Annotated in this window: 105 protein-coding genes and 6 pseudogenes (2 of these 111 running past the window's edge); 63 read left to right on the top strand and 48 right to left on the bottom strand. The window is 71.5% G+C overall.

The features are described 5' to 3' along the window. The 5 genes in view from HHL19_RS20145 to HHL19_RS20125 are tightly spaced (at most 26 nt apart) and all read right to left on the bottom strand, a layout consistent with a single transcriptional unit that may run on beyond the window. A protein-coding gene (locus HHL19_RS20145; RefSeq protein WP_169091558.1) for an NAD-dependent succinate-semialdehyde dehydrogenase crosses the window boundary here: on the bottom strand, nt 1–442 show its beginning. It extends 917 nt beyond the left edge of the window; the window shows 442 of its 1359 coding nt (coding positions 1–442); its start codon is at nt 440–442; the stop codon falls past the left edge of the window. Nucleotides 443–468: 26 nt separating this feature from the next. Next, nucleotides 469–1173: a transporter gene (locus tag HHL19_RS20140; protein WP_169091556.1), complete on the bottom strand. Its 705-nt coding sequence runs from the start codon at nt 1171–1173 to the stop codon at nt 469–471. Next, nucleotides 1170–2564 carry a flavin monoamine oxidase family protein gene (locus tag HHL19_RS20135; RefSeq protein ID WP_169091554.1) on the bottom strand — a complete coding sequence of 465 codons (1395 nt, stop codon included), beginning with the start codon at nt 2562–2564 and terminating at the stop codon, nt 1170–1172. Before HHL19_RS20135 ends, HHL19_RS20140 begins: the two co-directional genes overlap by 4 nt. Then, complete coding sequence (locus tag HHL19_RS20130) at nt 2548–3483, bottom strand: alpha/beta fold hydrolase (protein WP_346768312.1); 936 nt, start codon at nt 3481–3483, stop codon at nt 2548–2550. The genes HHL19_RS20135 and HHL19_RS20130 overlap by 17 nt, the downstream gene beginning before the upstream one ends. After that, complete coding sequence (locus HHL19_RS20125) at nt 3476–5011, bottom strand: NAD(P)/FAD-dependent oxidoreductase (protein ID WP_169091552.1); 1536 nt, start codon at nt 5009–5011, stop codon at nt 3476–3478. The genes HHL19_RS20130 and HHL19_RS20125 overlap by 8 nt, the downstream gene beginning before the upstream one ends. A 734-nt stretch (nt 5012–5745) precedes the next feature. On the opposite strand from HHL19_RS20125, the gene HHL19_RS20120 reads away from it, so the two are divergent. From HHL19_RS20120 to HHL19_RS20110, 3 genes are read left to right on the top strand one after another with little or no spacing between them, the layout of a single operon-like run. Continuing rightward, nucleotides 5746–6612, top strand: coding sequence for a dihydrodipicolinate reductase (locus tag HHL19_RS20120; RefSeq protein WP_240981739.1), 867 nt, complete (start codon nt 5746–5748; stop codon nt 6610–6612). A gap of 22 nt (nt 6613–6634) precedes the next feature. Beyond that, nucleotides 6635–7027: a hypothetical protein gene (locus HHL19_RS20115; RefSeq protein WP_169091550.1), complete on the top strand. Its 393-nt coding sequence runs from the start codon at nt 6635–6637 to the stop codon at nt 7025–7027. Nucleotides 7028–7079: 52 nt separating this feature from the next. Beyond that, nucleotides 7080–8315: a helix-turn-helix domain-containing protein gene (locus HHL19_RS20110; protein WP_169091548.1), complete on the top strand. Its 1236-nt coding sequence runs from the start codon at nt 7080–7082 to the stop codon at nt 8313–8315. Between the two features lie 964 nt (nt 8316–9279). On the opposite strand, the gene HHL19_RS20105 is transcribed toward HHL19_RS20110, so the two are convergent. Continuing rightward, entirely contained in the window at nt 9280–9678 is a 399-nt protein-coding gene (locus HHL19_RS20105; RefSeq protein ID WP_169091546.1) for a DUF302 domain-containing protein, read from the bottom strand. Between the two features lie 511 nt (nt 9679–10189). On the opposite strand from HHL19_RS20105, the gene HHL19_RS20100 reads away from it, so the two are divergent. The 6 genes from HHL19_RS20100 (at nt 10190) to HHL19_RS20075 (ending at nt 15660) form a co-directional block, all read left to right on the top strand. Further along, nucleotides 10190–10516: a rhodanese-like domain-containing protein gene (locus tag HHL19_RS20100; protein ID WP_169091544.1), complete on the top strand. Its 327-nt coding sequence runs from the start codon at nt 10190–10192 to the stop codon at nt 10514–10516. 100 nt (nt 10517–10616) lie between these two features. Beyond that, nucleotides 10617–12005: an MBL fold metallo-hydrolase gene (locus tag HHL19_RS20095; RefSeq protein ID WP_169091542.1), complete on the top strand. Its 1389-nt coding sequence runs from the start codon at nt 10617–10619 to the stop codon at nt 12003–12005. Nucleotides 12006–12149: 144 nt separating this feature from the next. Further along, nucleotides 12150–12734: a rhodanese-like domain-containing protein gene (locus tag HHL19_RS20090; RefSeq protein WP_169091540.1), complete on the top strand. Its 585-nt coding sequence runs from the start codon at nt 12150–12152 to the stop codon at nt 12732–12734. Continuing rightward, nucleotides 12731–13627, top strand: a complete 897-nt coding sequence (locus HHL19_RS20085; protein WP_346768311.1) for a sulfite exporter TauE/SafE family protein — start codon at nt 12731–12733, stop codon at nt 13625–13627. Before HHL19_RS20090 ends, HHL19_RS20085 begins: the two co-directional genes overlap by 4 nt. Nucleotides 13628–13682: 55 nt before the next feature. Then, the gene (locus tag HHL19_RS20080) at nt 13683–13949 is read left to right on the top strand and encodes a metal-sensitive transcriptional regulator (RefSeq protein ID WP_031004254.1); all 267 of its coding nucleotides are present in this window, start codon (nt 13683–13685) and stop codon (nt 13947–13949) included. Nucleotides 13950–14877: 928 nt separating this feature from the next. Next, nucleotides 14878–15660 carry a class I SAM-dependent methyltransferase gene (locus HHL19_RS20075; protein WP_169091537.1) on the top strand — a complete coding sequence of 261 codons (783 nt, stop codon included), beginning with the start codon at nt 14878–14880 and terminating at the stop codon, nt 15658–15660. A gap of 378 nt (nt 15661–16038) precedes the next feature. Here HHL19_RS20075 and HHL19_RS20070 read toward each other — a convergent pair whose 3' ends face one another. The 5 genes and pseudogenes from HHL19_RS20070 to HHL19_RS20055 all read right to left on the bottom strand — a co-directional run bounded on the left by HHL19_RS20070 (nt 16039) and on the right by HHL19_RS20055 (nt 21328). Then, nucleotides 16039–16674, bottom strand: a complete 636-nt coding sequence (locus HHL19_RS20070) for a hypothetical protein (RefSeq protein WP_169091219.1) — start codon at nt 16672–16674, stop codon at nt 16039–16041. A gap of 85 nt (nt 16675–16759) precedes the next feature. Next, a pseudogene (locus HHL19_RS37475) lies at nt 16760–16861 on the bottom strand (IS5/IS1182 family transposase); the annotation flags it as partial. Further along, the gene (locus HHL19_RS20065) at nt 16849–17106 is read right to left on the bottom strand and encodes a transposase family protein (protein WP_346768310.1); all 258 of its coding nucleotides are present in this window, start codon (nt 17104–17106) and stop codon (nt 16849–16851) included. The gene HHL19_RS20065 and the pseudogene HHL19_RS37475, both read right to left, overlap by 13 nt. Nucleotides 17107–17375: 269 nt before the next feature. Continuing rightward, nucleotides 17376–17771: a hypothetical protein gene (locus HHL19_RS20060; RefSeq protein WP_206324900.1), complete on the bottom strand. Its 396-nt coding sequence runs from the start codon at nt 17769–17771 to the stop codon at nt 17376–17378. Beyond that, nucleotides 17771–21328 (bottom strand): ALF repeat-containing protein, encoded by a 3558-nt coding sequence (locus tag HHL19_RS20055; RefSeq protein ID WP_240981737.1) that lies wholly within the window; start codon nt 21326–21328, stop codon nt 17771–17773. Before HHL19_RS20055 ends, HHL19_RS20060 begins: the two co-directional genes overlap by 1 nt. A gap of 722 nt (nt 21329–22050) precedes the next feature. Here HHL19_RS20055 and HHL19_RS20050 point away from each other — a divergent pair. The 6 genes from HHL19_RS20050 to HHL19_RS20025 all read left to right on the top strand — a co-directional run bounded on the left by HHL19_RS20050 (nt 22051) and on the right by HHL19_RS20025 (nt 27180). Then, a complete protein-coding gene (locus HHL19_RS20050; protein ID WP_240981736.1) occupies nt 22051–22545 on the top strand; it encodes a hypothetical protein in 495 nt (164 codons plus the stop codon). A gap of 96 nt (nt 22546–22641) precedes the next feature. Beyond that, a complete protein-coding gene (locus HHL19_RS38180; RefSeq protein WP_169091535.1) occupies nt 22642–24171 on the top strand; it encodes an FG-GAP-like repeat-containing protein in 1530 nt (509 codons plus the stop codon). Nucleotides 24172–24613: 442 nt separating this feature from the next. Further along, complete coding sequence (gene panD / locus HHL19_RS20040) at nt 24614–25039, top strand: aspartate 1-decarboxylase (RefSeq protein ID WP_169091533.1); 426 nt, start codon at nt 24614–24616, stop codon at nt 25037–25039. A gap of 18 nt (nt 25040–25057) precedes the next feature. Then, nucleotides 25058–25417, top strand: a complete 360-nt coding sequence (locus HHL19_RS20035) for a GNAT family N-acetyltransferase (protein ID WP_169091531.1) — start codon at nt 25058–25060, stop codon at nt 25415–25417. Between the two features lie 71 nt (nt 25418–25488). Next, a complete protein-coding gene (locus HHL19_RS20030; RefSeq protein ID WP_169091529.1) occupies nt 25489–25698 on the top strand; it encodes a hypothetical protein in 210 nt (69 codons plus the stop codon). Nucleotides 25699–25797: 99 nt separating this feature from the next. Beyond that, a complete protein-coding gene (locus tag HHL19_RS20025; protein ID WP_169091527.1) occupies nt 25798–27180 on the top strand; it encodes a transglycosylase family protein in 1383 nt (460 codons plus the stop codon). On the opposite strand, the gene HHL19_RS20020 is transcribed toward HHL19_RS20025, so the two are convergent. Next, a complete protein-coding gene (locus HHL19_RS20020) occupies nt 27061–28029 on the bottom strand; it encodes a DMT family transporter (RefSeq protein ID WP_206324899.1) in 969 nt (322 codons plus the stop codon). The two genes, HHL19_RS20025 and HHL19_RS20020, sit on opposite strands and share 120 nt — an antisense overlap. Before the next feature lie 315 nt (nt 28030–28344). Between HHL19_RS20020 and HHL19_RS20015 the strand changes: the two genes are divergently transcribed. The 3 genes from HHL19_RS20015 to HHL19_RS20005 all read left to right on the top strand — a co-directional run bounded on the left by HHL19_RS20015 (nt 28345) and on the right by HHL19_RS20005 (nt 31058). Continuing rightward, entirely contained in the window at nt 28345–29070 is a 726-nt protein-coding gene (locus HHL19_RS20015) for an IucA/IucC family C-terminal-domain containing protein (protein WP_169091523.1), read from the top strand. Between the two features lie 62 nt (nt 29071–29132). Then, a complete protein-coding gene (locus HHL19_RS20010) occupies nt 29133–30608 on the top strand; it encodes an SDR family NAD(P)-dependent oxidoreductase (RefSeq protein ID WP_169091521.1) in 1476 nt (491 codons plus the stop codon). A gap of 279 nt (nt 30609–30887) precedes the next feature. Continuing rightward, nucleotides 30888–31058 (top strand): hypothetical protein, encoded by a 171-nt coding sequence (locus HHL19_RS20005; protein WP_169091519.1) that lies wholly within the window; start codon nt 30888–30890, stop codon nt 31056–31058. Nucleotides 31059–31143: 85 nt separating this feature from the next. On the opposite strand, the gene HHL19_RS20000 is transcribed toward HHL19_RS20005, so the two are convergent. The 4 genes from HHL19_RS20000 to HHL19_RS19985 form a co-directional block, all read right to left on the bottom strand. Continuing rightward, on the bottom strand, nt 31144–32598 hold the full coding sequence (locus tag HHL19_RS20000; protein WP_169091517.1) for a hypothetical protein: 1455 nt from the start codon (nt 32596–32598) through the stop codon (nt 31144–31146). A 152-nt stretch (nt 32599–32750) separates the two neighbouring features. After that, nucleotides 32751–34268, bottom strand: a complete 1518-nt coding sequence (locus tag HHL19_RS19995; RefSeq protein WP_169091515.1) for a lipase maturation factor family protein — start codon at nt 34266–34268, stop codon at nt 32751–32753. A 22-nt stretch (nt 34269–34290) separates the two neighbouring features. Beyond that, the gene (locus HHL19_RS19990) at nt 34291–34833 is read right to left on the bottom strand and encodes a DUF1990 domain-containing protein (protein ID WP_169091513.1); all 543 of its coding nucleotides are present in this window, start codon (nt 34831–34833) and stop codon (nt 34291–34293) included. Beyond that, the gene (locus tag HHL19_RS19985; protein ID WP_169091511.1) at nt 34830–35756 is read right to left on the bottom strand and encodes a YndJ family protein; all 927 of its coding nucleotides are present in this window, start codon (nt 35754–35756) and stop codon (nt 34830–34832) included. Before HHL19_RS19985 ends, HHL19_RS19990 begins: the two co-directional genes overlap by 4 nt. Nucleotides 35757–35943: 187 nt before the next feature. Here HHL19_RS19985 and HHL19_RS19980 point away from each other — a divergent pair, with 187 nt between their 5' ends. The 7 genes from HHL19_RS19980 (at nt 35944) to HHL19_RS19950 (ending at nt 44503) form a co-directional block, all read left to right on the top strand. Beyond that, nucleotides 35944–37227 (top strand): DUF6777 domain-containing protein, encoded by a 1284-nt coding sequence (locus HHL19_RS19980; protein WP_206324897.1) that lies wholly within the window; start codon nt 35944–35946, stop codon nt 37225–37227. 141 nt (nt 37228–37368) lie between these two features. Further along, a complete protein-coding gene (locus HHL19_RS19975; RefSeq protein WP_240981765.1) occupies nt 37369–39348 on the top strand; it encodes a SpoIIE family protein phosphatase in 1980 nt (659 codons plus the stop codon). A gap of 59 nt (nt 39349–39407) precedes the next feature. Next, nucleotides 39408–40280: an Fpg/Nei family DNA glycosylase gene (locus HHL19_RS19970; RefSeq protein WP_169091507.1), complete on the top strand. Its 873-nt coding sequence runs from the start codon at nt 39408–39410 to the stop codon at nt 40278–40280. A gap of 10 nt (nt 40281–40290) precedes the next feature. After that, nucleotides 40291–41043, top strand: a complete 753-nt coding sequence (locus HHL19_RS19965) for a LytTR family DNA-binding domain-containing protein (RefSeq protein WP_169091505.1) — start codon at nt 40291–40293, stop codon at nt 41041–41043. A 76-nt stretch (nt 41044–41119) separates the two neighbouring features. After that, nucleotides 41120–41503, top strand: a complete 384-nt coding sequence (locus tag HHL19_RS19960; protein ID WP_206324896.1) for a hypothetical protein — start codon at nt 41120–41122, stop codon at nt 41501–41503. A 19-nt stretch (nt 41504–41522) separates the two neighbouring features. Beyond that, nucleotides 41523–43295, top strand: coding sequence for a cation acetate symporter (locus HHL19_RS19955; protein ID WP_240981735.1), 1773 nt, complete (start codon nt 41523–41525; stop codon nt 43293–43295). Further along, a complete protein-coding gene (locus HHL19_RS19950; protein ID WP_169091503.1) occupies nt 43292–44503 on the top strand; it encodes a histidine kinase in 1212 nt (403 codons plus the stop codon). Before HHL19_RS19955 ends, HHL19_RS19950 begins: the two co-directional genes overlap by 4 nt. Nucleotides 44504–44508: 5 nt before the next feature. Here the strand turns inward: HHL19_RS19950 and HHL19_RS19945 are convergent, their stop codons facing one another. The 4 genes from HHL19_RS19945 to HHL19_RS19930 all read right to left on the bottom strand — a co-directional run bounded on the left by HHL19_RS19945 (nt 44509) and on the right by HHL19_RS19930 (nt 46748). Next, a complete protein-coding gene (locus HHL19_RS19945; RefSeq protein ID WP_240981764.1) occupies nt 44509–44922 on the bottom strand; it encodes a hypothetical protein in 414 nt (137 codons plus the stop codon). 154 nt (nt 44923–45076) lie between these two features. Further along, entirely contained in the window at nt 45077–45607 is a 531-nt protein-coding gene (locus HHL19_RS19940) for a hypothetical protein (RefSeq protein WP_169091217.1), read from the bottom strand. 117 nt (nt 45608–45724) lie between these two features. Beyond that, nucleotides 45725–46138: a PaaI family thioesterase gene (locus HHL19_RS19935; protein WP_169091960.1), complete on the bottom strand. Its 414-nt coding sequence runs from the start codon at nt 46136–46138 to the stop codon at nt 45725–45727. A 22-nt stretch (nt 46139–46160) separates the two neighbouring features. Beyond that, nucleotides 46161–46748, bottom strand: a complete 588-nt coding sequence (locus tag HHL19_RS19930) for a sigma-70 family RNA polymerase sigma factor (protein ID WP_240981734.1) — start codon at nt 46746–46748, stop codon at nt 46161–46163. Nucleotides 46749–47038: 290 nt separating this feature from the next. On the opposite strand from HHL19_RS19930, the gene HHL19_RS19925 reads away from it, so the two are divergent. Next, nucleotides 47039–48253: a CapA family protein gene (locus HHL19_RS19925; RefSeq protein WP_169091499.1), complete on the top strand. Its 1215-nt coding sequence runs from the start codon at nt 47039–47041 to the stop codon at nt 48251–48253. On the opposite strand, the pseudogene HHL19_RS37455 reads toward HHL19_RS19925, so the two are convergent. The 3 genes and pseudogenes from HHL19_RS37455 to HHL19_RS19910 all read right to left on the bottom strand — a co-directional run. Beyond that, a pseudogene (locus HHL19_RS37455) lies at nt 48245–48592 on the bottom strand (universal stress protein); the annotation flags it as partial. The gene HHL19_RS19925 and the pseudogene HHL19_RS37455 overlap by 9 nt on opposite strands. Before the next feature lie 114 nt (nt 48593–48706). After that, a complete protein-coding gene (locus HHL19_RS19915; RefSeq protein WP_169091497.1) occupies nt 48707–49990 on the bottom strand; it encodes a site-specific integrase in 1284 nt (427 codons plus the stop codon). Nucleotides 49991–50012: 22 nt separating this feature from the next. Beyond that, nucleotides 50013–50201 (bottom strand): helix-turn-helix domain-containing protein, encoded by a 189-nt coding sequence (locus HHL19_RS19910; RefSeq protein WP_169091495.1) that lies wholly within the window; start codon nt 50199–50201, stop codon nt 50013–50015. A 746-nt stretch (nt 50202–50947) separates the two neighbouring features. On the opposite strand from HHL19_RS19910, the gene HHL19_RS38175 reads away from it, so the two are divergent. Next, on the top strand, nt 50948–51079 hold the full coding sequence (locus HHL19_RS38175) for a hypothetical protein (protein ID WP_277349165.1): 132 nt from the start codon (nt 50948–50950) through the stop codon (nt 51077–51079). Nucleotides 51080–51105: 26 nt separating this feature from the next. After that, a complete protein-coding gene (locus HHL19_RS19905) occupies nt 51106–51498 on the top strand; it encodes a DUF3761 domain-containing protein (protein ID WP_206324894.1) in 393 nt (130 codons plus the stop codon). Nucleotides 51499–51680: 182 nt separating this feature from the next. Here the strand turns inward: HHL19_RS19905 and HHL19_RS19900 are convergent, their stop codons facing one another. Then, nucleotides 51681–51875, bottom strand: a complete 195-nt coding sequence (locus HHL19_RS19900; RefSeq protein ID WP_169091491.1) for a hypothetical protein — start codon at nt 51873–51875, stop codon at nt 51681–51683. 145 nt (nt 51876–52020) lie between these two features. Here HHL19_RS19900 and HHL19_RS19895 point away from each other — a divergent pair, with 145 nt between their 5' ends. From HHL19_RS19895 to HHL19_RS19870, 6 genes are all read left to right on the top strand, one after another. Beyond that, on the top strand, nt 52021–53142 hold the full coding sequence (locus tag HHL19_RS19895) for a helix-turn-helix transcriptional regulator (RefSeq protein WP_169091489.1): 1122 nt from the start codon (nt 52021–52023) through the stop codon (nt 53140–53142). A gap of 104 nt (nt 53143–53246) precedes the next feature. Then, nucleotides 53247–53891 carry a uracil-DNA glycosylase gene (locus HHL19_RS19890; RefSeq protein ID WP_169091487.1) on the top strand — a complete coding sequence of 215 codons (645 nt, stop codon included), beginning with the start codon at nt 53247–53249 and terminating at the stop codon, nt 53889–53891. Nucleotides 53892–55251: 1360 nt separating this feature from the next. After that, nucleotides 55252–57021, top strand: a complete 1770-nt coding sequence (locus HHL19_RS19885; protein WP_169091485.1) for a phage/plasmid primase, P4 family — start codon at nt 55252–55254, stop codon at nt 57019–57021. A gap of 14 nt (nt 57022–57035) precedes the next feature. After that, nucleotides 57036–57680 carry a hypothetical protein gene (locus HHL19_RS19880; RefSeq protein WP_169091483.1) on the top strand — a complete coding sequence of 215 codons (645 nt, stop codon included), beginning with the start codon at nt 57036–57038 and terminating at the stop codon, nt 57678–57680. Nucleotides 57681–57691: 11 nt separating this feature from the next. Next, on the top strand, nt 57692–57931 hold the full coding sequence (locus HHL19_RS19875) for a hypothetical protein (protein ID WP_169091481.1): 240 nt from the start codon (nt 57692–57694) through the stop codon (nt 57929–57931). 899 nt (nt 57932–58830) lie between these two features. Beyond that, the gene (locus HHL19_RS19870) at nt 58831–59694 is read left to right on the top strand and encodes a polysaccharide deacetylase family protein (RefSeq protein ID WP_169091479.1); all 864 of its coding nucleotides are present in this window, start codon (nt 58831–58833) and stop codon (nt 59692–59694) included. A 73-nt stretch (nt 59695–59767) separates the two neighbouring features. Here the strand turns inward: HHL19_RS19870 and HHL19_RS19865 are convergent, their stop codons facing one another. After that, nucleotides 59768–60430 carry a class F sortase gene (locus HHL19_RS19865; protein ID WP_169091477.1) on the bottom strand — a complete coding sequence of 221 codons (663 nt, stop codon included), beginning with the start codon at nt 60428–60430 and terminating at the stop codon, nt 59768–59770. A gap of 415 nt (nt 60431–60845) precedes the next feature. On the opposite strand from HHL19_RS19865, the gene HHL19_RS19860 reads away from it, so the two are divergent. Further along, complete coding sequence (locus HHL19_RS19860; protein ID WP_169091475.1) at nt 60846–61331, top strand: hypothetical protein; 486 nt, start codon at nt 60846–60848, stop codon at nt 61329–61331. A 124-nt stretch (nt 61332–61455) separates the two neighbouring features. Here the strand turns inward: HHL19_RS19860 and HHL19_RS19855 are convergent, their stop codons facing one another. From HHL19_RS19855 to HHL19_RS19845, 3 genes are all read right to left on the bottom strand, one after another. Next, the gene (locus HHL19_RS19855) at nt 61456–62016 is read right to left on the bottom strand and encodes a hypothetical protein (RefSeq protein ID WP_169091473.1); all 561 of its coding nucleotides are present in this window, start codon (nt 62014–62016) and stop codon (nt 61456–61458) included. 164 nt (nt 62017–62180) lie between these two features. After that, nucleotides 62181–62945, bottom strand: coding sequence for a DUF4239 domain-containing protein (locus HHL19_RS19850; protein WP_169091471.1), 765 nt, complete (start codon nt 62943–62945; stop codon nt 62181–62183). Between the two features lie 82 nt (nt 62946–63027). After that, nucleotides 63028–63675 carry a hypothetical protein gene (locus HHL19_RS19845; protein WP_206324978.1) on the bottom strand — a complete coding sequence of 216 codons (648 nt, stop codon included), beginning with the start codon at nt 63673–63675 and terminating at the stop codon, nt 63028–63030. A gap of 566 nt (nt 63676–64241) precedes the next feature. On the opposite strand from HHL19_RS19845, the gene HHL19_RS19840 reads away from it, so the two are divergent. Further along, entirely contained in the window at nt 64242–65054 is an 813-nt protein-coding gene (locus HHL19_RS19840) for an SAM-dependent methyltransferase (RefSeq protein WP_169091469.1), read from the top strand. After that, entirely contained in the window at nt 65051–67228 is a 2178-nt protein-coding gene (locus HHL19_RS19835) for an EAL domain-containing protein (protein ID WP_169091467.1), read from the top strand. Before HHL19_RS19840 ends, HHL19_RS19835 begins: the two co-directional genes overlap by 4 nt. A gap of 146 nt (nt 67229–67374) precedes the next feature. On the opposite strand, the pseudogene HHL19_RS37450 reads toward HHL19_RS19835, so the two are convergent. After that, nucleotides 67375–67743 (bottom strand): annotated as a pseudogene (locus tag HHL19_RS37450) (potassium transporter TrkA); the annotation flags it as partial. Nucleotides 67744–67848: 105 nt separating this feature from the next. On the opposite strand from HHL19_RS37450, the pseudogene HHL19_RS19825 reads away from it, so the two are divergent. After that, a pseudogene (locus HHL19_RS19825) lies at nt 67849–68392 on the top strand (response regulator transcription factor). 4 nt (nt 68393–68396) lie between these two features. Here the strand turns inward: HHL19_RS19825 and HHL19_RS19820 are convergent. After that, nucleotides 68397–69305: a LysR substrate-binding domain-containing protein gene (locus HHL19_RS19820; RefSeq protein WP_169091463.1), complete on the bottom strand. Its 909-nt coding sequence runs from the start codon at nt 69303–69305 to the stop codon at nt 68397–68399. 97 nt (nt 69306–69402) lie between these two features. Here HHL19_RS19820 and HHL19_RS19815 point away from each other — a divergent pair, with 97 nt between their 5' ends. The 4 genes from HHL19_RS19815 to HHL19_RS19800 all read left to right on the top strand — a co-directional run bounded on the left by HHL19_RS19815 (nt 69403) and on the right by HHL19_RS19800 (nt 73820). Continuing rightward, nucleotides 69403–70182, top strand: a complete 780-nt coding sequence (locus HHL19_RS19815) for a succinate dehydrogenase (RefSeq protein WP_169091461.1) — start codon at nt 69403–69405, stop codon at nt 70180–70182. Nucleotides 70183–70184: 2 nt separating this feature from the next. After that, nucleotides 70185–72125, top strand: a complete 1941-nt coding sequence (locus tag HHL19_RS19810; RefSeq protein WP_169091459.1) for a fumarate reductase/succinate dehydrogenase flavoprotein subunit — start codon at nt 70185–70187, stop codon at nt 72123–72125. Beyond that, on the top strand, nt 72122–72865 hold the full coding sequence (locus HHL19_RS19805) for a succinate dehydrogenase/fumarate reductase iron-sulfur subunit (RefSeq protein ID WP_169091457.1): 744 nt from the start codon (nt 72122–72124) through the stop codon (nt 72863–72865). The genes HHL19_RS19810 and HHL19_RS19805 overlap by 4 nt, the downstream gene beginning before the upstream one ends. Nucleotides 72866–73139: 274 nt before the next feature. Then, nucleotides 73140–73820 carry a DUF5701 family protein gene (locus HHL19_RS19800; protein WP_240981733.1) on the top strand — a complete coding sequence of 227 codons (681 nt, stop codon included), beginning with the start codon at nt 73140–73142 and terminating at the stop codon, nt 73818–73820. Here HHL19_RS19800 and HHL19_RS19795 read toward each other — a convergent pair. Both HHL19_RS19795 and HHL19_RS19790 read right to left on the bottom strand, forming a co-directional pair. Further along, the gene (locus HHL19_RS19795; protein WP_169091455.1) at nt 73817–76189 is read right to left on the bottom strand and encodes an excinuclease ABC subunit UvrA; all 2373 of its coding nucleotides are present in this window, start codon (nt 76187–76189) and stop codon (nt 73817–73819) included. The two genes, HHL19_RS19800 and HHL19_RS19795, sit on opposite strands and share 4 nt — an antisense overlap. A 9-nt stretch (nt 76190–76198) precedes the next feature. After that, nucleotides 76199–77254 carry an LLM class flavin-dependent oxidoreductase gene (locus HHL19_RS19790; RefSeq protein WP_169091453.1) on the bottom strand — a complete coding sequence of 352 codons (1056 nt, stop codon included), beginning with the start codon at nt 77252–77254 and terminating at the stop codon, nt 76199–76201. 310 nt (nt 77255–77564) lie between these two features. Between HHL19_RS19790 and HHL19_RS19785 the strand changes: the two genes are divergently transcribed. Continuing rightward, nucleotides 77565–78053: a hypothetical protein gene (locus HHL19_RS19785; protein ID WP_169091452.1), complete on the top strand. Its 489-nt coding sequence runs from the start codon at nt 77565–77567 to the stop codon at nt 78051–78053. Between the two features lie 28 nt (nt 78054–78081). Here HHL19_RS19785 and HHL19_RS19780 read toward each other — a convergent pair whose 3' ends face one another. Then, nucleotides 78082–78297: a dodecin gene (locus HHL19_RS19780; RefSeq protein WP_169091450.1), complete on the bottom strand. Its 216-nt coding sequence runs from the start codon at nt 78295–78297 to the stop codon at nt 78082–78084. A gap of 290 nt (nt 78298–78587) precedes the next feature. Between HHL19_RS19780 and HHL19_RS19775 the strand changes: the two genes are divergently transcribed. The 3 genes from HHL19_RS19775 (at nt 78588) to HHL19_RS19765 (ending at nt 81852) form a co-directional block, all read left to right on the top strand. After that, on the top strand, nt 78588–79838 hold the full coding sequence (locus HHL19_RS19775; RefSeq protein ID WP_169091448.1) for an extracellular solute-binding protein: 1251 nt from the start codon (nt 78588–78590) through the stop codon (nt 79836–79838). 206 nt (nt 79839–80044) lie between these two features. Further along, the gene (locus HHL19_RS19770; protein WP_240981732.1) at nt 80045–80911 is read left to right on the top strand and encodes a GNAT family N-acyltransferase; all 867 of its coding nucleotides are present in this window, start codon (nt 80045–80047) and stop codon (nt 80909–80911) included. Then, nucleotides 80908–81852, top strand: coding sequence for a lysophospholipid acyltransferase family protein (locus HHL19_RS19765; RefSeq protein ID WP_169091446.1), 945 nt, complete (start codon nt 80908–80910; stop codon nt 81850–81852). Before HHL19_RS19770 ends, HHL19_RS19765 begins: the two co-directional genes overlap by 4 nt. Here the strand turns inward: HHL19_RS19765 and egtD are convergent. From egtD to egtA, 4 genes are read right to left on the bottom strand one after another with little or no spacing between them, the layout of a single operon-like run. Further along, entirely contained in the window at nt 81747–82712 is a 966-nt protein-coding gene (egtD, locus tag HHL19_RS19760) for an L-histidine N(alpha)-methyltransferase (RefSeq protein ID WP_169091444.1), read from the bottom strand. The genes HHL19_RS19765 and egtD overlap by 106 nt on opposite strands. Then, nucleotides 82709–83461, bottom strand: a complete 753-nt coding sequence (gene egtC, locus HHL19_RS19755; RefSeq protein ID WP_169091442.1) for an ergothioneine biosynthesis protein EgtC — start codon at nt 83459–83461, stop codon at nt 82709–82711. The genes egtD and egtC overlap by 4 nt, the downstream gene beginning before the upstream one ends. Beyond that, nucleotides 83461–84843, bottom strand: a complete 1383-nt coding sequence (gene egtB, locus HHL19_RS19750; RefSeq protein ID WP_169091440.1) for an ergothioneine biosynthesis protein EgtB — start codon at nt 84841–84843, stop codon at nt 83461–83463. Before egtB ends, egtC begins: the two co-directional genes overlap by 1 nt. Then, nucleotides 84840–86102, bottom strand: coding sequence for an ergothioneine biosynthesis glutamate--cysteine ligase EgtA (egtA, locus tag HHL19_RS19745; RefSeq protein WP_169091438.1), 1263 nt, complete (start codon nt 86100–86102; stop codon nt 84840–84842). The genes egtB and egtA overlap by 4 nt, the downstream gene beginning before the upstream one ends. Before the next feature lie 457 nt (nt 86103–86559). Here egtA and HHL19_RS19740 point away from each other — a divergent pair, with 457 nt between their 5' ends. Then, the gene (locus tag HHL19_RS19740; protein WP_169091436.1) at nt 86560–87402 is read left to right on the top strand and encodes a TIGR02452 family protein; all 843 of its coding nucleotides are present in this window, start codon (nt 86560–86562) and stop codon (nt 87400–87402) included. 103 nt (nt 87403–87505) lie between these two features. Beyond that, on the top strand, nt 87506–87676 hold the full coding sequence (locus HHL19_RS19735) for a hypothetical protein (RefSeq protein ID WP_169091434.1): 171 nt from the start codon (nt 87506–87508) through the stop codon (nt 87674–87676). Between the two features lie 345 nt (nt 87677–88021). On the opposite strand, the gene HHL19_RS19730 is transcribed toward HHL19_RS19735, so the two are convergent. The 3 genes from HHL19_RS19730 to HHL19_RS19720 form a co-directional block, all read right to left on the bottom strand. Further along, on the bottom strand, nt 88022–89452 hold the full coding sequence (locus HHL19_RS19730) for a flotillin family protein (protein ID WP_169091433.1): 1431 nt from the start codon (nt 89450–89452) through the stop codon (nt 88022–88024). 94 nt (nt 89453–89546) lie between these two features. Continuing rightward, a complete protein-coding gene (locus HHL19_RS19725; protein WP_169091955.1) occupies nt 89547–89750 on the bottom strand; it encodes a hypothetical protein in 204 nt (67 codons plus the stop codon). 81 nt (nt 89751–89831) lie between these two features. Then, nucleotides 89832–91151, bottom strand: a complete 1320-nt coding sequence (locus tag HHL19_RS19720; protein ID WP_346768309.1) for an MFS transporter — start codon at nt 91149–91151, stop codon at nt 89832–89834. A 157-nt stretch (nt 91152–91308) separates the two neighbouring features. Here HHL19_RS19720 and HHL19_RS19715 point away from each other — a divergent pair, with 157 nt between their 5' ends. Together HHL19_RS19715 and HHL19_RS19710 are read left to right on the top strand one after the other, a co-directional pair. After that, nucleotides 91309–92355, top strand: a complete 1047-nt coding sequence (locus tag HHL19_RS19715; RefSeq protein WP_169091431.1) for a LacI family DNA-binding transcriptional regulator — start codon at nt 91309–91311, stop codon at nt 92353–92355. Nucleotides 92356–92372: 17 nt separating this feature from the next. After that, complete coding sequence (locus HHL19_RS19710) at nt 92373–92657, top strand: hypothetical protein (protein ID WP_169091429.1); 285 nt, start codon at nt 92373–92375, stop codon at nt 92655–92657. 58 nt (nt 92658–92715) lie between these two features. Here HHL19_RS19710 and HHL19_RS36825 read toward each other — a convergent pair whose 3' ends face one another. Beyond that, complete coding sequence (locus HHL19_RS36825) at nt 92716–93429, bottom strand: hypothetical protein (RefSeq protein WP_206324893.1); 714 nt, start codon at nt 93427–93429, stop codon at nt 92716–92718. Nucleotides 93430–93551: 122 nt separating this feature from the next. Between HHL19_RS36825 and HHL19_RS19700 the strand changes: the two genes are divergently transcribed. Continuing rightward, nucleotides 93552–94739 carry a thiolase family protein gene (locus tag HHL19_RS19700; RefSeq protein ID WP_169091426.1) on the top strand — a complete coding sequence of 396 codons (1188 nt, stop codon included), beginning with the start codon at nt 93552–93554 and terminating at the stop codon, nt 94737–94739. Nucleotides 94740–94838: 99 nt separating this feature from the next. Here HHL19_RS19700 and trxA read toward each other — a convergent pair whose 3' ends face one another. Beyond that, nucleotides 94839–95213, bottom strand: a complete 375-nt coding sequence (gene trxA, locus HHL19_RS19695; RefSeq protein WP_169091424.1) for a thioredoxin — start codon at nt 95211–95213, stop codon at nt 94839–94841. A 111-nt stretch (nt 95214–95324) separates the two neighbouring features. Between trxA and HHL19_RS19690 the strand changes: the two genes are divergently transcribed. Both HHL19_RS19690 and HHL19_RS19685 read left to right on the top strand, forming a co-directional pair. Further along, the gene (locus tag HHL19_RS19690; protein ID WP_169091422.1) at nt 95325–96836 is read left to right on the top strand and encodes an NAD(P)/FAD-dependent oxidoreductase; all 1512 of its coding nucleotides are present in this window, start codon (nt 95325–95327) and stop codon (nt 96834–96836) included. Continuing rightward, the gene (locus HHL19_RS19685; protein WP_169091420.1) at nt 96833–97684 is read left to right on the top strand and encodes a DNA polymerase III subunit epsilon; all 852 of its coding nucleotides are present in this window, start codon (nt 96833–96835) and stop codon (nt 97682–97684) included. The genes HHL19_RS19690 and HHL19_RS19685 overlap by 4 nt, the downstream gene beginning before the upstream one ends. A gap of 51 nt (nt 97685–97735) precedes the next feature. On the opposite strand, the gene HHL19_RS19680 is transcribed toward HHL19_RS19685, so the two are convergent. Further along, the gene (locus tag HHL19_RS19680; RefSeq protein ID WP_169091418.1) at nt 97736–98341 is read right to left on the bottom strand and encodes a TetR/AcrR family transcriptional regulator; all 606 of its coding nucleotides are present in this window, start codon (nt 98339–98341) and stop codon (nt 97736–97738) included. 170 nt (nt 98342–98511) lie between these two features. Here HHL19_RS19680 and HHL19_RS19675 point away from each other — a divergent pair, with 170 nt between their 5' ends. Both HHL19_RS19675 and HHL19_RS19670 read left to right on the top strand, forming a co-directional pair. Continuing rightward, on the top strand, nt 98512–99939 hold the full coding sequence (locus HHL19_RS19675; protein WP_169091416.1) for a cytosine permease: 1428 nt from the start codon (nt 98512–98514) through the stop codon (nt 99937–99939). Between the two features lie 61 nt (nt 99940–100000). Continuing rightward, nucleotides 100001–101653 (top strand): annotated as a pseudogene (locus HHL19_RS19670) (amidohydrolase); the annotation flags it as partial. 45 nt (nt 101654–101698) lie between these two features. On the opposite strand, the gene HHL19_RS37445 reads toward HHL19_RS19670, so the two are convergent. The 4 genes from HHL19_RS37445 to HHL19_RS19650 form a co-directional block, all read right to left on the bottom strand. Continuing rightward, nucleotides 101699–102580, bottom strand: a complete 882-nt coding sequence (locus HHL19_RS37445; protein ID WP_346768330.1) for a F510_1955 family glycosylhydrolase — start codon at nt 102578–102580, stop codon at nt 101699–101701. 417 nt (nt 102581–102997) lie between these two features. Next, a complete protein-coding gene (locus HHL19_RS19660) occupies nt 102998–103630 on the bottom strand; it encodes a DUF305 domain-containing protein (RefSeq protein ID WP_169091414.1) in 633 nt (210 codons plus the stop codon). Between the two features lie 92 nt (nt 103631–103722). Further along, nucleotides 103723–104148, bottom strand: a complete 426-nt coding sequence (locus HHL19_RS19655; RefSeq protein ID WP_169091413.1) for a DUF6153 family protein — start codon at nt 104146–104148, stop codon at nt 103723–103725. 90 nt (nt 104149–104238) lie between these two features. Next, entirely contained in the window at nt 104239–104583 is a 345-nt protein-coding gene (locus HHL19_RS19650) for a tetratricopeptide repeat protein (protein ID WP_169091412.1), read from the bottom strand. Between the two features lie 136 nt (nt 104584–104719). On the opposite strand from HHL19_RS19650, the gene HHL19_RS19645 reads away from it, so the two are divergent. From HHL19_RS19645 to HHL19_RS19625, 5 genes and pseudogenes are all read left to right on the top strand, one after another. Further along, entirely contained in the window at nt 104720–105685 is a 966-nt protein-coding gene (locus HHL19_RS19645) for a pirin family protein (protein ID WP_169091411.1), read from the top strand. Nucleotides 105686–107167: 1482 nt separating this feature from the next. Then, nucleotides 107168–107551: a hypothetical protein gene (locus tag HHL19_RS19640; protein WP_169091410.1), complete on the top strand. Its 384-nt coding sequence runs from the start codon at nt 107168–107170 to the stop codon at nt 107549–107551. A 184-nt stretch (nt 107552–107735) separates the two neighbouring features. Continuing rightward, nucleotides 107736–108125 (top strand): annotated as a pseudogene (locus HHL19_RS19635) (hypothetical protein); the annotation flags it as partial. 148 nt (nt 108126–108273) lie between these two features. Further along, complete coding sequence (locus HHL19_RS19630; protein ID WP_169091408.1) at nt 108274–108492, top strand: hypothetical protein; 219 nt, start codon at nt 108274–108276, stop codon at nt 108490–108492. A gap of 99 nt (nt 108493–108591) precedes the next feature. Beyond that, nucleotides 108592–108816: a hypothetical protein gene (locus HHL19_RS19625; RefSeq protein ID WP_169091407.1), complete on the top strand. Its 225-nt coding sequence runs from the start codon at nt 108592–108594 to the stop codon at nt 108814–108816. Here the strand turns inward: HHL19_RS19625 and HHL19_RS19620 are convergent. Then, entirely contained in the window at nt 108795–109205 is a 411-nt protein-coding gene (locus tag HHL19_RS19620) for a metalloregulator ArsR/SmtB family transcription factor (RefSeq protein WP_346768308.1), read from the bottom strand. The two genes, HHL19_RS19625 and HHL19_RS19620, sit on opposite strands and share 22 nt — an antisense overlap. Before the next feature lie 181 nt (nt 109206–109386). On the opposite strand from HHL19_RS19620, the gene HHL19_RS19615 reads away from it, so the two are divergent. From HHL19_RS19615 to HHL19_RS19605, 3 genes are all read left to right on the top strand, one after another. Beyond that, complete coding sequence (locus tag HHL19_RS19615) at nt 109387–110418, top strand: sporulation protein (RefSeq protein WP_169091406.1); 1032 nt, start codon at nt 109387–109389, stop codon at nt 110416–110418. A gap of 222 nt (nt 110419–110640) precedes the next feature. Next, nucleotides 110641–111159: a redoxin domain-containing protein gene (locus HHL19_RS19610; protein ID WP_240981731.1), complete on the top strand. Its 519-nt coding sequence runs from the start codon at nt 110641–110643 to the stop codon at nt 111157–111159. Between the two features lie 110 nt (nt 111160–111269). Next, a protein-coding gene (locus HHL19_RS19605; protein ID WP_169091405.1) for a TerB family tellurite resistance protein crosses the window boundary here: on the top strand, nt 111270–111697 show its 5' portion. Its footprint extends 28 nt past the window's final position; 428 of the gene's 456 nt are visible here — the first part of the coding sequence; the start codon lies at nt 111270–111272; its stop codon lies off the right edge, out of view.

The raw sequence follows: 111697 nt of genomic DNA, 5'->3' as shown, positions 1-111697 counted from the left end.
CGAACCGGGCCACCTGGTAGTACGGGTAGTTCCAGGGCATGATCCCCAGCAGCACGCCGACCGGCTGGCGCCGGACGAAGGCGCTGCCCTCTCCCCCCAGGAGCTCGATCGGCTCGTCGGTGAGGAACTTCTCCGCGTTCTCGGCGTAGTACCGGTAGATGGAGGCGCTGAACTCGACCTCCCCGACGGCCTCCTCCACCGTCTTGCCCATCTCCCGGTGGATGATCTCGGCAAGCTGCCCGCTGCGCTCGTCGTGCAGGGTGGCGACGGCGTGCAGCAACCGGGCACGCTCTGCCACGGAGGTCTGCCTCGACCACCGGGCGTAGGCGTCCGCGGCCGCGTCGAGCGCCGCCTCGACGACCTCGTCCGTCGCGGTGGGGTACTCCTTGACCAGCTTGCCGGTGGCGGGGTCCACCACCGCGTACACGTGCTTCTTCGCCATACTGACTCCTTTTCGGTGTTCCGGGTTCATGCGAGGGCGCTGGTGGCGCGGGCCGGGTTCGCGTCCGAGGCCGCGTTGTGGTCGTGCAGCGCGCGGTAGGCGCGGAAGTAGACGAATCCCTGGGTGCCCCAGGTCGCCAGCGCGGCGGTGTAGAAGAGCGTGCGGTTCGCGTCGTCGAACGGCAGGGGGAAGAAGTCGTAGGTGATCGCGATGGTGGTCCCGGCAGCGGTGACCAGGCCCGTCCAGATCGCGAGCCGCTTCGCGCCCGCGTTCCAGAGCCGCTTGACGAAGTACCCGAGGAAGACCGCCGTGAGGAGGTTGACGACGACATAGAACACGGCGACCCAGAACGCGATGCCGCCGGTGTGGAGATCCGCGCCGTGGAACTGCCGGAGGAGCAGACCGGCCACGATCGCGACTCCGAACACGGCGACGTCGACGCTGCGGCTCGGCTTGTAGCGGTGGGTGACCTTCATCAGGCCCATGATCAGGATGAGCGTGATGCCGACCGACCGGGAGAACGCGTCGAAGAAGTACGCCACGTCGTACAGGACGCTGTCGCTCTTGGCGCCGAGCAGCGACCAGAGCAGGAAGTTGCTGCCCGACGTGGCGACGACCATCAACTCGAGACCGAGGAGGTAGTTGCCGTACCGGCGGATGAGTCTCCAGCCGTAGAAGTAGCCGACGAAGATCATCCACAGGTCGGCCAGCAGGAACAACACCTCCCTCATCGAGACGCCCCCTCTCGGACGGCGCGGGACAGGAGGGTGAGGACGCGCTCGGCGGTGCGCTGGCCGGTCAGGACCGCGCCGTTCATGGTGCCGGCCCATTCGCCGGCGGTTTCGGTGCCGGCCCAGTGGACGCGCCCGTGGGGCTCGGTCAGCGCCTTGCCGTAGCTCGTGGTCGCGTGGGGGCCGGCGGCAGGGTGGGGGCCGCCCGGGGCGAACGGTTCCGATCCCCAGCAGTGGTCCAGGTAGTCGATCGGGGTGCGGGCCTGCGGACCATAGAGGTCGACGAGCTGCCGGACGACCAGGTCGCGTCGGGTCTCGGGGTCGAAGCCGTCGAAGACGCGGGGGTCGCAGAAGGTCATCAGGACGCCCGGTCCGCTGTGGGCGGGGGACACGTCGAAGGTGATGAACACGGTTCCGGTGTCGGTCACCGCCTCGCCGGAAAGTCCGTCGACCCGCCAGAACGGCTTCTCGTAGGCCACGAAGGCCTTGCTCAGCACGCCCATGCGCCAGGTTCGCGCGAGCCCGTCGGCCTGCTCGGGCAGAGCGGGCTCGAAGGCGATGGCCGCGCGGTGCGCCGGCGCGGCCGTGACGATCGCGTACCCGGCGCGGATCTCGCCGGAGTCGGTGCCGACGGTGACGCCGTCGTCGTCCTGCGTGACGCGGCGCACCGGCGTGTCCAGGCGTACACGGTCGCCGAGCCGCTCCGCCACCCGCTTGGCGATCTCCTGGGTGGTCTCGACGAACCGGTCCTCGTTCGCTCCGCCCTCGACGTCCAGCATGTGGTTGAGCCCGCCCGCCGCACGGATGTAACGCAGTACATGCAGCAGGGAGACGTCTCCCGGGGTGCAGCCCCACTGCACCTTGCTCACGATGGTCATCAGCGCACGGGTGCCGGGCAGCGCGTTCTTCCGGTCGAGCCATTCGCCGAACGAGATGGCGTCGAGCCTGCCGGCCCCGGGCGTCTCCCATGGGGCGTTCACATCGATGGTCGCGACCAGCTTGTTCACCGCCGTCTGCATGCGGGCCATGTCCACCAGGGTCGCGGGGGAGACCTTGGGGATGGTGCCGCTGTAGGTGCGGCGTCGGCCTGCCATCCACAGCACGTTGCGACCCTGGTCGAACTGGCCGGTCGTGGTACACCCCATCCGGTTCGCGAGGTCCCGGACGGCGGTGTGGCGCCGTGCCACCCAGGTCGCTCCGAGGTCGACCTTCACGCCCGCCACCTCGCCGGAGAGCGATCGGCCTCCGACCCGGTCGCGGCCTTCCACGACCAGGACGGACCGCCCCATGCTCACCAGCCGCTCGGCGGCGCTCAGACCGGCGAAGCCGGCACCGACGATCACGACGTCGACCGTGGTCTCGCCGGAGTCGGACTTACGAGATCCGGACATGGTTTCCTCCTTCGCCCACGCGGTTCGCGTGCTGCGCGATGTAGGTCGTGACGGGGTCGACGAGGGACTCGGGGAGGTGATGGCCCATGCCGGGGACGACCACGTGCTGGGCCGAGCGGATCGCCCGTACGGTCGCGGCGCCGCCGCTCGGGTGCACCAGGGGGTCCCGGTCGCCGTTGATGACCAGGGTCGGGGCGGTGATCCTGCTCAGCTGGGCCGTCCGGTCCCCGGAGCGCTGGATGGCCTGGATCTGGCGCGCCGTGCCGGCCGCCGGGTCACCGGCGCTGCGGTCCCAGCCGCGAGCCGCGATGGCAGCCTCGGCCGCGTCGTCGATGGGATGCCCCGTTCCCGCGATGTGACGGGTGAGCCTCAGGTGGGCACGGACCGCCGCGGTTCTGTTCCTCGCCGGCGGGGCGGCGAGGAGCCGGATCGTGGACAGGGCCGGCTGACCGACCTTGCGGGCCCCGGTGGTGGAGTAGACGGAGGTCAGGGACAGGACCCGCTCGGGTGCCGTGGCCGCGACCGTCTGCGCGATCATTCCGCCCATCGACCGCCCCACCAGGTGCGCCCGCGCGATCCCGAGATGGTCGAGCACGCCGACGGCGTCCCGGGCCATGTCGGCCAGCGCGTACGCGTCGCCGCGCGGACGCGCCGCGATCTGACGCCAGAGCCCGGGAGGGGGAGCGGCGACGAACGTCGACTGGCCGGCGTCGCGGTTGTCGATCGCGACGACCCGGAAGCCGCGGGTGACGAGTGAGCCGACGAACGAGTCGGACCAGAAGGTGAGATCCTCGCCCAGTCCCGCGATGAGCAGCATCGCGGGGTCGCCCTCGTCGCCGTGGTCCCGGAAGCAGATCGTCATCCCGGACGGCAGGGTGGCGTACCGGTCGGTGCTCTCGGCGCCGCTCGTCTCAGGCACGGGCCGCCCGCTTCCCCTCGGGCCGCCGCGCGGTCGTCCGGGCGGTGCCGAACTTCAGGTGCTCGTCCGCCACCGGGCCGCGCAGGGCCTTGGCGTCCTCGGGGTAGGACATCGCCATCCGCCAGGGCTTCTCCGGTCCCTGCTTGGGCAGGAACTTCTCGCTGCGCTTGGCGTATCCGGCCTGGATGTCCATGACGGGCCTGCGGTTCGTTCCCGCCGGTGCGACCGGAACCACCGTGTCGTATCCGCGGGCGTCCATGTGCCTGACCAGGTCGATGAAGTAGCGGCACATCAGGCTCACCTTGAGCGTCCAGGACGAGGTGGTGTAGCCGATCGCCATCGCCCAGTTCGGGATGCCGCTCAGCAGCATGCCGCGGTAGCAGAGCGCGTCCGCGAGGTCGACCTGGCGTCCGTCGACCACGAGGGGCATGCCACCGAAGAGCTGCAGGTTCAGTCCCGTCGCGGTGACGACGATGTCGGCCTCCAGCTCCTCGCCCGACGCCAGGACGATTCCGCGCTTGCTGAACCGCGCCACGGCGTCGGTGACGACGGAGGCCCTTCCTTCCTTGATCGCGTCGAAGAAGTCCCCGTCCGGTGCCACGCACAGCCGCTGGTCCCACGGGTCGTACGGCGGGTTGAAGTGCTTGTCGACGTCGAATCCCTTGGGAAGACGCTTGATGTTCTCGCGCCGGATGAAGGCCCGACCGGCCTTGGGGAACGTCCGCAGGCCCTTCACGACGGCGTGTTCCGTCCAGATGTTCTTGAACCGGGTCACGGCGTACCCGCGCTCGTCCCCGAGCAGCTTCGTGAGCGCCAGGGCGACCCTGTCGACACGGGGGAGCGCCATGACGTAGGTGGGGGTGCGCTGCAGCATCGTCACGTGCCGGGCGGCGCCCGCCCCGGTGGTCATGGCCGGCACCAGCGTGATCGCGGTCGCGCCGCTGCCGATGACGACGACCTTCTTGCCGCTGTGGTCGAGGTCCTCGGGCCAGTGCTGCGGATGGACGATCCGGCCCTCGAAGTCGTCCCGCCCCGGGAACTCCGGGGAGAACCCCTCGTCGTACCGGTAGTAGCCGGTGGCGGCGAAGACCCATCCCGCGTGGATCGTCCTGGTCCGGGTCGCTCCCGTGGCGGGGTCCGACGTCCGGACGGTGAGGGTCCACCGTGAGTCGGCCGTGGACCACTCCGAGCGGACGACCCGGTGGCCGAGCCTGAGGACGCGCTCCAGGCCGTTCTCCTCGACGGTCTCGTGGAGGTACTCCTTGATGAGGGGGGCGTCGGCGATCGCGGCTTCGTGGCGCCAGGGCTTGAAGGCGTATCCGAACGTGTGGAGGTCGGAGTCCGAGCGGATGCCGGGATAGCGGAACAGGTCCCAGGTGCCTCCGATGTCGTCGCGGGCTTCCAGCACGGCGAGCGACTTCTCGGGGAGCTCCCGGCTGAAATAGGTGGCCGCGCCGATCCCGGAGATCCCGGCTCCGATGATCACCACGTCGAACTCCTCGACGGCGTCCAACACCTCAGCTGTCATGGCGTTTCCTCGCTGTTCCTGTGGCGGTTACCTCACTGTCGCGAGCCACGACCGCCGACGAGAACGACAGCGGGCACCTCCTTCGCCCGGCTCCGGTGCACGATGCACAGGCGGGCCGGGCCGCCGCGCCCATACGGTGTCCGAGGCCGCCGCTCGGCCACCGAAGGGAGGCGGAAGCGGCCGAGACGACCGACCTCCCCAAGACAGGGCACATCGACGTACCCGGCGGCGAAGCGGGATCGGGCACCCCGCTCGACCGCGGGCTCGGCGGGTCGCAGACGTTGTTCACGGCCGTCGCCGCGGCGGCGCCGCCAGGGCCTGTCCGGCGGGGTGCTGATGGCCGGACGAGTACGCGACGCGGGCGCCTTCCACGCCTACGTCGGCTCCCCGTGGTGGTCGTGGGCGCTCGTCCCGCTCGGCGTCATCGCGGTACGGGCGAGGGTCCGGGCTCCGTACCCGCTTCCGCAGATGGGCGAGGGGCGGAACGTTCGACCCGATGCCTCGGCCGCTCAGGCGGGAGCCGATGCCGCGCACGACGGCGATCGGCCCGTCGCGGTCGGCCCGACCGGCCTGTGCACCGTGCACCATCCCCAGGGGGAAGCAGGTGCCCGGTGTCGTTCTCACCGCGGTCGTGGCTGGCGACAGTGAGGCACGAGGTAACCGCCGCAGGCGAAGTCCGGCTTCGCCGAACACCGTGTCGAGGGCGTGCCGACCGGAGCGCCTAGGGGAGTGCGTTGAGTAGTCAGACCGTCATTGTGGGTCTCGGTGCCACCGGCCGGGCCATCGCATCCTCCTTGCTGCGACGCGCGGACGTGGAGATCGTCGGAGCGGTGGACCAGGACCCCCGCGTGGTCGGCCAAGACCTCGGAGCGCTCCTCGGTGGCGCCGCGAACGGTGTCGTCATCGCGAGCGACCCGGCCGAGCTGCCCGCCGCCGACCTCGCGATCGTGGCGACCACGTCGGATCTGCACGAGGTGGCCGACGTCCTGCTGCCGCTGCTGGAGCGTTCGTACAACGTCCTGAGCATCTGCGAAGAGCTCGCCTTTCCATGGCGGAGCCATCCCGACCTGGCCCGGCGGCTCGACGACACGGCGAAGGCGCACGGCGTGACCGTCCTGGGCAGCGGGGCGAACCCGGGCATCCTGATGGACACCCTTCCTCTCCTGCTGACTGCGCTGACTCAGCGTGTGGAGAGCGTGCGGATCCGCCGGCGGACGAACATGTCGCGCTACGGCGCGATCCTGTCGAAGTTCGGCCTCGGTCTGACCACGCGCGAGTTCGCGACGGCTCGCAGCCGGGGCGAGGTCGTCGGACACCACGGCTTCGAGCAGGCCGTCGGGGCGCTCGCGGCAGGACTCGGATGGGATCTCGACTCGGTGGACGTGGGCGAGGTCGAACCCGCCGTCGTGACGACTTCGCCGCGCGTCGGGGACCACATGCGTATCGAACCGGGGCGGATCGCGGCTGTCACTCATGCCGCCCGGGGCGTGCTCAAGGGCCAAGTGGTGATCGATCTGGAGATCACGTTCGGGTTCTTCGAGCCGGCCGATGCTCGACCTGGGCAGGCCCTCGCCGCCCGGAGACCCTCGGTCCCATCGTGAGGATCGTGGCGGTGTCGAGCCGATGGGGGCCTCCGGTGCTCCCGCCTGGCTCGATCACGGAACGGAAGACCTGGAACGCCGTGGTGCCGGCGGGCGGGAGCAGGTATGCGGCCACGCCCTCACCGCCCGTGTCGATCCGGCCTCCACCGTCCACGACGTGCTCGTCGGGGTACGTGAACAGCTCCCCGATCCTGATCCTCCGCGGCCGCGCGCCCGTGGACTCTTCGAGGGCGGCGGCGCCTCCTTCCGCTCCGCCCGCTGTCCCGCCGTCGCCGATGGACACGGTGTGCTCACCGCCCCTCCCGAGGCCGAGGGCGTGGTAGATCTGCCGCCGTCTAGTGTGGGTGAACAGCGACGGGCGGCCCGCGCCTTCGCCGTCGGCCAGGCCGCCGACGAGCCCTTCATCTGTCTGTGACACGGCATGTCGGGAGCGTCGGCTCCCCCGAGAGCAGAGGGACACTGAGAACATGGAAGAGCTGTGGCCCCCGCCCTCGCGTGAGGTCGCCGACGCGATCAGGTCACTGTGCCAGCGCCTGCTGACGGAGACGGACGCCCTGATCGACGCCTTCGCGAGGCCCTCCCTCGTCGCCCAGAACGATCCCGCGCTTCTCGCGGACGCGTCGCTGGTCGAGGAGGATCGCGCGCTCAACCGCTCCGAGGTGGTCCAATGGCTGACCGCGAACGTCCAGCAGCCGGGGCGGAGGGTGGAGCCCTACGTCAGTCCGAGGACCACGGCGTACATCAACGACCTCGTCTCCCGGGGCATCGCGCCCGACTTCGCCGTCGCCTGGCGTGTGGCCCTGGGGATCGGCTGGCGGCGCTGGCTGGAGGAATGCGTGGCGGACTGCGCGGACCCCGAGCTTCTCGTGGGGGTCCTGGACGTGACGGCGCAGTCGCTGGTGCAGTACGCCCTCGACTCCGTCGCGGCCCTGCGGCAAGCCGGCCTCGCCGCGGCGATGGGGAACACGGATGCCGAGGGGATCGCACTGATCCAGCTGATCGCCAGTGGGGCACCGATGGCGGAGGACCTCGCCGAAGGGCGCCTGCGCTACCGGATGGCGCGGTGGCACGTGGGTCTTGTCCTCTGGGTCGACGATCCCCGGCAGGTCGGTGCCCTGGACGAGGCGATCGCCGCCGTGCGCTCCTCCGCCGGAGGCCGGAGCGCCCTGGTGGCGCGTGCCAGCGCCACGTCGCGGTGGATCTGGCTCTCGGGGGAAGCCGTCCCGGACCTTCACCACGTGGAGAAGGACCTCGCGGCGGCCGACGAGGTCCGCGCGGCGGTGGGAAGGCCGGGACGCGGACTCGAGGGATTCCGCTCCAGCCACCAGGACGCCCTCGCGGCGCAGGCGCTGGTGATCCGGCTGGGGTCCGGCAGGCGGTTCACCGCCTACGCCGACGTCGAGCTGATCGACGCGCTCACGAAGGACCGGGCCGGCGCGCGTCGGTTCGTCGTCAACACCCTCGGGCCGTTGGCCGAAGCCGACACAGCCCTGCGGCAGGCACTGCTCACCTACGTGCAGTGCGGCTTCAGCACCACCCGGGCGGCTGCCGACCTCTACGCGCACCGCAACACCGTCGAACGGCGCGTCTCACGCGCCAACGACCTCTCGGCCGTGAAGGTGGAGGACAACCCGGCCCACGTGGCGGCGGCGCTCCTGGTGCTGGACATCGCGCCTGACATCGTGACGGTCGCTCCGAGCTGAGCTCACGAAGCACGGGGCCGAGCTTCCTCGCCCCGGGCGCCGCTCCGGAGGCGAGGCCGTCGACCAGGCACGCGAAGACCAGAGGGCCGAGGTCGGCATCTGCTGGGCGGAGCGATGTTCCTCACCGACATGGTCCGGCGCGTGCTCCGGTCGTGGCGACCCAGCCACCTTCACGATCCGGTCCGCGGGCTGGGGCGGTCACGGCCCGCACGGCCGAACCATCGACGACCTCAGTTTCAACGGCACCTCACCGCTCAACCCCATGGCGAGCTCTCTCGTGTCCGCACCGGGAGGACCCGACCATCCCATGCGCGGCAGTCTGCTCATCGGTGGCGACCGAGTCGAGCCCGGCTTCAGGACCTCCGCCCCCCGCGGTCTCACCGAGGCACGAGAGCACCTCGTCCACGACGTTCACAGAGCCGTGCAAGCGTACGAACGGGCGGAGTCGGTCGAAGGTCCGCCGGGCAGGGCGCGAACCGGTCCTCCGCTACCCGCTACCCGCAGCCCGGCTGCCGTCGGCACGTCAAGCCCCCGCCGCGGTCTGCCGCGACCTTCCCACGTGACGGGCTCTCGCCGGATGGCATCGCTGGCGTCCATGTGGACGCCCAGCCGCGAGCCAGGCATCCGGGTCGGTGCCTCGACTCCAGACTCGGGCAACCAGGCGGATCGCGAGTGAACTCGGCCACGCGCGAGCCCGGCTGATGCGTGGGCGTGATGGGCGACGCAGCCGTCGCGTGCCGCAGCTCACGGCCGGGTGCCCGTCGGTCTGTCTCTCCATCGTTGCGCTGCATCCCGACGGGAGCCAGTTCGTCGAGGCCCCACCAGGAAGGGCGCGGCACGCCGGCTGCCTCTGCTGCTGAACGCGGCAGTCGGCGGCGGTCCGATCGGGGACAGGCCGCCAGGGCGCACCGTGCGTAGGCCTCGGGTGCGGGTGGTGGTCGGCTCTGCGCGGCATCCCGATGGCTCACGTACTGCTTTCTGCAACGGTGGCGAGTGCGGCGTCGAGGAGGCGCGCCGCCTCGACCGCGACAGGGGCCATGGCGTCGACGCCGGTGAGCGTGACCATGGTGGAGGGATCGATCGCCTGCACGATCACCTGGTCGCCGTCGGTGCGGACCACGACGTTGCAGGGCAGCAGGAGCCCGATCGAGCGGTCGGCGTCGAGTGCCTGACGGGCGAGCGGAGGGTTGCACGCTCCGAGGATCAGGTACGGCTCCATGTCGTGGCCCAGTTTCGCCTTGAGCGTGGCCTGGACGTCGATCTCGGTCAGGATGCCGAAGCCCTGGTCGGCGAGGGCGCGCCGGACGGTCTCCACCGTCTCGTCGAAGGTTCCGGCGACCTTGATCCCGCGGTCGTAGTGCATGTCTTCCCCTCATTCTTCCGATGGCGACCGCCTAGCCGTGCGGCCGACCCGGTCGTCGTGCGGTCGGCGGTCGGCGGTCGGCCCAGTGTTGGGCCCGCGAACAGCATGATGTCCTGACGCACCCGTCCAGACGTGGACGACAGGCGCTGAGAGACCGTTCGGTCCTGCGGCCCGACCTCGTGGTGACGCTCCGGGCGTCAGTCTCGCTCGGCCGTGCGAGTTCCGGCTGTGCCTCGGTGTCGACCTCGCCGAAGACGATGTCCGGATCTCCGAGCCCGTGACGGTGCTCTCGCTTCCTTGGTCAGCTCGACGGTGGGCATGGGTTCCACCCTCCTCCCATATGCCCGGTGGGGTATATGGGAGCTTCAGCGGGCGTAAGGGCGGGTTTGTTCCACACCCCCGCGACCTATCGGCTGTCAAATACCCGGGGGGGTATTTGACAGCCTCGACATGAGGCGCTTACCGTCGAAGACGTAATACCCAGGGGGGTATCTGGAGGTGAATCTCGCTCATGGCTCGTGAAGTGGACCTGGAGGCCTTCGCCGCGGCCTGGAGTGCCGGAGCTGTCGTTCTGGACGTGCGGGAGCCCGAGGAGTACCTGGTTGGGCACGTGCCGGGTGCGCGCCTCGCCCCGCTCTCGACGCTGGCCGCCGCGCCGCCCCGTGTGCCCGAGGGGCGGACGGTGTATGTGATCTGTGCGAGCGGCAACCGCAGTCAGTGGGCCGCGGACCGCCTTGCCGCCGCCGGGATGGATGCCGTTTCCGTCGCCGGCGGGACCCGGGGCTGGGTCGGCATGGGCCGCCCGGTCGTGACGGGGTCCGCCCCCGGGGTGGTCTGACCTTCCCTCGTTCGTGCGCCCGCCCCTCTGGGGAGCGGGCCGCCTTTTGACCTCTCGAATACCCCCCAGGGTATCCGAGTCATCGTTTACGGAGGTTTCCGTGTTCTTCGCCCAGTACTACCTCGACTGCCTCTCGCAGGCGTCGTACATGATCGCCGACGAGACCACCGGCAAGGCGGTGGTCGTCGACCCCCGCCGGGATGTCGCGGAGTACCTGGCGGACGCCGAGGCTCGCGGCTTCACCGTGGTCGGCGTCATCAACACGCACTTCCACGCGGACTTCGTCGCCGGACACCTGGAGATGGCGGCCGAGACCGGCGCCTGGATCGGCTACGGCCGGCGTGCCGAGACGGAGTACCCGATCCGCGAGCTCGCCGACGGCGAGACGATCAGCCTCGGCGACGTCACCCTGGAGATCATGGAGACCCCCGGGCACACCCCGGAGTCGATCAGCGTGCTGGTCCACGAGCACGGCGAGGACGCCGTCCCGTACGGCGTGCTCACCGGCGACGCGCTGTTCATCGGCGACGTGGGCCGCCCCGACCTGCTCGCCTCCATCGGTGTCTCCGCCGACGAACTCGGCGCCATGCTCTACGACAGCGTGCAGAACAAACTGATGGGCCTGCCGGACGAGGTGCGGGTCTTCCCCGCGCACGGCGCCGGATCCGCGTGCGGCAAGAACCTTTCGACGGAGAAGCAGTCCACCATCGGCGAGCAGCGGCGCACCAACTACGCCTGCGCGCCCATGTCGCAGGAGGACTTCGTCGCGATCGTGACCGCCGGTCAGTCCGCGGCTCCCGGCTACTTCGTCCACGACGCGATCCTGAATCGGAGTGGGCGCCCGCTGTTCGATCCGGCCGCCGCACCGAGGCCGCTGAGCTTCGAGGACTTCACCGGCCTCCGCGCTTCCGGAGCCGTGGTGGTCGATGCCCGTGACCCGCAGGAGTTCGCCGCCGGCCACCTGCGCGGATCGGTGAACGTACCGGCCGACGGCCGCTTCGCCGAGCAGGCCGGCACCGTCCTGCCCGTCGACGCCGACCTGCTGGTCGTCGCCCCGCAGAACCGCGAGGAGGAGATCGTCACGCGACTGGCCCGGATCGGCTTCGACCGCGTGGCCGGATACCTGCGCTCCCCGGACGACGCCCTGACCGCCCTGGCCGACGAGGTCACCCCGGCCGGCCGCCTCACCGCCGCCCAGGTCCGTGCCGCCCTGGCGGGCGACAACCCGCCGGTCGTCATCGACGTCCGCAACTGCGGTGAGCGCGGAGACAACGGCTTCATCGACGGCGCCCTGCACATCGCGCTCGGCGAGCTGCCCCACCGCCTGGACGAGATTCCCCGCGACCGGCCCCTGGTCCTGCACTGCGCGGGCGGCCACCGCTCGTCGATCGCCGCGAGCCTGCTGCGCCACCACGGCTTCACCGACGTCTCGGATGTCCTCGGCGGCTACGCCGCCTGGGCCCTGACGGAAGCCCCCGCCACCGTCTGATTCGGCGGACCGCAGCCGTCGGCGCCCCCGCGACGGAACCCTCGACACCGTGACGGGCGCCGCCGGGGGGCCTGCCCTCCCTACCCCCACCTGTACCCCGCCCCGTATTCCTGTCCGGGGTCGATTCACCACGACGGAGTTTTGATGACCACCGACGCCTCCCGCGCCACCGGCCTCACCCCCACCGCCCTGCAGCACCTGGTCGACAGCGGACGCGCTCCCCGCGTTCTGGACGTGCGCACCCCGGGCGAGTTCCGGACGGTCCACATCCCCGGTTCCTACAACGTCCCGCTGGACACCCTGCGCGAGCACCGCGCCGAACTCCTGGCCCACCTCGACGAGGACGTGGTCCTCGTCTGCCGCTCCGGGGCACGCGCCGCCCAGGCCGAGCAGGCCCTCGCCGAGGCCGGCCTGCCCAACCTGCGCGTCCTGGACGGCGGCATGATGGCCTGGGAGACCGCCGGGGCCCCGGTCAACCGGGGCGAGGCCCGGTGGGACATGGAGCGGCAGGTCCGCCTGGTCGCCGGATCGATCGTCCTGGCCACCGGCCTCGTCGGTGTCCTGGTGCCCGGTGTCCATCTGATCGGTACGGCGATCGGCGCCGGCCTGACGTACGCGGCGCTCAGCAACTCCTGCATGATGGGCGTCCTGCTCTCCAAGCTGCCCTACAACCGTGGTCCGCGCACCGACATCCGTACCGTGATCGCCTCCCTGCGGGATCGCTCGTGATCACGCTCGTCCTCGTGGCGTCCGTCCTGATCGGCGTCAGTCTCGGCATCCTGGGCGGCGGCGGTTCCATCCTGACTGTGCCGATCCTGGTCTATCTGGCAGGTCAGGACACCAAGGAGGCCATCGCGACCTCGCTGTTCGTCGTCGGCGTGACCAGCCTGGTCGGGCTCGTCCCGCATGCCCGGGCCGGCCGGGTGCGCTGGCGCACCGGCCTGATCTTCGGCGCGGTCAGCATGGTCGGCGCCTACGGCGGCGGACGCCTCGCCGAGTACGTCCCGGGCACCGCCCTGCTCATCGCCTTCGCGCTCATGATGCTCGCCACCGCCTTCGCCATGCTCCGCAAGTCACGCAAGGCGAAGGCGGCCAAGCCCGCCCCCACCGAGCTGCCCGTCAAGCACGTGATCGTCGAGGGCCTCGTCGTCGGCGCGGTCACCGGCCTGGTCGGTTCCGGCGGCGGATTCCTCGTCGTCCCCGCCCTCGCCCTGCTCGGCGGGCTGCCTATGAGCGTCGCCGTCGGCACCTCGCTCCTGGTCATCGCCATGAAGTCCTTCTCCGGACTCGCCGGCCACCTCGACGGGGTCCAGATCGACTGGAACCTCGCCCTGCTGGTCACCGGCGCGGCCGTCGCCGGCAGCCTCATCGGCAGCCGGTTCGCCGGACGCATCCCCCAGGACACCCTGCGCAAGGCCTTCGGCTGGTTCGTCGTCGTCATGGGCGTCTTCGTCCTCAGCCGGCAACTGCCCACCGCGATCTGGGTCAGCCCGCTCGCCTGGACCGGTATCGGCCTCGGGGTGGCGACCGCGGTGACCTGGGGCGCGATGCGGGCACGCCGCCCACGACCCGCCACGGACGCGTCCCAGGTAGGCTCCCGGGAATCGGCCGCGCACCCCTAGCGTTATACCCCAAGGGGTATTCTTGAGTCGATGGTCGGTGAGAAGGAGGAACCCGGTGAAGGTGGAAGAAGAGGCGGCGACCGCGGTCCTCAACCGGCTGCGGCGCGCTCAAGGGCAGCTCGCGGGCGTCATCGCCATGATCGAGGCCGGCCGCGACTGCAAGGACGTCGTCACGCAGCTCGCCGCCGTCTCCCGCGCCCTCGACCGGGCGGGCTTCAAGATCGTAGCGAGCGGGATGCGCCAGTGCCTGGCCGAGAGCGAGGAAGGCGCACCCCCCATGAGCGAGCAGGAACTGGAGAAGCTCTTCCTCACGCTCGCGTGACACACGACGGCGGCCGGCGGACATCCGCAGGCCGCCGTCGCGTGTCACGCGCTCGCCGACCAGCAGAGCGGTGCTGCTGCTGCCCGGCGCCCGCGCTCACGCAGCTCGGCAGCACCCGCGTCGCGCCGGCCTGGGGCTGATGCCCGACCTGCCACCCGCACACATCGGCCCGCGACCGGAACGGGGTACCGGTCGTGGCCCCGCACCGCGCTGCCAGCCTTCCGCCTGGCGAGGTCGCCAGCCGGGGATCGCCTCCTACGTCTTCCCCGTCACACTCTCCCGCGTCACTGCCGACACGGGTGGTCGGCGGGCGCGGCGACGGGCGCGCTCTCCCCGACCCCTTTCGTTTCGGCGGTGAGCAGGCGTGCCCATCGGTCGTACCCTGGCCCCGATGCGGTCCGCGCCTCGCCAGCGCAACGCGGCCTCTCGTCGGGCGGCGACAGCCAGCGCGTCGAGGCGGGTGGTCCTCATCGCCTGCGTCGCCCGCTCCCCGCACACCCCTCTCAGCCGCGCGCTGGCCGCACCGCCCCTCTCCGCGGCCTCGGCCAGCTCTCCTACGGCCTCTACCTCTGGCACTGGCCGGTCTACCTGCTCCTTCACGGCCGGGCCGGCGTCGTCGCCCTCGTCGCCCTCGTCGCCACCACGGCCGCCTTGGCCGCTCTACGGGCACTCATACCCCGCCCCCACATCGGCACTGGGGCGGTCGACCTCACCCAACTGGCGGCACGCGACGATCGAGTGTCCGCCCTCGCAGCTGAGACGGCGCGACCAGTGTCGATCTTCGTCCCCCACGTGCTCCAAGGTGATCGAAGTGGGGAGGATGGGGAGCATGAGCGCGTGATCGAGCCCGCCGGGATGCTCCGGAGTCGCCGGCCTGGCTCCTTGCCTCGGAACTTCGCGGCGGGGAGTGGTGTGGTACGGGTAGGGGATGGGCCGAGAGCGAGCGCGGATCAGCGCGGAGTTCGACCGGCGGGCAGCGACGTACGAGGCCAGTGCCATGCACCGGTGGCTGGCGCAAGAAGCCGTCCGGCTCGCAGCACCACGTCCGCATACATGGGTCCTCGACGTGGCCACCGGGACAGGGCTGGCCGCGCGGGAGGCCGCCGCGTCGACGGGCGGACACGGCCGTGTGATCGGCGTGGACCTCTCACCCGGCATGCTCCACGTCGCCGTCGAGCGTTCACCAGGCAGCTGCTCTTACGCGCTCGCCGATGCCCACCGGCTCCCGTTCGGGGCGGACCGCTTCGATCTGGTCATGTGCGTCTCCTCCCTGCCCTATCTGGACGCTCGGGCCGCCGTGCGGGAATGGGGCCGGGTCGCACGCCCCGGGGCGGCGATCGTGTTCACCGTGCCGACAGCCGAGGGCGTCAGCGTCAACCGCATGGTGTGCCAGGCCGCACGAGCCGAAGGGATCCCGCTGCCGGACCCGCACGCCGAGCTGGGCACCACGCACCGGCTGTGCGAACTGGCCGGCTACCTCGGCCTGGAGGTCGAGGACATCCAGCGAGTGGTGTGGGAGGGGGACGAGCCCCTGCGCGACCCCGGCGAAGCTTGGCGGCGCACCCTGGACTACGGCTTCGGCGAACCGCTGCGCACCGCTGACCCAGCCGCTCGCGAACGGGCACGGCGCCGCTTCATCGAGCAGGCCGAGGGACACCACCCCCGCCAGGACCAGTTCCTGGCCCGCTTGACCCTCCCCACCCCGGCGTAGCGACGTCGGCCGAACCCTACGATCCCCGTTCAGACAGGCCCGGATCGTCTTGCGAACTCCTCCCCGGCACCGGGCGATCACGGAAATCGTCCCACCCTTGCCGACGGAGAGGGCGAGGTCGGCCCCGTCCGCTCCGGAACTCCACACCGAGTGACGACCAGGCGATTGGTTCAGAACCTGGACAGGCGCGCACCGAGGTTGCCGAGACGGTCGAGCTTCGCCCGATCCGCTGGTCGGGCGGCTATGCCGGGTCGCTCCTTCCTCCTTGCCCGGCAGCGTTCCATCGGATGGGAAGCCGAGCACGTCAGGCGCCTCGACAACGCGGAGTCCTCGTACGCACGAGCCGGTGCGGGGTTCCGCCGCGTAGGTCACTGGTGCCTACGGTCCGGCCGTGGCGACGACCGTCCCGAGCGTCAGCGCGGCGAGACCCAGCGCCGCCCAGAACGTACGGGTCCGTGAGCGCCGCCCCAGGCCGAACACCCACCAGCCGTACCCGAGCATCGCGACCCCGACACAGCTCACCACGATAGCGACGACCGTCGTCTCCCCGGAGTCGCCGATGGGGGCGGCCTCGGTCGCCTGCCGCCTGGTCCCCGCGGACAGCTCCACGACCCGGCCGCGCCAGACGGTGGCCCGGACCCGGTCCCCGGGCTGCAGGACGGAGAACACCGGGTGGGAGCCCCTGAAGAACACCCGCTCGGTCCCGGGCCCCGGCCCGAGCAGGTCGACCTCACGCGTCGTGTTCTTGCCGACCGTCTCCTCACGCACCTTCTGGACGGTCGCCTCCTCGACCCGCAGACAGTCGTCCTCCGGCCGCTCTCCCGCCGACGACGGTCCGCCGCACGGCACGGCCGCCTGGAAGGCGCGCTCCGCGGACGCCTGGCTGCTCCCCAGTCCGAAGGAGAGGAGGAGGGCGAACGCGACAAGTGCCACGCCTGCGATGAGTCCGAGCACTCCCTTGGTACGGCCGAAGGGAACCTCCTCGGCTCCCTCGTCCCGCTTCTCCCCCGCCATGGCAACGCCCCCTCGTGTATGGAGGCGTCATCGTACAAGCGGGCTGATCGGTCTCGGGGCCGTCATGGGCCGGCCGTGCCGATGGGCGGGCGGCGGCCAGGTCATGGGTGCGGCCGGGCAGCGAGGGTGAGATCCACAGCAGCTTGCCGGTGGGATCGGCGACGACCTGCACGTTCACACCCCGTCGAGCAGGACGTGATGGGGATCGGCCTCGCGCAGGACCCGCAGCAGGCCGGGCACCCTTCGGGACAGATGCTCGACGACTGCCGTGACGTAGGCGTGGGCGGTGCCGACGGATATGCCCAAGCCGGCGGCGATCTGTGCGAGCGCGTCGTGCCGGCGAAGGTAGACCAGGCCGACGAGGGCACGCCGGAGGGGCGGCAGCTTGCATCGGCGGTCACCCTCACGGTGACGATGCGCAGGGATACCCACTCGACCAGAGCGTGAGGCAGGCCGAGTGCGGCAGGATAAGGAACCAACGAAGCTCCTGCGCTGCTGAGTTGAGACGTCGAACACCTCACTCAACGGCGCAGGAGCCTCGCGCGTTGCGGAACCTCAGCCCGTCACCCGATCAGTCGCCACTCTGAAAGAGCTCACCGAGCTACCGACAGGCCCTGCCTTCATGCGCGCACCACCGGAAGATCACCCGGCCAGGATCCCTGTTCGACCCAGACGTTCCATGACCGGTTGAGACACGGCTTCTAAGTCTCGGTGCTTTTGGCGAGCACCAGGGACCACGACCCATCCGGAGTGCTGAACGCTATCTTCCCTCCGCCGCGCGCGTCGAGGTGGACACCGGAGACCTCGCCGATGCCACGCCCGTCGATGTCCAGGTAGACGAAGTCGTAGGAGAGGGTGCCGTTGTCGACGAAGTCCCATGTGCCGTGGAAATCGGCGGGGTCGTCGTGCTCGCCCATCGACAGATCGGTGGCCGTGAATGTGCCGTCGGAATCAAGACGGATCTCGCCGCCGGTCCGCTCGTTGCGGTACAGGCCGGGCAGGTCTTCGGTGTCGACCTGAGGCATGCAGCCTGCGGTGAGTACCGCGGAAGCGGCCAGGGCAGCTGCGAACCAACGGCCACTCGTCAGCTTGCCCACTACGGCCCCAGCGTCACGTTGAACTCGACAAGCACGGTCATGGTCGACCCTGGTCCTGAGTCGCCGCTGACCATTTCGATCAGATCATTGATGCGCTTGCCGTAGGTCTCTTTGTACCAGTCGTCGTACCCGATGATAGGCGGGCGGGTTGCGGACTCCGCGCTCTGCTCGCTGTACGCCGTGTACCGCCACACCACGCTGCCGTCCGCGTTCTTCCGGATGGGGGTCATCCGGATCTGCTGTGAGCCCATGAACGCGTACGCGGAGTTTCCGGTGTACCCGGTCAGGAATCCGTCTGCTGGTTGCGTGACCCCGGCGTCTCTGAGCCACTTCAGGCCCTGGACGCCAGAGAGTTCGTAGTTGTACATGTACGTGTGGCCCAGCTCGTAGTCCCCGTCCCGCACCCGACCAGCAAAGTAGTTGAGGGTCTTGTCGGTCCAGGGATGCTCGCGGTAGATGCTGGTGAACTCGTCGTTCGGGCCGAAACACTGGGACCGATCGCCGCCCCCCGTGAGCCAGCTCCACCCCAGCTCGAACGGTGTATTGCCGTTTCCGGACGGGATGGGCTTGCCGAACGGCGTCAGGCAGCTCTCGGCCCCGGGTGGAAGTTCGCCGTTGCCGTCGCCGATGCGAACGCTCGCATTGTCGATGGCGCTCTGGATCGCCTGGCGCATCGCGGCGTCGATAGCGATTTCGTAGGCCTGGGTTGCGGCCTGCGCGGCGCCGACGGCGTCCTTGCCGGCTTCGAATGCCTGCTTGCGAGCGATCGTTGCCGCGATCGCGGCGTCCGTGGCGTAGCTCGCGGCGTTCTCAGCGGACCGCACGGCTCGCGTCGCGGCCTGGCGTGCCACGCGGCTCGCCTTGAGTGCCGCGGCGGCCGCGTTGCTCGCGGTGAGGGCGGACTTCGCCGCTTCGGCCGCGGACCGCTCGGCGGCATCGGCGTTGTCACGGGCTTCCTGTGCGGACGCCGCTGCGGCGTTGGCATAACCCTGGGCGAGGTTGGCCCACTCCTTCGCCTTGTCAGCGGCCTGGCGTGCGATGGCGGCAGCCTCGGAGGCGCGGGCCGCGTCCTCCTGCGCATTCGCCGCGATCTTGGCCGCGCGTGCGATCGACGCACGGACCGCGCTGATGTGCGTGGCGCGATCGTGGTCGATCCGCGCGAAGTCGTACTGAGTGGTTGCGATGAACTGGCGGAGCATGAAGGTGTCGCCCTCAAGGGCGATCTGCGCCGCCGCCTTGGTGTAGGGGCCTCCGGTGGCGAGGAGTGTGCCCGCGGCCACCCGGTCATCCTCGCGTACGGCCGCCTCGCGGCCGACCCACAGGAAGGTGTGGAGGGCCTCGGCGGTCCCCGCGTCCAGTGCGGCCGCTGCCTCGTTCCGCACCCTCGTGCCGCTGCTGGGGTCGGCCAGGATCCTGCCCACCTCGACGCGGTTGTCATCAGCGGCTGCCTCGACCGCTCCGGTCTCCAGGAATGCCTTGATCGTGGCGGGGTCTTCGGTCTTCAGAGCCGCCACGGCCGCCGTGGCCACGGCCTGCGTCGACATCGCGGCGAGCGCCGCGACGTTCTCGACGTTGTCCTGCTGCAGCGCGAGGACGCGGTCGGTCGAGATCCAGTTGACGATGTCCTGGTCCGAACCGGCCAGCGCGTACTCCGCCGCCTGACGGGTCCAGGTCCCCGGGCCCTCCAAGAGGCGGACCGCGGCCTTGCGCCCGGCCGCCGCGGCCTGCTCGACGGTTCCGTTCTGCAGTGTTGATTCCGCAGCGCTGATGAGTGTCCGGAGCTCTTCGGAGAGGCGTGCTTCCTGGGTCCGCTCCCGGTTGAGCCGTTCGAGCTCGTTCAACTCCGCACTCGCCGCGAGCCGTGCCTGCTCGATCGCCTCGCTGGTCTCCTCGGCCAGACTCTCGGCCTCGGCCTGGCGGGCCGCCTGTTCGACATCCCGCGCCTTGACGACCGCGGCGGCGGCGGCATTCGCCGCCTCGACAGCCGCGTTGGCAGACAGCGTGGACCGGTTGGCGTAGTCGACCGCCTCACCGGCGTGGGCGGCCGCTTCCTTTGCCGCGGCCGCGGCCTTCTCGGCGTGACCGGCGGCGCTGTTGGCCGCGTCACGCGCCGCGCGGGCGGCGGCGGCCGCCTGCCCGGCCAGGTTCCGCGCCCTGCCCGCCGCCTGGGTCGCCCTGGCCGCGGCGGCTTCCGCCTCGGCGGCGGCCCGCGTCGCGGCAGCGGCCTCGGACTGGGCTGCTCCGGAGGCCACGGCCGCCTCGGCCGCCGCGCGAGCGGCGTCGGCCGCGTTGATCGCCGAGCTGCGGGCGGCATCGCCCGCCCGCACCGCCGCGTCGCAAGCCAAGGCCGCGAGGTCTGCCTTGGCGGCCACCGTGCGCACGTAGCTCACCAGCTTCAGCGCGACGTCCGCCGCCGCGCTGGCCGCGCCCGCCATCGCCGTGTCCTTGGAAGCGGCGATCGCCGCACGATACGCGTTCGCCGCGGCGCGTCCCGCCGATGCCGCAGCCGCGGCAGCGGCGTTGGCGGCAGCCACCGAACGCTGTGCGGCGGCCTGTGCCGTCCGTGAGGCCGACACCGCAGTCGACGCGGCCGCGGCCGCGCCCATGGCCGCCTGCGCGGCCTTTCCCGCCGCCTTGGCCGAGCGTGTGACATCCTGCTCGGCGGCCAATGCCTCGGCCTTGGCCTCCAACGCCGCGGCTTTCGCCTTCTCGGAAGCAGTGACTGCCTGGTTGGACAGCTCGACAGCCTCTTCGGTCTTCAGACTGGCGCGGCGTCCTTCCTTCTCCACGACGGCGACCAACTGCTGGATCGTGGCCGATTCCTCGTCGCGTGCCCGGGCGATGTACTGACCCGTCTCCAGGAACCACCGGATGGCCCTGGTCGACCCGTCGTCCAGGGCCCGACTCGCGTACTCACGCACCTGTGGTGACCCTGAGAAGAGGATGGTCGCCACCTGCACACGATCGTCCTCCTCCTGCGCGGTGAACCGCCCGTCACTGAGGAAGGCGCGCAATGCGAAGGGGGAATCGGCCGATAGCGCGGCGTTTGCCTCACGCTTCACAGCCTTGGCACCGTGGGCCAGGACCGTACCCACGGCCACCCTGAGATCCTCGTCCACGGCAGTCTGGAAACCGCCCTGGAGAAGGGTCTCGACCGCTGCGTCCCCGCTGGACAACGCCGCGCCGATGGCGTTGCGCGTCGCCAGGCCCGCTGTGGCCAGGGACTCCGCGAGCGCGAACCTGTTGTCCTCGGCCCAGGCCAGAGGCGCCTTCTGATCGAGGAACTCCGTTATGTCCGCGGCGGAGCCCACCAGCGCCGCGGACGCCGCAGTGCGGACGGCCCGGCGGCCCGATCGGTACGCCCAGACCACCTTGCCGCGATCGGTATCCGGAAGTCCAGATCCCTCGGGCACCGCCGGCGTGCCACCCGAACCGCTCGCCGCGTACGCCGGGCGCGTCCCGAACATATCGGTGGACAGCACGCTGCCGGCCGCTACCCCGGTGAAAATGGCCAGCATCTGACGCCTACTCAACACCCGCCGTGATTGCTGTGACATCACGACTCCTTTCCACTCTCACTGTGTCTGTCCGACCCGTACTCGCCCCGATGGCGCGGCACGGTGCCGCCCGCCCGCCGCGTCGCCCAGACAGGTGCGGCGCAAATAGCGGGCAGGTGCTGTCCGGGCGTCGAGGCAGCATGATCCCAACATTCATTCAGTTAAACGTCAATTGGATAGCAATGCGAGGCGCGGCTCCAGGGCTTGTTCCGTGGCAATTGTTCCGTTTTCTCGGGGAGTCGACTCCATCATTCATGACGGATCGCGAAGTGCGACCCATCCGGCAAATTGGAAATTTCGAGTCCAAACATCTCTCGATGGAATTTCCATTTACGCGTCAAATCCCACACATTCGTGAAGATCACGCCTCGGATTCTTCACGAGTCCTTCACGATCATCCCTGCAACCTTCGTAGAACTGGCTGTTTCGGCGGGCGAATTCATCAAATCTGTCCAGTTGTTTCCGATTTACCCTGTTGGACATGTGGAGGGATTGCGATCTTGAATGAGGCGCCGCAGAAAGCCACTTCAGCTCACCTGGATAATTCGCACGCCTCGTCAGGTGGGATGAAAAGGCCTGCGTGGAAATATCGGCAGCTGCCATCCCGGCTGCACCACGGCTTGCTCGCATTTCCCTGAAACGGTGTAGAGGCGCCCGGTCGGGACGCGCCGCTATGCATGAAAAAGGGGATGGGATGCCTGATCTATAAGAGGGAACTGCATATGAGACTCGTCACTCGCATCATTGCGACGGCATGTACCGCCGGCCTGGCGGCCGTGCTGTGGACGACTTCGTCGGCGGGCCAGCCGACGGGGAACACGGAATCCGTGGCCGACGAGGCACCCGGCTATGCCGTGGAGGGCTACAACTACCCGAACGCGGACAAGATCCTCGCCGAGAAGGACATCGTCCTGAAGCGGGGCGACGGGCACATCGTGCTGGCCGACTGTGCCAGCGAGACCGGACTGCTCGAGGTCTGGGCCCGTGACAAGGCCAAGATCTGCTTCAAGGTCACCGGCAGTTCCGGCTGGCTGACCATGGAGATCCCTTCGGTGCACCTCATCAAGGGCAACGACTACACCACGCGGGTCGACATGACCGTCGGCGCCGAAGAGAAGTCGTTCGACATCACCAAGAACACCTGGACTCCAGTCGGGGAGAGCGCGGACCCCGAAGGCCGCGATTTCATGCTCGTCGAGATCCGCACCTCCAAGTAGGAACGTCAGAAGGCCTGTTCACCCTTTGGGTCCCGCAGCGAGGAAACAACTCATGCGGCAGCCGAAGCTCTCCTCCTTCACCATCAAGGAACACTCATGACAGCAAAGCGTTCGCGCTTCGTGTGGGCTGCTGGCGCCGCCACCGTGCTCGCCACCGCCGCCACCGTCCTCCCCGCCACCGCCCTTGAAGGTGGCGACGCCTCAGCGCAGTTGAACTTCACCGCAAAGATCGTTATCGGGGAGAAGGCGGCCTGCACCGGCGCGCTCGTCGACCCGCAGTGGGTTCTCACCGCGAAGAGCTGCTTCACCACCGCCGGCGTCTCGGCCAGCGGCAGACCCGCGGTCGCCACCACCGTCACCGTCGGCCGCACCGACCTGACACAGACCGGAGGCAGCGTCCAGCAGGCCCTCGCCCTCGTGCCCCACGCCGACCGCGATCTGGTTCTGGTCAGACTCAGCACCAGGGTTCCCGGCTCCGTCGCCGTCCCGGTCCGGGTCGCCGCCACCGCCGCCACCGCCGGGGAGCAGCTGACGAAGGCCGGATTCGGCCGGACGAAGACCGAGTGGGTGCCCGACAAGCTCCACAGCGGCACCTTCACCGTCGCTTCCACCACCGGCACGGACGTGAACCTCGACGGTTCCGACACCGCGACCGTCTGTCAGGGGGACGCCGGCGGCCCGGCGCTGCGCACGGTCAACGGAACCCCCGAACTCGTCGCTGTGGGCTCCCGGTCGTGGCAGGGCGGCTGCCTGGGCATCGACCCGGCCGAGACCCGTACCGGCGCCGTCGACACCCGTGTCGACGGGCTGGCCGGCTGGGTGAAGGAAATCGCCAGCCGTGAGAAGGTCACGCCCGCCGACATCGACGGCGACGGCAAGGACGACCTCGTGCTGCAGCGCACGGACGGCGCGGTGGTCGTCCACCGCAACCTCGGCAGCAGCTTCGGGGCGGGCACCGTCATGTCGAACGGCTGGGGACGCTTCCTCACCGGCAACGACATGGGCCGTCTGTACTTCGCGGACATCACCGGCGACGGCAAGGACGACCTCATCGTCCACACCAACGACGGCAACATAGCCGTCCGCAAGAACATGGGCACCTACTTCGACGGCGGCACCCACTGGTCCGCCGGCTGGGGCCGCTTCGTCACCGGTACCGACATGGGTCGTCTGTACTTCGCGGACATCACCGGCGACGGCAAGGACGACCTCATCGTCCACACCAACGACGGCAACATAGCCGTCCGCAAGAACATGGGCACCTACTTCGACGGCGGCACCCACTGGTCCGCCGGCTGGGGCCGCTTCGTCACCGGTACCGACATGGGTCGTCTGTACTTCGCGGACATCACCGGCGACGGCAAGGACGACCTCATCGTCCACACCAACGACGGCAAGATCGCGGTCCGCAAGAACATGGGCACCTACTTCGACGGCGGCACCCACTGGTCCGCCGGCTGGGGCCGCTTCATCAACGGCGACGACATGGGACGCCTCCGCTTCGGTGACACCACCGGCGATGGCAAGGCCGACATGTACGTCCACGTGATCCACAACGGCGAGGTCTCGGTCCGCAAGAACATGGGCACCTACTTCGACGCCGGCACGCTGATGGTCACCCTCTGACCAATGCCTCCTCGCCCCCTTGGCCCAACTGACACAGTTGCCGTCAAGGGGGCGAGGACTTCCCCGGCCAAACACGCCAGCCCTCGCACAAAGAGCCGGTGTGTGGTCGGGGTGGAGGCATGAGTGCCCGATCGGGGTCGTGGTCAGGCGTTGGCGGTGCGGTCGGAGACGAGGCCGTCGCCGACCCGTCGGGGTGACGGTGATCACGGAGGCTCGTGGGCGATAGCTGCGTAGGCTTGTGGAGTCGTCGTGGTGGGTCCAGAGGGGCGGGTGAAGCTCCCCGGTGCTACCTGATGATGCGTCAGGAAAGTCGGCAAGTGGTCAGCGCGAGTCCTGGAGAACCTGGGGACAGCTGCCTGGGCCGGCGACTCGTTGTAGGGTGTGGAAACAGCCCTTGACCTGCAAAAACGCAGGCAGGGAGCCTATGTCCGGGAGTACCTCGATGATACGAACAATATTCAAGTCCAAGATCCACCGCGCCACCGTCACCCAGGCCGACCTGCACTACGTGGGTTCCGTCACCGTGGACGCCGATCTGCTCGACGCCGCCGACCTGCTGCCCGGTGAGCTCGTGCACATCGTGGACATCACCAACGGTGCCCGGCTCGAGACCTATGTCATCGAGGGCGAGCGCGGGTCCGGTGTCATCGGGATCAACGGCGCGGCCGCCCATCTGGTCCACCCCGGCGACCTGGTGATCCTCATCAGTTACGCCCAGATGGACGACGCGGAGGCGCGGGCGTTCGTGCCGCGCGTCGTGCACGTCGACGGTGCGAACCGCATCGTGGAGCTGGGTGCCGACGCCTCGGCGCCCGTGCCCGGCAGCGACACGGTGCGTCCGCCGCACGCGGTGCCGGCGTCCGTCTGACCCGAGGGAGCGCGGCGCATGGCCGAGCGGCAGCAGGTGGAACCGGAGATCCGTGACGTCCGGGAGCGGGGCCGCCTGGAGGCGTACGCCGACGGCGTCTTCGCCGGCGTGATCGTCTACTTCGCCCTCGACCAGGAGCCGCACGCCCTCGTCGTCGTCCACACGGTCGTCGACGCCGGCCACGAGGGGCGGGGGATCGCCGGCGCGCTCGTGCGCGAGTTCTACGCCATGGCCGCTCGCGACGGCGTCCCCGTCGTGCCGCTCTGCCCGTACGCCGCCAAGTGGGCCCGGCGGCACCCCGAGGAGGCGCCGCCGGTCTCCGCCGACGTGACCCGCGCCGCCGAGCGGCAGCTGGCCGCCACGCCCGGTCTGTGGTGAAGCGGCTCCGCGCGGTGTCACCCTGGTAGAGAGGGGGAGACCGCGGGGGGCCGTCGACCGGGAGGTCCGTCATGACCCATCCGTATCCCGACCCGCTGCCGCCCTCGCCGATCCCGCCGCCGCAGCCCGGCCCCCCGCCGGTGCCGCCGCCGAACCCCGTGCCCGTGCCGCCCGACCCGGCCCCGCCCGAGCCGCCCCAGCCCGGCGGGCCCGTGCCGCCGCCCGAGCCGCAGCCCCAGCCGGGCCCCGCCGGACACGGCGGTCCGCCAACGGCCCGGTGACACAAGGGAGTCGACCCCGGCGGACTTCCGCGTCCGGCTTGTCACACAGCGTGCCACCCCCGTAACTTGGACCGCTGTCGCTGTGTTCTAGGGGGGCCCATGGCCGTACGCGGACGTCACCGCCGCCACCAGCCGAGCCGGATCAACCGCGCCTCGCTCACCGTCACCGCCGGAGGGGCCGGCATCGCCCTGCCCCTCGTCGGCGCGGGCGCCGCGCAGGCCGCCTCGCTCGACATCTGGGAGAAGGTCGCCCGGTGCGAATCCTCCTCCAACTGGCGGATCAACACCGGGAACGGCTACTTCGGCGGCCTCCAGTTCAGCCAGTCCACCTGGGTCGCCCACGGCGGCCGCGAGTTCGCCCCCCGCGCCGACCTCGCCTCCAAGGACCAGCAGATCGCCGTCGCCGAGCGGGTCCTCAAGGGCCAGGGCCCCGGCGCCTGGCCCGCCTGCGGCCCCGACGCCGGACTCGCCCGCGGCGGCCCCGCGCCGGACGCCTCCGGCGGCGGCAACGACGTACGGACCACCTCGCTGCCCGCGCAGCGCGCGTTACCGCAGGAAGCCGCCGCGAAGCCCGGTCCGACGACCGTCCCCACCGTCCGCGAGATGTACACCGTCACGCCCGGCGACTCGCTCTCCGCGATCGCCCGCGACGAACGGGTACGCGGCGGCTGGCAGCGCCTGTACGAGATCAACCGCAAGGTCGTCGGCGAAGACCCCGACCTGATCCTGCCCGGCCAGCGCCTCACCCTGCGGATCGCCGCCCCGGCCCGCCCCGCGCCCGCCCCCGCCCTGCCCAGCGCCCGGCCGAGCTCCCCGCAGGCACCGCCCACCCTCAAGCCGCCCGCGCCTCCGAAGCTCCCCGCCGCCCAGGCGCCCGCGACGAAGCCCCCGGCCGTCGCCCCCGCCGGCCACCGGCCCACCCCGCCCACGCAGGCGCAGCCGAAGCCGCAGCAGAAGCCCCAGGCCAAGCCGCAGCCGAAGCCTCAGCAGCAGGCCAAGCCCCAGGCGAAGCCGACGCCCAAGCCGAAGCCCAAGCCGACGCAGCAGAGCAAGCCCAAGCCCGCCGCTCCCCGCGAGGACCGCTACTCCGCCCCCGTCTCCGCCGACATCGGCACCCGCTACGGCAAGCCCGGCTCGTCCTGGTCCAGCGGCTACCACACCGGCGTCGACTTCCCGGTGCCCACGGGCACCACCGTCAAGGCCGTCTCCGACGGGAGGATCGTCTCCGCCGGGTGGGCCGGCGCGTACGGCTACCAGATCGTCGTCCGCCACGACGACGGCCGCTACAGCCAGTACGCCCACCTCTCCGCCGTCTCCGTCCGCGAGGGGCAGCGGGTCACCGGCGGCCAGCGCATCGGGCGCTCAGGATCGACCGGCAACAGTTCGGGGCCGCACCTCCACTTCGAGGTGCGGACGGGTCCCGGGTACGGCTCCGACATCGACCCCCTCGCCTATCTCAGGGCGCGCGGCGTCTCCCTCTGACGCCGAGGGCCCGTCCCCGCCGGGGCGGGCCAGCCGGTCGAGGGTCAGCTCGACGAGTCCGCCCGCCGCGACCGCGCCGCAGACGAGCGCCGCGACCGTGCCGGCCGTCCCGTACCGGAAGCCTTCCCCGAAAAGGGTGAGGCCGACGGTGGCGGCCACCACGGGGTTGACGACGGTCAGCGTGGCGAGCGGGGCGGCGAGCCCGGCGGCCCGGTACGAGGCCTGGGACAGCAGCAGGCCGGTGACCGCGAGCGCCGACAGCGCCAGCGCGGAGCCCCACTCGGCGAGCGGCGCGTCCGGCGACCACTCCTCGGCGACCGCCTTGGTGAAGACCGAGGCCACCCCGAAGGCCACACCGGCCGCGGTCGCCAGCGCGACCCCGCGCAGCGCCGAGCGGCCGACGAGCCGTGCCAGGACGAAGAGCGCCGCGACCGCCGCGAAGGTGGCCCCGGCCAGCAGCCAGCGCTCGCCGCCGTCGGGGGTGCGGCCCTCGCCGCCGTCCGTCACGCTGAGCAGCCCCGCCAGGCCCGCCGTCGCCATCAGCGCCCCGTGCCAGGCCCGCCGTCCCGCCGGACGGCGGACGAACAGGGCGGCCATCGGCAGCGCGAAGACGATGGTGAGGGCGCCCAGCGGCTGCACCACGCTCAGCGGCCCGTAGGCGAGGGCGACCACGTGCAGGGCCGCGCCCAGGCCGTTGAGGAGGACGGCGCCCCACCAGACCGGATTGCGCAGCGGCGCGTAGGTCGGCCCGGAGGCGGCCGCGGCGACCCGCTCCTGCACGATCGCCGCGCCCGCGTACGCCACCGCGGAGACCAGTGACAGGACGACGGACAGCACGAGGGGACTCATACCCTCCACGATCTCTCCCCGGGCCGTTCCCGTCGTCAGACCAGGGAACGCCTTCACCGGTACCGCCGACGCAGTACGCGACCGTCCCGTACAACCGGAGTCGTACACCACCGCAGGTCACAGCGGGTTCAACCGGGACGAAACGGGTGCGCGAAGCGGTACCGGCGCAGCTCGCACGCGCGTGCGGGAGCCACATCCTGAGCCAGTCGCCGCGTCGGCCGGTCCACTTTGGCCCGTAAGATCCCCGGCCGTCAGGGGAGTACGGTGGCCCCGCACCGCCGGGCCCCTGCCGGCGGCGGAATCCGAGGGGGAGCGGTGGAACCGGAGACGAGCGGCACGGTACTCGGTGGCTTCTTCGCCCTGCGGACCGTCCCGCCGCCCGCCGGCGGCGACCACCGTCCGCTCGCCCGCCTCTACGACGGCGACGCACGCGGCGACGGCCCCCTCCACGCGCGCGTGGACCAGGTCGCCGCCCGGCTCGGGGCGCCCGAGCGGCGGGTCGCCGCGTCCGTCGCCCACCTCGGGCTCGCCGCCCGCCTCTGGTCGACCGCGCTCGGCCCCGCCGCCCTGTGCGGCCGCTTCCCGGCCCTCGACCCCGCCGAACTGCGCTGGGACCCGGCGCTCGGCGCACCGGACGACCTCTGGTGGGCCGGCGCCGGCACCCGCCCCGCCACCGTCGACGCGCTGCGCGAGGCCGTCCACGAGGCGCACCTCGTCCCGCTGCACGCCGCCCTCGCCCGCGACGGGCGGATCTCGCCCCGGCTGCTGTGGGGCAACGCGGGCTCCGCGCTCGCCGGCGCCCTGCGCGAGCTGATCCGCTGGTCCCGCGCCCACGACCGGCCCGAGGCCGCCGCCCGGGCCGCCGCCCTCGTCCAGGGGCTCCTCGACCACCCGGACCTCGCCGGCACCCTGCGCGGCCCCGCCCTGCGCCGTACCACCTGCTGCCTCTACTACCGCGCCACCCCCGGAGGCCTCTGCGGCGACTGTGTGTTCGACCACGCCCCGCGAACGGGTTTGGAGCGGCGGCCCCCGGCTCCGTAAAGTTGTCCCTTCGGAACCCCGGCGGCACCCCGCCCGCGAGCGATCGAGGAACGACGAAGGCCATGACGGTGACTGAAGAAACCCAGGAGTACGGGCCGGGCATCGACCCCGAGCGCCTGGCCGTCTGCCTGAGCGTGCTCGACGAGCTGGAGAAGATCGAGGTCGACCACCCCGACGCGATCGCCGTCCGCCGCGCCACCGCCGGCATCTACCGCATGGTCAAGCAGCGCCGCCGCCAGGAGCGCCGGGCCGCCAAGACCGCCCACGACCGGGCCGTCACCGAGGCGACCGCGACCGGCTCCGCCCAGCGCATCGACGACGAGACCGAGGGCATCCTGCCCTCCTCGGTCACCGAGGCGGGCCGGATCGCGGGCATACTCCAGCGCCCCCGGTCCTGCTACACCTGCAAGACCCGGTACGTCGAGGTCGACTACTTCTACCACCAGCTCTGCCAGGACTGCGCGGCCCTCAACCGCTCGAAGCGGGACATCCGCGCCGACCTCACCGGCAAGCGCGCCCTGCTCACCGGCGGCCGCGCCAAGATCGGCATGTACATCGCGCTGCGGCTGCTCCGCGACGGCGCGCACACCACGATCACCACCCGCTTCCCCAAGGACGCCATCCGCCGCTTCAAGGCGATGGAGGACTCGGCGGAGTGGATCCACCGCCTGGAGGTCGTCGGCATCGACCTGCGCGACCCGGGCCAGGCCGTGGCCCTCGCCGAGCAGGTCTCCGCCGCCGGTCCGCTGGACATCCTGATCAACAACGCCACGCAGACCGTGCGCCGGCTGCCCTCCGCGTACGCGGCCCTGGCCGACGGCGAGACCGCGCCGCTGCCGGCCGGTGAACTGCCCGCCCACCACGTCATCGGCGCCTTCAACTCCGGCGCGGTCGACGGCCTCGCCGCGCTCCCCGTCGGCACCAGCGGCCTCGACGCCCAGAAGGTCGCCGACCTCGCGCTCGTCGCGGGCAACGCGAGCCTGGAGCAGTACCAGGCGGGCACCGCGATCGACGCCGGCGGCCTGCTGCCGGACGTGGTGGAGTCCAACACCTGGGTGCAGACCATCGACCAGATCTCCCCGGTGGAGCTCCTGGAGACCCAGCTCTGCAACTACACCTCGCCGTTCATCCTGATCAGCGCGCTGCGCCCGTCGATGGCGAAGGCCGCGGCGCAGGCGGCGAGCGGCCGGGCGTACGTCGTGAACGTCTCCGCCATGGAGGGAGTCTTCTCCCGCGGCTACAAGGGCGCCGGGCACCCGAACACCAACGCCGCGAAGGCCGCCATGAACATGGTGACCCGGACCAGCGCCCAGGAGATGTTCGAGTCCGACAAGATCCTCATGACCTCGGTCGACACCGGCTGGATCACCGACGAGCGCCCGCACTTCGAGAAGCTGCGGCTCGCCGAGGCGGGCTTCCACGCCCCGCTCGACCTGGTCGACGGCGCGGCCCGCGTCTACGACCCGGTGGTCCGCGGCGAGGCCGGCGAGGACCTGTACGGCGTGTTCATGAAGGACTACGCCCCCGGCAAGTGGTGAGCACCCCTGCCGACCCCGCTTCAAGAGCGCCCTTCCCGCCGGGAAGGGCGCTCTTTCGGTCTCTGTCACCCGAATGCGTCACATTTTTGAGCCCGGTAGAGCGCACGCCTGCTCATTTGGTTAATCTGATGCCCACGGACGGCCACCGGAGCGACACACCGCTCCACGGCCGCCCAGGGGACTGGCCACCCACCTCGGCCGCGGCCCCGCCCCAGACCGGCGCCACCGCGACCGAACGGTCCCACGTCCTCGACCTGACGCGACACAAAGGAGTGCGCGGTGACACCCGAACTGACGAAGCAGGAACCCCGACCGTCGGAGCCTTCCGAACGGCAGCGGCGCAACGGCGAGCTGGGCAGCCTCGAAGTGTGGGCCCGCTCGGCCCCGATCCGCCTCGCGGGCTACGAGGACGACCTCGCCGAGCCCCACATCCTGCCGGGCATCGACTGACCCGTGCGGCTCCGGTGCCCCCGGCCCTCCCGGCCGGGGGCACCGCCGTGTCCGGCTCACGCCCGCGGGCGGACCGGGCCTTCGCTCAGAAGCGGAACCGGCCCGTGATCGGGTAGTGGTCCGAACGGCCCGCGTCGGCCGTCACCGCGCACGACACGACGGTGCCCGACGGAGGACCGAACAGGTAGTCGATCTTGATGCTGCGGGTCGCCAGCGGCTTCGTCGCCCGTCCGTCACGCGGACGCGTGCTCGACAGGCCCTCGTCGCACTCCGTGTCCGCGGCGTAGGCGGACGCCATGATGTCCTTGGGAGTGTCCGGCGAGGCGGAGTCCGGCGGGACGGAGTTGAAGTCGCCGCCGTAGACGGTCCGGTAGCCGGGCATGGTGTACGAGCGGACCATCCTCTGCATCTCCGCGGCCTGCTCCGCGCGCTTCGTCCCGTCCGCGTCGTCCGTCGGCAGGCCGGCGCTGAAGTGGCCGGTGCAGAACTGCAGGGCCTGCGCCGGGAGGACGGCGCACATGCCGGCCCGCTGCTCCATGCGCACCCAGGTGCCGTCGATGGTCCTGTTCTGCGGGGACGGCAGGTCGTACGAGTGGTACCACACGTTGGCGTCCGGCAGGGCGAGTCCGATGCCGTAGGCGCCGCGGTCCTTCCAGGCGCCCGACGAACCGGCGTTGTCACAGGTCCTCGCGGCCTTCAGGGAAGATCCGTCGACGGCGAACTTGATGGGGGCGAAGCGCACGTCCCATCCGGTGCCCGTCTTCGCCTCCAGGGCGGTCTCGATGGACCTGGCGTGCGACTCGCACATCTCCTGGAGGAAGACGGCGCGGTACGTCCGTGCCTCCGCGTCGGTGCCCATCCGGCTGGTGATCTGCAGGCCCACGGACGGGCCTTCCACGCGGTGGTTGCCGCAGGCGGAGTTGTGGTTCGCGCAGACGTTCCACGACATCACGCGGAAGTCGGCGGCCGGGGCGGGGGAGGCGGGGGCGGGACGGCCCCCCAGGTCGCTCGCGTTCTCCTCGCCGAGGTAGACGAGGTGGAACTTCTGCCAGGAACCGACGGAGGTGCCGCGGGCGCGCAGCAGCCCCGCGTCCGAGCCGGGGTCCTGGACCTCGGCGGTCACGTACCGGTAGCCGTCGTTCGTGGCGGCCTTCAGGGCGTAGGTGCCGTCCGACTGCTTCTCCAGCGTGAGCTTCTCCCAGGAGCCGGAGGTGGTGCCCCGGGCGCGCAGCAGGTTCTGGTAGCTGCCCGTGTAGCCGCGCTCGGTCGTGACGTAGTTCCCGTTCGCCTCCGAACGCAGGGTGACGGTCACTCCCTTGTCGTCGGTGTGCAGCGTGAACTTCTCCCAGGACCCCAGGTCGGCCGGCGAGGCGGCGGAGGTGCGTGCCCGCAGCATCGCCTCCCCGCTGCCGGTCTTGGAGATCTCCGCCGATACGTAGAGGTTTCCGGCGCCCACGGATCTGAGCGCGTACTTGTCGCTCGCCGTGACGGGCACGGGGCGGCTCTCCACCGCCTGGGCCTGCGCGGGTGTCATGGCCATCACTGCGAACAGTGCGGAACACAGCACCGCCAGGCGGCGCGCTGCCTGTCTCATTCTCGAACCCTGTCTGTGGCGGAAAATGCCTGAAAAAGGCGAAGCGGATCATGCTAGGGACGCGCCGCCACGCGGACCAGGATCCTCGGAGCAGTCCGTCAGGTCCGGTCGAGCGGAGCGCGGAGCGCCACCGGCGGGACCATGTCCCGGAGGTACGTCCGGTGCCAGCAGTCGTGACTTTCCCGGAGCTCCCGCCAGGTCGTGAAGCGGTACCGGTACAGACGGCAGCGCACGTACGCGGGAGGGCCGTCCGGGAACGGGTTGTGCCGGACCAGCCTCAGCAGGTTCTCGTCGTTCAGCAGCAGGCGCAGCACGAAGCCGTCGAACCACGGCGCGCCGTACGACGGCGAGAGGGCCACGAACCAGAGCAGCCAGTCGAGCCGCAGGTGCCACGGCGCGTACTGCCGAGGCCACCTGTGCGGATCGCCCGGTTTGCCCTTGAAGCCGTACTCCCGCCACACCGCGTCCGGGGAGACCTCCCGGTCGGCGCGCCGCAGGACCGGCTCGCCGGCCGTGCAGCGCTCCTTGTACGCGTCCGCCTGGCGCGCGTCCGGCCGCACGCGGCCCGGCGCCTCCCCGCTCGTGCCCTCCACCACGATCTCGTCGCGGACGCGGCCCACCGTGCCGAAGGCGCCGTAGGTGTTGACCAGGTGGAAGGGGTCGTACGAGCGGTTCATCGCCTGGTCGCGGGAGAGCAGGTTGCGGACCGGGCGGTAGCTGCGGACCAGGACCATCGCCGTGAGGGCGAGGACCAGGGCGACGTACCAGAGCGGCGGGTCGGGGCGCGGGTGGTCGCCGGTGAACGCGGAGAGGTCCAGGGCGGAGGCGGCGAGGACGATCGTCAGCCAGTTCAGCCAGGCGAAGTTGCCCGAGAGGACCAGCCACAGCTGGGTGGCGATCATCAGACCGGCCGCGACCGAGGCCACCGGCTGCGGGGTGAAGAGCAGGAACGGCACACCGAGCTGGACGACGTGGTTGGCGGCGGCTTCGACGCGGTGCAGGGGGCGGGGGAGCCGGTGGAAGAACCAGCTCAGCGGGCCGGGCATCGGCTGGGTCTCGTGGTGGTGGTAGAGGCAGGTGAGCCTCCGCCAGCAGGCGTCGCCGCGGATCTTGATGAGCCCGGCGCCGAACTCGACGCGGAAGAGCAGCCAGCGCAGCAGCAGGAGGACGAGGAGGGGCGGGGCGACGTCGTCGTTGCCGAGGAAGACCGCGAGGAAACCGGTCTCCAGGAGCAGCGACTCCCAGCCGAAGGAGTACCAGGTCTGGCCGACGTTCACGATCGACAGGTAGAGGCCCCAGAGCACCAGCCACAGCGGCATCGCGACGGCGAGCGGCACCGCGTCCCCCGCCCCGGCGGCCATCGCCGCCGCGAGCCCGGCCCCCGACCAGGCGACCGTGGCGAAGAGCCGGTCCGAGTAGCGCCAGTGGAAGAGCGAGGGGGAGCGGAGCGGGGTGGTGCGGCGCAGGAACGCCGGTACGGGAAGCATGCCGCGCTCGCCGATGAGCGCCCGGAACTGGAGCGCGGCCGACAGGAAGGCCACGCAGTACAGCACCGCCAGGCCGCGTTGGAAGACGGTCCGGCCCATCCACAGCTCGGGCGCGGTGAACCACTCCATCGCCTCCAGTATCGGCCCGGGGTCAGCCCTCGGCGACGAGCCGGGCGAGGACGCGGCCGAGCCCGCGGGCGTAGGCGCGCTGGAGGAGGGGGACGAGCGGCCCGGCGAGCCGGGTGTACCAGGCGGCGGGCCGGCTGAAGGCGGTCACCGTGAAGCGGACCGTGCCGTCGGGTTCGAGCTCCACGAGGAAGGCCTCCTCGCCGCACTCCGGATGGCCGGTGAGGGTGCCGTACGCGAAGCCGGCCCGGTGCTCCTGCTCGGGGAGCCAGATCACCTCGCAGGGGACGGCGTAGGCGAGCGGGCCGAGGCCGAGTCCGACCTCCAGGGTGACTCCGGGGGCCGCGCGGCCGGCCGTGGAGCGGACGCGGGCGCCGGTGGCGCGGTGCATCCGCCAGGTGGTGACGGCCTCGGCGGCGGCCCGGAAGTCGGCGGGGCCGTGGCCGACGGCCGCGCTGTGGCGCAGGTGGTGGTAGCCGGCCGGGAGGGCGTCGGGGGTGCGGGTGGCGCCGACCTCCGGATAGCTGAGGACGCGGCGCGGGGTGAGATCGCCGAGGATGCGGCTCATGCCGGGAGCTCCGTTCGCGGGAGAGGGGCAGGTGCAGGAGCAGGAGAGGGGTGGCGGCCGTCGGCGGGGCGGAGCCGGCGGTGGGCGAGCAGGGCGCAGACGGCGAAGCCGAGCGCGTTGCCTAGACCGTGGGTGGCGGCCATCCAGGTCAGGGTGGGGTGCGGAAGCCCGGTCGCCTCGCCCAGCGCCCACCAGAGCGCGAGCGCCATGGTGGCGGCCAGGACGAGGGCCGAGACGCCGAGCAGGGTCCGGGTCGCGGGGTCGGCGGCGAGCCCGCGCCGCTCCCGCAGGGTCAGCACGGAGACGGCGGCCATGCCGACGGTGAGGACGACAGCGCCGGCCAGCTCGGCCCAGTCGTCGACGAAGTAGCCGATCAGGACGAGCAGGGTGCCGGCGGGCACGCTGAGCGCGGCGGTCGTGGCCAGGGCCCCGCCGCCGGCCGTACGGCAGAGCAGCCCGGCGACCAGGGCGGCGGCGAAGCCCGCGAAGTGGAAGTGCGGCACGGTCAGCGCGAGGAGGTCGAGCTCGAAACCGAAGAGCGGGTACGAGGCCCGCTCGGCGACGAGCGCGAGACCGGCGACGGACGGCGAGACGAGGGCCGTGAGCACCGCGACCTCGGCCGGCCACGACGGGCCGCCGGTGGGTCCGGTCGCGGTGCGGCGCAGGACGAGGGCGAGCCGGGCCGGGGCCTGGAGCGCCAGCGCCAGGGTGGCCAGGGCGTAGCAGGCCGCGAGCGCGACGGCCGCGCCGGAGCGGGGGAGCCAGAGCGAGACCGCGCCGGGCAGGGCGAGCAGCGGCCAGGCCCGGCGCAGCGCCTCCCAGCCGGGCGGTCGGGGCCCCTCGACGAGGCCGAGTCCGGTCGGGACGACCCAGAGCATCCCGACCGTCACGATCGGGACCACGAAGGCCGACAGTGTGGTCATGGCGTCCATCCCCCTGACTTGAACGTGTTCAATGATGCCGGGACCGAGCGTAGGCCCTTCCTTGAACGTGTTCAAGTCCGGGGTGGGGGTCTCCCCGGCCGCCCGGTCGGACGCGTTCCGCTTGCCGGTCGTCACCGACTGCGACAGAACGGGAGCAACCCCCACCGCGACGACCGGGAGAAGCAACGTGCGCCCCACACAGCGCCGGACGCGGAGCCACCTCGCCGTCCGCCCCGCCCTCGCAGCCCCACCCGCCCGCGGCCAGGGCGGCCGCACCGCCCTCGCCGCGACGATCGGCGCCGCCGCCCTGTTCCTCGCCGGATGCTCCGCCGGCGAACCCGGAGGCGCCGCCGGCCGCGCCGCCCTCGGCGCCGCCCACGAGGTGCACCTCCAGCCGGTCGCCGCCCAGGGCCCCGACCCCTTCACCGCCTCCACCGCACGCGGCGCCGGCCTCCGCGCCCTCCAGGACGACGCCGAGCCCGGGGCCCAGCCCGCCAGCGCCCCCGGGATCCGGGAGGTCACCGGCTCCACCCCCGGCCTCTACGGCGGCACCCGCGCCGAGTCCAGCTGCGACGTCGAGCAGCAGATCGCCTACCTCGCCGCCGAACCCGCCAAGCTCCGGGCCTTCGCCGACGCCGCCGGCATCCCCGAGGCCGGCGTCGCCGACTGGCTCCGTGAACTCACCCCCGTCCTGCTGCGCGCCGACACCCGCGTCACCAACCACGGCTTCCGCGACGGCCGCGCCGCCGCCTTCCAGTCCGTCCTCCAGACCGGCACCGCCGTCCTCGTCGACCCCTACGGGGCCCCGCGCGTCCGCTGCGCCTGCGGCAACCCGCTCCGCACCCCCGTCAGCGTCTCCGGGGCCGTCCACCACGGCGACCCCTGGTCCGGCTTCGACCCCGACCGCGTGATCATCGTCAAACCCGCCACCACCGTCGTCACCAGCCTCGTCATCGTCAACGTCTCCGACGACAGCTGGATCGAGCGGAAGGCGGGCAGCGACGGCGACCAGGACCGCAAGCCCGACACCGTCCCCGCCTGCGACCCCGACACCTGCGCCCTCAGCGACCCCGTCACCCCGGACACCGACTCCGGGACCGGGACCGACCCCGGGACCCGCGACCCCGACGCGCCCGCCGCCCCCGAGACCCCCGCCGAGCGCCCGAAGACCCCCGCGGCCCCCGTCGTACCGGAGACGCCGAGCGCGCCCGACACCCCCGTCGTACCGGACACGCACGAGGCCCCCGAGCCGACGGTCCCGGACGGGCCCTCGGAGCCGTTCCCCGAGCCGTACGCCCCGAGCGACCCGTACACCCCGGCCGACCCGTACGAGGAGCCGCCGGCGGACCCGTACACGGACCCGTACCAGGACCCGTACACCGACCCGTACACGGATCCCTACACCGACCCGGACACCCTCCCGGACGGTCAGGTCCCCGGTGAGCCCGAGCCCACCACCTTCGCCGGCTGAAAGATCTTCCTGGTGCGCGAGGAACCCGCCGGCCCTAGCGTGGCCCCCATGAGTGTGGGCAGCGGGGGAGCGGACACGGATCAGGACACGGCGCCGGACGCGGCGGCGCCGATCCTCAGCGCGTTCGGAGCCGCCTTCCGCATGGGCGGCTTCGACTGGGACCTGGTCACCGGCACCATGCGGATGGACGAGGCCGCCCTCGACGTCTTCGACTTCGACCCCGGCGAGTACGACGGCCGCCCCGAGACCCTCGGCAGCCGCGTCCTGCCCGACGAGGGCCGCCGGCTCGACACGCTCGTCGCCCAGGCGCTCAAGGACGGCAGCGACCAGTACGGGGCGTACTTCCGCATCCGCCGCCGCGACGGCTCCCACCAGTGGACCCACACCCAGGGACTCGTCCACCGGGACCCCGACGGCCGCCCCGTACGGATCGTCGGCGTCCTCCGCGACGCCACCCACGAGCTCACCGAGTCCGCCGCCCGCCTCGGCCTCGACGAGGGCCGCAGACGGCGCGCCGGGGTCGTCGAGGGCACCACCGCCGCCCTCGCCCACGCCCGCACCGTCCAGGACGTCATCGACCTCCTCAACGACTCGCACGCCCTGGAGCACTTCGGCGCCGCCAGCCTCGTCATGGGGCTCCTGGAGGCCGGCCGCATCCACCTCGTCGCCGAAGGGCCCGCGGGCGCCTTCGTCCCCGGCACCCGCTTCACCCGGGTGGACGAGCCCTACCCGATGAGCGAGGTCATCCGCACCCTCCGGCCCCGCTTCATCGACACCGCCGAGGACTTCGCCGCCTCCTTCCCCGTCCTCTGGCCGCACATCAGCGGCCTCGGCATCACCGCCGCCGCCTACCTCCCGCTCATCGCCCAGGCCCGCCCCATCGGCGCCCTCGGCCTGCTCTACAGCGACCGCACCGGCTTCAACGAGGACGAACGGACCCTCCTCGTCGCCCTCGGCAGCAGCATCGCCCAGAGCCTCCAGCGGGCCATGCTGTACGAGCAGGAGCACGACCTCGCCGAAGGGCTCCAGCAGGCGATGCTGCCCCGCCGGATCCCCGACGTGCCCGGCGCCCAGATAGCCGTCCGCTACCGCGCAGCCCGCCTCGGCCGGGACATCGGCGGCGACTGGTACGACGTCATCCCGCTCCCCGGCGGCCGGGTCGGCGCCGTCATCGGCGACGTCCAGGGCCACGACACCCACGCCGCCGCCGTCATGGGCCAGCTGCGGATCGTGCTGCGCGCCTACGCCGCCGAGGGCCACACCCCCGCCACCGTCATGGCCCGGGCCTCCGTCTTCCTCCACGAACTCGACACCGAACGCTTCGCCACCTGCACCTACGCCGAGGCCGACCCGGCCACCGGCGTCGTCCAGGTCGTCCGCGCCGGGCACGTCGACCCGATGGTCCGCGAGCCCGACGGCTCCTCCCGCCGGGTCCCCGTCGAGGGCGGGCTCCCGCTCGGCCTCTCCGCCGAGTTCGGCCGGCTCGACTACCCCGTCACCACCCTGGAGCTCGACCCCGGCCAGACCCTGATGCTCTACACCGACGGGCTCGTCGAGAAGCCCGGCGCCGACCTCGACGAGGGCCTCGAATGGCTCTCCTCCCTCGTCCGGCGCGGCCCCTCCGACCTCCAGCAGCTCGCCGACCTGCTCTGCGACGTCGTCGCCGACCGCGGCGGCGAGGACGACGTCGCCATCCTGCTGCTGCGCCGCCTCGGCGCGTACGCGCCCGGCGGCGGCCGCTTCCGCCAGCACGTCGCCCAGAGCGATCCCGAGGCCCTCAGCGCCGCCCGCCACATGATCCGGGCCGCCGTCCGCGCCTGGGGCGCCGGCTCCCGCGCCGACGAGATCGAACTCGTCGCCGACGAGCTGATGACCAACGCGCTGATGCACACCGACGGCGGCGCCATCATCACCCTGCGGATCCTGCCCGGCGCCGCCGCACGGCGGCTGCGCGTCGAGGTCGAGGACCGCTCCAGCGCCCTGCCCCGCCGCCGCGAGGCCGGCGAGGCCGGCGTCTCCGGCCGCGGCCTCCTCCTCGTCGACCAGCTCTCCGACAGCTGGGGAGTCGAGTCCCGGGGCGGCGGCAAATGCGTCTGGTGCGAATTCGCCGTCACGGACTGACCGGAAACCCGCTTCCGCCCCGCCGCGCGGCCCCCGTCCCCGTGCGGCAGGGTGGTGCCATGCCCGAACTGCCCGAGGTGGAAGCGCTCCGCGAGTTCCTCGGCGAGCACCTGGTCGGGAAGGAGTTCGCCCGGGTGCTGCCGGTCGCGATCAGCGTCCTGAAGACGTACGACCCGCCGCTCGGCGTGCTCGACGGCGCCACGGTCACCGGCGTCGGCCGGCACGGCAAGTGGCTGGACATCACCGCCGCCACCGGCGACGGGCCGCTCCACCTGGTCGTCCACCTCGCCCGGGCCGGCTGGCTGCGCTGGCAGGATCCGCTGCCCTCGGGGCCGCCGAAGCCCGGGAGGGGGCCGCTCGCACTGCGGGCCGCGCTCACCGGCGGCGACGGCTTCGACCTCACCGAGGCCGGCACCACCAAACGCCTCGCGGTCCACCTCGTCCACGACCCGCACGAGGTCCCCGGCGTCGCCCGCCTCGGCCCCGACCCGCTCGCCGACGACTTCGGCCCCGAGGACCTCGCCGCCCTCCTCACCGGCGAACGCCGCCAGATCAAGGGCGCCCTGCGCGACCAGAGCCTGATCGCCGGCATCGGCAACGCCTACAGCGACGAGATCCTGCACGCCGCGCGGATGTCCCCGTTCAAGCCCACCGCCACCCTCGCCCCCGACGACGTCGCCATCCTCTACGACGCCCTGCGGACCACCCTCCACGACGCCGTCGCCCGCTCCCACGGCCTCGCCGCCGGCAAGCTGAAGGCCGAGAAGAAGAGCGGCCTGCGCGTCCACGGCCGCACCGGCGAACCCTGCCCCGTCTGCGGCGACACCATCCGCGAGGTCAGCTTCGCCGACTCCTCCCTCCAGTACTGCCCCACCTGCCAGACCGGCGGCAAGATCCTCGCCGACCGCCGCATGTCCCGGCTGCTCAAGTAGGCTCCCGCGCATGCTGCGCGTACTGGCCGTCGACGACGAGGAACCCGCCCTGGGGGAGCTGCTCTACCTGCTGCGCGCCGACCCCCGGGTCAGGACCGCCGAGGGCGCAGGGGACGCCACGGCCGCGCTCCGCAGGATCGGACGCGCGCTCGACTCGGGCCCGGACGGCGAGGAGACCGTCGACGTCGTCTTCCTCGACATCCACATGCCGGGGCTCACCGGGCTCGACGTGGCCCGGCTGCTCGCCGGCTTCGCCCGGCCGCCGCTCGTCGTCTTCGTCACCGCCCACGAGGGCTTCGCCCTCCAGGCCTTCGACCTCAAGGCCGTCGACTACGTGCTCAAGCCGGTCCGGCGCGAGCGGCTCGCGGAGGCCGTGCGGCGGGTCCACGAGCTGGTCCACGCCGGTGCCGCGCCCGCCCCGGCCCCCGCGCCCGAGCAGGTCCCGGTCGAACTCGGCGGCGTCACCCGCTTCGTCTCCGTCGACGACATCGCCTATGTCGAGGCCCACGGCGACTACGCCCGCCTCCACACCGACCAGGGCAGCCACCTCGTCCGCATCCCCCTCTCCACCCTGGAGGAGCGCTGGGCCGACCGCGGCTTCGTCCGCATCCACCGCTCCCACCTCGTCGCCCTCGGCCGCGTCGACGAGCTCCGCCTCGACGGCGGCGCCACCTCCGTCCGGGTCGGCGCCACCGACCTCGCCGTCAGCCGCCGGCACGCCCGCCACCTCCGTGACCTGCTGATGCGCCGGGCCGGCGGCTGACCGGAAACCCCTTCCGGCGCCCGGCCCCGTCTGCCTACACTCCACGGGCCCACCCGCCCGTCAGAGAGCGACGCCGATGCCGGAGCACCCCCAGCCGCGCCGGCCCCGGCGCGAGACCGTCACCTACGCCTCCGCCCTCGGCGACCGGCCCGCGCCCCGGCTGCGGCCCCGGGCGCCGCACCCGCCGGCCCGCTCCGAGATCGACGAGCAGACCACCCTCGGCCACACCTACGTGCGCTCCCTGATGCGCAGCCAGCTCCGCGCCGCGCTCACCGCGCTCGGCGCGCTCGCCCTCCTCGTCGGCACCCTGCCGCTGGTGCTCGCGCTGCCCGCCCCCGAGGCCCTGGTGTGGGCCGTGCTCGGCGTCGGCGTCTACCCGGTGGTCTGGGCGGTCGCCCACTGGTACGTCCGCAGGGCCGAGCGCAACGAGCGCGACTTCACCGGCCTCGTCGAGCGCTGAGGCCGGTGGACCGCCCCGCATGAACCAGACCTACGCGGTCGCCGCCGTCACCGCCGTCGTCCTCGCCACCGTTCTCATCGGCGCCCTCGGCCTGCGCGTCTCCCGCACCACCTCCGACTTCTACGTGGCCTCCCGCACCGCAGGGCCCCGGCTCAACGCCGCCGCCATCAGCGGCGAGTACCTCTCCGCCGCCTCCTTCCTCGGCATCGCGGGACTCGTCCTCGTGCAGGGCCCGGCCATGCTCTGGTACCCGGTCGGCTACACCGCCGGCTACCTGGTGCTCCTCGTCCTCGTCGCCGCCCCGCTGCGCCGCTCCGGCGCGTACACACTCTCCGACTTCGCCGAGGCCCGCCTGGAGTCCCCGCAGGTCAGACGGCTCGCCAGCCTCTTCGTCGTGGGCATCGGCTGGCTGTACCTGCTGCCGCAGCTCCAGGGCGCCGGGCTCACCCTGGAGATCCTCACCGGCGCCCCCGACTGGTTCGGCGGCCTCCTCGTCGCCCTCGTCGTCACCTGCACGGTCGCCGCCGGCGGCATGCGCAGCATCACCTTCGTCCAGGCCTTCCAGTACTGGCTGAAACTGACCGCCCTGCTGGTCCCGGCGTTCTTCCTGGTCGCCGCCTGGCACGGCGACGGCGCGCCCCGGGCCCGCTTCGACGCGCCCGCCGTGCTCCGCGAGCACACCGTCGTCCGGGTCGCCGACACCGTACGCATCGGGCTCGACGCCCCGCTGACCCTCACCGTCACCGGCACCGTCGACGCCGTCCGGTACGAGGAGCGGCCGGTCACCCTCCCGCCGGGCACCCACCGCGTGGACGGCGGCACCGTCCTCGCCCTCCCGCCCGGCGCCCCGGTCCCCGAGCGCCGCACCGACGGCGCCGACCCCCTCGGCTGGTCCCAGCCCCTGGCCGGCGGCCGTGACGGGCACCAGCTGTACGCCACGTACGGGCTGATCCTCGCGACCTTCCTCGGCACCATGGGCCTGCCGCACGTCGCCGTCCGCTTCTACACCAGCCCGAACGGACGGGCCGCCCGCCGCACCACCCTCGTCGTCCTCGTCCTCATCGGCGGCTTCTACCTGCTGCCCGCGCTGTACGGGGCGCTCGGCCGGATCTACGCCCCCGAGCTCGCCCTCACCGGCTCGGCCGACGCCGCCGTGCTCGTCCTGCCCGACCGGATCCTCGGCGGCGCGCTCGGCGACGTCCTCGGGGCCTTCCTCGCCGGCGGCGCCTTCGCCGCCTTCCTGTCCACCGCCTCGGGGCTCACCATGTCCGTCGCCGGCGTCCTCGCCCAGGACGTGCTGCCCTCCCGCGCGGTCCGGCACTTCCGGCTCGCGACGCCGCTCGCCACCGCCGTCCCGCTGGCCGTCGGCGTCGCCGCCTCCAAGGTGCCGGTCGCCGACGCCGTCGGCCTCGCCTTCGCCGTCTCCGCCTCCTCCTTCTGCCCGCTCCTCGTCCTCGGCATCTGGTGGCGGCGGCTCACCCCGCCCGGCGCCTCCGCCGGGCTCCTCCTCGGCGGCGGCTCCGCGCTCGCCGCCGTGATGGCGACCCGCGCCGGGCTCGCCCCGGACGGCTGGCCGCACACCCTGATGGCCTGGCCCGCCGTCTGGTCCGTCCCCCTCGGCTTCCTCACCATGGTCCTCGTCTCGCTCGCCACCCCGCGCAGCGTCCCGCCCGGCACCGCCGCCACCCTCGCCCTGCTGCACCTGCCCGAGCGAAGCGAGATGGGGGTCCCCCCGGACGAAGTCCGGGGGAGCTTCACCGCTTCCGTACCCGCCCAGGAGGCGCGCCGGTGAGCGGCATCGCGTGGGCCGCGGCGAGCGCCGCCGGAGCCGTCCTCCTCGCCGCCGGCGTCGTCGTCGGCCGGCTCACCGCCCGGCGCGGCGCCCGCGCAGCCGACCCCGACCTCGGCACCCCCGTGGAGCGGGCCACCTTCCACACCCTGCACACCGCCTCGCTCGCCGCGCCGCCGCTGCGCGCCGGGCTGACCGAGGAGACCGCGCACCGGGCGGCCCGCCCGCTGCGCTCGCTCCTCGGCACCGAGGCCCTCTGCCTGACCGACGGCACGGCCGTCCTCGCCTGGGACGGGCCCGGCGAGGAACACCACCACGCGGGCGTGCCCGACCTGGCCGCCGCGACCCTGGAGACCGGCCGCAGCCGCTCCGCGCCCACCGGCTGCGCCGAGCCCGGCTGCGAGCTGCGGTGGGCCGTGACCGCCCCGCTGACCGGCGAGGAGGGCGTCCTCGGCGCGCTCGTCGCCTACGGCTCCCGGGAGTCCGCGGTGCTCGTCCGGGCCGCGACCGAGGTGGCCCGCTGGGTCTCGGTCCAGCTGGAGCTCGCCGAACTGGACCGCTCACGGACCCGGATGGTGGAGGCCGAGATCCGCGCGCTGCGCGCCCAGATCTCCCCGCACTTCATCTTCAACTCCCTCGCCGCGATCGCCTCGTTCGTCCGCACCGACCCCGAGCGGGCCCGCGATCTCCTCCTGGAGTTCGCCGACTTCACCCGCTACTCCTTCCGCCGGCACGGCGACTTCGCCCAGCTCGCCGACGAACTGCGCGCGATCGAGCAGTACTTGGCGCTGGCCGGGGCCCGCTTCGGGGACCGGCTCAAGGTGACGCTCCAGATCGCCCCCGAGGTGCTGCCGGTCGCCCTGCCCTTCCTCTGCCTCCAGCCGCTGGTGGAGAACGCGGTCAAGCACGGCCTGACGGACCGGGAGCGGGGCTGCCGGGTCACCATCGCCGCGCGGGACGCCGGCGCCGAGGCGGTGGTGACCGTCGAGGACGACGGGGTCGGCATGGACCCCGAGCGGCTGCGGGCGGTGCTGCGCGGCGAGCACCCGAGCGGCTCCGGCATCGGCCTGTGCAACGTCGACGAGCGGCTGCGCCAGGTGTACGGGGCGGAGTACGGCCTCGTCATCGAGACCGGCGTCGGCGCCGGCATGAAGGTGACGGCGCGCTTCCCCAAGTACCGCCCCGGCGTGCACCCTTCGCCGCCGGCCTGAGCGGATCAGGCGAGCCAGAGGGCGAGATGGGCGAGCGGCAGGCCCAACTGCCAGGCCGGCAGCCAGGTCCTGGCCGTCTCGTCGACCAGCAGCGCCGTGCCCAGGCCGGGCGCGCCGTCCAGGTCGGCGGCGTGCACCCAGGTCTCCCGCAGCGCCGTCCAGGCGCCGCGGGCGAGCGCCAGATCCGCCCCGTCGGGGTCCTCGTCCGCCTCGGCGGCGAGCCGTTCCTCCACCCACTCGGGCCAGCCGGCCTCGTGGGCGGTGTGCCGCAGCCAGACGTCGGCCGCGGGCTCCCCGGACAGGTGGACCGTCAGGGTCAGCGCCCGCAGCGCGGCGCGGTGCTCCAGCGAGCCCGGCTCGGCCAGGCCGGCCGCGGTCAGGTACTGGTCGGCCAGGTACTCGGCGCACAGCCAGGCCATCGGTACGGCGAGGTCCCCGCCGTTCCTGCGGCCGGCGCCGTTCGTGCTCTCGGGCGGCAACGCTCCCACCTTCTCCCGGACGTCGGGGACCCGCGGTTTCCGGGACCCCGAGCAGAGCTTCCTCCGCCCGAGGCGTCCGCGTGGACCGCTTTGCTCAACTCGCCGGTGTGGTTTCGGATACGTTCCCCGGCGGGATCGGTGCCGACGGGTCTGACGGGTCTGACGGGTCTGACGGGTCTGACGGAGCGCATGGTGCGGAAGGGGCGGGGGAGGGGCGCCGGCGGACGAGCGAGGCGAGCGCGGTGGCGCCGACGACGAGCGCGAGCGAGCGCACGGGCAGGATCGCGCCGAAGGAGTCGTCCAGGCCGTCGATCCCGTTCCAGACGGCGACGACCCACCCCACGCTCCCCACCAGCACCATCGCCCCCAGCTGCCGCTCCCCGCTCAGGCGCATCCCGGCCCAGAGCACGAGCGGCATGACCAACGCGGTGTTGAGCAGAGCGGTGGTGAACACCTGCGCTTCCCCGTACCCGGTCGGCGCCCCCAGGGCGGCCGACACCTGCCCGACGAGCGCGAAGCGCAGCGTGTCGGAGAGCACGAGGTGTGCGGCGCCGACCGCGATCCCGGTGACGACGACGGCCTTGAACAGGCGGCGGAGGGGCGGGGTGGGAGGTCGTGAAGCCATGGTCGTGACTATACGCACCATGTATACATGGAGTGCATAGACCCCCAGGCGCTTCCGCCGTTCGTCGGTCCCGCGGTACGGCCACACGCCGCTGTGGGCGACGAGGGCCGGGCGTGACTAGCCCAGCAGGGCGTAGACGGCGGTCGCGTGGGCGGCCGGTTCGGTGGTCCCGTCGGCGGTCATGGTGATGTCGGCGAAGGCCATCCGCTTGCCCAGCTTGGTGAGCCGGGCGCGGATCAGGACGTCGGCGCCGAGGACCGCCCGCTGGAAGCTGGTGGACTGCTGGACGGTGGTCATGGGGACGAAGCCGCCGCGGGCCGCCGAGACGGCGATGACGGAGGCCGTGTCGGCCGCGGCCATCAGCGCCTGGCCGGAGATGCCGCCGCCCTCGCGCGCCAGCCGGTCCGACCAGGGGAGGCGGAGGACGGCCTCGTGGCCGTCGACGGAGTCGACGGTGAGCCCCAGGTCCAGGACCCAGGGGGCGAAGTTGTCGGCGAGGATCTTCTCGGCGGCGGCGGGAGTCAGCGCCACGGTGTCAGGGAGCGTCACGGCGTCATTGTGCGGCCGCGGTCCGGTGGCGGGCAATGACGCCGCGCCGCGGCCGGTAGCCGGGCAGCGAGCGCCCGAGCTGCCGAAGGGCGTAGTGGGAACGGGACTTGACCGTGCCGGCCGGGATCCCGAGGTCGGCGGCGGCCTCGTTGACGGTGAGCCCGTGGAAGTAGAGCCGGACGAGCACCGCGCGGTGCTCCGGGCTCAACTCCCGTACCGCCGCCCGTACGTCGAGGGCGGCCTCGGCCGATTCGGTGGCGTCGGAGGGGTCGGGGGTCACCGCCAGGACGCCGTCGCCGATCTCGGCGGGCCGCGCCAGCCGGGAGCGGCGGGCGTCGATGGCGAGCCGGCGGGCCACGGTGAAGAGCCAGGGCCGCATCGAGGTGTAGGCGTCGCTGAACGCCTCGGGGTGGAGCCAGGCCCTGACCAGGGTCTCCTGGGCGAGGTCCTCGGCGCGCTGGCGGTCCCCGTAGGTGAGCCCGAGGAGGAAGGAGAGCAGGGCGGGCCCGTGCTCCCGCTGGAGCTCCTGGAGCGTCCGCTCGTCGGTCGTCGCGGTCGCGGTCGCTGTCGCCGCCGCCATCGCCGTCGTCATGGGTCCCACCCTTCCCCGCCCGTTCGGCGGTTCGTCGTCCGCGCCGTATACGAACGCATCCGGGCGGACGAGGACAGGGAACGGACAGCGGTCTGCGACGAACGGTCGGAACGAGCGGCGAATGGCACGGCGAGCGGTCGGCGAGCGGTAGGCAGGCGATCGGACGGTGGGCATACGTCCGATTCGGTGGGGTTCGCGCTCCGCTCCGGCCCGGTCCCTTGACTGAGGGCCCCCCGAGGGATGGATTCGGCAGAACACATGTTCTTCCTATGATCGGGGTGGCAGTCGTCATGACCGCAGGCACCAGACCGGTACGCGCCAGACTCGCCCGTGCCGGCTCCACCGTCCTCGCCGGCTCCCTGCTCGCCGTCGTCGCCGCGTGCAGCCAGGGCGGCCTCGGCGGCACCCCCACACCCGGCGGCTCGCCCGGCGGCTCCACCGCCCCCCGCCCGGCCGCCCCGGCCCCGAAGGAGGCCGGCTTCACCCTGGTGGCCTCCGGCGACGTCCTCCCGCACGACTCGATCATCCGCCGGGCCGCCGAGGACGCGGGCGGCGGCGGGTACGACTTCCGCCCCATGCTCGCCGGTGCGAAGGGGGTCGTCTCCCGCGCCGACCTGGCCATCTGCCACATGGAGACCGTGTACGGGAAGGACGGCGGGCCCTACACCGGCTACCCCGCCTTCAAGTCCCCGCCCGAGATCGCCGCCGCCCTCAAGGCCACCGGCTACGACTCCTGCTCCACCGCCTCCAACCACACCCTCGACGACGGTGCCGCCGGTCTCGGCCGCACCCTCGACGCCCTCGACGCGGCCGGCGTGAAGCACGCCGGCTCGGCCCGTACCGCAGCCGAGGCCGCCCGCCCCACCCTCCTCAAGGCCGGCGGCGCCACCGTCGCCCAGCTCGCCTACACCTACGACACCAACGGCTACCCGCTCCCCGAGGGGAAGCCCTGGGCGGTGAACCTGCTCGACGAGTCCAAGGTGATCGCCGACGCCCGCGCGGCCCGCGCAGCCGGCGCCGACGTCGTCGTGGTCAGCGTCCACTGGGGCACCGAGTGGCAGACCGAGCCCGACGAGCGCCAGCTCTCCCTCGCCCGCGCGCTCACCGCCTCCGCCGTCGGCGGACGCCCCGACATCGACCTGGTCATCGGTACGCACGCCCACGTGCCGCAGGCCTACGAGAAGGTCAACGGCACCTGGGTGATCTACGGCATGGGCGACCAGATCGCCGGCGACATGATCAATCACCAGGGCGCCTTCGACCCGCGCGGCAACCAGAGCAGCGTCGGCCGCTTCACCTTCGCCCCGCCGAAGAGGCCCGGCGCCCGCTGGGAGGTCACCAAGGCCGAGTTCGTGCCCCAGTGGTTCGACACCGGCCGCGGCCGGGTCGTGAACCTCGGTGCCGCCGACGGCTCGGACCCCCGCCACCCCGGCATCCGCGAGACGATCCGCCAGGTCGTCCTCGGCCGGGGCGCCGACAAGGACGGCCTGACCCTGGGCAAGTGACCCCGCCGGCCGGTGCCCCGCCGACTCCGAGACGCCCACCACCATGGCGTCCGCCTTCAGCTCCTCAGCCGCCCGGACGAGCCCCGTGTGCGCGTCGCCGTTGCAGGTGCGGAACTCCCACCGCACCTGCCACAGGTTCTTCACTCTCGCGGCCGAGGCTCGGACCTCCTCGACGAGCCCCTCCGCGATCTCCTCGGTGGCCCCGGTCACCGGCGCCCGCAGCGAGGAGGCCGAGCCGTCGACCCCCGCCATGATCACCTTCGGGCCGTCGGTGCCCCGCTCGAACCGGTCGGGCCGGTCGGGCCGGTGTGCGCTCAGCCTTCGAGGGTATCGGCCCATCGGGTGCATTCGGCGGGCGGCCCGGTGTCGATGAGGGGCCCGGGACCCTCCCCGTACGAACCATTGGTCATGATAAACAGCGGTCACTTCGCTGACCTGCAACAACGGTTCAGATCAAAGCTGAGAGGTCACATCGGGGTCACACGACAGGTCCCCGATGCCCTCTTCCACCGCCGCGCGGGTGGTGTCCGCGTCGTCCTTCCACAGGTGCACGTACGTGTCCAGCGTGATGGATGCCTTCGCGTGACCCAACCTCTTCTGGACGGTCGGGACGTTCTCACCGTACTTGATCAGCAGTGAGGCGTAGAAGTGCCGCAGATCATGAACGCCCGTTCCGTCCGGAACCCGCAACGGTGACCCATCCTTTGCGAGTTGGGCATTGGCCCGCTTGATGATCTGCGCCCACTGCCGATTCCAGGAGCTACGGCGTACAGCCTTCCCGTTGTCCCGGAACACGAGGTGAGCCTTCCGCTCCACAGGCTTACGCGGGTCGGTCTTGTCCCACAGGAGCACGGGCACGACAGGGAAGCGTTCAAGATGAGTCTTGATCGCCGCCACCGCGTTGGAAGCCAGCGGCACCGTACGCACACTGGAATGCGACTTGGGTGACGTGAGGTAGGGAACTCCCCTTGCGGGGGAGGCGAGTTGCTGAATAACTCGGATCTCCCCCTTGTGGAGCTCGACGGCGTCGAGCTCCAATCCGAGCAGTTCCCCTATCCGCAGACCGCTGGCGGCGGCTACGAGAACGAGGGAACGGTGCTGTTCGGGTGCCGCTGCGATCAGTGCGGCCACGACTTCTTTGGGCAGCGGGTGAACCTCGGGCTTGGGTATCGCCGGAAGCTTCACGCCATCACATGGGTTACGGGCTATTACGCCGTCCTGTACTGCGGTACGGAATACGGTCTTCACATAGCCGAACGTGACCTTCACCGAACTGGGCTTGAGGATCTGCGACCGGTCCTTGACCCATGACTGTAGGTCGCTCCGCTTGATCGCGGCTATCTGTCGGTTGCCCAGAGCGGGGTAGGCGTGCTTCCCGAGTAGCTGCGCCGCATTGTCGGACGTGGACGGTTTGTGGATCGCGCCGTCCAAGTAGCGCTCCGCCACCGCGCGGAAGGTCTCCTTTCCGGCCTGCGGGTCTATGTAAGAGCCCCGGGACATGTCCGCCTGTATGGTCGCGGCCCGCTTGTCGGCGTCGCTCTTGCGGTCGAAGTTCTCTTTGTGCTGTCGGCCGTCATGGTCCCGCCAGCGAACTTGCCAGCGCATGCCGATGTTGTGGCAGTCGGATGCGTAAAGGTTCCGGGCCTTGGTCGAGTGCTCACAGGAAGTGAGGGAAGCGGCGCGTTCTTTCGAAACCCGCGAAAGGTGCCAGCGGTCATAAACTTGAGTTTTGCTCATGGTGTTGCCTTAGTGCAGAAAATCAGTGATCAATGGCAGTCTGTGAGTGATTCAGCCAATCCTCGACATCGCGCGTCCGATAACGCGTGAGTGCACCGACCTTTACAGCCTTCGGACCTTTTCCCTGATACTTCCAATTGTAAAGAGTCCCGGCTGAAATTCCCAGGAATTCGGCAAGTTCTTCTGTGCTCAATAGGGCGGATTCCGGCATGGGTGAGCTCCGGTGGTGTCTAGTGAACTTCCCCCTACCTGAACATTACGCGTGACGGCCTGTGTTGAAACCGGGTTGGACGTGCCCGGGCTCGATCATTTCCTGACGGCCACGCAGAGTCATGAGTGTGATGCACTGCGTGCCGCGAGATATCTGTTTGCGCTATCCAGATTTCTGATATCAAGCCAGCGGAAGCGGTTAAAGGTATTCCGCTATTCGAGACGCTATTTGAGACAAACGAAAACCCTCCCGAATCGGCAGCGGGAGGGCTTCATTGGCGGGTTGACCTGCATATATTCCACAGAGAGGGGGCGGGTGTCGTTGGCGTGGGGTCGGTACGTGCCTATGGCCCTTTGGGCGTCGCTATCCGGCCCAACAGCTCGACGTGAGCAGAAGCAAGAGGAATGCGAGGAACAGGAGAGCGGCACATCCACCGATTGTGGACACTATCCGGTCTGTTTTGGGGTCCTGAACGCCTGCCCACAGGACGAGGCCGCACCGAGGGCAACGCGAGTTGCCCAATGGTCCCCAGTAGGTAATCGACTTCTTGCAGCGTCCGCAAGTGATGCTGTGCGGCCGAGTGTGATCTTCCCTGGGCATGGGCCCGAACGGTACTGGTACCACCGATGCTCCGTCGAGTGGCAGGCTAGGTCACCAGAGCGAGGGAGGGCGAAGGTGTGAGTGAGTCCTACTGGGTCGCCGCTCAGGGTGACGCCGTGCACCGGTCCAGAGAGTGTCCGGGGCTGGTGTCTGGGCAGCAGGGCAACGAGGCGAAGGGCATCGCGTCCCAGGGTTTGATCGAGTTCAGCTCGCAGGCTGAGGCCATCGAGCGGACCGCCGAGCACCGCATGTGCCGACACCCGAAGTGCGCGCTGTGAGCATGCGATCCGCGACCCAGCGGGCCGTGGAGATTGCGAAGAAGGTTTGGCATGGGTTCGGCATGGTGTGTGCGGGGCTCTTCGCGCTCGGGTTTCCAGCGCTGATCATCTTCGGGATCATCGATGGGATCAAGCGCGACGAACAGGAGGAGCGCGAGAGGCAGGCCAGACTGGCGTCGGTGCCGTCAGCGGCACCCGCAACACGTACGCCGATCAGGTGGACGTACGACGGGGCTGTCTGTGCAGACGGGACGCTGTCCTTCTCCATCGGCAAGCAGGGTGCGTGTAGCCACCACGGGGGAGTAGCCAGACGCTGGACTGCCACAGATGGCACGCACATCATCTGCCGCAATTCCCCGCCCCGCACTCAAGAGCAGGTTGATCGGCAGATGGCAAAGTTCGGTCGCATCGTTTGTTAGCTACGGTGACAGGAGCACTGGCACTTGCGGACGAGCAGAACCGACCCGCCGGAGTAAGGCAGGGGTACGTCCTGGGTCTGTCGGCACATCTTGTGAACGTCCTGGTAGTCCGAGCGTTGGGCGAGCCGGCACTCGACGGAGCGGGTGCGTTGCCCATTGTTCGTGGACGCGGCCACGGGCCGTCAGCCCTTCGGGCAGGCGACGTGCCGGTACACGACCACGGACGTGCCCGAGCCGCTGGACAGCGTTCCTCGCCGCACCCGCTCAAGCGGCCCGATGGGCTTCATACACGCCGGGCAGGTCTCGCCGCTGGGGGCGTAAGTCGTGTACTCCCACTTGCTCGCGTCGGTCTCGTTCTCGTCGGTCTTGGCTGCCATGCCGTCCGCCTCCCACAACGTTGCCTCAGGCTTTGAGCGTGGTCTAGCGCGAGTGCTGGAGGTAGGGGCATCCGTAGGGGCAACTTCCACTTGACCAACTGCCCTTGACCCCTCCATGCCCTGTTGTGGGGGCATGATGGGTCTCATGTCGATCGGGGCTTTGATCAAGGATCTGCGTACGGCACGAGGCTGGTCTCAGGGCCGGTTGGCGTCGGAGATCAACGACGCCTTCGACACGAACCTTGACCGGGAGTACGTGAGCCGCTGGGAACGTTCGAAGGTGACACCAGGGTCGTTCTACCTCCGCTGCCTGGCCGCCGTGCTCGATGTTCCCCTATCCGTGCTTGAGGACGATGTGAAGCGACGTACGTTCCTGACCGACACCGCCGGGGCCGCCATAGCCCCTCTCGTCGCCTCCGACCTCCTCTCGGCAGGGTTCGCCGCCCGGCTTGCTGGCGGGCCGGCCGTGGACGACTGGGAGGCCAAGCTAGCCACGTACGGCACCGACTACATGTCCATGGGGGCCGCCGACATCCAGCGCCGTGTGTCGCGTGAGCTTGTGGTGGTCCAGCAACAGTTGGACCATCCACGCCTGTGGTCGGTCGCGTCCCGGCTGATGACCCTGTACGCGAAGACGTTCCCAGGGGCCGACGGTTCCAAGGCGGTGCACTGGTACCGCATGGCCGCACAGGCGGCGGACGAGTCCAGAGACATCGACGCGCAGGTGTGGGTGCGGGGCCGTGCCGCTATCGCTCTCGGCTACGAGGGGGCCTCCCTGGGAGTTGCTGATGTACTGGCCGACCAGGCACTAGCCATCGGCTCCGACAAGCCGTCCCTGGGCCTGCTGAACGCGATCTACGGCAAGGCTCATGCCGCCGCGCTCCGTGGAGACCACCGGTCTGCCCTTGAGCTGGACGCCATGGGCCGCCGGATCTTCGACAACGCCGGGAGCTACGAACAGACCAGCGACTACGCCGTGCCGTGGTGGCGGCTGAACGTGTTCCGGTCCCTCTTGCTGGCGAGGCTCGGTGACGAGCACGGGGCCGTGGGCGCTCAGGACGCGGCCCGGGCCGAGCTGCCCGCCGAGCTCCCTCGGTTCGCGACGCACCTTGAGCTTCACCGGGGCCTCATGCTCGCCCGATCCGGGGACCGCGCTGGGGGTGTGGCCTACGCCCAGGCCGCCATGGACGCACTGCCCCCCGAAAAGCACAGCCTGACGCTACGCATGCTGCTGAGTGAGGTAGCCCTTCCGACGACCTCAGAGTAAGTCGACCCCTGGCCGGGCCGCAGTTCCGATCGAGCGAGCAGTGTCAGACCTGCCCGTTAGGGTGCCCTGCGACGGTGTCGACTGGTGTTGGAGGAAGCGAAGTCATGGCAAGACGGATGCGTGAAGAGGCGTTCCGAGTGGAGCAGGAGCAGGGGCGTTATGCGCCTCATGTCCGTCCGGTCAATGAGATGGTCGATGCCTTGCGCGACAAGGACGGGCGTGGCTGGATGCCGCATGTCGCCCCCTGGCACGGAGGGGCGGAGGCCCGTGTCCTGTCCGTGCTGCGGGACCCGGGACCCAAGACGCAGGAAGGCATCGGCTCGGGATTCTTGTGCGTGGAGAACGACGATCCGACGGCGGAGCTTCAGGCGCAGATCTTCGAGGAGGCCGGGATAGCGCCACGCGATGTGACGCCCTGGAACGCATACCCCTGGTACATCAACCGCTCCCCGAGCGCGGCTGAACTCCAGGCGGGTGCCGAGGTCCTGAAGCAGTTGCTGGGGCTGATGCCGAAGACACAGGTCGTGCTCCTTCAGGGCAACGAGGCCCAGGACGTCTGGCGCCGCCTGCTCAAGACGCACCCTGATGCCGTCCGCGACAGGACCCTGGAGGTAGTCAGCACCTACCACCCCGGTCGACAGGCGCTCTTCGTACGGGACCCGGAGGAGCGCGCTCGCCGCGCACAGCACCGAATCGATTCCTACCGGAGGGTCGGTGACGCGCTTCTCAAGGGAGACGGGACCCTGTAGCGCAATATCCCCCGAAGGCTCGATCTGTGGAATCAGGTCGGGCCTTCGGCCTGACAAACCGTCCCGGGACTCCACAGCCGGCGAACGCACCCCGTGACGACAAGGGGACTGCCCGCTATGTCCGGGATGTGAGGTTTAAGTTGTTCCGTCCCGTGGGTAAGAGCCACTGCACAACCGCATAGCGGAACAGATCAATCAAGATCCAGCGGCATAACCATCGCCAGCACCTTCCCCTGTGTCACCGGCCCGTGGAGCCGGAGCACCGATGCCCCTGTACTCAGACACAGGGGCATTTTTTGTTTTCCTAATTTTGGATTGAAGAAGAGAGAAGAATTTAAATGCACGTCGAAAGCGAGAATACACCTCCCGAACCGTTCCGTCTTTACCGTGTTGAACAAGAATGGTGTGCTGTGTGCCTTCGGGCTACCGACACGGGCATCAAGTTCCGAGGTGAGGCGGAGTGGCAGATTGCTGGGCTCGTTCGGCTTGGTGTCGGCATTGTCGAGGCGCAGGTGATGATCCAGAACTACTGCCGCGAACGTTACGGTAGCCCGCCGGGTAGGGTGCGCAGGGGTGTCCTCGACTGGGCCATCGTTCGTGTCTGCCGCGACTGTGCGCGGAAGGCTGGGCCTCCATTCCCGGAGCCGAGGCGTGTGGGATCTGGGTCGCTCCCGGGTGTCGCCCAGAAGCCTCGTTTCTATTCTGCCTTCCAGTCTCCCCAGGATTCCTAGGGCCCCGATCTATCTCAAGATCATGTTGTGCTTATGTTGTGCTTTGTTGTGCCGGGCACCACAACAGCGTTTCCGCAGATCGGGAGCCCAATTGGAGATCGTGTTGTGCTGTTGTGCTTACTTCTCAACAAGAGTGCAGAAAAAGAAAATAGGAGTAAGAGTGTGCAAGGTGGGGGCGAGTTGGCGAAATTAGCACAACAGCACAACATGATCTTGACAAACCGCCCTTGACCTGCGGTTTCGATGTTGTGGTGCATCCGCAACGAGAAGCGCAATAAAGTGCAACGCGGCGCAATGTGGTCCTTGGGGCGAGGGGAATTCTCGCATTGCGGCCAGACCGTGCCAGAGATATCCCTCCCCGATAGTTTCGTATTGAAATTATCCGAGAATTGTGATAAGATTAGAAAAAGGTTGCGATATTCGCAACCTTCTCGAAGAAAGGATTACTGGAATGACGACTCTTTCGCGGGGATTTGCTTTCCCCGATGAACTCTTCGAGCGGCTAAAGGCCGTCTCGGATCGAGAGGACCGGTCCATGTCGAGCATTGTCCGTGTAGCTGTGAGGAAGCATCTGGACGAGCTTGATACCGCACACTGGACGCCATCTACCGCGAACATCGGGCCGCATCGTGACAGCGCCTAACGGAGAGGTAGAGGAGTTCCAGTTTACGGCGCTGGGAACGTTTGAAGATCATCATGATGCCGTGGATAAGTATGGCCCCGTGCCGTACCTTCCCGGGTCACCGCGCGTATACGAGGAGTGGCGCAAGTCGCACGGGATCAATGAACCCCTCGTCCCGGATGACGGAAGCCTTCCCGATGTCGGTTACGCAGTCGTGGAGCTGGACGCCAAAGGCTTCTCTCGGGAAGAGATCTTCTGGGCGCTCCACAAGCACCCGAAGGAGCCTGGATACAAGGGCTCCTACTTCCTGTGGGACGATATCAACACGATCCTTGATCTCCACGCGATACTGAAGAATTCTCCTGGGGCGCGCTACTCCTTCGATGTGCCCGGCATGTACAGCCGTCTCATCTACCAGCATGGTGATGACTTCTGTTACGTGAAGGAGCGTAATTCCTGGGCTTCCTACTCGCCGCGCGAACAGGTTTGGTCGTTCGGCAAGGCGCAGGAGGTGGTTCGGCATCATCTAGTCGACGTGGTCCACAACTTGGCGTTGCGGGAGGACCGCGAGTTCGGGACCGCGAACGAGAAGATCCAAGGCGCATGGCAGGGTTTCAAGCGGCGTGCCAACTCAAGTAACGCCCTGATCAACTCGACTCTTGAACGGCTCGACCCCAATACGCCATCTGTGGACGGGAAATACCCAAACGCTCTAAGCGTGAAGGACTTTGACTCTGCCACCGACGTGCTGCCATTCGCCAACGGGCTTGTGTGCATGGGCACTGGAGAGATTCGACACTACGAGCGGGACGACAAAATCAGCAAGAAGCTGTCGTTCGAGTACGCCCCTGAAGCGGAGTGCCCGGAGTGGGAAGCGTTCCTGGAACGGGCGCAGCCTGACCCTGAAGTTCGCAAGTACATCCAGCGGGTCGCGGGTTACTCGGCACAGGCTCTCACCTCTGAGAAGCTCTTCTGGGTTCATGAGGGTGTCGCTGACGCCGGTAAGTCCACGTTCGTGGAAGTCCTGTCCAACACCCTCGGGCCTTTTGCTCACACCCCGGACAAGGGGTTGTTGCAGGCTGCTGGCGATGAGCGTCCCGAGAAGAAGCCCAACTTGGTGGGACGTCGGATGCTAATCGTAGATGAGTGGCCGTCAGGGACTCGTCTGAACATGGCGCTTGTGAAGTTGATTTCAGCAGGTGGCAAGGACAACGCCCGCCATCTCTACGGTCTCGACTTCGAGTTCACGCATACGGGGAAGCTGCACTTCGCTACCAACGTCCCCATCCGCTTGGAGCTGGACTCCGGGTTGATGCGCCGTCTTGTGGTCATCCCGTGGACACGGCCGGCCTCGGCTTCTCAGCGGGCCGCAGCCGCGGAGCTGACCGGCGGGATGGACCTTGGATCATGGTTTATCAACAATGAGCGGTCAGGGATCGCCAACTGGTTGATCCGTGGCTATCAAGACTGGCGGAAGTACGGCCTTGGGGACAGGCCAGAAGTCGTAGCAGAAGCTACGGATCGGTATCTCCACAATGACCCCGTCCAGAGCTACTTCCTGACGCATTGGGAACGGACCAATGATCCGGCGGACAAAGTCTTCACCAGTGATGTGTACGACCACTATGTGAAGGTCTGCCAGGAGACTGGCCAGGAACCCGTGAGTGATCGTGAACTGACCAAGAAGCTTAAGGGTCTCCAAGTTGAGCACAAGAGAGCCATCCGGATCGGTGATGTGAACCGAGCCGGTTTTGTTGGAATCAGGCCGCAGGAGTGAAGGAGACGGAGCCTATGACGGAGAGAAAGAAGGCTGTGAGCCAGGAAGAACTAGACAAGATCACCGTGCCGGTGACTGCGCCGGAGGGCTTCACGTGGCCATGGGGAGCCGATCACCGGCCTGTGTGGCTCACGGTGCCGGGAAGTCCTGTAAGTGGCCTGGAAGTCCACTCAGACGGCACGGTAAGGGTGAATCCGGCCGTGCCCTACCCGCCGCATCTGGCGGACGAGTGGCTCAATAAATTCAATGCGGAAACAGGCAACTATGCAACGTATCTGGTGATGGGCAGTGAAGATCACCGGTACGACAGATGGATGCTGGTCTATGCGGCTATGACGAGTACTGGCCTGGACGTGATCAGAGCTTCCGGCCTGACCGTCGTCCGGGAAGATCCGACTCGGCATGACCACTGGACGAACCTCCTCGGACTGACCACCCCAAAAGAGCCGGGTCCGGAAGCGCTACCGGACCCTGACTATGCCAACTCCTGTGAAGGGCACGTGCATTCAGACTGGTACAAGAATTCGCTCGATGGTGGAAAGCGCCTGGCGGGCGTTGAGTGTCACCTCCCTGATGGTGAGCGGGTAAAGAAGAGCAGTGGCGGAGTCAGGAAGGTGACTCATAAGCCGAGTTCAGGGGAGACCCAGACCTACAGATAAGGAAGCTGAGCATGACTAAGAAGTATGTTGACCCTCGGAAGAGGGAAGTTGAGCAGTACCCATTTTCGTATCTCCAAGAGCTGTCTAAGGAAAACCCAGCGCTCCTTGCTGAGTTGAGGGAAGCGGGTCACTTTGCCCAGGCAATCGCGGAACATCTAGAGGAGCGGGCCGCCAGTAAGACCTACACGCGAAGAAAGGGCGCGGGCCCGGATGATATGAAACGGTGGAACGAAGAGAATGGGCCATCGTAGAAGACCGCAGGGTCCACTGTCAGGAGTTGCTGACGGCATCGAGTTCGATGAACGTGGCTATCCACTTGAGTTCCCGGATGATTGGCCCGGCGGCGGAAGGGTGAAGCGGTGCTGTCACTGTGGTCGTCACAAGCCGATGCAGTGCTGGACAGAGTTTGCCTGGCGGAATCGCGGGCAGTATTGCCGCAGTTGTAGAATCGCCGACTCGCGTGAGAGGAGAGCCAAGAAGGCGAATCCCTAGTCAAGATTGAAGTAGGCCACGGCAGTTCCTACTAGGACTGTCGTGGCTTCCGTATGCTTCCGTCGTTGCGATATGTGAGGCGTTTTTTCGTCTCGCGAGGTGCCACCGCCCCAAACGATCATGGGACTCAAAACCTAAATCACCTCAAACTTAAAAGGTGTAGGGGCCCCCTTTCGCGTGGATTCTTTCGATGGGTTTCATCTTTCGATTTGAAGTCGAGATCGCATCGAGCTTTCTCGATTTCATGGAAACGGTCGATCCTGAGACCTTCGATCTTGTCTCGACACTCTGCGACCGCGACGGACTGTGTGAAACAAACGACTCGAATTGAACGAAACGATCATGACCTCGAATCCTCACCCTCAACACCCCACCACAACACCCACACTGAGACCTGATCGATTCCCTGATCCCTCTGTTGCGAGTTGTTTCAACCGAAACCGAAGGATCGGTCGGTGATCAACAACCCTCGAAGATCACGACGCCGCATGACCCGCACCGCGACCCGACTCGCTCCAAGATCACGAGGTCACATCAGGGGTCACATGACGACGCGAGACCCGAGGAAACCGAGTGAGACGGGATGAACCCTCGTATGCAGGTCAGACAGGGTGTGTCGGAGAACCCGCAGGTATCGGGATTAGCTACAACATTAGTCATGAAAAACGATCAGCTGCCCACCGGTCGGAGGTCGGTACTGCGCCTGGCCGCCGCCCTCGGCGTCACCGTCACCGCCGGGGCGCTCGCCGTCGACCGGCTCGGAGCCCTCGACGACACCGCCGCCCCGCCCCCCGGCGGGCCCCGCGCCGCGGGACGGCCCGCCGCCGGCCCGCCGGCCGCCGCGCCCCGGCTGCGCCCCTCCGCGTACCGGCTCCAGCCCATGACCGCGTACGCCCCCGCCGCCCGGCCCCGCGCGCTGCCCCCGGTCCGCCGGCGGCCCTTCCTCTCGCTCACCGGCGTCGGCCGCTCCATGGTCCTCACCTTCGACGACGGCCCCGACCCCCGCTACACCCCGGCCATCCTGGAGACCCTGCGCCGCTACGACTGCCGGGCGATGTTCTTCGTCTGCGGCGAGATGGCGGTCGAGAACCAGGACCTGCTGCGGCAGATGGCCGACGACGGGCACGTGGTCGGCAACCACTCCTGGTCGCACCCGCTGGTGCCGAAGCTCCGGCCCTCCCGCATCCGGGACGAACTCGGCTCCACCAGCGAGGTGGTGGAGCGCACCCTCGGCACCGCCCCGCTCTGGTACCGGGCCCCCTACGGCGCCTGGAACCGGCACTCCTTCGAGATCGGCGCCGAGCTCGGCATGGAGCCGCTCGCCTGGACCGTGGACACCCTCGACTGGAAGGAACCCGGCAGCGACACCATCGTCCGCCGGGTCCTCGACGGCGCAGGACCCGGCGTCGTCGTCCTCTCGCACGACGCCGGCGGGAACCGCTCGCAGAGCGTCACGGCGCTGCGCCGCTATCTGCCCGAGCTCCTCGACGCCGGGTACACGATCACCGTGCCTCGGCGCTGACCGGGCGTCACACGCCGTGGGGCCCCGGGGACTTCCCCGGGGCCCCACGCGTACGTACGCACGCGCGCGTGCGTCAGCGGGAGCCGACCATCCGCGCGTACACGACCACGTTCCCGTCGTAGCCGTGGGCGCGGGTGTAGCCACCGCCGCAGGTGATCACCCGGAGCTCCGGGTGGCCGGTGTCCCCGTAGACCTGGGGGCCGGGGAAGTTCTGCTTGGAGTAGACCTCGACGCCGTAGATCTCGAAGACCGCCACCCGTCCGTCGTACCGCTCGACCTCGATGTGCTGGCCCTTCTCCAGGGAGCCGAGGCCGTAGAAGACCGCCGGGCCGCTGTTGTTGTCGACGTGTCCGACGATCACGGCGGTGCCGCGCTGGCCGGGCGCGATGCCGTTCTGGTACCAGCCGGCGAGGTTGGCGTCCTGCGGGGGAGGGGCCGCCACCCAGCCGTCCGCGTCGAGCCCCACGTCCATCACCGGGGCCGCGACGTCGATCGCCGGGATGCGGACCCGCGAGGCGGGCGCGAAGGGCAGCGCCTCGACGCCCACCGAGGCCTCGGCGGGCGGGGCGACGACCGGACGGGCCGCCGGACGGGCCGCGGCGGCCGGCTGCGGAGGGCCTCCGGCGACGTCCACGCCGTTGCGCATCATCGCGATCCCGGACAGCATGGCGAGGGCCAGGACGCCCCAGGGGTGTCGTCTCCTGCGCTCAGGGACGCGGAAGTCCTTCGGGGGCATGGTTCTCCCTTCGTGGCGACGTGTGAACGGTAAGGGCGACCGGCCACCCCCGCGCTCCGGGCGGGCCGAACGGGTACTCCCCGCCGCCGTCCGGGTGGCGGTGCGCCGGAGGAAGGCCCGCGCACCGGCCGATGCTCCGTCAGAAACCGGGCGGGCGACGGTCCTCGGACCCACTGGTCGGCCCGGGTGACGGGCCGCTGACCCATCCGAGTACTCGTCGGACAATCGTTTCGCGCGCCTCTGACCTGCGGTTGCGCCCTCCCGCGCAACTCGATCGGCGGCATCGGCGCTCACCGGACCGGCCCAGTGCCGAGGTGCAGGGAAGTGCCCGAGTTGTGATGGTTCGTCATGGAAGGCGTACTCGTCGAATCTCCCGGAGCACCGCTTCGGGGCGTCTTCCACTGGAGGTTCAACCATGCGTGCTGCACGCACTCTGGCGGTGACCGCCACCGCGTTCGCTGCGGTCGGCCTGGCCGCGCCCCTCGCCGCCGCCACCAACGGTCCCAGCAATGTCCAGGTCAGCCCCTACGACGTCCACGCGGGGTCGACGATCACGATCACCGCCAAGGGGTGCGGCCACGGTGGCACCGTCACGTCCAACGCCTTCCCGGAGACCAGCCTCTCGGTCAACTCCAACGGCCTGTCCAGCGCCATCGCCCGCGTCTACAACAACGCGACGCCCGGCAACTACAACCTCGCCGTCAAGTGCAGCGACAACTCCCGTGTCGTCACGCACCCGTTCCGCGTCCTCGCGGGCCGCGGCGCCCAGGGCGGTCTCGGCGGTTCGCTGGCGCCCAGCTCCACCGAGATGGCCATCGGCGGCAGCCTGGTCGCCGCGGCCGCGCTCGGCGGCGGTGTCTTCGTCCTCCGCCGTCGCCGCATGACCGGCACGAGTGCCTGACCGGCCGAACCTCCCGGTCGGCCGACCGTGCCCGCCGCCCCCGCGTTCCGGAAGGGACCCGGGGGCGGCGGGCTGTCCGGCACCCCCTCGGGACCCTTCCGGAAGACGGGACCGGCGCCCCGGCTCAGTGCCGGCGCTCGCTTGTACGGCGCCGGATCGCGTACGCCGAACCGGCCGCCGCGACCAGCACCAGGGCCGTACCGGCCGCCAGCGTGCCGGGTCCGACGGAGCTCTGCGAGCCGCCGAGGCCGCCCTGCACCCCGCGCGGGGTGAGCAGCACCGTCGAGCGGGCGGTGGGCGAGAGCGTGGCGAGGCCGCTGATGGTCAGGTCCACGGTGTCCTGCACCCCGCCCGAGCAGTTGAACGCCACCGTGTACACGGCGCCGCGCTTGGCGTCCGCGTCCACGGTGGCGGTCACCGACGAACCGGGGGCGATCTGGACGGTGTCGAAGACGCCCGCCGTCGCCGTCGCCGTGCTGGAGCAGCCGGGGGCGCTGAGCGTCACCCGGCCGCCGGGGGAGACGAGCGAGGGGGAGACGACGAAATCGCCCGGCGCCTTCGCGCCCCGCACCCGCGGGTTCGGCGCGGGCGCGCCGTCGGCCGCGTGGGCGACGGTGACGGGGGCGGCCAGGGCGAGGGCGGCCGCCCCAAGGAGGGCGGTGGACGCGGCACGTATCGCGCGCATGGTGATTCCTCCGGGTACCGAGGGCCGGCCGCGGCGGAGTGGCCGCATGGAGCCTGCGTGCACCTCGTTGACCGAAACGCTAGGAGCGCACTACCACAGCCGCGATCCCAGACGCGCGAATGGGGCACGGGTGTCCCCCGGGCGGCCCAGCCCCGCCCGCTCGCTCAGTCGGTGACCTGCGGGAACAGATCGGTGAACGGCGCGGCGGAGTCGGCCAGGCCGCGGCCGTACGGCGCGTCGAAGTCCCAGATGAGGAAGAGCAGGAAGGCGATCAGCGCGCTGTAGAGGCCCGCGAGCAGCAGTTCGCGTCCGGTGCGCCGGATCTGGAGGGTGAAGATCAGCCCCACCGAGACCAGGGCGCCGATGACGAGGCCGAACCAGACGACCCCCGGCATGGTGTCCCCGGCGCTCTGGCCGCGGGCGCCGCGGGCGTCGTCGGCGACCATCACCTGGTCGACGAGCGGCTGGTAGGCCTGCCCCTCGAAGTCGTTGGCCGGTTCGTAGTCGGTGACGCTCCGGCGGACCTTCTGGAGTAGGGCGTCGCCCTCGGGCGTCGTGCCGCCCTGCGCGGCCTGCTGCTTGAACTCCTCGTCGACCACGTACGTGACGTACGCCTCGACGTCGGCGCGGATCCCGGTGCGGACCGCCACCGGGTAGACCTCGACGCGTTCGGAGATCTCGTGCATGGCCTGCGCCTCCTGCCGGGCCACCTCCTGGGCGGCGCCGCGCGCCTCCCACACGCCGGCGATGGCGAGGCCGAGGACGATCGCGTAGATCACGCCGATCATCATCGTCATGTACTCGATGACGTCGGGGGTCTCGCTGGGGTCGTCGTCCGCGGGGATCCGGCGGTGGTTGATGAGGACGATGGCCAGGACGACGGCGCAGGCCGCTGCCATCGCCAGGGTCAGGACGAGCCATTCGGACATGGGTGTTCGGTCTTCCTCACGGGAGTCGGGGTCGGGATGTGGTGCGGCAGGTGGAGCGTGGTGTGCTGCGGCCGGGGCCGGATCAGCGGGAGGAGCGCGGACGCAGGATCGCGGTGGCGAGGACGGCGGGCGCGACGAGGAGGAGCATCGTGGTGACGGGTGACGCGGTGCTCTTGGGCTGGGGCCTGCTGGTCCGCTGGTAGTGCGGCAGCGCGGCGGGGGGTGCGGCGGCCGGACGCGGCGCCGCCGTGCGGGCGGGCGGCGGGGCCGGGGGCGCGGGGGCCGGCGGTGCCTCGGGCGCCGGGGTGGCGGGCGCGGGGGAGGGCGACGGCGGGTCGGGCGTCGGCCGCGGTGCCGGGGTGGTGGCGGGCGGCCGTACGGGAGAGGGTGGCGGTGGGAACAGCGGCGCGGGCACCGGCTCGACGGACGGCGGCTTCGGCGCGGGCGGTACGGGCGGGCGGGACGGCACCGGTTGCTGCGGCGGCTCGGGCGGTGCGGGCGGCTTCGGCTCGGGAGGCTTGGTCGGCTTCGGCGGCCTGGTCGGCTTGGGCGGCTTCGGCGGTGGCGAGCACGCGTCCGGGCCGACGACCGCCACCGAGGTGTGCGAGCCGTTCGGCCCGACGGTGGCATAGGCGCAGGAGTCGGCGGCCGCCGGCGCGGGCGCGGCGAGGAGCCACACCAGGCCGGCGGCCGCCAGCGACCGCGTGAGAGGTGATCCGTACAGAGACACGCCGACGAGCTTGAACACACGGACGGCGAACCGGGGCCCGAATCCCGTCGGATTCCCCGGATGGTGGGGATCTTGAGATGCACCGGTTTGACGTTTCGCCGCCGACCGCCCGATCCGGAGCGAGGACGGGGACGTCGGAGCAGGTGTGGAGGGGGCGTGCGCCAGGGCATGAAATGGCCGACGGAAGCCGTCCCGGACCCCCGGTGGAAGAACTGTCCGGTTGTCGCCCTGCCGTGAATCCGCTCTCGGCTGTACGGCGTTCGGCGACGGTCGCCGACGACCGGGCCCCGGGGGGCCGACCGCCGAGGTACGGAGGGGTGCGGGAGTGCGCAACGGGCCCCGGGCGGCGGGCCGGAGAGCCGGCGCACGACCATCTGCACGTGAATGTGCACGACCTGAAGGCGTGAAGTCTTCGTTCCGAACGCACGTGCCAAAGGCGTGTGACCAAGAACGGACCGCGAATTTCCGTTTCTACTCGCTCTCTCGGCGGGCGATCAGTAGCCTCACCTCGAACACGGCCGCGAACACCGGGCCGCATCCCCCATGGCGACTTGTTGGAGACATTGATGGAGCGTCCCGCCTGGGCTCCGCCGGGTATCGACATTTCGGTACCGAGCGTGTCCCGTATGTACGACTTCTATCTGGGCGGCTCGCACAATTTCGAAGTGGACCGGGAAGCGGCCCGCAAGGCCATGGAGTTCCTGCCGGGCCTCCCCAAGATCATGCAGGCGAACCGGGCGTTCATGCGCCGCGCCGTCCGCTTCGCCGTCGAGCGCGGCGTCACCCAGTTCCTCGACATCGGCTCCGGGATACCGACCTTCGGCAACGTGCACGAGGTCGCGCAGGCCGCCGACCCCGCCGCCCGGATCGTCTACGTCGACCACGACCCCGTCGCCGTCGCGCACAGCCGGGCCGTCCTGGAAGGCGTCGACGGCGCCGTCGTCGTCCCCGCCGACCTCCGCAAGCCGGCCGACATCCTCCACAGTCCCGAGCTCACCGGCCTGCTCGACCTCGACCGGCCGGTGGCCCTGCTCCTCGTCGCCGTCCTGCACTTCCTGGAGGACACCGACCGCCCGCACGAGGCCGTCGCCGAACTCCTCGACGCGCTCGCCCCCGGCTCCCTCCTGGTCGTCACCCACGCCTCGTACGAGGGCATCCCCGTCGACGAGGAACGGGCCAACGGCACCGTCGACGTCTACCGCAGCACCCGCAGCCCGCTGGTGATGCGCTCCCGGGAGGAGATCGCCCGCTTCTTCGACGGCACCGAGACCGTCGAACCCGGCGTGGTCTCCATGCCGTTGTGGCGGCCGGACAGCCCGGCCGAGGAGGAGGATCCGTACGCCTTCTCCGGGTTCGCAGGTGTGGGGCGCAAGGCGTGATGGTGCCGTCGCAGCCGTCCGGATCCGCCGCGGAAGCCGACGGCCCGGAGGACAGACTCAGGCGGTTCGTCACCATCTGGAGCCGGGCGATCTTCCCGGTGACCGCCACCTCCCTCACCCGCGCCGAGTTCGAGGGCCACCTCCTCCCGCTCGCCCGCCTGCTGTGCGGGGCGCTGCTCGCCCGGCCCTTCGACACCGCCCCCGCCCAGCGGGCCGGCGCCGGCCTGGTCGACGCCCACTGCACCGACCCGGACGCCCTCGGCCGCAGCCTCGGCGTCGTCGACTCGTACCTCGTCCTCTACTGCGGTACGGACCCCGAGTTCGCCGGCGAGGAACTGCGGGCCCGCTGCGCCCGCCTCCAGCACGCCATGGCCACCGGCTACGCCCAGGCCCTGCGCGAGCGCACCCGCGTCGAGCAGGAGGCCATCGCCCGCTCCGCGCTCTCCGCCCGCAGCGCCGCCGAGATCGCCCTGCACGCCACCGAGAGCCGCTTCCGGGCGGTCTTCGACGGCGCCGCCATCGGCATCGGCATCGCCGACCTCGACGGCCGGATCGTCGAGATCAACGACACCATGACCCGCATGTTCGGCGGCGTCGAGGCGCACGTCCGCAGCCGCAACGTCAACGAGTGGGTCCACCCCGAGGACGGCCCGCACGTCTGGCGGCTCTACGAGGAGCTGGTGCGCGGCGAACGCGAGCAGTACCGCGTGGAGAAGCCGTACTACCGGGGCGACGGCACCGTGCTGTGGACCAACCTCACCGTCTCCCTGCTCCGCGACGCCGAGGGCCGCCCCCAGTACCAGCTCGCGCTCATGGAGGACATCACCGAACGGCGCCTGCTCCACCTGCGGCTGCGGTACGAGGCGACCCACGACGCCCTCACCGGGCTCCCCAACCGGACGCTCTTCTTCGAGCGCCTGGAGAAGGCCGTCGCCCCCGCAACGGCCGGCGAGGACGCCCGCTTCGCCCTCTGCTACCTCGACCTCGACGGCTTCAAGGCCATCAACGACAGCCTCGGCCACTCCGTCGGCGACCGGCTCCTCGTCGAGGTCGCCGACCGGCTCCAGGCCTGCGCCACCGGCCCCGGCGAGATGGTCGCCCGGCTCGGCGGCGACGAGTTCGTCGCCCTCACCACCGGCACCGACGGCGAGGGCGACGCGGTCGCCCTCGCCGACCGCATCCTCGCCGCCCTCTCCACCCCCGTCGGCGTCGACGGACGCGAACTGACCGTGCGCGGCAGCCTCGGCGTCGTCGAGGGGCCGGCCGGCGAACGCACCGCCGCCGAGGTGCTGCGCAGCGCCGACATCACCATGTACCGGGCCAAGTCCGCGGGCGGCAACCGCTTCGAGCGCGCCGACCCGGAGGCCGACGCCCGCGCCATCACCCGGCACGGCCTCACCACCGCCCTGCCGACCGCCCTGGAACGCGGCGAGTTCTTCATCGAGTACCAGCCGCTCGTCCACCTCGACGACGGCAGCGTCCACGGCGCCGAGGCCCTCGTCCGCTGGAGCCACCCCCAGCACGGCGTCCTCGGCCCCGACCGCTTCATCCCGCTCGCCGAGGACACCGGCCTCATCGTCCCGCTCGGCCGCTGGGTCCTCCAGGAGGCCGTCCGCCAGGCGCGCGCCTGGCAGCTCGACGACCCCGCCGCCGGCAACCCGCTCCGCGTCAACGTCAACCTGTCGCCGACGCAGCTCCACCACCCCCGGCTCGTCGCCGACACCGTCGACGTCCTGGAGCGCGCCGGGCTCGCACCGGGCGCGCTCTGCCTGGAGGTCACCGAGTCCGCCCTGATCGGCGCCGACGACGACCTCCTGAAGCCGCTGCGCCAACTCGCGGAGATGGGCGTCGACATCGCCCTCGACGACTTCGGCACCGGCTACTCCAACCTCGCCAACCTGCGCCGCCTCCCGGTCAGCGTCCTCAAGCTCGACCGCTCCTTCACCCGCGGCATGCAGCAGCACCCGGTGGACCCCGTCGACCTGAAGATCGTCGAAGGCATCGTCTCCCTCGCCCACAGCCTCGAACTCGCCGTCACCGTCGAGGGCGTGGAGACCGCCGCCCAGGCCGAACGCCTCCGCGAGATCGGCTGCGACACCGCCCAGGGCTGGTACTACGCCCGCCCCGGCGCCCCGGACCGCATCCACTCCCTGGTCCTCGCCGACGCGGTGTGAGCACCCGCGCGTACGGGCCCGGTCCTCCTGAGGACCGGGCCCGCCGGTAGCCCCGGACCGGCCCCGGACCGGCCAGCCGGGCCGCCCGGTCCCCCGGGGCCTTGGGAGCCCTGGGGTGGCACGGAGGCGGTCGTCCCCGGGCCCGCCAGGAGCTCCGGGAGGCCCGAGCGGGAGGCCGTCACCACGACGCGGTCGCCGGGGCGGAGCACGTACCCGGGTGGAGGTCCCACAGCAGCGCGGGCGGCTCGTCGGCCGTGTCGCCGAGGCCGGTGCTCGTGTCCAGGGCGAGGACGCGCCAGGCGCCCGAACGGAAGGCTTCCGCCACCGTGCAACCCTCCAGGTGGGGGCCGGCCCGCCACCTCGACCGCGGCGACGAGGACGACGCGGCCCTCCACCGGTATGGCGCCCAGGATGTGACGGACCGTCAACGCCGCCGCGAAGGCCGGCGCCGACAGCGTCGAGACGCTGCGGCTGCGGGTCGGGGCGTCCGGATGGGCGGCGCGCAGGGTGCCGTACGCGTACCGGTGGCGGAGCCCGTATCCGTTCCCGTTCTCGTACGGGAACCCGGAACCGATCCCTGGAGACGAGCGACGACCTCCCCCGTACGCCCGCCCGCGCGGATCCTCCTCGTCGACGACCACGCGCTGGTACGGCGCGGGGTGCGGCTCATCCTCGACGCGGAGCCGGACCTGGAGGTGGTCGCGGAGGCGGGGGACGGGCTCGACCTCGCCGTCCTGGACATCGCGATGCCCCGGATGACCGGACTCCAGGCGGCGCGCGAACTCGCCCGGCCGCGGCCCGGGCTGCGGATCCTGATGCTGACCATGGACGACAACGAGGAGTACTTCTTCGAGGCGCTGCGGTCCGACGCCAACGGGTACGTGCCGAAGTCCGTCGCCGACCGGGACCTCGTCGAGGCGTGCCGGTCGGTGCTGCGCGACGAACCGTTTCTCTACCCGGGCGCGGAGACCGCGCTGATCCGCGGCTACCTGGACCGGGTGCGCTCCGGCGCGGGGCTGCCCGAGAGGCCGGTCACCGAGTCTGCTCCACATCATCCCGAAGGCGGTGGAGCGGCACCGCGCCAGCATCCGCCAGAAGCTCGGGCTGCGCGACCGCCTCGCACTGACCCGGTACGCGATCCGGGCCGGGCTCGTCCAACCCTGAGCCCTCACCGCGCGGTGTCCAGGCCCGTCTTCCCGCGCCGCGAGGCCATCAACAGCTTCTGGAGCTCGCGGGCGGCGCGCGGCGGGGCGACGTCGCTGCGGTGGGCCAGGGCGATCGTGCGGCGCAGACCGGGCCGGGCGAGCGCGGTGACGCGCAGGTCGCGGCCGGCCCGGGCGGCGACCATGGCGGGGACGACGGCGAGCCCGAGCCCGGCGCGGACGAAGCCGAGGACCGCGTCCAGTTCGCCGCCCTCGACGGTGAACGTCGGCTCGAAGCCGGCCGCCCGGCACGCCCCCACGGTCAGTTCCCGCAGGTCGTAGCCGTGCCGGAACATCACGAGCGGCTGGTCGCGCAGGTCGGTGATCCGCACCGGGCGGCGCGGCGGCGGCGCGGAGGCCGCCGAGACCACCACCAGGTCCTCGCGCAGCAGCTCCACCGTGGTCAGCGCCGGTGACGGCGAGGGCAGGGGTAGTACGACGAGCGCCAGGTCGAGGGAGCCGCGGGCCAGCTCCCGCACCAGGTCGTGCGAGCCGCCCTCCTCGATGAGCAGCTCGATCCCCGGGTGGAGGTCGTGGAAGGCGCGCAGGACGTCGGGGAGCAGGCCGGTGCAGAGGCTGGGGGTGGCGCCGAGGCGCACCCGGCCGCGCTTGAGCTGGGCGAGCTCCTGGACCTCGCGGCGGGCGGTCTCGGTGTCGGCGAGGATCCGGCGGGCCAGCGGGAGGAGGGCCTCGCCGGCGTCGGTGAGCGCGATGTTGCCCCGGGCCCGGCTGAACAGTTCCGCGCCCAGCTCCTGCTCCAGCGCCTTGATCTGCTGGGAGAGGGAGGGCTGCGAGACGTGGACGCGCTCGGCGGCCCGGGTGAAGTGGCGGGTCTCGGCGACGGCCACGAAGTAGAGGAGCTGCTGGAACTGCATGAAGCCCAGCCTAGGGCACAGGCATAGCTTCAGCCTATGGATATCAGCCGGACCATGTCTTGGACCTCTCGGGTCCTTCGGCCCTAGCGTCGCAGGCATGGCTCTGGCACCCAGCAACGACACGGCGACCGCGAAGGGCGCGGCGGCTGCGAAGGGCGCGGCGTCCGCCCGCGAGGCGGCCCCCGCCCGCCCGCCGTCCCGCACCCCGACCCGCGGCTTCTGGTCGTCGACCATCGGCAAGAAGACCGTGATGGCCGTGAGCGGCCTCCTCATGCTCGCCTACCTGGTCGCGCACGTGGCCGGAAACCTCAAGGTCTTCTTCGGCCCCGAGGAGTTCAACGGCTACGCCCACTGGCTGCGGGTGATGGGCGCCCCGATCCTGCACCACGAGTGGGGACTGTGGCTCGCCCGGATCGTGCTCCTCGCCGCCGTCGGCGCGCACGCCGTCTCTGCGTACCAGCTCAGCCGCCGCGACATCAGGGCCCGCCCCACCCGGTACGCGCACCGGCGCAAGGGCTCCTCCTACGCCACCCGCACCATGCGCTGGGGCGGCATCATCCTCGCCCTCTTCATCGTCTGGCACATCCTCGACCTCACCACCGGGACCGTCCACCCCGGCGGCTTCGAGGAGGGCAGGCCCTACCAGAACGTCATCGACACCTTCTCCACCTGGTACGGCAACACGATCTACATCGTCGCCATGCTCGCCGTCGGCCTCCACGTCCGCCACGGCTTCTGGAGCGCCGCCCAGACCCTCGGCGTCGGCAACGCCCGGCGCGAACGCGTCCTGCGCCTCACGGCGAACCTCCTCGCGCTCGTCCTGACCGCGGGCTTCATCGCCGTCCCCGTCGGCGTCATGACCGGAGTGGTGAACTGACCATGAGCTACCTCGACTTCCGCACCGGCGACCCGATCGCCGACACCAAGGCCCCGGCCGGGCCCATCGCCGAACGGTGGGACACCCGCCGCTTCGAGGCGAAGCTGGTCAACCCCGCCAACCGGCGCAAGCACCGGATCATCGTCGTCGGCACCGGCCTCGCCGGCGGCTCCGCCGGCGCCACCCTCGCCGAACAGGGGTACCACGTCGTCCAGTTCTGCTTCCAGGACTCGCCCCGTCGCGCCCACTCCATCGCCGCCCAGGGCGGCATCAACGCCGCGAAGAACTACCGCAACGACGGCGACTCCATCCACCGCCTCTTCTACGACACCGTCAAGGGCGGCGACTTCCGCGCCCGCGAGTCCAACGTCCACCGGCTCGCGCAGATCTCCGTCGAGATCATCGACCAGTGCGTCGCCCAGGGCGTCCCCTTCGCCCGCGAGTACGGCGGACTCCTCGACACCCGATCCTTCGGCGGCGTCCAGGTCTCCCGCACCTTTTACGCCCGCGGCCAGACGGGCCAGCAGCTCCTCCTCGGCGCGTACCAGGCGCTGTCCCGTCAGATCGCCGCCGGGAACGTCGAGATGCACGCCCGTACCGAGATGCTCGACCTGATCGTCGTCGACGGCCGGGCCCGCGGCATCGTCGCCCGCGACCTGATCACCGGCGAGATCTCCACCCACTACGCGGACGCCGTCGTCCTCGCCAGCGGCGGCTACGGCAACGTCTTCTACCTGTCGACGAACGCGATGAACTCCAACGCCACCGCCGTCTGGCGGGCCCACCGGCGCGGCGCGTACTTCGCCAACCCCTGCTTCACCCAGATCCACCCCACCTGCATCCCGCGCACCGGCGACCACCAGTCGAAGCTGACCCTGATGAGCGAGTCGCTCCGCAACGACGGCCGCATCTGGGTGCCGAAGGCGAAGGGCGACACCCGCCCCGCCGCCGAGATCCCCGAGGACGAGCGCGACTACTACCTGGAGCGGATCTACCCCTCCTTCGGCAACCTCGTCCCCCGCGACATCGCCTCCCGCGCCGCGAAGAACGTCTGCGACGAGGGCAGGGGAGTGGGCCCCGGCGGCCAGGGCGTCTACCTGGACTTCGCCGACGCCATCGCCCGGATGGGCCGCGAGGCCGTCGAGGCCAGGTACGGCAACCTCTTCGACATGTACGAGCGGATCACGGCGGAGAACCCGTACGAGGTCCCCATGCGGATCTACCCCGCCGTCCACTACACGATGGGCGGACTGTGGGTCGACTACGACCTCCAGACCACGATCCCCGGGCTCTTCGCCGTCGGCGAGGCCAACTTCTCCGACCACGGCGCCAACCGGCTCGGCGCCTCCGCCCTCATGCAGGGCCTCGCCGACGGCTACTTCGTCCTGCCGGCCACCATCAACGACTACCTCGCCCGCCACCCGCAGGCCGAGCCCGTCACCGACGAACACCCGGCCGTCCGCGAGGCGCTGGCCGAGACCGAGGACCGGCTCCACCTCCTCCTCTCCGTCGACGGCGACCGCACCCCCGACTCCTTCCACCGCGAACTCGGCGAGGTCATGTGGGAGTTCTGCGGCATGGCCCGCACCGAGGAGGGACTGCGTACCGCGCTCCGCCGGATCCCCGAGATCCGCGAGGAGTTCTGGCGCCGCATCAAGGTCCCCGGCACCGGCGAGGAGCTCAACCAGTCGCTGGAGAAGGCCAACCGGATCGTCGACTACCTCGAACTCGCCGAGCTGATGTGCCTCGACGCGCTGAACCGCGCCGAGTCCTGCGGCGGCCACTTCCGCGAGGAGTCCCAGACCCCGGACGGCGAAGCCGCCCGCCGCGACGAGGAGTTCTCGTACGCCGCCGCCTGGGAGTTCACCGGTGGCGCCCCCGTCCTCCACAAGGAGGACCTCGACTTCGAGTACGTCCACCCCACCCAGCGGAGCTACGCATGAAGCTCAACCTGCGCGTCTGGCGCCAGAAGAACGCCGGCGCCGAGGGCGCCATGGTCACCTACGAGGTGGACGGCGTCTCCCCCGACATGTCGTTCCTGGAGATGCTCGACACCCTCAACGAGGACCTCATCCTGCGCGGCGAGGACCCCGTCGCCTTCGACCACGACTGCCGCGAGGGCATCTGCGGCGCGTGCAGCCTCGTCATCGACGGCGACGCCCACGGCCCGGAGCGCACCACCACCTGCCAGCTCCACATGCGGTCCTTCCGCGACGGCGACACCATCGACGTCGAGCCCTGGCGGGCCTCCGCCTTCCCGGTCGTCAAGGACCTCGTCGTCGACCGCACCGCCTTCGACCGGATCATCCAGGCCGGCGGATACGTCACCGCCCCCACCGGCTCCGCGCCCGAGGCCCACGCCACCGCCGTCCCCAAGGCGGACGCCGACTTCGCCTTCGAGCACGCCGAGTGCATCGGCTGCGGCGCCTGTGTCGCCGCCTGCCCGAACGGCTCGGCGATGCTCTTCACCTCCGCCAAGATCAACCACCTGAACGTGCTGCCGCAGGGTGCCCCGGAGCGCGAGACCCGCGTCCTCGACATGGTCGCCCAGATGGACGCCGAGGGCTTCGGCGGCTGCACCCTCACCGGCGAGTGCGCCACCGCCTGCCCCAAGGGCATCCCGCTGCCGTCGATCGCCGCCATGAACAAGGAGTGGCTGCGGGCCCGGCGCAAGGTGAGGTGAGGAGGCCTCCTTCTGCCGGGAACCGTCAGGTGAGGCGACCGGCTTCCGCCGGGAGCGATCCGGCGAGGAAGTCTCCTTCCGTCGGGAACACGCGGCGAGGAAGTCTCCTTCCGTCGGGAACACGCGGCGAGGAAGTCTCCTTCCGTCGGGAACACGCGGCGAGGAAGTCTCCTTCCGTCGGGAACACGCGGCGAGGAAGTCTCCTTCCGTCGGGAACAAAGCGTCGGCCCGGGCCGTTCTTCCCGGGCCGACGCCATCCCGACCGAGGAGAACCTTGCCCGACGCGCACCGCACCGCCCCGTCCACCGACGCCTTCACCAGCCCGTTCCCGCTGCCCCCGCTCGCCGACCAGGCCGAGCGGCTCATCGAGCTCGGGGTGCCCGCCCTCACCGGCGTCGACGCCGGCGAGCTGCGGGCCTACGCCGAGAAGGCCGCCGCCGACGCCCCGGCCGGCTCCCTGCTGGCCGTCCACCCGGACGCCGCGCCCGCCTCGGCCCTCGCCCCGCTGCTCCGCCTCGCGGACAAGCCCGGCTTCGTCGTGGTCGACATGGAGGACGTGGACGCCTTCGCCCCGCAGGGCGCGGAGCTCCCCGACGGCCCCTTCTACCTGGTCCACGGCCTGGACCGGGGCGACCACATGGGCAACTGGTCCCCCGAGGAGGCCCTTCCGGCCCTCACCGGCGCCGGCCGCACCCCGCTGCTCCTCACCGAGGGCATCCACTGGCTGCTCCAGCGGCCCGAGGTCCTGGAGCGCAACAAGTGCTTCATGACCATCGGTTCGCGCCTCCGCAAGCCCAACGGCACCTTCGACGCCCGCACTCCGGCCATCTGGATCAGCAACGGCACCGGCCGCGACGGCAAGGAGCGCAAGGGAGCCCCCAAGGTCGGCTGGTGCTGGTGGAATAACCGCCACACCTGGCTCGGCTTCGGCTCCACCACCGGCCGCGAAGGCTAGACCGTCCCTCCGGGGTTCCCCAGGGCCCGGGCCAGGTACGGCGCGGTGCGGCTCTCCGCCGAGCGCGCCACCCGGGCCGGGGGACCCTCGGCGACGATGCGGCCCCCCGCCTCGCCGCCGCCGGGGCCGAGGTCGATCACCCAGTCCGCTCCGGCGGCCACGTCCATGTCGTGCTCGACGACGACCACCGTGTGGCCGCCGTCCACGAGCCCGCGCAACTGCCGCACCAGGACCTCGACATCGGCCGGATGCAGCCCGGTGGTCGGCTCGTCGAGGACGTACAGGGTGTGGGCGCGGCGCGGGCGCTGCAGTTCGGCGGCGAGCTTGATGCGCTGCGCCTCGCCGCCGGAGAGTTCGGTGGCGGGCTGGCCGAGCCGCAGATAGCCCAGTCCGACGTCGAGGAGGGTGGTCAGACTCCGGGCCGCCGCCGGGACCTCCGCGAAGAAGGCGGCCGCCGACTCCACGGTCAGGTCCAGGACTTCGGAGATCGTCAGCCCGCGCAGCCGCACCTGGAGGGTCTCCGGGTTGTAGCGGGCACCGCGGCAGTCGGGGCAGGGCGCGTACGTGCTCGGCAGGAACAGCAGCTCCACCGAGACGAACCCCTCGCCCTGACAGGTCTCGCAGCGGCCGCCCGGCACGTTGAAGGAGAAGCGCCCGACCTTGTAACCGCGGGCCCTGGCCTCCTCGGTCTCCGCGAACAGCTTCCGCACCACGTCGAACAGGCCCGTGTACGTGGCCAGGTTGGAACGCGGGGTGCGCCCGATCGGCCGCTGATCGACCGTCACCGTCCGCCCGGCGCCTTCGGTTTCCTCGGTGAGCGCGCCGACGAGCGTGGACTTCCCGGAGCCCGAGACGCCGGTGACGGCGGTGAGCGCGCCCCGGGGGAAGGCGGCGTCCACCCCGCGCAGGTTGTGCCGGGTGACGGGACCGGTGCGCAGCCACCGCTCCGGGGCGAGCGAGGGCCGCTCCGGCACCGGGGAACGGTCGAAGAGGAAGCGGCGGGTGGCCGACTCCTCGACGTGCGCCAGGAGTTCGGGCGGACCGCTGTGCAGGACCCGGCCGCCGTGCTCCCCGGCGCGCGGGCCGACGTCGACGAGCCAGTCGGCGTGCCGGACCACGTCCAGGTGGTGCTCGACGACGAAGACCGTGTTGCCGGCCGCCTTCAGCCGGTCCAGGACCACGAGGAGCGCCTCGGTGTCGGCCGGGTGCAGACCGGCGGACGGCTCGTCGAGCACGTACACGACGCCGAAGAGCCCGGCGCGGAGCTGGGTGGCGAGCCGCAGCCGCTGGAGCTCCCCGCTGGAGAGGGTGGGGGTGGTGCGGTCCAGGGAGAGGTAGCCGAGGCCGAGTTCGGTGACGGTGGCGATCCGGGCGAGCAGGTCCTCGGCGAGAACCCGGGCGGTCTCGGGGCCGCCGGGGGCAGTGGCCGGGGCCAGCACCTCGGCCAGACCGGTCAGCGGCAGTGCCGCCAGCTCGGCGATGGTCCGGCCCGCGAAGGTGACGGCCAGCGCCTCGGGGCGCAGCCGGCTCCCGCCGCACACCGGGCACGGCGCGCTGGTGAGGAAGCGTTCCGCCTTGGCCCGCAGCGCGGGGCTCTTCGACTCGGAGTAGGTGCGCAGGACGAGCCGCCGGGCGCCGGTGTACGTGCCCTGGTACGGGCGCTGGATCCGGCCCGCCTCACGGACCGGGTGGACCGTGACGACCGGCTGCTCGTCCGTGAACAGGATCCACTCCCGGTCCTTCGGATCCAGTTCGCCCCACGGCCGGTCGACGTCGTACCCGAGGGCGTCGAGGACGTCCCTGAGGTTCTTGCCCTGCCAGGCGCCGGGCCAGGACGCGACGGCGCCCTCCCGGATCGACAGGCCCGGGTCGGGGACCAGGAGTTCCTCGCTCGTCTCGTGGATCCGGCCGAGGCCGTGGCAGGACGGGCAGGCACCGGCGGCCGTGTTGGGGGAGAAGGCGTCGGAGTCGAGCCGGGGCGCCCCGGCCGGGTAGTCGCCGGCGCGGGAGTACAGCATCCGCAGCGAGTTCGACAGGGTCGTGACCGTGCCGACGGAGGAGCGGGCGCTGGGCGCGCCGCGCCGCTGTTCCAGGGAGACCGCCGGGGGCAGGCCGGTGATCTCCCCGACCTTCGGGGCACCCACCTGGTGGATGAGGCGGCGGGCGTACGGCGCCACGGACTCGAAGTAGCGGCGCTGCGCCTCCGCGTAGACGGTCCCGAAGGCGAGCGAGGACTTTCCGGAGCCGGAGACGCCGGTGAAGACGGTGAGGGTGTCGCGGGGGATGTCGACGTCCACGGCCTGGAGATTGTGTTCGCGGGCGCCGCGGACACGGACGTAGGGGTCGTGGGCGGAGACTGGATCCAGCATTCGGAGATTTTATCCAATATCCGTTTCTTGGCCGGTATCAGGTTCGCGGCCGGCCCGGGGCGTGAGCCCCGCCGCCCGGGCCAGCCCCCGGTACGAGGCGAGCAGCGCCTCCCGGTCGTACGTGCTCGTCGTCACCAGGACCTCGTCCGCCCCCGTCTCCCGCACGGCGTCCGCGAGCCCCTCGGCCACCTGCGCCTCGGTGCCGTACAGATGGCCGGCGAGCCCGTCCTCGTACAGCCCGCGCTGGCGGTCCGTCATCGGCAGGCGCTCGATCCGCTCCGGCGGCGCGAGCGGCGGGAAGTCGCCGCGGGTGCGGGAGTACGCCATGCCCCAGGCCTCCGGGACGAGCAGCCGGCGTGCCTCCGCCTCGGTCGGGGCCACGGCGATCGTGCCGGAGACCACGACGTACGGCTCCGACGCCCACGCCGAGGGCCGGAAGCCGGCCCGGTAGGCGTCCACGGCGGCCAGCAGCCGGGAGCGGCGACGCAGGTCCCCGACCACCAGCGGCAGCCCCGCCTCCGCCGCGATCCGGGCGCCCTCGCCGGTCGCGAGCACGAACGGCGGGACCCGCAGCCCCTCGGCCGGACGGGCGTGGACGCCGGGATGGGCCGTCTGGTCGCCGGTGAACCAGCCCAGCAGCTCCTCGATCCGCTCCGGGAACGACTCCGCCTCCTCCTTGTCATGGCCGAGGGCGCGCCGGACCCCCTCGGTGAAGCCCAGCGAGCGGCCGAGACCCATGTCGATCCGGTCCGGGAAGAGCGAGGCCAGGACGCCGAACTGTTCCGCCACCACCATGGGCGGGTGATTGGGCAGCATCACTCCTCCGGTGCCCACCCGGATGGCCGAGGTGGCGGCGGCGACAGCCGCGGCGAGCACGGTCGGCGCGGAACCGGCGACGCCCGGTACACCGTGGTGCTCGGAGACCCAGAAACGGTGGTAGCCGAGCGCCTCCACCTCGCGCGCGAGCCGCACGGTGTCACGCAGCGCCTGGGACGGCGACTCGCCCTCGCGCGTACGGGAGCGATCGAGGACCGAGAGGCGAAGGCCCGGGGGCAGAGTGCTCATGACGATTCCAACGCGCGCGTGCCACGGGTGTTCCCGTACGCCGCCGAGTGCGCCCGGGTCACCGGTGCCACCGGAGGCCGCTCGACGCGCGCGTGCCGCCGGTGTCCCGGAAGACCGCCCCACATGCGCGTTCCGTCGGTGTCCCCGGAAGCCGCTCGACCCGCGCGTGTCACCGGTGCTCCGGGACACGGCCCGACGCACGCGCGCCATCGGTGCCTCCGGACGCCGCCCTACGCGCGCGTGCCACCCGTGCTCCCGGACGCCGCCCCGTAGCGCGGCGGTTGTCGGTCCCGGCTCCTAGGCTGGGCGCGTGACAGGAGACCTCCGGCCGCTGGCCGTCTTCGACCTCGACGGCACACTGGCCGACACCGCCCACAGGCAGCACTTCCTGGAGCGCAGGCCGCGGGACTGGGACGCCTTCTTCGGGGCGGCGCCGGACGACCCGCCGCTGGTGGAGGGCGTGGCCCTGTGCCGGTCGGCGGCCGAGGAGTGCGAGGTGGTGTACCTGACCGGGCGTCCCGAGCGCTGCCGGCGGGACACCTTGAGGTGGCTGGCCGACCAGGGGCTGCCCGAGGGGCCGCTGCACATGCGGCGGCACCGCGACTTCCGGCCGGCGCGGGTCACCAAGGTGGAGATCCTGCGGCGGCTGGCCGCCGGCCGGGACGTGCGGATGCTCGTCGACGACGACGGGCTCGTCTGCGACGCCGCGGAGGCGGCCGGCTTCCCGGTCGTCCGCGCCCACTGGGCGACCCCCTCCGAGGCGCTGAGGGAGGCCCAGGAGCGGGAGGGCAGGACCTGACCCCGACCGGGGGCCGGCCCGACCCGCGTCAGGCGCCTTCGTCCAGCCGGAAGCCGACCTTCAGGCCGACCTGGTAGTGCTCGATCCGCCCGTCGACCAGGTGCCCGCGGACCTGCGTGACCTCGAACCAGTCGAGGCCGCGGAGCGTCTGCGAGGCGCGGTCGATGCCGTTGCGGATGGCCTGGTCGACGCCCTCGGTGGAGGTGCCGACGATCTCGGTGACGCGGTAGGTGTGATTCGACATGGGGGCCGGATCCTCTCAGTGCCCTCGGTTGGGTCCACTCCACCGTGCCCCAGCACACGGAACCCCGCGACACGACGCGAGGGCCGTCGCGCCCCCTTCGCCCGTACCCGTGGGTAACCGTTCCGAATGCCCGCCCGATCCGGGAACGAGGTGGTCAAGGACTTGACCACCTCGGTTGGTCCAGACCAGAATCCTGGCCACATACCCGCGCGAACATCCCGTTCGGTCCCCCCACACGTCGGGTCAGCCCCCATGTCGCACCACCGTGTGCTGAACCGAAGGTGACCTCCGTGAAGAACCGCTTTCTCGCATGCCCGCTGGCTGCCGCCACCGCACTCGCCCTCGCGGGCTGCGGGCTGTTGCCGGGCTCCGGGGGCGAGACCCGGACGGTCGACATATGGCTCATGCGGGACAGCGTCAGCGAGGACTTCCTGAACCGCTTCACCGAGGCGTACGAGGACGAGCACGACGACGTCGAACTCAACGTCACCATCCAGGACTGGACCGGCATCGGCAAGAAGGTCACCGAGGCCATCAAGGGCGGCGGCGGACCGGACCTCATCGAGGTCGGCAACACCCAGGTCGCCCAGTACGCCGACACCGACCGGCTCTTCGACCTCACCCTGGAGTCCGTCCGCGACCTCGGCAGCGAGGACTGGCTGCCCGGCCTCGCCGAACCCGGCAGCGTCGGCGGCTCCCAGTACGGCATCCCCTGGTACGCGGCCAACCGCATCGTCATCTACAACAAGGACCTCTTCACCCAGGCCGGCGTCACCGAGCCGCCCGCCACGCGCGCGCAGTGGCTCGACGTCACCGAGAAGGTGAACCGCCAGGGCGCCCAGGGCATCTACCTGGCCGGCCAGGACTGGTACACCCTCGCCGGATTCATCTGGGACGAGGGCGGCGAGCTGGCCGTCGACGAGGGTGGCGTGTGGACGGGCACCCTCGACAGCCCCGAGGCGCTGCGCGGCATGGAGTTCTACAAGGACCTCCAGTCCCTCGGCTCTGGCCCGAAGAACGCCGACGAGCAGAACCCGCCGCAGGCCGAGGTCTTCGCCCGCGGCGACGTCGCCCAGATCGTCGCCGTACCCAGCGCCGTCTCCGCCATCCTCAAGGCCAACCCGGGCCTCAAGGACAAGCTCGGCTACTTCCCCGTCCCCGGCAAGAAGGCCGGCACCCCCGGTGCCGTCTTCACCGGCGGCTCCGACCTGATCATCCCGGCGAACGCCCCCGACCGCACCGCCGCCCTCGACGTCGTCAAGGCGCTGGCCGGGGAGAAGTGGCAGACGGAACTCGCCCGCGCCATGGGCTACGTGCCCAACAAGAAGGGCCTCGCCTCGGTCGTCTCCGGGCAGGAGGCCACCGCGGCCATGGCCGCCGGCGCCGCCAACGGACGCGCCACCCCCAACTCGCCGCAGTGGGCCAGCGTCGAGGGCGACAACCCCATCAAGCCCTTCATGACCGCCGTCCTGGAGGGCGAGAACGCCAAGAAGGCGGCCCGCAAGGCTTCGGAGGCCATCACGGAGACGCTGTCCGAGTAGGCAGGGTGGGGCTCTGACTGGGCAGGGTAGGCGGAGCGCCCCAGGGCGCGGGCAGGGCCGCCGCGGAGCATTCAGCCTTCCCACACCCGCGATCCCCCGGGCGGTCATGTCGAATCCAGCCTGCGGCGGAAGAAACGAGGGGCCGGGCCGCACCGCTGGCGGACCGGCCTCGACCCTTCACCTTCCGTACGCCGGAGGAGACCGCCATGACCGCCCTCTCGCACGTGTTCGCCGACGCCACCGCCCCCGCCGTCCCCGCCCCCGCCGTCCCCGTGCCGACCGGCATCCAGCCCGCCGTGGCGCTGCCCGCGCGGCCCGGACGGGCCGGCGGCCCCGAACCCGAACCCCGCTACCTGGTGGGACTCGCCCGCGACCAGGACGACGTACGCGCCGCCCAGCGCCTGCGCCACCTGGTCTTCGCCGGCGAGATGGGCGCCCGCCTCGACGGACCGGAGCCGGGCCTCGACACCGACGCCTTCGACGCCTACTGCGACCACCTCCTGGTCCGCGAGGAGTCCACCGGCGAGGTCGTCGGCACCTACCGGATCCTGCCGCCCGAGCGGGCCGCCGTCGCCGGCCGGCTCTACTCCGAGGCCGAGTTCGACCTCGCCCGGCTCGCGCCCCTCCGGCACGACCTCGTCGAGGTCGGCCGCTCCTGCGTCCACCCCGCCCACCGCAACGGCGCCGTCATCGCCCTCATCTGGGCCGGTCTCGCCCGGTACATGACCCGCACCGGCCACGAGTGGCTCGCCGGATGCTGCTCGATCCCGCTCGCCGACGGCGGCGCGCTCGCCGCCGCCACCTGGGACACCGTCAAGGCGAAGCACCTCGCCCCCGAGGAGTACTGGGTCACCCCGCACAAGCTGTGGAACTCCGACGGCGTCCGCCGCCCCGAGGGCCGCACCGAACTGCCCCCGCTGCTGCGCGGCTACATCCGGCTCGGTGCCCGGGTCTGCGGGGCTCCGGCCCACGACCCCGACTTCGGCGTCGCCGACCTGTACGTGCTGCTGTCGCTGCGCCGGACCAACCCGCGCTACCTGCGCCACTTCCTGTCGCTCGTCCCGGCCTCGTGAACGGCCCGGTCCCGGCCCCCTCGCCGTGGCTCCCCACGGCCCCCTGCACCCCGGGCCGCCGCTGCGCGGCCCACCCGGACCCCTTACCGGCCGCCGGGGCCGCCCGGGCCGCCTTCCGGCCCGCGCCCGCCCCGCTCGCCTTCGCCCGCCTCGCGGCCGGCCTCGCGACCGTCCTCCTCGGCGTGCTCCTGCTGCCGGTGGCGGGCCCGCTGCCCGCCGCCGTCCGGTACGCCCTGGTACGGCTCTGGACGCGGGCGGTCGTCCGCGCCTTCGGGGTACGCCTGACCGTCACCGGCGCACTCCCGGGCGCCGGCCGGTCCGCGCTCGTGGTCGCCAACCACGTCTCCTGGCTGGACATACCGGTCGTCGCCGCCGTCCTGCCCGGCCGGATGATCGCCAAGCGGGAGGTACGCGGCTGGCCGGTGCTCGGCCCGCTCGCCGCCCTGGGCGGCACCCTCTTCATCGACCGCGACGGGCTGCGCCGGCTGCCCGGCACGGTGCGCGAGGTCGCCGGGGCGCTGGCCGAGGGCGGCCGGGTGACCGCGTTCCCGGAGGGCTCCACGTGGTGCGGACGGGACGGCGGGCGGTTCCGTCCGGCACTCTTCCAGGCCGCTGTGGATACGGGATCCGATATCCAGCCGGTACGCATCGGCTATCGGCCCGAGGGGGCGGCGGCGTACGTGGGGGAGGACCCGCTGGGCGCGTCCCTGTGGCGGGTCGCGCGGACGCCGGGCCTCACCGTCGAGATCCGGATACTGGATCCGATATCCGCAATCCAGTATCCAGACCGTCGGCTTCTCGCCGCCGCCGCCCAGCGGGCCGTCCTGCCGGCCTCCTACCGGGCCGTCGCCAGCGACAGCGCGAAGCGGCCCTCCGTGTCCGTCCACCAGCGCGTCAGCTCGAAGCCGGCCTCGGCCAGCTCCGCCCGCACGCCCTCCTGACGGAACTTCGCCGACACCTCGGTCCGCAGCTCCTCGCCCTTCTCGAACTCCACCATCAGGTCGAGCTCGGGGATCTTCACGGTCAGCGCGTGCCGGGCGCGCAGCCGCATCTCGATCCACTCCCGCTCCCGGTCCCACCGGGCCACGTGGTCGAAGTCGTCCGGATCGGCGTCGGCGCCCAGCTCCCGGTCGAGCACGGCCAGCACGTTCTTGTTGAACTCCGCCGTCACCCCGGCCGCGTCGTCGTACGCGGCCACCAGGGTCGACTCGTCCTTCACCAGGTCCGTGCCGAGCAGGAAGCCGTCACCCGGCGCCGTCATCTCCCGGACCGAGCGCAGGAAGGTCCGCCGCTCGTCGGGCAGCAGATTGCCGATCGTCCCGCCCAGGAAGGCCACGAGCCGCGGCCCCGGCGTCTCCGGCAGGACGACGCTCCGGGTGAAGTCGGCGATCAGCGCGTGCACCCGCAGTTCGGGACGCTCGGCGAGCAGTGCCTCCGCCGCCCCGGTCAGCGCCGACTCGCTGACGTCCACCGGCACGTACGCGGCCAGCCCCGGCAGCAGCGCGTCGATCAGGAACCGGGTCTTCTCCGAGGAGCCGGAGCCCAGCTCCACGAGCGTCCTGGCACCGGTCGCCGCCGCGATCTCCGGTGCCCGGGCCATCAGGATCTCCCGCTCCGCCCGCGTCGGGTAGTACTCGGGCAGCCGGGTGATCTCCTCGAACAGCTCACTGCCCCGCGCGTCGTAGAACCACTTCGGCGGCAGCTCCTTCGGCGTGCGGGTCAGCCCGTGCAGCACGTCGGCGCGCAGATCCGCGGCGGCCGCGTCCGGGGCGAGGGTGCGGGTCAGCTGGAACGTGCTCACGCGGTCGACTCCTTGAGCGGAATGAGGGTGACGTCGGAAGGGCGGGCGGTCACGAGCGTGTGCTCGGGCACTTCCTGCCACAGCGGATCGTCGTCGTAGGGTTCGGAGGCCACGACCACCCGGCCGGGGCCCGTCAGGTACCACAGGCTGTTGCCCCAGGCCGTGGCCGCGATCTGCTCGCCGTCGGTGAGCAGCAGGTTGAGACGCGCGTCCGGCGCCGCCTCGGCGGCGGCCGTCACCGTCGCGGCGAGCGCGTCCCCGGGACTCTGTCCCGCCCGGAGCCGGTGCAGCACCAGCGCCCACAGCAGCGCGGCGTCGGTCCGCGCCTCCAGGTCGAGCAGCGCGGCCGCCGGCAGCGTCGACGCCAGCGGCGTCAGCGTGCCCGGCCAGCCCGGCACCGCGCCGTTGTGGCTGAACAGCCAGGGACCCGAGGCGAGCGGCGCGGCCGCCGCCTCGCCGTCCGCGCCGGGCAGCGTCGCCCCCCGGACCGCGCCGAGGAAGGCCCCACTGCGCACGACCCGGGCGAGGTCCGCGAACGAGAGGTCGCCCCAGATGGGCCCCGTGCGCCGGTACCGCGCCGGGACCGGGTCCCCGTCCGCGTACCAGCCGACGCCGAAGCCGTCCGCGTTCACCACGCCGCTGCTCTGCGTCCGCGGCGCCCAGGCCTGGCGCAGCAGCGCGTGCGGCGGCCGGACGATCAGTTCGCCGAGCGTCACCGGTTCGCCCAGATAGGCGAGGTGACGGCACATCAGTCGAGCTCCGCGGAGCGGGCGGTGCGGAAGCCGGCGAAGATCTGCCGCCGCACCGGATAGTCCCAGTTGCGGAAGGTGCCGCGGCAGGCCACCGCGTCCACCGCGAACGAACCGCCGCGCAGCACCTTGTGCTCGGGCCCGAAGAACACCTCGGAGTACTCCTTGTACGGGAACGCCTGGAAGCCCGGGTACGGCAGGAAGTCGCTCGCCGTCCACTCCCAGACGTCACCGATCAGCTGCCGCACTCCGAGAGGCGAGGCACCCGCCGGGTAGCTTCCCGCCCGCGCCGGCCGCAGATGCCGCTGGCCCAGGTTGGCGTGGTCCGGGCCCGGGTCGGCGTCGCCCCACGGATAGCGGTGCGAGCGGCCGGTCACCGGGTCGTGCCGGGCCGCCTTCTCCCACTCCGCCTCCGTCGGCAGCCGCCGCCCCGCCCACCGGGCGTACGCGTCCGCCTCGTACCAGCTCACGTGGACCACGGGCTCGTCCTCGGGCACCGGCTCCGTCACGCCGAACCGGCGGCGCAGCCACTGCCCGCCCTCCTGCCGCCAGAACAGCGGTGCCACGATGCCGTGTTCACGGATCTGCGCCCAGCCCTCCGGATGCCACCAGCGGCGCTCGGTGTAGCCGCCGTCCGCCATGAACGCCAGATAGGCGCCGTTGGTGACCGGCGCGGTGTCGATGTGGAAGGCCGGCACGGTACGGACGTGCGCCGGACGCTCGTTGTCCAGCGCCCACGGCTCGTCCGACGTCCCCATCGTGAACGGTCCGCCGGGTACCAGGACTTCGGCCGGAAGCGGAGCCGAGGGATGGACCGGAGGCGGCGGTGCGTCGAGCGCGGCCGGGCCCTTCCTCAGCTGATGGGTGATCAGCATCGTCTCGTCGTGCTGCTGTTCGTGCTGGGCGATCATCCCGAAGGCGAACCCCTCGTCCAGCAGCGGACGCCCGTCCGGACGCACCTCGGTCAGGACGTCGAGGACCCGGGTCCGTACGTCGGCGGCGTACGCCCGGGCCTCGGCCGGTCCGAGCAGCGGCAGCGACGGCCGCTCCGACCGGGGATGCGCGAAGGCGTCGTACAGCGGGTCGATCTCGGGCCGCAGGGCGTCCCGGCCCGCCACCTCCCGCCACAGCCACTGCTCCTCCTGGTTCCCGATGTGCGCCAGGTCCCAGACGAGGGGTGACATCAACGGCGAGTGCTGGGCGGTGAGTTCACTGTCGTCCACGCTGTCCGTGAGCAGCGCGGTGCGCTCCCGGGCGGTCGTCAGCACCTCCAGCGCCCGCTCCCGCAGCGCCTCCGGGCCGGGCTTCCCGCCCGTGGCAGGGCCTTCCGCCAGGTCCGTCGCCGGGTTCGTCGTCGCATTCGTACCGGCCGTGCTGGTCATGACGTCACCACCTGGAGCTCGTCGGCGGGGCAGCCCCCGGGGTCCACATACCGTTCCCGGAAGGCGTCGACGGCCTTCCGTACCTGCTCGTTCGCGCCGATCCGGAGGAGGGCGGGCCGGACCGCGGCGAAGACCTCGACCGCCACCGCGTGCAGCAGCGGATCGGCGAGGCCGTCCCTGGCGGCCCGCAGCCAGAGCGGGTTGCGGGGCGCGGGTTCCTTCCCGGCCAGCTCCGCCAGGGGCCGTACCGCCCGGTACACCGCCTCGGACGCGGTCACGTCCTCGAAGGCCGCGGCCGTCACCGCCACCGGCACCATCCAGCCGTCCGGGCCGGGCTGCGCGTCGATCATCCGCAGCTCCAGATGCCCGCGCGGCCGCACCGGCGGGAAGAGCGTCGTCAGGTGGTAGCGCAGGTCGTCGGCGTCGGCCGGCCGGGGCTTCCCGGTCCGCAGCCACTCCCGGAAGGTCAGCCCCTCCGGCACCAGCCACGGGCCGTCCCCCTCCGCCCGTACGCAGAGCACCGGCGTGTCCAGGACGTGCGCGGCCCACGCCTCGCGAGGGTCGCCGTCCGCCGGAGGGGCCAGCGCCCGCATCGGGTCCAGATCCGTCCACAGCGCCTGCCGGGTGGAGCGCCAGCCGGTCCGACGCCCGCCGTGCAGCGGGGAATTGGCGAAGACGGCCACGAGGACCGCGCCGAAGAGGTGCGCCAGCTCCCAGCGGCGCAGATAGCCGAGCGGACCCGGCTCCTCGTACCCGGCGTCCAGGCAGACCTGCACCGAGGCCGACTCGCACATCATCGCCCGGCCCGAGGGCCCCGTCCGGCCCAGTGCGAGCTCCATCGCGTCGTACCGGGGCTCGCGCAGCACCCGCTCGCGCGGTGCGTGCCAGGGGTCGACCCCGTACCCGCTCAGCGTCAGACCGAGCGGCCCGAGCGCGGCGCGCACCGCCGACAGGTCGGAGGCGAGGGAGTCCATGCATTCCATGAGCGAACCGGCAGGGAGCGAGCTGAGCTCCAGCTGCCCGCCGGGCTCCAAGGTCAGCGACGACACCAGGGGCAAGGACCGTACGGTGTCGAGCGCGGCCGCCAGACGGTGCGGACGCACCGGCTCGCGCGGGTCACGCAGATCGTGGACGAGCCACTCCAGCTCCGCCCCCACGGTCCGGGGCGGGCCGGTCTTGAAACATATACAGCGCAGCAGGTCCTCCGCCGCCTCCTCGGTGAGGGGCGGGCCGCTGCGCGGAGTGACGCCGGGCGCCATCCGTGCACCTCCAAGTGCTGGTCGCGGAGCCGTTCGGCTAGCCGCTGCCTTCCACCTAAGGCCACGGTCGGGCGGCGTGCAAGAGCGCCTCGACGCCTCCGAACGCGCCCTTCGCGCCCCCGGAGCGGTGCTGCGGTGGAGAGTCGAGAACGACTCGAGAGTGGCCCGAGTGAGGCTCAAGCGGGACTCAAGCGAGGTTCGAGTGGGATTCGAGCAAGACTCAAGCAAGATTCGAGCGAGGTTCGATCAGAGTTCGAGTGAGTTTCGAGAGAGGGGCGATCGAGGTTCGAGGGAGACTCAAGGGAGACCCGAGGAAGGATCAAGGGAGATCCGAGGAAGACCCGAGAGTGCTTCGGAGGTGACCGGGCCGGGAACCGTGTGTGCTTCGGCGGGGAGCCGAGGGTGAGCGTGGAAAAACCGTTTGTCCCGGACCCGCCGAAACGATCATCCTCAAGGCATGAGTGCACGACTGCGCGAGATCGCGCGGCAGACCGAGGCGATCGTCGCCGCCGCTTCCTACGCCGCCCCCGACGGGCGGACCGTCTCCCTCCACGAGAACCTCTCCGCCGCCCTGGCCGGAACCCGGCTGTACGGCCCCGAGCCGGTCCCCGTCACCCCCGCCGCCGGCCGTGCCGGCCGCATCGAGGTCACCGGCGAGAGCAGCCTCGCCGCCGCCCGCCGGATGACCGCCGCCGACCCCGCCGGGCCGGTCGCCGTCCTGAACTTCGCCTCCGCCCGCAACCCCGGCGGCGGCTACCTCAACGGGGCCCAGGCCCAGGAGGAGGCCCTGTGCCGCTCCTCCGCCCTCCACGCCACGCTGCTCCGCGCCCCCGCCTACTACGAGCACCACCGCAGCGAGCGCGACGCCCTCTACACCGACCGGGTGATTCACTCGCCCAGGGTCCCGGTCTTCCGCGACGACCGCGGCGCCCTGCTCGCCACCCCCTTCACCGTCGGCTTCCTGACCTCCCCGGCCCCCAACGCGGGCGTCGTCCGCCGCCAGGACCCGGCGCGGGCCCACCTGCTGCCGGCCGTTCTGGCCTCCCGCGCCGAGCGGGTCCTGGAGACGGCGGTCGCCGAGGGGTACCACCGGATCGTGCTGGGAGCGTGGGGCTGCGGAGTCTTCCGCAACGACCCGGCCGAGGTGGCGGGCGCCTTCAAGGCGCTGCTGACCGGTGACGGACGGTTCGCCGGCCACTTCGACGAGGTCGTCTTCGCGGTCCTGGACCGCGCCTCGGGCACGCCGACCCTCGCCGCCTTCCATCGGATCCTGGATCCAGTCGCCCGATCCGCCCCGTAATGCGGTGTCCGTACCCCCGTGCGAGCCTGGAAGGACGCGGACGCGCCGTCGAGTGGCGGCGCGACCGAGAGTTTTCGCACGTCTTCGTACGGGAGGCACGATCGTGGGCAAGAAGCAGACCCGGGTGAACAAGGGTGCCCGCACGGGTGGTCACGAACACCGCGAGACCCCGCCCGCCAAGGAGAAGGGCGGAACCCCGGCCATGGGAGAGGCGCCGCGCTCCGTCATCGAGCAGCCCTCCCACCGCAGGGAGCGGAAGTTCGGCCACAACTGACTTCGGCGTGACGGGACGCGTACGCGCCGACACGACGGCTCCGATGTGAGCGAGCACGCGAAGCTCCTGGCGGACACGGGTCATCCCGGTGGAGCCCCAGGAGCTTCGTCGTTGATCAGACGCGTCCAGCTCACGCTCCAGGAGCGGGAGGGCACCCTTCCTGGAGTCAGCCGTTCCGGTCCTTGATCACCACGACCACGCTCCCGCAGAGGGCTCGCCCCTCCGAGGCGGCCGGGCCCCGACTGGCGCATCGCCCCACAGATGAACACCCGGACGGGGTGCGGGCCGGGCCCGACGTACCAGAGTGGTGTCGGGCCCGGCCCGCGGGCGTACAGGGTCCGGAGGTCACGCGTCGGCGTCGCCGACGGTGATCTCGACCGTCGTCACCTCCTCCTCAGGGGTCGGGCGGGCGGTCGGGACGGCGGTCGAGGCCGGGCGGTCGGAGCCGTTCGGGCCCATCGTGGCTAGCAGCTGGCGGGCCAGGCCGAGGCCCGTACCGCCCATGGTGAGCGCCTTGGCGAACATGTCCGCCATGCCGTCGGCGCCGTTCAGGAGGACCATCTGGTCCACGTTCCCGAAGGCGGAGGCACCGGCCTCGACGATCTCCGGCCAGCGCTCGGCCAGTTGCTGCGCGACCACGGCCTCCTGGTTCTCCGCGAGGGCCGCGGCCCGTGCCTTGATCGCCTCCGCCTCGGCCAGACCCTTGGCCCGGGTGGCCTCGGCGACCGCGAGGCCCTTGGCGTGCGCCGCCGCGGCCTCGGCCTCACCGGTGACCCGGGTCGCCGTCGCCGACGCCGCGCTCGCCAGCTCGGTCTCCCGCGCCTTGGCCTGCGCGGCCGAGATCCGGGCGTCGCGCTCGGCCTCGGCCAGGGTCCGCGTCTCGTACGCCATCGCGTCGGCCGGCTTGCGGACGTCCGCCTGGAGCTGCTGCTCCTTGCGGTGCGCCTCCAGCTCCGCGACCCGGGTCTCCTGGACCACGACCTCCTGCCGCGAGGCCGCCTCGGCGAGCGGACCGGCCTGCCGGGCCCGGGCGCCGGCCTGGTCCCGCTCGGCCTGGTAACCGGCCTGGAGGATCTCGCTGTCGCGGGTCGCCTCCGACATCCGCGCCGCCGCCTGCTGCTCGGCCTCGGTCGCCAACCGGTTGGCCTCCGCCTGCGCGATCCGGGCATCACGCTGAACGGCGGCCGCGTGCGGGGCGGCGAGGTTCTTGATGTAACCGGTCGGGTCCTCGATCTCGTGGATCTGGAGCGAGTCGACGATCAGACCGAGCTTCTCCATCTCCGTGCCACAGGCCGAACGCGCCTGCCCGGTCAGCTTCTCCCGGTCACGGATCATGTCCTCCACCGTCAACCCGCCCACGATGGCGCGGAGATGACCGGCGAAGACGATGTGGACCCGCTCGCTCATCAGCTTCTGCTGGTCGAGGAAGCGACGGGCCGCATTGGCGATCGACACGAAGTCGTCGCCCACCTTGAAGATCACCACACCCCGGACCTTGAGCGGAATGCCCTGGTGGGTGACGCATTCGACTTGCAACTGCGTCTCGTTGAGGTCCAGCGACAGCTTCCGCACCGCCTGCACGCCGGGCACCACGAGGGTGCCGCGCCCGGTGACGATGCGGAACCCCATGCCGTCGCCGAGGCCCTCGTTCTTGTGGTTGGAACCGGAGATGATGAGGGCCTCGTTGGGTTCCGCGACCCGCCACATCATCTTGAACAGGACGATCAGGACGACGACCGCGCCGACGACGGCGCCCGCCAGAATGCCGATGCCCATGGGAAAGGTCCCCCTTCACCGGAGCCGTGCGGATCCGGTGAAGGGAGTGTGCGCCCGGGACGGCCGCGGCTCAACGGTCGTGCCGGACGCCGTGTCAGACGCCGTACACGGCTGTGACATAGACGGTGCGCGGAGGGAGGTGTTCCACGACGGTCACCAGAGTGCCGACCTCGATCCGCTCCTTCGGGGCTGCCGCGTACGCGAGGAAGTGCTCGGCCCCGCCGCGGATCCGCAGCATCACCTCGCCGACGAGTCCGGGCCCGATGGTCCCGGTCACCCGGCCGAGCAGTCCCGCCATCGAGCTCTCCATCGACTCGTCCATGACTGAACGGTACGTCAGAAACCGGGTGTACGAAGGAGGTTGCCGCGCCTCGGGCGATCAGCGGACCGAGCGGATCGGCCGCACCGCGAGGGCGCCCAGGACCGACAGCACCGCCGCGACGAGGAACAGCGGCGTGTAGCCGCCGCCGATCGACACCACGGCGGAGGCGACGAACGGCGCCACGATCTGTGGACCCGCGTTGGCGACGTTCAGCACGCCCATGTCGCGAGCGGCGTCCTCTGCTGCCGGCAGCACCATCGTCACCAGAGCCGTGTCCACCGCCATGTAGCAGCCGAAACCGAGGCCGTTGACGACCGAGAAGGCCAGCATCGCCGTCCAGCTGCTGGAGAGCGCCGGGATGAGCAGCGCCCCGGCGGCCAGCGCGGCGGAGGCCCCGACGAACAGCTTGCGGCGGTCGTAACGGTCGGACAGCCAGCCGCCGAGCACCGTCGAGACCACCATGGCAACGGAGTTGACCGGCATGAGGACGGCGACGGCCTCCTCTGCCGAGAGCCCGGCCGGCAGATCGGTGTGGTCCTTGAGGATGTAGAGCTGGAAGCCGGACACCGCGAAGTAGCCGAGGACGAGCAACGCCCGGCCGATGAACGCCCAGCGGAAGTCGTGGTCCCTGAGCGCGCTGCCGAACGCGGCGATCTGCGCCTTCACCGGCAGCGGTGCCTTCGCCGGCATCCGTTCCTCACGGGCGAGGGAGGTGAAGACCACCGAGGTGACGGCGACGATCGCGCCGAAGACCAGATAGCCGGTCCGGTAGTCGTCGGAGTAGGCCGCGCCGACCAGGGCGCCGATCGTGGAGCCGATCGGCAGGCCGAGGCCCACGGCCGCCGAGGCCTTGCCGCGGGAGGCGAGCGGGACGCGGTCGGGCACGACGGAGATGATGGCCGCCTGGTACACGTTCATCACCGCCTGCCCGAGACACCAGGCGATCGTGACCAGCAGGATCGTGTGCACGCTGCCGAGCAACAGCATCACCGGCACGGCGAGCAGCCCGCCTGCGAGGATCCACGGGTTGCGCCGCCCGGAGCGGTCGGAGAGTGCCCCCGCGACCGGGTTGAAGACGGTCGCGAAGATCGCGGATATGCCTGCGACGAGCCCGAGGTTCGCCACCTTCTCGGCCGGGTCGATGGCCTCGATCTGGAGCGCGAGCAGTATGCCCGCCACGCCGACGTAGAGCGCGTACATCGCGCTGTTGCCGAGGAGCAGGAGAGGGAGCAGTCCGCGGGTGGGGCGGGGAGCGGTGGGGGAGTGGGGGGTGTCGGGTGCGGGGGCGGAGCCCGTACCGGCTTCGGATCCAACCTTGGATCGGATATCGGATCCAGCTTCGGCTCCGGATCCGGTCCCGGGGGAGGAAAGGGCCACGTTGCCCTCCAGGGGAGAACGCCCGACGAGGGGGCGGAAGGTGGATGAATACGAGGGTAGTGACACGTGTCAGTGACGCGTGTCAGCATTGTGTAGCACTCGATTCCGGCCATCCACCAGACCTGGCGCCGGATTGTTCTGGAAAGATGCCGAAGCGATGAGTCAGTCGATCGAACAGCCTGCCGACGGCACCCCGGGCCGCACTCCCGCACGCACCGTGCCGACCAGCGCCGACGTGGCGCGGCTCGCGGGCGTCTCCCGAGCCACCGTCAGCTACGTCCTGAACAACACCGCCGCGGTCCGGATCAGCGAACCGACCCGTGAACGGGTCCGCGAGGCCGCCCGCGAGCTGGGCTACGTGCCCCACGCCGCCGCCCGCACCCTGCGCGCCGGCCACAGCCGGATGGTGCTGCTGCCCAGCGCCCACGTCCCCGTCGGCCCGCTCTACAGCAGCTTCTTCAACGACCTCCAGTGGGCCCTGCGCCGCCTCGACTACACCGTCGTCCAGTACGGCAGCGTCGGTCTCGCCCCCGAGGACGCCGCCCGCGCCTGGGCCGAGCTGCGCCCCGCCGCCGTCGTCTCGGTGGGGGAGGTCGAGGTGGCCCCCGGGGCCGTGGAGATCCTCAGGCGCTCCGGCGTCAAGGCCGTCATCACCGTGGGGACCCGGGCGACCGAGGGTGCCCACTCCCTCGTCCTCGACCAGCCGCGGGTCGGCCAGGTCGCCGCCGAGCACCTCATCGCCACCGGCCGCCGCCGGATCGGCGTCGTCGTCCCCGAGGAGGCGGGCCTCGGCATGTTCTCGGGCCCCCGGCTGGACGGCGCCCGCCGCGCCGCGGAGGCCGCCGGCGCCGGAGTCGTACCCCTTCCCCTCGCGTACACGGAGGAGTCCGCCGGGGCGCTGGCCGCGCGCTGGCCGGAACTCGCCCTCGACGGCGTGTTCGCCTACAACGACGAGTACGCCATGCTCCTGATGCGCGCCCTCCAGGACGCGGGCGTCGCGGTGCCCGAGGAGACCGCCGTCGTCGGCGCCGACGACCTCCTCCTCGGCCGGCTCCTGCGCCCCCGGCTGAGCACCGTGCACATCGACCTGATCGAGGGCGGGGAGCTGGCCGAGCTCGTCGACAGCGCCGTGAACGGCACCGCCGTCGAGACAAGCACCCGCCCCCTCCTGGACTCGCGGGTCGTCCGGCGCGAGTCCAGCTGAGCGCTTAGCGTCGGTGCATGAGCACGCACCCGAACCGTTACGAGATCCTCCTCGTCCCCGGCCACGTCGTGGACCGGGGCGGCGCGAGCGTCGCCGACAGCGCGGTGCGCTCCGCCGTGGTGGAGCGCACCGGCCGTTACGGCGAGACCGGATACCCGATCTACGAGGGCCACGGCATGACCGCCGACATCGACCCCGAGACCCGCACGGTGGAAGCCCTCCTGGTGGACGGCCGCGAGCTGGACTACGGGCTGGTGGCGCTGGTGCGGGACCCGGGGGAGGGGGCAGGTAGGGCGGGGTGAGGAAGGTGTGCCGGGAGGGGGGAAGCGGGCAACCGCCGCCCGGGTGGCGCAGGGCGACTCAGCCGCCCTTCGGTCCGTCCGTCGCCCCGTCCGCGCCGGTCCCGCGCGCGGGACCCGAGGGCCCCTCCGGCTCCGTCCGGCGCGGCTCCGCACCCGTCGGCCCACCCGGCTCCCTCCGGTACCCCGCCCCCTCCGGCCCGCCCGCCCGCCTCCGGCGCCCCGGACCCGTCGACCCTTCCAGCTGCTCGGTGAGGAGGCGGGCCACGGTGCGGGCCGTTTCCGGGCCGAAACGTTCCCCGGCCGCCTCGACCGCGCGGGCGATGTACGCCTCGGCTTCGGTACGGGCGGCCCCAGGGGTGAGGGCCTCCCGCTCGGCGTGAGCGGCTTCGGCGGCGCCGAGTTCCGCCTCGGCGCGGGTCAGCTCGGCGTCGTACGCGTCGGCCTCGAAGTCCAGCTCGGGAGGGCGCGACTCCCCGTCGGGAACCAGCCACTCCGTCCACTGGACGACGTCGCCGTGTCGCCGCACGACCGCAGAGAGGAAGCCGCAGCACCCGCCGGTGCAGTCGGGCTCGCCGAGGTCGACGCGGCGCGGTTCGGAGGTCGCGCGCAAGGGGCTGGGAGCGTCCAGGGGGAACATCCGGTCCACACCCAGCCCACGCGCGCCGGGGCCCGCGCCGTCGTCGACGACGTCCTCGCCGTTGACGCGCAGACGCACCAGACGGTGGCTCTCGAAGGACACGGGCGCGAAGGAGATCTCCAGCCGATCGAACATCGGACCAGCCTACGACCCGTTGACAGCCGTGGCGCCGGGGCCCAGACTCTGCGCGCGCAGCCGCGCGAAACTTGTTTCACCAGGCGAACAGAGTCGTTCCGCCGGGACCCGGGAGAGATCCGATGAGTATCCGCGACGTGTACATCGTCGACGCCGTCCGCACCCCCATCGGGAAGTTCGGCGGCGCCCTCGCCTCCGTACGGCCGGACGACCTCGCCGCCCATGTCGTCAAGGCCCTCGTCGACCGCACCCCCGACCTCGACCCGGCCCTCGTCGACGACGTCTACTTCGGCGACGCCAACGGCGCCGGCGAGGACAACCGCGACGTCGCCAGGATGGCCGTCCTCCTCGCCGGCCTGCCCGTCACCGTCCCCGGGGTCACCGTCAACCGCCTCTGCGGGTCCGGCCTGGAGGCCGTGATCCAGGCGGCCCGCGCGATCGCCCTCGGCGACGCCTCCGTCGCGATCGCCGGCGGCGTCGAGTCCATGTCCCGCGCCCCCTGGGTGCTCCAGAAGCCCGAGCGCGCCTTCCCCGCCGGCCACCAGCAGCTGCACTCGACCACCCTCGGCTGGCGCATGACCAACCCGGCGATGCCCGCCGAGTGGACCGTCTCCCTGGGCGAGGGCGCCGAACTCGTCGCCGACAAGCACGCCCTCGGCCGCGACGTCCAGGACGCCTTCGCCCTCGACAGCCACCGCAAGGCCGCCGAGGCCTGGGCCAAGGGACTGTACGACGGCGAGGTCGTCGCGTACCCGGGCGCGGAGCTGACCCGCGACGAATGCGTCCGCGAGAACACCTCCCTGGAGGCACTCGGCCGCCTCAGGCCCGCCTTCAGGGCCGACGGCGGCACCGTGACCGCCGGCAACGCCTCCCCGCTCAACGACGGCGCCGCCGCCCTCCTCCTCGTCGACGAGGACGGCCTGCGCGAGACCGGGCGCGAGCCCCTCGCCCGGATCCGTACCTCCGCCGTCACCGGCATCGAGCCCCAGCTCTTCGGCCTCGGCCCGGTCGCCGCCGTCCAGCGTGCCCTGGGCAAGGCCGACCGCTCCTTCGCCGACCTGACCACCTTCGAACTCAACGAGGCCTTCGCCGCCCAGGCCCTCGGCTGCCTCGCCGAATGGCCGGAACTCGACCCCTCGATCGTCAACCCGCGCGGCGGCGCCATCGCCCTCGGCCACCCGCTCGGCGCCTCCGGCGCCCGCCTCGCCGGCTCGGTCGCCCACCAGCTCGCCGCCGCCGGTTCGGGCACCGGTCTCGCCGCCCTCTGCATCGGCGTCGGCCAGGGCCTGGCCCTGGTCCTGGAGCGCTGACCGGACGACTGCCCCGAGCACCGCTTCGCGAGGGAGCCGTACGGACACGGGAGAGCCCCCGCCGGAGCGGGGGCTCTCACCGTGCGCGGGGCGCTCGGCTCACTCGGACGCGGCCTGCTGCTGCGCCGCGACCGACTTGCGGACCTCGTCCATGTCCAGCTTGCGCGCCTGGCCGATGACGTCCTCCAGGGCCGCCTCGGGCAGCGCGCCGGGCTGCGCGAAGATCGCCACGTTGTCCCGGACGATCATCAGGGTCGGGATCGACCGGATCTCGAAGGCGGCCGCGAGCTCCTGCTGCGCCTCGGTGTCGACCTTGGCGAAGACCAGGTCCTGGTGGCGCTCGGAAGCGGCCTCGTACACCGGGCTGAACTGACGGCACGGACCGCACCAGGAAGCCCAGAAGTCGATCAGGACGAAGTCGTTTCCGCTCACGACCTCGTCGAAGTTGTCCTTGGTGAGCTCGATGGTGCTCATGCTTCCGCCTTTCGGTCTCCGGTGGTGTCCTCACGGTCCCCTGGGGACTCGCCCCGCACAACGGCGTATCGAGCCGCGCTATTCCGGCCCCTACCCACCAGACTGGTCCCCATGACGCGAACGGTGGCGAACGAGCACGCGGAGAAGCACGCGGAGAAGCACGCGCACGCGCGCGTGAATGAGCACGAGCACGAGTACGACGTGGTGGTCCTCGGCGCGGGGCCGGTCGGCGAGAACGTCGTCGACCGGGTACGGGCGGCCGGCCTGACCGCCGCGATCGTGGAGGCCGAACTCCTCGGCGGCGAGTGCTCCTACTGGGCGTGCATGCCCAGCAAGGCCCTGCTCCGCCCGGTCCTCGCCCGCTCCGACGCGCGCAAGGTCCCCGGTCTGCGCGAGGCCGTCTACGGCCCCCTGGACGCTCTGGAGGTCTTCGCGCACCGCGACGAGACCGTCGGGCACTGGAAGGACGACGGGCAGGTCGACTGGTTGGATTCGATCGGGGTACGCGTCTACCGCGGGCACGGGCGTGTGGCCGGGCCGCGCCGGATCGTCGTCGACGGCCCGGAGGGCGAACACCACGTCCTGACCGCCCGGCACGCCGTGGCCGTCTGCACCGGCAGCCGCGCCGTCCTGCCCCCGCTGCCCGGGCTCTCCGGTGCCCGCCCCTGGACCAGCCGCGAGGCGACCAGCGCCGATCGGGTGCCGGGCCGCCTGATCGTCGTCGGCGGAGGCGTCGTCGGCGTCGAGATGGCCACCGCCTGGCACGCCCTCGGCTCCCACGTGACGATGCTGGTACGCGGCGACCGGCTGCTCCCCAGGATGGAGCCCTTCGTCGGCGAACACGTCGCCGAGGCCCTGCGGGCGCGCGGCGCCGACGTCCTCACCGGCGTCACCGTCGAGGCGGTCGTACGGGACGGAGGCAGCGGCCCCGTCACCGTGGTCCTGGAGGGCGGCGACACGGTCGAGGGCGACGAGGTCCTCTTCGCCACCGGTCGCGCCCCGCGCACCGAGTCCATCGGCCTGGAGACCGTCGGCCTGGAACCCGGCTCCTGGCTCGACGTCGACGACAGCCTCCTCGTCACCGGCACCGACTGGCTCTACGCCGTCGGCGACGTCAACCACCGCGCCCTCCTCACCCACCAGGGCAAGTACCAGGCCCGGATCGCCGGTGCCGCGATCGCCGCCCGCGCGGCCGGCACCGCGCTCCCGGACGCCGCGCCCTGGGGGCCGCACGCCGCCACCGCCGACCACGCCGCTGTCCCCCAGGTGGTCTTCTGCGACCCGGAGGCCACCGCCGTCGGCCTGAGCCTCGCCGAGGCCGAACGCGCCGGACACCAGGTCCGCGCCGTCGACGTCGAGATGAGCTCCGTCGCAGGCGCGGGCCTCTACGCCCATGGCTACCGGGGCCGCGCCCGGCTCGTCGTCGACCTCGACCGAGAGGTGCTCCTCGGCGCCACCTTCGTCGGCCCCGCCGTCGGCGAACTCCTCCACGCCGCCACCATCGCCGTCACCGCCGAGGTCCCCGTCTCCCGCCTGTGGCACGCCGTCCCCTCGTACCCCACGCTCAGCGAGGTCTGGCTCCGCCTCCTGGAGGCCTACCGGGACGGCGCCGACCCGGCGTGAACCCCGAGGCTCGCGCCAACGCCTACGACGCCCCCTGCGCCCGGTGCGGCGACCTGGTCCCGGCCGGCACCGGACTCCTCCGGCACGGCCGGCGCGGGTGGGACGTCTACCACCGCGAGCACGCTCCCGCGCCGGGGCCGCCGGCGGCCGGCGACCATCCGGGGTGGCACCGTCGACGGCTGCTGTCCCTGGATATTGGATCCACCGGGAACCGACCCGAGAGGGACCGGATCACGGGGGCGGCGGTGCGGGGGAGTGACGGGACGGCGCGAGATTGGGTACTGGATCTTGGATCCGATCTTCATCATTCGGATGTTGGATCCAAGATCCAGCACTCCCCACCCAGCTCACCTTCCCCGACCTCCTCGCCCTCCCCACCCGCCCAAGCCCTCGAAGAGCTAGCCACTCTCCTCACCGACCACCTCGCGAGCCGCGAACTGCTCGTCGTCTGGTACGCCCCGCACGTCCTGTCGACTCTCCACGCCGAACTGCTCCGCCACAGCCTCACGCCCCTCGTCGACCGCCTCCCGGAGGGCGGAGGCGTCGCCCCGATCTGCGATCCGCTGGTCCTGGACCGGCACGTCGACCGCTACCGGCCCGGCGGGCGTTCGCTGCCCGCCGTCGCCGAGTGGTACGGGGTGCCGCACGAGCGCCCGGGCGATCCGGCCTCGGACGCCGAGGCGGCGCTCCTCGTGGCGGGTGTGGTCGCGGCCTCGTATCCGGCGGTGGCGCGGCTGTCGCGGCCGGTGCTCCACGCCGAGCAGATGATCTGGTACGCGGAGCAGATGGAGCGTCACCCCGACGCGCCGGCCTGGCCGTTCGAACCGGTGGAGCCGGTCGCGGGCTGAACGCCTTGCGCGTTGGGCGCTCGGCTCAGGGGCGAGACTCAGGCACGTCACTCAGGCGCGCGGTACGAGCAGGGCCGCGGCGGCCCGGGCGGACTCCAGGGCGGGGCGGGCGCCGGGGGTGGAGTCCTGTCCGAGGACGACCCTCGTGCTCAGGCCGTCGAGGAGGGCGAGGAGTTCGGAGGCGCGGGCCGCCGCGTCGAGCGGGGCGAAGCGGCCGCGGGCCGCGCCCGCGGCGAGCAGGGACTCCAGGTCGCGCTGCCAGTCGGCGTCCAGTTCCCGCTGGGCTTCGCGGAGTTCGGGGTTGCCCGCGGTCCTGGCCCAGAGTTCGATCCAGAGAGTCCAGCGCGGATCGCGCGGCCCGCGCGGCAGATAGAGGCGGAGGAAGTCGTCGAGTTTCCGCTCGGCGCCGGTCCGGCGGCCGAGCAGTGCCCTGCGCTCCTCGGCGAGCGCGGCCTCGCTCCAGCGCAGCGCGGCGAGCAGCAGCCGGTCTTTGGATCCAAAGTAGTAGAGGATGTGGCCGCCGCTGGTGCCGAGCCGTTCGGCCAGCGCGGACATGGTGAGGGAGGCGAGGCCGTCCTCGGCGATCGCCGCCATGGCCTCCTCCAGCATCCGCTCCTGGGTGACGTGTCCGTCGCGCCGCCGTGCCGCCCCTGCCATCGCCGCCGCCCCGCTTCCTCGCTCCGGTCCGCCGTCGTACAGCCCTGACCTTAGCCGGATTCCCGCCAGGGTCTTGACGTGTCCGGAACTGTCACTCATCTTGACTGCCATTCAAGAACTTAGAACGCCATTCAAGATCGCCATGCAGGATCCAGACAGAGGAGCGTGATGTGCTCGACCACGACACGACGGCACCACAGACCGCCACCCGGGACGAGGTCTTCCAGGTCGAGGAGCACGGCATCGACCCCATCCCCGACGCCGAGCGCCACGGCAGCGCCAAGGACGTCTTCTGGGTCTGGTTCGGCTCGAACCTCACCTTCACCTACGTCATCAACGGCGCCCTCGCCGTAGCCTTCGGCCTCTCCTTCTGGCAGGCCACCGCCGTCGTCGTGATCGGCGGCCTCTCCTTCCTCGCCATCGGCGCCGCCGGCCTCGGCGGCGTCCGCACCGGCACCGCCACCCTCGTCCTCTCCCGCGCCGCCTTCGGCCTCCGCGGCAACCGCCCCGCCGGCGCGCTCAACTGGCTCGTCAGCATCGGCTACACGGTCGTCAACACCGTCGTCGGCACCCTCGCCCTGGAAGCCTTCCTCGCCGCCCTCGGCTGGTCCGGCGGAGCCGCGCCCCGCGCCCTGGCGCTCGCCGTCACCCTCGCCCTGACCTTCGCGATCTCCTTCTGGGGCCACGCCACCGTCCAGTTCGCCGAGCGCTGGATGGCGTACGTCCTCGCCGTCGGCTTCGGCGTCCTCGTCGTCCTCCTCGTGCCGGGCGCCGACACCTCCGCCCCCGCGAGCGGGCCCGGTGCGGCCGGCTGGAGCCTGGCCTTCGTGGTGATGCTGGCCGGCCCCTTCTCGTACCTCCCGATGCCCGCCGACTACACCCGCTACCTCCCCCGCACCACCAGCCTGCGCGCCGTCACCGCCGGCGGCGCCCTCGGCGGCTTCCTCTCCTCCGTCGCCCTCGGCGTCGCGGGCGTCGCCGCCGCCACACAGACGGACATGACCGACGCCGTCGCCGGCGCCGAGAGCCTGCTGCCCGGCTGGTTCCGGCCGGTCTTCCTCGCCCTCGTCCTCGGCGGCTCCGTCACCAACTCCGTCATCACCCTGTACTCCTCCGGCCTCAACCTCCAGGTCCTCGGCATCCCCTGGAACCGCGCCCGCGCCCTCGCCGTCAGCGCCGCCGTGACCGCCGCGGGCTCCCTCGGCGCCCTGTTCCTCACCGACTTCACCACCTCCCTCCTCTCCTTCCTCTCCCTCCTGATCATCGTCTTCGCCCCCTGGGGCGGCGTCTTCCTCGCCGACATGGTCCTGCGCCGCTGCCGGTACGACTCCGATGCCCTGCACCGCACCGACCCCGACGGCGCCTACTGGTACCGATCCGGCTGGCACCCCGCCGGCGCCGCCGCCCTCCCCGCCGGCGCCGCCGCCCTCCTCGCCGGCGGCGTCTTCTCCGCCCTCACCTGCGACTCCGCCCTCTGGACCGGCCCGCTCGTCGCGCCACTCGGCGGCGCCGACCTCACGCTCCTCGGCGCACCCGTCGCCGCGCTCGTGTACGTCCTCCTGGCCCGCCGCACCGCCGTCCCGCACCCGGCCGCCTGACCGGACCCGCCACACCCGCGACCGCCGCCACCCCACCCGTACGACAAGGAACGCACCCCGCATGAACGGCACCACCCCCGCGCCCGCCCCCGTGCCCGCCGACCTGCTCCTCACCGGCGCCCGTGTCCACACCGTCGACCCCGCCCTGCCCGAGGCGGAGGCGATGGCCGTACGGGACGGGCGGATCGCCTGGCTCGGCGCCGACGCGGACGCCTCCGCCTGGACCGGCCCCGACACCCGCGTCCTCGACGCCGGCGGACGGCTCGTCCTGCCCGGCTTCGTCGACGCCCACAACCACGTGAGGCTCGGCTCCGACGACACCTGCGTCCAGCTCGCCGGCGCCCGCACCCTCGACGAGATCCACGCGCGCGTGCGCGGCTGGCACGCCGCCCACCCCGACGCCCCCTGGATCGAGGCCGAGGCCTTCGACTACTCCGCGATCCCCGGCGGCCGCATGCCCACCGCCGCCGACCTCGACCCCGCCACCGGCACCACCCCCGCCCTCGTCCTCAGCTACGACGTCCACACCGCCTGGCTCAACACCGCCGCCCTGCGCGCCCTCGGAGTCGACCGCGACCACACCGACCTGCCCTTCGGACGCGCCGTCACCGACCCCGTCACCGGCGAACCCACCGGCTTCGTCAAGGACTTCGCGGTCAAGGGCCTGTCCCGCGACGGCCACCGCGCCCTGCGCGCCCTCGGCGTCCCCTGGGCCTCGCCCGACCGCCAGTACGGCCGCCTCGCCCGCAGCCTCGACGACGCGATCCGCTTCGGCATCACCACCGTCGTCGAACCCCAGAACTCCCTCGACGACCTCACCCTCTTCGCACGCGCGCGTGCCGAGGGCCGGCTCCGCTCCCGGATCGTCGCCGCCCTCTTCCACCCCCGCGGCACCACCGACGCCGACCTCGACGCCTTCGAGACGGCAGCCGCGGAACACGCCGACGACCGCTTCCGCGTCGGCCCGCTGAAGCTCTACATCGACGACGTCGTCGAACCCCGCACCGCCGCCCTCCTGGAGCCGTACGCGGGCTGTGCCCACCACCGGGGCGGCACCTTCTACCCGCCGGAGGAGTTCGCCGAGCTGCTCACCCGCCTCGACGCCCGCGGCTTCCAGTGCTTCGTGCACGCCACCGGCGACCGCGGCATCCGCACCGTCCTCGACGCCATCGCCCACGCGCGCGTGGCCAACGGTCCGCGCGACGCTCGCCACCAGGTCGTCCACGTCGAGTGCCTCGACCCGGCCGACACCCCGCGCTTCGCCGAACTCGGCGTCGTCGCCTGCATGCAGCCCCGCCACGCCGCCCCCGACATCGCGGGCCCGGGCCAGGACTGGGCCGAGAACATCGGCCCCGACCGCTGGCACAAGGCCTGGCCGCTCCGCGACCTGCGCGACGCGGGCGCCGTCCTCGCCCTCTCCAGCGACTGGAACGTCGCGGAGATGGACCCCATGGTCGGCATCCACGCCGCCGTCACCCGCCGCCCGCTCGCCGGCGGCGAGCCCTGGACGGCGGGCCAGACCCTCACCGTCGCGGAGGCCGTCGAGGGCTACACGATGGGCTCGGCGTACGCGAACTTCCTGGAGCACGAGCGCGGCTCGCTCACCGTCGGCAAGCTCGCCGACTTCGTCGTCCTCTCCCGCGACATCCTGCGCATCGCCCCGGAGGAGATCCCCGGCACCGTCGCGGAGACGGTGGTCGTGGGCGGCGAGGTGGCGGTGGGGCCCTCCGCAAGACGAGCCCCCCCCCGCACGCCTCTGTCAGTGCCCGTCCTCCCCGGCCCCGGACGCCACCTCCATCCGGCGTACGAAGGAACGGCCGGCGTCCCTCGACTCGTAGACCCCGTCCCCCGAGGCCACGAGCAGCCGGCGCGCGTCCACGACGGTCAGCGCCTGCGGGCCCCCTCCACCGGGAACGGGGCCCACCCGGATCCAGGCCCGCCCACCGTCCCCGGAACGGAAGAGAACCCCGTCCGGCGACACCCCGAACAGCGCGTCGCCCGCACCCCACGAGACATACGCGAGGACCTGCCCGGCCCCGGCCGAGAAGGTTCTGCCGCCGTCGGCACTCCGGGCGACGCCGCTCTCGGTCGTGGCGAGCACGACTTCCGGGTCGGCCGGCGAGACCGCGATGTCGAGGGCACGGAGCTCCGCCCTGTCCTCCCAGACGACCTGGTCCCGGGTCACCCGCAGCCGCCCGTTGCCGCTGTCATAGCCGTAGACCGACCCGCCGGGGACGGTGTCGAGGGAGTGGAAGTCGACCTCGCCGCCGAGGGACCTCTCCTTCCAGGTGCGTCCGGTGTCGCCAGAGGTGACCAGACCGAGGTTCGAGGGGCCGCCGCTGCCCGGGGCGGGGTGACCACTGGCCAGGAACGTACCGTCAGCGGCGACGGTGAACCCCATGAAGTCGTCCCGCCGCTCCCCGACGAGCACGGGCGCGCCGCCGGCCCCGGGGGAGTAGATCCCCTCGTGCGTCGCGACGTAGAGGGTGTCTTCGTGGAGGCCGAGGCCATGGATATGGGTGAGGGGGGAGGCCGCTCCGCTGGATCGACTGGCGTGGTCGGATCCTGGGGACTGCGAGCAGGCGGTCAGGGCGAGGGCGAGGGCGGCGGAGATGGCCGCGGTTCGGGGGAGGCGGAGCATGGTCATGGTTCTTTCGTTTGCCAGGAGGTGACGGAGAGGGCGCGGAAGATCGGATCCGAGATCCGAGATCCGAGATCCGAGATCCGGACTCGGGAACCTGGACCTGGATCTTGGAAGTGGGATGCTGGATCCGAGAGACGGAATCGGGCATCCGGGATTCTGGATCCGGATTTTGGATCCGAGATCCTGGATCCAAAATCCGGACCGTGGATCCAAAATCCGGGGCACGGAATCCCGGATCCAGAAGCTTGGATCCGGAATCCCGGATCCCGGGCCCGCCCCGAGTAGTTGGAGCGGGCCCGGAGGTCGACCGAGGGCCGGACCGGATCACAGATCACGGATGTGGGCTACCGGATCACGGATGTTGGATACCGGATGTTGCATCCACATCCGTGACCCACGGATCCCGATCGCGTGTCAGAGGCGGTCGAGGATCTTCCTCAGCTCGGCGATCTCCGCGGTCTGAGCGGTGACGACCTCGCCGGCCAGGGCCTTCGCCTCCGCGTTGCCGCCGTCCTTCTGCTCGGTCTTCGCCATCTCCACCGCGCCTTCGTGGTGGGCGATCATCAGCTCCGCGAACGTGCGGTCGAAGTCCTTGCCCTTCGCGGCGGCGAGGTCCTTCATGTCCTGCTCGGACATCATCCCGGCCATGCCGTGGTCCATCCCGGCGGATTCGGGCTTGCCCCAGCCCTTCAGCCAGGCCCGCATCTTCTGGATCTCGGGGTCCTGTGCCTTCTCGATCGCCGCGACGATCTTCTTCACGTCGGCGTCCTCGGCGCGCCCGTCGGCGAGCTCGGCCATGTCCAGGGCCTGCTCGTGGTGGGGGATCATCATCTGCGCGAACATCACGTCCGCGTCGTTGAAGGTCCCTGCGGCGGCCGAGGGAGCGGTGGCGGTGGCGGTCGTGGAGGGCGTGCCGCCGTGGGCCATGCCGTTCGTGGTGCCGTCGTTGCCGCAGGCGGCGAGGAGCAGGGCGGCCGCGGCGACGGCGCCGGTCAGGCCGAGGGCGCGGGTGCGGGTGCGGGTGGTGCGCTTGCGGAAGGTACGCATGGTGAGTCCTCGTGTGCTGTACGTACGGGTCAGGGGGCTGGTACCGGTGGCGCGCGGGCAGCGTGGAGCGGCCCGCGGCGAGGGGGTACGGCCTAGATCCGCAGGACGGACAGTCGGGCGAGGTCGGGAGGGAGGGGCGGCGGGGCGTGCGGCGCGAGCGCCGGGGCGAGCCGTGCGAGGAGGAGGGCGAGCCAGTCGGGGTGGCGGCCGAGCGCGGCCCGGACGAGGCCGGCGAGCAGCCAGCCGGCGAGGACGGCCACGCAGAGCGTGGTCATGTCCATCCCGGAGCCGGGCGCGTGCCCGTCGTCCGGTTGCGGCGAGCCGTGGTCGGCTGCGGCCGGACCGCCGCCGTGGTTGCCGGTGTGCGCTGCTCCCGTCGTGGAGGTGCCTGCCGCTGAGCCCTCGGGATGGCCCACGGAATGCATCATGAACACCCCGAGTGCGAGCACGGCGACGAGCAGGAGGTGCGCTGCGGCACCTCCCGCTCGCTCGCCGTGGCGCGGCCGGGGTCTGGGCATGATCGGGTCCTCCTGGGCCTGACCATACCGCGCGGGGGTATCAGTTCCGCGTCAGGACGCCCCATGGCCAGTCGCCGGGGCGTCCTGCTGTCAGGACGGCAGCTCGCCGCTCATCGCCGCGGCCATCCGCAGGTGCGGGGCGGCCTCGTCCTGGCGGCCCTGGCGCTCCAGGGTGCGGCCGAGCATCAGCCGGGCGTAGTGCTCCACCGGGTCGCGCTCCAGGATGGCGCGGAGCTCGGTCTCGGCGGGCTTCAGCTGGGCGGAGTGGTAGTAGGCGCGGGCGAGCAGCAGCCGCTGGGCCGTCTGGTCCGGGTGCTCGGCGACGAGGCCGCGCAGGATACGGACGGCGGTCTGGTACTCCTTCGCGTCGAAGAACAGCTGCGCCCGGCTCCAGCGGTCGGCGGCCGTTCCGAACTCGTAGTACGTGTCGCTCACTTGCTCTCCCTGTTCCGGGGTGCCGGATCTGCCACCCTGTGGGGTGGTCCGACCTCGTCAACACCGAAGACTAGTTGAACATTCCACTACTAGGATGCTTTCTGATGTCCCCCCACTGGAGAGGTGTCGATCCCCGATGAGCAATCTCGACCGCCAGGCCGAGCTCGCCGTGTGCGGTGGCCGCGGCTTCGTCGTCGCCGAGCCCGTACGCGAACTCCTCAGCCCCCGGCGCGTCCGCCTGGGCGAGTCGACCGAGGTGCGGCGCCTGCTGCCGAACCTCGGCCGCCGGATGGTCGGCGCCTGGGCCTTCGTCGACCACTACGGCCCCGACGACATCGCCGACGAACCCGGCATGCAGGTGCCGCCCCACCCGCACATGGGCCTCCAGACCGTCAGCTGGCTGCACGAGGGCGAGGTCCTGCACCGCGACTCGACCGGCAGTCTCCAGGCGATCCGCCCCCGCGAACTGGGCCTGATGACCTCCGGCCGGGCGATCTCCCACTCCGAGGAGAGCCCCCGCCCGCACGCCCGCTTCCTGCACGGTGCTCAGCTGTGGGTCGCCCTGCCCGACGCCCACCGGCACGTCGAGCCGCACTTCCAGCACCACGCCGACCTGCCGCAGGTCACCGCGCCCGGCCTCACCGCCACGGTCATCCTCGGCTCCCTCGACGGCGCGACGTCGCCGGGGACCACGTACACGCCCCTCGTCGGCGCCGACCTCGCCCTCGCCGCCGGCACCGAGACCGAGCTGCCGCTCGACCCGGACTTCGAGTACGCCGTCCTCTCCATGTCCGGCGAGGTGCACGTCGACGGCGTCCCCGTCCTCCCCGGCTCGATGCTCTACCTCGGCTGCGGCCGCACCCACCTCCCCCTCCGGGCCTCCTCCGACGCGGGCCTGATGCTCCTCGGCGGCGAACCCTTCGAGGAGGAGATCGTCATGTGGTGGAACTTCGTCGGCCGATCCGGTGACGAGATCGCCCAGGCGCGCGAGGACTGGGAGAAGGGCTCGCGGTTCGGCGAGGTACACGGCTACGACGGTGCCCGCCTGACCGCCCCGGAACTGCCCGCAGCCCCGCTGAAGCCGCGCGGACGAGTGCGCTGACCTGGGGAAACGTGCGACCGCCGCAGCTGCGTTCCGGCTGACGGCTGCCATGGTCGGACCCTCGATCCGGCACGTGCCGGCGCTCGGGGATCGGGGGTCCAGCGGCTCTGGGAGGGAACTTGGAGCCACTCGTCTCGGGCAGGTGTGACAAGGTTCAATCGGATCGATGCCGACCTTTTGCTGACTTATCTGATCAAGAGTCAGGTGGCTCTCGTCGTCGGGTCGGTCCGTCACGCGGACCGCGCGGGCCGGGCGGATGGACGCTGCTCGGCGTGCCGGGTCCAAGGTGGCCAGAAGGGAAGGGAGGCGGAGAAGATGGCCGCGCCCAGAGTGGCGATGCTCGTCCACGCGACGGGGAAGCCTCCTTCGGGGCCCTCGAAAGCGGTGACGGCGGGGAAGCCGGTGGCCCAGCCCGGTACCGGTGAGGTCGGTCAGTGCGGTCGCCGCCTACTACCGGGGCCGACGGCGGCTCCGACGATCCAAAGCGAGGCCGAGGCCGCCATCCAGATCAGGGTGCGGCAATGAACGACGCCGCTAGGCAGGTGTCGCAGGCGCCACACGTGATAGCTCAGGCGCTCCTCGACCCGCATTCCAGGGATGCATGGGTCGGTCGAACTGCCGACGAGGTGGAGAGCGACGTTGTCTCAGGCGTTGACGTCAGCAGTAGATGATCGGACCGGGGGAGCTGGCGGGGGCATACGCGTCGATCTGCCCTACCCGCCAGCGCAGCCGAGGCGCGGTCAGCGTCCCGTGTTTGAAGCAGGCAAGTGCCAACAGAGCGCGTAGCTCGGTCTGTTCCGGAGGGCGGGCGGTGGTAGGGGCTTCTCCTGTGAAGCCGGCGCGGATGAGTGAGGTGGCCTTGACTGTGGTGTGGGCACGGCACTACGTCCTCTGTCGTTGCCGGGTCTGCAGAGTTCGCGGCCGTGTTCGCAGCGACGCCCCTCGAAGAAGTCGACGATCCCGGGGAGCAGAGGCCCATAGGAGTTACTTCTTCTCCTGTTGTCCGAGCCTAGGGCTACTGGGCCATGGAGGCGAGCGCGCCTGATGCCCCCGGGCGGTCGACGGTGAGTTTCGCCGTCGGCCGTCGGCCGTCGGGCGTCGGCGGTCGGCGGTCGATGGTCGGGCGGTGGAGTGACGGGGGAGGCCCTCGATCGGAGATCGCCTTTCCTTTGCAGTGGTGTAGAAGCCGCGTCTCCGCCGGCCGATCCCGCCCGGATCCCCATCCCAGGACGACGACGAGTGAGCGACCCGCAATGGGTGAGCCTCCCAGCACGAGCCGTGCCACCACCTCCCCTGACGCGCCGAACCGGGGAGCGGAGGTGTGGCTCTGTCCGCGAGAACGGGTTCTGGCACAACTTCCGTGATGGCTGGCTACGGGTCACTCTCCGTGGTCGTGGGCAGCTGGACAGCTTGGCATAGATCCGAAAGCCAGCTATGTTGAACGTGTTCGAATTGAACGGGTTCAATTGGGGAGGGGTAGGTATGGAGCGTGGGCTTGTTCGTACGGGGCAGTCGGTGCTCGCGGTGGCTGCAGTCGTGTCTCTTCTGCCGGCATTGGCCATCGGTCTGCCCACCGGGCTCGGAGGGATATTCCTCCTCACCGCCATGCCGGTATCCCTCCCGCTCTTCCTGCGACGCTCGCCCCGGGCGTTCGCCTGGACGTCCCTCATCATCGGTACTGGCCTGCTGGCCTGGGCGGTGGTGGGTCTCATCGTGGCACTGTTCTTGTTCATGCCTGCGGCTCTGATGCTGCAGGCAGCCGCGTTCGTGGACGCTCGCACTCGGCCGGGCGTGCTGGGGGGAGTTGCCGCGTTGGGCGTTCCGCTGGCATCCGGCCTCATGTACTACGGCATCCCTGGCCTCTGACGAACGAGCACTCCGGCGGAGTCGTGAGGCGGCTGTCCTCACCGCGAGTGATCCACCTTCACAGAAGTTGCGCCAGAGCCCGAGTTTCGACAGCACCCCAGCCTCGTCGTGGGCTGGGCGTGTTCGACCAGAACGGCCGTCCAGCGGCCCCGACCGATATCGCCTGGCGGGTCGGTGCCCCCAGCTCATCACCCGCTCCCTCACCCAGTCCCAGACCCCGGCCGCCGACATCGTCGCCGTCCTGGCCGCCGCCGGGCTCGACGCGGTCCTCGCCCAGGCGTCCGAAGCCGACCGTTCCCGCCTTCTGGTCAGGGACGGCGACCGCGTCCTCGGGTCGGGGCACGCCCGGGGCGTCCTCGTCGCCCGCACCCGTGGCAGGAACCTCGCCGCGCGCGACCTCGCCCGCCCCGTACCGGAGCCGGCCGCCACCGGCACCGTCTCCGACGCCATCGAGCACCTCCGCCGGCGACGGGCCTCCCTCGCCCTCGTGCGCGACGGCGAGGGCGAACTCGCCAGCCTGGTCAGCCTGGACGACGACCTCCTCGTGCGGATCATGGGGCCGCAGACGGCCTGAGGCCGCCGTGTCGGGCCGCTCCGCGCACGCTTTCGGACGATGTTGGCGGAGAACCGATCAGGCGCGTTCGCGGAGGCACGCGCCCGCCTATCCTCTACAAGCGTGTAGAGGCGCGGTGGTCGCGCCTTTCGACTGCCGGAGGTTCGTCATGGCTTCGATCGATCTCGACAAGGTGCTGGACAAGGCGTGGGCGGACAAGGGCCTCCCCGAGATCCTCGCCGCGCCCGTCGCCGCCCTGAAGGGCGTCTCCGACCGTGACGGCGAGCTCCTGGAGCAGGCGTTCGGCGTCAAGACCGTCGCCGACCTGGCCGAGTTGAAGTACGTCCGGTGGGCGCAGGCCCTCGCGGCGCTGGACGCCGCCAAGTAGTCGTGCCTCCACGCTTCGGCGCCTCGGGGTGAGTCCGCGAGGTGCCGAAGCGTCGCCATTTCCCGCCTTTGCCCACTCGCGAAACCGAGGTGATCGCGCATGACCGAACACGTACCGGGATGGGAATCGGCCCTCCTCGTAGGAGGTCCTGCCGACGGGGCGCGCGTGCGGGTGCAGGGTCGGCCCGGCCTTGTCCAGGTGACGTATCCCTGCGAGGTGGAGGATCCGGCGGACGGCATGCGGGCGACGGCCGTCTATCTCTACCGCCGTGACAGCCGAGAGCCGGGCCCGCTGCGGTACGGCTACGACCCCGCCGCTCCCTGATCGGTGGCCCGCCGGCGCGTGGCCAGCCGCTCCGTCGCGCGCCGGAGTTCCGCGACGGCGTGCGGGTCCTCGGTGAAGTACACCTGCCGCCGCCCGTCCCTGCGGACGCCGACGAGGCCGGCCCGCCGAAGGGTGAGGAGGTGCTGGCTGACCGTGGACGCGGCGCCGCCGACCTGCTCGACAAGGTGTGTCACGTCGCTCGGTCCCTGCGCGAGGACGTGGAGGACGCGCAGGCGGACGGGGGAGGCGAGCGCGGCGAAGACCCGGACGATCTCACCGGGATCGTCGCCGGGATCCCGGTCGGGGTTGTGGCCGAGATCGCGGCCGAGGTCGTCGCCGAGATTGCGGCCGGGGTCGTCGCCGATACCGCCCGTTCCTGCCGTGTTCACCTGCTCGTGTTCCTCTTCGCCGTTGGTCGGGGCCCGAGTTCGGATCGCATGGGCCGACGCGCGTGGAGCGGCATGGGGGCGACCCTCACCGCCCCTATGCTTCTACACGAGTGTAGATGGCCGGTGTGTGCATCGGTCGAAGTGCTCGATCCCGCAAGCGATATGAAGGAGTGAACGCCCGATGGTGTTCAAGCGTCTGCTCGGCTCTCTCGGCGTAGGGGGCCCGTCGGTGGACACGGTGCTCGACCCGGGTGCGGTGGCGCCCGGTGGCGTCGTCGCCGGACAGGTCCATCTCCAGGGCGGCAACGCCGACTTCACGGTCGAGCACGTCACCCTGGAACTCGTCGCCCGCGTCGAGGCCGAGTACGACGAGGGCGAGGCGGAGGGCATGGTGGCCTTCGACCGGCACGTCGTCGCGGGCGGCTTCCGGCTGGCCGAAGGGGAGCGCCGCAGCGTGCCGTTCTCCTTCGCGCTGCCGTGGGAGGCGCCGATCACCGAGCTGTACGGGCAGGGCCTCGGCATCGTCCTCGGTGTACGCACCGAGCTCGGTGTGGCCGGCGCCAAGGACAAGGGTGACCTCGACCCGCTCGCCGTACGCCCGCTGCCCGCCCAGGAAGCGATCCTGGAGGCGTTCGGACAGCTCGGCTTCGGCTTCAAGTCCGCCGACCTGGAACTCGGTCGCATCGGCGGGACGGGCCAGCAGCTCCCCTTCTACCAGGAGATCGAGCTGTCCCCGGCGCCGCAGTACGCCCACCAGGTCAACGAGATCGAGGTGACCTTCCTCGCCGGGCCCGCCGGCCTGGAGGTGGTCCTGGAGGCCGACAAGCGCGGCGGCTTCCACTCCGAGGGGCATGACGCCCTGACGCGCTTCACGGTCGGCCACCGCGGTGTCGAGCAGACCGACTGGAAGGCCGAGGTCGAGGGCTGGGTCCGGCAGCTCGTCGAGCACCGCGGCTCGTACGGTTCGCACGGCTCGTACGGGCAGGCCGGTGGAGCGCTCTTCGCGCAGGGCGGCCATGGTGACCACCACCACGGCGGTCACCACAGGGACGGCCACCGTTCCGGTCCGGGCATGGGGGCGGCGGTCGCCGCCGGTGCCGCGGGCCTGGCAGTCGGCGTGGTCGGTGGCATGGTGGCCGCCGAGGTCGTCGACGAGGTGGGCGACTTCTTCGAGGGGGACGAGGAGGGAGGGGGCGAGGGCGACGAGGGCTGACCGGAGGTCGTGAGAGGCGAGCGGCGCGACGGCGGAAGACGGTCCGGGGTGTCGCCCGCCGTCGCCAGCCGTCGCCCGCCGTCGCCCGCTGGGCCGGGCCGATGTGCGCCGGACGGGGGCCGACCCGCGTGTGGCGGCGTCCGCGGCCCAGGCCTCACTGCTCCAGGCATGTAGTTTCCGGAGGGGCCCGCCTCTCCGGAAACTACATGCCTGGAGCCCGCCATGCCTGTGAGTCGTATGCGCCGTTCCCTGCTCGCCGCCTCGGCAGCGGCAGTCCTCGCCGTCACCGTGGTGGCCTGCGGCCGGGCGGCGGGGGAGTCCGAGGGGGTGCACGGCCCGTCGGAGGCGCTCGCGTTCGTCTCGGCGACGCTGGACTCGAAACCGTTCGAGGGGCGCTCGCTCGCCGGGCAGCCGGCGGTGCTGTGGTTCTGGGAACCGTCGTGCGTCGCATGCCGGACGCAGGCGCCTGAGGTCGCGATGACCGCGGACCTGTACGAGGGGCGGGTCAACGTCCTCGGCGTCGCCGGTGGTGGCGGCGAGGCCCTTCGCCGGGACTTCGCCGAGCTGACCGGTACGCGAGGACTGCTTCACCTTTCGGATCCCGGCAAGGAGGTGTGGGGAAGGTTCGGTGTCTCCACGCCGGGTGTGTACGTCCTGCTCGACCGGGGCGGAGACGTGGTCGTGCGAGGAGCCGGACTGGAGGGCCGCCTCGCGAAGGAGGTCGCCGCGCTGGTGCGCTGACCCGCGTTCACCCGCACCTGATAGCTTCTACAGTAATGTAGAAGATGGTTCGCCCGGGCCATCACCCCACCCGGCCCGGGCGACCCTCCACGCTTTCTAGGGAGTTCTCGATGGCCCTGTGGGACCGCATCAAGGAGTCCGCGTCGACGATGCAGACGCAGCTGATGGCGAAGAAGAACGACCTCACGTCCGGTGCCTTCCGTGACGCCTCCATGGCGATGTGCGCCCTCGTGGCCGCCGCGGACGGCACGATCGACCCCTCGGAACGCCAGAGGGTCGCCCAGCTCATCGCCACCAACGAGGTCCTGCGGAACTTCGACGCGGCCGACCTCCAGCGCCGCTTCGACGAGAACCTGAACAAGCTGACCGCCGACTTCGACTTCGGCAAGGTCAGCGTGCTCCAGGAGATCGCCAAGGCGAAGAAGAAGCCCGCCGAGGCCCGCGCCGTGATCCAGATCGGCATCGTCATCGGCGGCGCCGACGGCGACTTCGACAAGACCGAGCAGGCCGTCGTCCGCGAGGCGTGCTTCACCCTCGA

It is taken from the genome of Streptomyces sp. R302 (assembly GCF_012927245.1).
In the GTDB taxonomy this organism is placed as follows: Bacteria; Actinomycetota; Actinomycetes; order Streptomycetales; family Streptomycetaceae; genus Streptomyces.
This window is presented reverse-complemented; position numbering and strand designations above follow the sequence as displayed.

Excerpts from the sequence above, each read along its gene's own strand:
- HHL19_RS20140 (WP_169091556.1), bottom strand. The coding sequence starts at position 1,173 with ATGAGGGAGGTGTTGTTCCTGCTGGCCGACCTGTGGATGATCTTCGTC.
- HHL19_RS20135 (WP_169091554.1), bottom strand. The coding sequence starts at position 2,564 with ATGTCCGGATCTCGTAAGTCCGACTCCGGCGAGACCACGGTCGACGTC.
- HHL19_RS20125 (WP_169091552.1), bottom strand. The coding sequence starts at position 5,011 with ATGACAGCTGAGGTGTTGGACGCCGTCGAGGAGTTCGACGTGGTGATC.
- HHL19_RS20115 (WP_169091550.1), top strand. The coding sequence starts at position 6,635 with ATGGGGGCCTCCGGTGCTCCCGCCTGGCTCGATCACGGAACGGAAGAC.
- HHL19_RS20110 (WP_169091548.1), top strand. The coding sequence starts at position 7,080 with ATGGAAGAGCTGTGGCCCCCGCCCTCGCGTGAGGTCGCCGACGCGATC.
- HHL19_RS20105 (WP_169091546.1), bottom strand. The coding sequence starts at position 9,678 with ATGCACTACGACCGCGGGATCAAGGTCGCCGGAACCTTCGACGAGACG.
- HHL19_RS20100 (WP_169091544.1), top strand. The coding sequence starts at position 10,190 with ATGGCTCGTGAAGTGGACCTGGAGGCCTTCGCCGCGGCCTGGAGTGCC.
- HHL19_RS20090 (WP_169091540.1), top strand. The coding sequence starts at position 12,150 with ATGACCACCGACGCCTCCCGCGCCACCGGCCTCACCCCCACCGCCCTG.
- HHL19_RS20075 (WP_169091537.1), top strand. The coding sequence starts at position 14,878 with ATGGGCCGAGAGCGAGCGCGGATCAGCGCGGAGTTCGACCGGCGGGCA.
- HHL19_RS20070 (WP_169091219.1), bottom strand. The coding sequence starts at position 16,674 with ATGGCGGGGGAGAAGCGGGACGAGGGAGCCGAGGAGGTTCCCTTCGGC.
- HHL19_RS20055 (WP_240981737.1), bottom strand. The coding sequence starts at position 21,328 with ATGTCACAGCAATCACGGCGGGTGTTGAGTAGGCGTCAGATGCTGGCC.
- HHL19_RS20050 (WP_240981736.1), top strand. The coding sequence starts at position 22,051 with ATGAGACTCGTCACTCGCATCATTGCGACGGCATGTACCGCCGGCCTG.
- HHL19_RS38180 (WP_169091535.1), top strand. The coding sequence starts at position 22,642 with ATGACAGCAAAGCGTTCGCGCTTCGTGTGGGCTGCTGGCGCCGCCACC.
- panD (WP_169091533.1), top strand. The coding sequence starts at position 24,614 with ATGATACGAACAATATTCAAGTCCAAGATCCACCGCGCCACCGTCACC.
- HHL19_RS20035 (WP_169091531.1), top strand. The coding sequence starts at position 25,058 with ATGGCCGAGCGGCAGCAGGTGGAACCGGAGATCCGTGACGTCCGGGAG.
- HHL19_RS20030 (WP_169091529.1), top strand. The coding sequence starts at position 25,489 with ATGACCCATCCGTATCCCGACCCGCTGCCGCCCTCGCCGATCCCGCCG.
- HHL19_RS20025 (WP_169091527.1), top strand. The coding sequence starts at position 25,798 with ATGGCCGTACGCGGACGTCACCGCCGCCACCAGCCGAGCCGGATCAAC.
- HHL19_RS20020 (WP_206324899.1), bottom strand. The coding sequence starts at position 28,029 with ATGAGTCCCCTCGTGCTGTCCGTCGTCCTGTCACTGGTCTCCGCGGTG.
- HHL19_RS20010 (WP_169091521.1), top strand. The coding sequence starts at position 29,133 with ATGACGGTGACTGAAGAAACCCAGGAGTACGGGCCGGGCATCGACCCC.
- HHL19_RS20000 (WP_169091517.1), bottom strand. The coding sequence starts at position 32,598 with ATGGCCATGACACCCGCGCAGGCCCAGGCGGTGGAGAGCCGCCCCGTG.
- HHL19_RS19995 (WP_169091515.1), bottom strand. The coding sequence starts at position 34,268 with ATGGAGTGGTTCACCGCGCCCGAGCTGTGGATGGGCCGGACCGTCTTC.
- HHL19_RS19990 (WP_169091513.1), bottom strand. The coding sequence starts at position 34,833 with ATGAGCCGCATCCTCGGCGATCTCACCCCGCGCCGCGTCCTCAGCTAT.
- HHL19_RS19985 (WP_169091511.1), bottom strand. The coding sequence starts at position 35,756 with ATGACCACACTGTCGGCCTTCGTGGTCCCGATCGTGACGGTCGGGATG.
- HHL19_RS19975 (WP_240981765.1), top strand. The coding sequence starts at position 37,369 with ATGGGCGGCTTCGACTGGGACCTGGTCACCGGCACCATGCGGATGGAC.
- HHL19_RS19970 (WP_169091507.1), top strand. The coding sequence starts at position 39,408 with ATGCCCGAACTGCCCGAGGTGGAAGCGCTCCGCGAGTTCCTCGGCGAG.
- HHL19_RS19965 (WP_169091505.1), top strand. The coding sequence starts at position 40,291 with ATGCTGCGCGTACTGGCCGTCGACGACGAGGAACCCGCCCTGGGGGAG.
- HHL19_RS19960 (WP_206324896.1), top strand. The coding sequence starts at position 41,120 with ATGCCGGAGCACCCCCAGCCGCGCCGGCCCCGGCGCGAGACCGTCACC.
- HHL19_RS19955 (WP_240981735.1), top strand. The coding sequence starts at position 41,523 with ATGAACCAGACCTACGCGGTCGCCGCCGTCACCGCCGTCGTCCTCGCC.
- HHL19_RS19945 (WP_240981764.1), bottom strand. The coding sequence starts at position 44,922 with ATGGCCTGGCTGTGCGCCGAGTACCTGGCCGACCAGTACCTGACCGCG.
- HHL19_RS19940 (WP_169091217.1), bottom strand. The coding sequence starts at position 45,607 with ATGGCTTCACGACCTCCCACCCCGCCCCTCCGCCGCCTGTTCAAGGCC.
- HHL19_RS19930 (WP_240981734.1), bottom strand. The coding sequence starts at position 46,748 with ATGACGACGGCGATGGCGGCGGCGACAGCGACCGCGACCGCGACGACC.
- HHL19_RS19925 (WP_169091499.1), top strand. The coding sequence starts at position 47,039 with ATGACCGCAGGCACCAGACCGGTACGCGCCAGACTCGCCCGTGCCGGC.
- HHL19_RS19915 (WP_169091497.1), bottom strand. The coding sequence starts at position 49,990 with ATGAGCAAAACTCAAGTTTATGACCGCTGGCACCTTTCGCGGGTTTCG.
- HHL19_RS19910 (WP_169091495.1), bottom strand. The coding sequence starts at position 50,201 with ATGCCGGAATCCGCCCTATTGAGCACAGAAGAACTTGCCGAATTCCTG.
- HHL19_RS19900 (WP_169091491.1), bottom strand. The coding sequence starts at position 51,875 with ATGGCAGCCAAGACCGACGAGAACGAGACCGACGCGAGCAAGTGGGAG.
- HHL19_RS19895 (WP_169091489.1), top strand. The coding sequence starts at position 52,021 with ATGTCGATCGGGGCTTTGATCAAGGATCTGCGTACGGCACGAGGCTGG.
- HHL19_RS19890 (WP_169091487.1), top strand. The coding sequence starts at position 53,247 with ATGGCAAGACGGATGCGTGAAGAGGCGTTCCGAGTGGAGCAGGAGCAG.
- HHL19_RS19880 (WP_169091483.1), top strand. The coding sequence starts at position 57,036 with ATGACGGAGAGAAAGAAGGCTGTGAGCCAGGAAGAACTAGACAAGATC.
- HHL19_RS19875 (WP_169091481.1), top strand. The coding sequence starts at position 57,692 with ATGACTAAGAAGTATGTTGACCCTCGGAAGAGGGAAGTTGAGCAGTAC.
- HHL19_RS19870 (WP_169091479.1), top strand. The coding sequence starts at position 58,831 with ATGAAAAACGATCAGCTGCCCACCGGTCGGAGGTCGGTACTGCGCCTG.
- HHL19_RS19865 (WP_169091477.1), bottom strand. The coding sequence starts at position 60,430 with ATGCCCCCGAAGGACTTCCGCGTCCCTGAGCGCAGGAGACGACACCCC.
- HHL19_RS19860 (WP_169091475.1), top strand. The coding sequence starts at position 60,846 with ATGCGTGCTGCACGCACTCTGGCGGTGACCGCCACCGCGTTCGCTGCG.
- HHL19_RS19855 (WP_169091473.1), bottom strand. The coding sequence starts at position 62,016 with ATGCGCGCGATACGTGCCGCGTCCACCGCCCTCCTTGGGGCGGCCGCC.
- HHL19_RS19850 (WP_169091471.1), bottom strand. The coding sequence starts at position 62,945 with ATGTCCGAATGGCTCGTCCTGACCCTGGCGATGGCAGCGGCCTGCGCC.
- HHL19_RS19840 (WP_169091469.1), top strand. The coding sequence starts at position 64,242 with ATGGAGCGTCCCGCCTGGGCTCCGCCGGGTATCGACATTTCGGTACCG.
- HHL19_RS19820 (WP_169091463.1), bottom strand. The coding sequence starts at position 69,305 with ATGCAGTTCCAGCAGCTCCTCTACTTCGTGGCCGTCGCCGAGACCCGC.
- HHL19_RS19815 (WP_169091461.1), top strand. The coding sequence starts at position 69,403 with ATGGCTCTGGCACCCAGCAACGACACGGCGACCGCGAAGGGCGCGGCG.
- HHL19_RS19810 (WP_169091459.1), top strand. The coding sequence starts at position 70,185 with ATGAGCTACCTCGACTTCCGCACCGGCGACCCGATCGCCGACACCAAG.
- HHL19_RS19805 (WP_169091457.1), top strand. The coding sequence starts at position 72,122 with ATGAAGCTCAACCTGCGCGTCTGGCGCCAGAAGAACGCCGGCGCCGAG.
- HHL19_RS19795 (WP_169091455.1), bottom strand. The coding sequence starts at position 76,189 with ATGCTGGATCCAGTCTCCGCCCACGACCCCTACGTCCGTGTCCGCGGC.
- HHL19_RS19790 (WP_169091453.1), bottom strand. The coding sequence starts at position 77,254 with ATGAGCACTCTGCCCCCGGGCCTTCGCCTCTCGGTCCTCGATCGCTCC.
- HHL19_RS19780 (WP_169091450.1), bottom strand. The coding sequence starts at position 78,297 with ATGTCGAATCACACCTACCGCGTCACCGAGATCGTCGGCACCTCCACC.
- HHL19_RS19770 (WP_240981732.1), top strand. The coding sequence starts at position 80,045 with ATGACCGCCCTCTCGCACGTGTTCGCCGACGCCACCGCCCCCGCCGTC.
- egtC (WP_169091442.1), bottom strand. The coding sequence starts at position 83,461 with ATGTGCCGTCACCTCGCCTATCTGGGCGAACCGGTGACGCTCGGCGAA.
- egtB (WP_169091440.1), bottom strand. The coding sequence starts at position 84,843 with ATGACCAGCACGGCCGGTACGAATGCGACGACGAACCCGGCGACGGAC.
- egtA (WP_169091438.1), bottom strand. The coding sequence starts at position 86,102 with ATGGCGCCCGGCGTCACTCCGCGCAGCGGCCCGCCCCTCACCGAGGAG.
- HHL19_RS19740 (WP_169091436.1), top strand. The coding sequence starts at position 86,560 with ATGAGTGCACGACTGCGCGAGATCGCGCGGCAGACCGAGGCGATCGTC.
- HHL19_RS19730 (WP_169091433.1), bottom strand. The coding sequence starts at position 89,452 with ATGGGCATCGGCATTCTGGCGGGCGCCGTCGTCGGCGCGGTCGTCGTC.
- HHL19_RS19725 (WP_169091955.1), bottom strand. The coding sequence starts at position 89,750 with ATGGCGGGACTGCTCGGCCGGGTGACCGGGACCATCGGGCCCGGACTC.
- HHL19_RS19715 (WP_169091431.1), top strand. The coding sequence starts at position 91,309 with ATGAGTCAGTCGATCGAACAGCCTGCCGACGGCACCCCGGGCCGCACT.
- HHL19_RS19710 (WP_169091429.1), top strand. The coding sequence starts at position 92,373 with ATGAGCACGCACCCGAACCGTTACGAGATCCTCCTCGTCCCCGGCCAC.
- HHL19_RS36825 (WP_206324893.1), bottom strand. The coding sequence starts at position 93,429 with ATGTTCGATCGGCTGGAGATCTCCTTCGCGCCCGTGTCCTTCGAGAGC.
- HHL19_RS19700 (WP_169091426.1), top strand. The coding sequence starts at position 93,552 with ATGAGTATCCGCGACGTGTACATCGTCGACGCCGTCCGCACCCCCATC.
- trxA (WP_169091424.1), bottom strand. The coding sequence starts at position 95,213 with ATGAGCACCATCGAGCTCACCAAGGACAACTTCGACGAGGTCGTGAGC.
- HHL19_RS19690 (WP_169091422.1), top strand. The coding sequence starts at position 95,325 with ATGACGCGAACGGTGGCGAACGAGCACGCGGAGAAGCACGCGGAGAAG.
- HHL19_RS19680 (WP_169091418.1), bottom strand. The coding sequence starts at position 98,341 with ATGGCAGGGGCGGCACGGCGGCGCGACGGACACGTCACCCAGGAGCGG.
- HHL19_RS37445 (WP_346768330.1), bottom strand. The coding sequence starts at position 102,580 with ATGCTCCGCCTCCCCCGAACCGCGGCCATCTCCGCCGCCCTCGCCCTC.
- HHL19_RS19660 (WP_169091414.1), bottom strand. The coding sequence starts at position 103,630 with ATGCGTACCTTCCGCAAGCGCACCACCCGCACCCGCACCCGCGCCCTC.
- HHL19_RS19655 (WP_169091413.1), bottom strand. The coding sequence starts at position 104,148 with ATGCCCAGACCCCGGCCGCGCCACGGCGAGCGAGCGGGAGGTGCCGCA.
- HHL19_RS19645 (WP_169091411.1), top strand. The coding sequence starts at position 104,720 with ATGAGCAATCTCGACCGCCAGGCCGAGCTCGCCGTGTGCGGTGGCCGC.
- HHL19_RS19640 (WP_169091410.1), top strand. The coding sequence starts at position 107,168 with ATGGAGCGTGGGCTTGTTCGTACGGGGCAGTCGGTGCTCGCGGTGGCT.
- HHL19_RS19630 (WP_169091408.1), top strand. The coding sequence starts at position 108,274 with ATGGCTTCGATCGATCTCGACAAGGTGCTGGACAAGGCGTGGGCGGAC.
- HHL19_RS19625 (WP_169091407.1), top strand. The coding sequence starts at position 108,592 with ATGACCGAACACGTACCGGGATGGGAATCGGCCCTCCTCGTAGGAGGT.
- HHL19_RS19615 (WP_169091406.1), top strand. The coding sequence starts at position 109,387 with ATGGTGTTCAAGCGTCTGCTCGGCTCTCTCGGCGTAGGGGGCCCGTCG.
- HHL19_RS19610 (WP_240981731.1), top strand. The coding sequence starts at position 110,641 with ATGCCTGTGAGTCGTATGCGCCGTTCCCTGCTCGCCGCCTCGGCAGCG.